This is a genomic window from Pseudalkalibacillus sp. NRS-1564, from assembly GCF_050467905.1.
GTDB lineage: Bacteria > Bacillota > Bacilli > Bacillales > Guptibacillaceae > Guptibacillus > Guptibacillus hwajinpoensis_B.
Genome location: NZ_JBITPM010000004.1, coordinates 1 through 112,976 on the forward strand (window position 1 = coordinate 1; position 112,976 = coordinate 112,976).

At 39.1% G+C, this 112,976-nt stretch carries 114 protein-coding genes, 6 pseudogenes and 2 riboswitches; of the genes and pseudogenes, 41 read left to right on the forward strand and 79 right to left on the reverse strand.

The features are described from left to right. Positions 1-194: 194 nt before the first annotated feature. Positions 195-1,061 (reverse strand): nucleotidyltransferase-like protein, encoded by an 867-nt coding sequence (locus ACIFPW_RS01445; RefSeq protein ID WP_194220068.1) that lies wholly within the window; start codon positions 1,059-1,061, stop codon positions 195-197. Between the two features lie 253 nt (positions 1,062-1,314). Here ACIFPW_RS01445 and ACIFPW_RS01450 point away from each other — a divergent pair, with 253 nt between their 5' ends. After that, positions 1,315-1,680 carry a YgzB family protein gene (locus ACIFPW_RS01450; RefSeq protein ID WP_224598799.1) on the forward strand — a complete coding sequence of 122 codons (366 nt, stop codon included), beginning with the start codon at positions 1,315-1,317 and terminating at the stop codon, positions 1,678-1,680. Between the two features lie 47 nt (positions 1,681-1,727). On the opposite strand, the gene perR is transcribed toward ACIFPW_RS01450, so the two are convergent. The 7 genes and pseudogenes from perR to ACIFPW_RS01485 all read right to left on the reverse strand — a co-directional run bounded on the left by perR (position 1,728) and on the right by ACIFPW_RS01485 (position 6,459). Continuing rightward, positions 1,728-2,162 carry a peroxide-responsive transcriptional repressor PerR gene (gene perR, locus ACIFPW_RS01455; protein ID WP_194220070.1) on the reverse strand — a complete coding sequence of 145 codons (435 nt, stop codon included), beginning with the start codon at positions 2,160-2,162 and terminating at the stop codon, positions 1,728-1,730. A 109-nt stretch (positions 2,163-2,271) separates the two neighbouring features. Next, positions 2,272-2,825, reverse strand: a pseudogene (locus tag ACIFPW_RS01460) (cob(I)yrinic acid a,c-diamide adenosyltransferase). 2 nt (positions 2,826-2,827) lie between these two features. Next, positions 2,828-3,778 carry a D-2-hydroxyacid dehydrogenase gene (locus tag ACIFPW_RS01465; protein WP_430241490.1) on the reverse strand — a complete coding sequence of 317 codons (951 nt, stop codon included), beginning with the start codon at positions 3,776-3,778 and terminating at the stop codon, positions 2,828-2,830. Positions 3,779-3,981: 203 nt separating this feature from the next. Further along, complete coding sequence (gene bcp / locus ACIFPW_RS01470; RefSeq protein WP_226616553.1) at positions 3,982-4,452, reverse strand: thioredoxin-dependent thiol peroxidase; 471 nt, start codon at positions 4,450-4,452, stop codon at positions 3,982-3,984. A 53-nt stretch (positions 4,453-4,505) separates the two neighbouring features. Further along, a complete protein-coding gene (locus tag ACIFPW_RS01475) occupies positions 4,506-4,937 on the reverse strand; it encodes an ion channel (protein WP_430241492.1) in 432 nt (143 codons plus the stop codon). 52 nt (positions 4,938-4,989) lie between these two features. After that, the gene (locus ACIFPW_RS01480) at positions 4,990-5,628 is read right to left on the reverse strand and encodes a class F sortase (protein WP_430241494.1); all 639 of its coding nucleotides are present in this window, start codon (positions 5,626-5,628) and stop codon (positions 4,990-4,992) included. A gap of 24 nt (positions 5,629-5,652) precedes the next feature. After that, positions 5,653-6,459, reverse strand: a complete 807-nt coding sequence (locus ACIFPW_RS01485; protein ID WP_430241496.1) for a DUF4397 domain-containing protein — start codon at positions 6,457-6,459, stop codon at positions 5,653-5,655. Positions 6,460-6,628: 169 nt separating this feature from the next. Here ACIFPW_RS01485 and ACIFPW_RS01490 point away from each other — a divergent pair, with 169 nt between their 5' ends. Continuing rightward, positions 6,629-7,174, forward strand: coding sequence for an RNA polymerase sigma factor (locus tag ACIFPW_RS01490; protein WP_430241498.1), 546 nt, complete (start codon positions 6,629-6,631; stop codon positions 7,172-7,174). Positions 7,175-7,214: 40 nt separating this feature from the next. Here ACIFPW_RS01490 and ACIFPW_RS01495 read toward each other — a convergent pair whose 3' ends face one another. The 3 genes from ACIFPW_RS01495 to ACIFPW_RS01505 are packed head-to-tail and all read right to left on the reverse strand — an operon-like array spanning position 7,215 to position 9,801. Continuing rightward, positions 7,215-8,000 carry an ABC transporter permease gene (locus tag ACIFPW_RS01495; RefSeq protein WP_430241500.1) on the reverse strand — a complete coding sequence of 262 codons (786 nt, stop codon included), beginning with the start codon at positions 7,998-8,000 and terminating at the stop codon, positions 7,215-7,217. 3 nt (positions 8,001-8,003) lie between these two features. Further along, a complete protein-coding gene (locus ACIFPW_RS01500) occupies positions 8,004-8,795 on the reverse strand; it encodes an ABC transporter permease (protein WP_194220079.1) in 792 nt (263 codons plus the stop codon). After that, a complete protein-coding gene (locus ACIFPW_RS01505) occupies positions 8,788-9,801 on the reverse strand; it encodes an ABC transporter ATP-binding protein (protein WP_194220080.1) in 1,014 nt (337 codons plus the stop codon). Before ACIFPW_RS01505 ends, ACIFPW_RS01500 begins: the two co-directional genes overlap by 8 nt. Before the next feature lie 152 nt (positions 9,802-9,953). Between ACIFPW_RS01505 and ACIFPW_RS01510 the strand changes: the two genes are divergently transcribed. After that, entirely contained in the window at positions 9,954-11,243 is a 1,290-nt protein-coding gene (locus tag ACIFPW_RS01510; RefSeq protein ID WP_194220081.1) for a glutamate-1-semialdehyde 2,1-aminomutase, read from the forward strand. 178 nt (positions 11,244-11,421) lie between these two features. Then, the gene (locus ACIFPW_RS01515) at positions 11,422-12,504 is read left to right on the forward strand and encodes an FUSC family protein (protein ID WP_194220082.1); all 1,083 of its coding nucleotides are present in this window, start codon (positions 11,422-11,424) and stop codon (positions 12,502-12,504) included. 27 nt (positions 12,505-12,531) lie between these two features. Here ACIFPW_RS01515 and nikC read toward each other — a convergent pair whose 3' ends face one another. The 10 genes and pseudogenes from nikC to ACIFPW_RS01565 form a co-directional block, all read right to left on the reverse strand. Further along, positions 12,532-13,431 (reverse strand): nickel transporter permease, encoded by a 900-nt coding sequence (gene nikC / locus ACIFPW_RS01520; RefSeq protein WP_194220083.1) that lies wholly within the window; start codon positions 13,429-13,431, stop codon positions 12,532-12,534. 13 nt (positions 13,432-13,444) lie between these two features. After that, positions 13,445-14,449: an ABC transporter permease gene (locus tag ACIFPW_RS01525; protein WP_226616545.1), complete on the reverse strand. Its 1,005-nt coding sequence runs from the start codon at positions 14,447-14,449 to the stop codon at positions 13,445-13,447. 107 nt (positions 14,450-14,556) lie between these two features. Further along, positions 14,557-16,171 (reverse strand): annotated as a pseudogene (locus tag ACIFPW_RS01530) (ABC transporter substrate-binding protein). 28 nt (positions 16,172-16,199) lie between these two features. Then, positions 16,200-17,180 carry an ABC transporter ATP-binding protein gene (locus ACIFPW_RS01535; RefSeq protein WP_430241503.1) on the reverse strand — a complete coding sequence of 327 codons (981 nt, stop codon included), beginning with the start codon at positions 17,178-17,180 and terminating at the stop codon, positions 16,200-16,202. A 14-nt stretch (positions 17,181-17,194) separates the two neighbouring features. After that, positions 17,195-18,199, reverse strand: a complete 1,005-nt coding sequence (locus ACIFPW_RS01540) for an ABC transporter ATP-binding protein (protein WP_430241505.1) — start codon at positions 18,197-18,199, stop codon at positions 17,195-17,197. A gap of 188 nt (positions 18,200-18,387) precedes the next feature. After that, positions 18,388-20,106, reverse strand: coding sequence for an ABC transporter ATP-binding protein (locus ACIFPW_RS01545; RefSeq protein WP_226616542.1), 1,719 nt, complete (start codon positions 20,104-20,106; stop codon positions 18,388-18,390). A gap of 100 nt (positions 20,107-20,206) precedes the next feature. Beyond that, positions 20,207-20,734 carry a nucleoside tri-diphosphate phosphatase gene (ntdP, locus tag ACIFPW_RS01550; RefSeq protein ID WP_226616541.1) on the reverse strand — a complete coding sequence of 176 codons (528 nt, stop codon included), beginning with the start codon at positions 20,732-20,734 and terminating at the stop codon, positions 20,207-20,209. 207 nt (positions 20,735-20,941) lie between these two features. Then, a complete protein-coding gene (locus ACIFPW_RS01555) occupies positions 20,942-21,163 on the reverse strand; it encodes a hypothetical protein (protein ID WP_430241508.1) in 222 nt (73 codons plus the stop codon). Between the two features lie 150 nt (positions 21,164-21,313). After that, positions 21,314-21,988 carry an SOS response-associated peptidase gene (locus tag ACIFPW_RS01560; RefSeq protein ID WP_430241510.1) on the reverse strand — a complete coding sequence of 225 codons (675 nt, stop codon included), beginning with the start codon at positions 21,986-21,988 and terminating at the stop codon, positions 21,314-21,316. Positions 21,989-22,101: 113 nt separating this feature from the next. After that, on the reverse strand, positions 22,102-22,422 hold the full coding sequence (locus tag ACIFPW_RS01565) for a gamma-type small acid-soluble spore protein (RefSeq protein ID WP_194220091.1): 321 nt from the start codon (positions 22,420-22,422) through the stop codon (positions 22,102-22,104). A gap of 220 nt (positions 22,423-22,642) precedes the next feature. Here ACIFPW_RS01565 and ACIFPW_RS01570 point away from each other — a divergent pair, with 220 nt between their 5' ends. Then, positions 22,643-22,834, forward strand: coding sequence for a hypothetical protein (locus tag ACIFPW_RS01570; RefSeq protein WP_370313995.1), 192 nt, complete (start codon positions 22,643-22,645; stop codon positions 22,832-22,834). 63 nt (positions 22,835-22,897) lie between these two features. On the opposite strand, the gene ACIFPW_RS01575 is transcribed toward ACIFPW_RS01570, so the two are convergent. Beyond that, positions 22,898-23,659, reverse strand: coding sequence for an SDR family NAD(P)-dependent oxidoreductase (locus tag ACIFPW_RS01575; protein ID WP_430241512.1), 762 nt, complete (start codon positions 23,657-23,659; stop codon positions 22,898-22,900). A 6-nt stretch (positions 23,660-23,665) separates the two neighbouring features. Further along, positions 23,666-24,757, reverse strand: a complete 1,092-nt coding sequence (mutY, locus tag ACIFPW_RS01580; RefSeq protein ID WP_430241513.1) for an A/G-specific adenine glycosylase — start codon at positions 24,755-24,757, stop codon at positions 23,666-23,668. Positions 24,758-25,007: 250 nt separating this feature from the next. Here mutY and ACIFPW_RS01585 point away from each other — a divergent pair, with 250 nt between their 5' ends. Further along, positions 25,008-25,988, forward strand: a complete 981-nt coding sequence (locus tag ACIFPW_RS01585) for a metal-dependent hydrolase (RefSeq protein ID WP_430241515.1) — start codon at positions 25,008-25,010, stop codon at positions 25,986-25,988. A 65-nt stretch (positions 25,989-26,053) separates the two neighbouring features. On the opposite strand, the gene ACIFPW_RS01590 is transcribed toward ACIFPW_RS01585, so the two are convergent. After that, positions 26,054-26,323, reverse strand: a complete 270-nt coding sequence (locus tag ACIFPW_RS01590; RefSeq protein ID WP_159781055.1) for a YfhJ family protein — start codon at positions 26,321-26,323, stop codon at positions 26,054-26,056. Positions 26,324-26,459: 136 nt separating this feature from the next. Here ACIFPW_RS01590 and sspK point away from each other — a divergent pair, with 136 nt between their 5' ends. Continuing rightward, positions 26,460-26,615, forward strand: coding sequence for a small, acid-soluble spore protein K (gene sspK, locus ACIFPW_RS01595; protein WP_194220097.1), 156 nt, complete (start codon positions 26,460-26,462; stop codon positions 26,613-26,615). A gap of 25 nt (positions 26,616-26,640) precedes the next feature. Continuing rightward, positions 26,641-26,799 carry a YpzG family protein gene (locus tag ACIFPW_RS01600; protein WP_194220098.1) on the forward strand — a complete coding sequence of 53 codons (159 nt, stop codon included), beginning with the start codon at positions 26,641-26,643 and terminating at the stop codon, positions 26,797-26,799. Between the two features lie 24 nt (positions 26,800-26,823). Here the strand turns inward: ACIFPW_RS01600 and ACIFPW_RS01605 are convergent, their stop codons facing one another. After that, positions 26,824-27,144, reverse strand: coding sequence for a YfhH family protein (locus ACIFPW_RS01605; RefSeq protein ID WP_283153076.1), 321 nt, complete (start codon positions 27,142-27,144; stop codon positions 26,824-26,826). A 96-nt stretch (positions 27,145-27,240) separates the two neighbouring features. On the opposite strand from ACIFPW_RS01605, the gene ACIFPW_RS01610 reads away from it, so the two are divergent. Next, positions 27,241-27,912, forward strand: a complete 672-nt coding sequence (locus ACIFPW_RS01610) for an SDR family NAD(P)-dependent oxidoreductase (RefSeq protein ID WP_430241517.1) — start codon at positions 27,241-27,243, stop codon at positions 27,910-27,912. Here ACIFPW_RS01610 and recX read toward each other — a convergent pair. After that, positions 27,899-28,708: a recombination regulator RecX gene (gene recX, locus ACIFPW_RS01615; RefSeq protein ID WP_303533928.1), complete on the reverse strand. Its 810-nt coding sequence runs from the start codon at positions 28,706-28,708 to the stop codon at positions 27,899-27,901. The two genes, ACIFPW_RS01610 and recX, sit on opposite strands and share 14 nt — an antisense overlap. A 131-nt stretch (positions 28,709-28,839) precedes the next feature. Here recX and ACIFPW_RS01620 point away from each other — a divergent pair. From ACIFPW_RS01620 to ACIFPW_RS01640, 5 genes and pseudogenes are all read left to right on the forward strand, one after another. After that, positions 28,840-29,741 (forward strand): annotated as a pseudogene (locus tag ACIFPW_RS01620) (TIGR01777 family oxidoreductase). A 189-nt stretch (positions 29,742-29,930) separates the two neighbouring features. Beyond that, positions 29,931-31,046, forward strand: a complete 1,116-nt coding sequence (locus tag ACIFPW_RS01625; protein ID WP_430241520.1) for an amidohydrolase — start codon at positions 29,931-29,933, stop codon at positions 31,044-31,046. Between the two features lie 280 nt (positions 31,047-31,326). Next, complete coding sequence (locus ACIFPW_RS01630; protein ID WP_430241522.1) at positions 31,327-31,881, forward strand: GNAT family N-acetyltransferase; 555 nt, start codon at positions 31,327-31,329, stop codon at positions 31,879-31,881. A 180-nt stretch (positions 31,882-32,061) separates the two neighbouring features. After that, complete coding sequence (locus tag ACIFPW_RS01635; RefSeq protein ID WP_194220105.1) at positions 32,062-32,175, forward strand: YfhE family protein; 114 nt, start codon at positions 32,062-32,064, stop codon at positions 32,173-32,175. A gap of 80 nt (positions 32,176-32,255) precedes the next feature. Continuing rightward, positions 32,256-32,426, forward strand: coding sequence for a hypothetical protein (locus ACIFPW_RS01640; protein WP_430241524.1), 171 nt, complete (start codon positions 32,256-32,258; stop codon positions 32,424-32,426). A gap of 316 nt (positions 32,427-32,742) precedes the next feature. Here ACIFPW_RS01640 and rlmD read toward each other — a convergent pair whose 3' ends face one another. From rlmD to ACIFPW_RS01670, 6 genes are all read right to left on the reverse strand, one after another. Next, complete coding sequence (gene rlmD / locus ACIFPW_RS01645; RefSeq protein ID WP_430241526.1) at positions 32,743-34,149, reverse strand: 23S rRNA (uracil(1939)-C(5))-methyltransferase RlmD; 1,407 nt, start codon at positions 34,147-34,149, stop codon at positions 32,743-32,745. Positions 34,150-34,167: 18 nt separating this feature from the next. Then, positions 34,168-35,037 carry a DNA-3-methyladenine glycosylase family protein gene (locus ACIFPW_RS01650; protein ID WP_430241528.1) on the reverse strand — a complete coding sequence of 290 codons (870 nt, stop codon included), beginning with the start codon at positions 35,035-35,037 and terminating at the stop codon, positions 34,168-34,170. 141 nt (positions 35,038-35,178) lie between these two features. Continuing rightward, a complete protein-coding gene (gene pdaA, locus ACIFPW_RS01655; protein ID WP_430241530.1) occupies positions 35,179-35,964 on the reverse strand; it encodes a delta-lactam-biosynthetic de-N-acetylase in 786 nt (261 codons plus the stop codon). A 144-nt stretch (positions 35,965-36,108) separates the two neighbouring features. After that, the gene (locus ACIFPW_RS01660; RefSeq protein WP_430241532.1) at positions 36,109-36,903 is read right to left on the reverse strand and encodes a YfkD family protein; all 795 of its coding nucleotides are present in this window, start codon (positions 36,901-36,903) and stop codon (positions 36,109-36,111) included. Positions 36,904-37,069: 166 nt separating this feature from the next. After that, positions 37,070-37,672 (reverse strand): YczE/YyaS/YitT family protein, encoded by a 603-nt coding sequence (locus ACIFPW_RS01665; protein WP_430241626.1) that lies wholly within the window; start codon positions 37,670-37,672, stop codon positions 37,070-37,072. 74 nt (positions 37,673-37,746) lie between these two features. After that, entirely contained in the window at positions 37,747-39,135 is a 1,389-nt protein-coding gene (locus ACIFPW_RS01670) for an MATE family efflux transporter (protein ID WP_430241534.1), read from the reverse strand. A 185-nt stretch (positions 39,136-39,320) separates the two neighbouring features. Between ACIFPW_RS01670 and ACIFPW_RS01675 the strand changes: the two genes are divergently transcribed. Further along, positions 39,321-39,743, forward strand: a complete 423-nt coding sequence (locus tag ACIFPW_RS01675; protein ID WP_430241628.1) for a pyridoxamine 5'-phosphate oxidase family protein — start codon at positions 39,321-39,323, stop codon at positions 39,741-39,743. 94 nt (positions 39,744-39,837) lie between these two features. Here the strand turns inward: ACIFPW_RS01675 and ACIFPW_RS01680 are convergent, their stop codons facing one another. Then, a complete protein-coding gene (locus ACIFPW_RS01680; protein ID WP_226616524.1) occupies positions 39,838-40,227 on the reverse strand; it encodes an OsmC family protein in 390 nt (129 codons plus the stop codon). Positions 40,228-40,368: 141 nt separating this feature from the next. On the opposite strand from ACIFPW_RS01680, the gene ACIFPW_RS01685 reads away from it, so the two are divergent. Continuing rightward, positions 40,369-41,538 (forward strand): MFS transporter, encoded by a 1,170-nt coding sequence (locus ACIFPW_RS01685; RefSeq protein ID WP_430241536.1) that lies wholly within the window; start codon positions 40,369-40,371, stop codon positions 41,536-41,538. A 142-nt stretch (positions 41,539-41,680) separates the two neighbouring features. Then, the gene (locus ACIFPW_RS01690; RefSeq protein WP_194220113.1) at positions 41,681-42,139 is read left to right on the forward strand and encodes a TlpA disulfide reductase family protein; all 459 of its coding nucleotides are present in this window, start codon (positions 41,681-41,683) and stop codon (positions 42,137-42,139) included. A 38-nt stretch (positions 42,140-42,177) separates the two neighbouring features. Here ACIFPW_RS01690 and ACIFPW_RS01695 read toward each other — a convergent pair whose 3' ends face one another. Beyond that, a complete protein-coding gene (locus ACIFPW_RS01695; RefSeq protein ID WP_194220114.1) occupies positions 42,178-42,639 on the reverse strand; it encodes a VanZ family protein in 462 nt (153 codons plus the stop codon). A gap of 100 nt (positions 42,640-42,739) precedes the next feature. Here ACIFPW_RS01695 and ACIFPW_RS01700 point away from each other — a divergent pair, with 100 nt between their 5' ends. Then, a complete protein-coding gene (locus tag ACIFPW_RS01700; protein ID WP_430241538.1) occupies positions 42,740-43,906 on the forward strand; it encodes a class I SAM-dependent methyltransferase in 1,167 nt (388 codons plus the stop codon). A 148-nt stretch (positions 43,907-44,054) separates the two neighbouring features. Here ACIFPW_RS01700 and ACIFPW_RS01705 read toward each other — a convergent pair whose 3' ends face one another. Beyond that, positions 44,055-44,852, reverse strand: a complete 798-nt coding sequence (locus tag ACIFPW_RS01705; RefSeq protein ID WP_430241540.1) for a VLRF1 family aeRF1-type release factor — start codon at positions 44,850-44,852, stop codon at positions 44,055-44,057. 300 nt (positions 44,853-45,152) lie between these two features. Here ACIFPW_RS01705 and ACIFPW_RS01710 point away from each other — a divergent pair, with 300 nt between their 5' ends. After that, a complete protein-coding gene (locus ACIFPW_RS01710) occupies positions 45,153-47,066 on the forward strand; it encodes a heavy metal translocating P-type ATPase (RefSeq protein WP_430241542.1) in 1,914 nt (637 codons plus the stop codon). Between the two features lie 39 nt (positions 47,067-47,105). On the opposite strand, the gene ACIFPW_RS01715 is transcribed toward ACIFPW_RS01710, so the two are convergent. The 6 genes and pseudogenes from ACIFPW_RS01715 to ACIFPW_RS01740 form a co-directional block, all read right to left on the reverse strand. Beyond that, complete coding sequence (locus tag ACIFPW_RS01715; RefSeq protein ID WP_430241544.1) at positions 47,106-47,930, reverse strand: YihY/virulence factor BrkB family protein; 825 nt, start codon at positions 47,928-47,930, stop codon at positions 47,106-47,108. A 22-nt stretch (positions 47,931-47,952) separates the two neighbouring features. After that, positions 47,953-48,354 carry a hypothetical protein gene (locus tag ACIFPW_RS01720; RefSeq protein ID WP_430241546.1) on the reverse strand — a complete coding sequence of 134 codons (402 nt, stop codon included), beginning with the start codon at positions 48,352-48,354 and terminating at the stop codon, positions 47,953-47,955. A gap of 74 nt (positions 48,355-48,428) precedes the next feature. Continuing rightward, positions 48,429-49,295, reverse strand: a complete 867-nt coding sequence (locus ACIFPW_RS01725; protein WP_430241548.1) for a fructosamine kinase family protein — start codon at positions 49,293-49,295, stop codon at positions 48,429-48,431. After that, positions 49,292-49,762: a low molecular weight protein-tyrosine-phosphatase gene (locus tag ACIFPW_RS01730; RefSeq protein ID WP_430241550.1), complete on the reverse strand. Its 471-nt coding sequence runs from the start codon at positions 49,760-49,762 to the stop codon at positions 49,292-49,294. Before ACIFPW_RS01730 ends, ACIFPW_RS01725 begins: the two co-directional genes overlap by 4 nt. Positions 49,763-49,764: 2 nt before the next feature. Next, a pseudogene (locus tag ACIFPW_RS01735) lies at positions 49,765-50,167 on the reverse strand (secondary thiamine-phosphate synthase enzyme YjbQ). Positions 50,168-50,301: 134 nt separating this feature from the next. Beyond that, positions 50,302-51,516: an EAL-associated domain-containing protein gene (locus tag ACIFPW_RS01740; protein ID WP_430241552.1), complete on the reverse strand. Its 1,215-nt coding sequence runs from the start codon at positions 51,514-51,516 to the stop codon at positions 50,302-50,304. A 241-nt stretch (positions 51,517-51,757) separates the two neighbouring features. Between ACIFPW_RS01740 and ACIFPW_RS01745 the strand changes: the two genes are divergently transcribed. From ACIFPW_RS01745 to ACIFPW_RS01760, 4 genes are all read left to right on the forward strand, one after another. Next, the gene (locus tag ACIFPW_RS01745) at positions 51,758-52,546 is read left to right on the forward strand and encodes a PAS domain-containing protein (RefSeq protein WP_430241554.1); all 789 of its coding nucleotides are present in this window, start codon (positions 51,758-51,760) and stop codon (positions 52,544-52,546) included. 559 nt (positions 52,547-53,105) lie between these two features. Further along, positions 53,106-53,453, forward strand: a complete 348-nt coding sequence (locus ACIFPW_RS01750) for a TIGR02206 family membrane protein (protein ID WP_430241630.1) — start codon at positions 53,106-53,108, stop codon at positions 53,451-53,453. 25 nt (positions 53,454-53,478) lie between these two features. Further along, positions 53,479-53,751 (forward strand): acylphosphatase, encoded by a 273-nt coding sequence (locus ACIFPW_RS01755; protein WP_430241556.1) that lies wholly within the window; start codon positions 53,479-53,481, stop codon positions 53,749-53,751. Positions 53,752-53,913: 162 nt separating this feature from the next. After that, positions 53,914-54,618, forward strand: a complete 705-nt coding sequence (locus ACIFPW_RS01760; RefSeq protein ID WP_430241558.1) for an STAS domain-containing protein — start codon at positions 53,914-53,916, stop codon at positions 54,616-54,618. Positions 54,619-54,734: 116 nt separating this feature from the next. Here the strand turns inward: ACIFPW_RS01760 and ACIFPW_RS01765 are convergent, their stop codons facing one another. Further along, positions 54,735-56,045: a lysine N(6)-hydroxylase/L-ornithine N(5)-oxygenase family protein gene (locus ACIFPW_RS01765; protein ID WP_430241559.1), complete on the reverse strand. Its 1,311-nt coding sequence runs from the start codon at positions 56,043-56,045 to the stop codon at positions 54,735-54,737. Positions 56,046-56,222: 177 nt separating this feature from the next. On the opposite strand from ACIFPW_RS01765, the gene ACIFPW_RS01770 reads away from it, so the two are divergent. Continuing rightward, positions 56,223-56,984: a class I SAM-dependent methyltransferase gene (locus tag ACIFPW_RS01770; protein ID WP_430241560.1), complete on the forward strand. Its 762-nt coding sequence runs from the start codon at positions 56,223-56,225 to the stop codon at positions 56,982-56,984. Between the two features lie 45 nt (positions 56,985-57,029). Here the strand turns inward: ACIFPW_RS01770 and ACIFPW_RS01775 are convergent, their stop codons facing one another. The 3 genes from ACIFPW_RS01775 to ACIFPW_RS01785 form a co-directional block, all read right to left on the reverse strand. Beyond that, the gene (locus tag ACIFPW_RS01775; RefSeq protein WP_194220129.1) at positions 57,030-57,821 is read right to left on the reverse strand and encodes an ABC transporter permease; all 792 of its coding nucleotides are present in this window, start codon (positions 57,819-57,821) and stop codon (positions 57,030-57,032) included. A 4-nt stretch (positions 57,822-57,825) separates the two neighbouring features. Further along, entirely contained in the window at positions 57,826-58,770 is a 945-nt protein-coding gene (locus tag ACIFPW_RS01780) for an ATP-binding cassette domain-containing protein (protein ID WP_430241562.1), read from the reverse strand. 324 nt (positions 58,771-59,094) lie between these two features. Further along, positions 59,095-59,289 carry a DUF1992 domain-containing protein gene (locus ACIFPW_RS01785; protein WP_430241564.1) on the reverse strand — a complete coding sequence of 65 codons (195 nt, stop codon included), beginning with the start codon at positions 59,287-59,289 and terminating at the stop codon, positions 59,095-59,097. A gap of 183 nt (positions 59,290-59,472) precedes the next feature. Between ACIFPW_RS01785 and ACIFPW_RS01790 the strand changes: the two genes are divergently transcribed. After that, on the forward strand, positions 59,473-59,598 hold the full coding sequence (locus ACIFPW_RS01790; RefSeq protein ID WP_194220132.1) for a DUF2639 domain-containing protein: 126 nt from the start codon (positions 59,473-59,475) through the stop codon (positions 59,596-59,598). A gap of 47 nt (positions 59,599-59,645) precedes the next feature. Here the strand turns inward: ACIFPW_RS01790 and ACIFPW_RS01795 are convergent, their stop codons facing one another. Then, positions 59,646-60,344, reverse strand: a complete 699-nt coding sequence (locus ACIFPW_RS01795; protein WP_430241566.1) for a VCBS repeat-containing protein — start codon at positions 60,342-60,344, stop codon at positions 59,646-59,648. A 123-nt stretch (positions 60,345-60,467) separates the two neighbouring features. On the opposite strand from ACIFPW_RS01795, the gene rarD reads away from it, so the two are divergent. Continuing rightward, positions 60,468-61,409, forward strand: coding sequence for an EamA family transporter RarD (gene rarD, locus ACIFPW_RS01800; protein WP_430241569.1), 942 nt, complete (start codon positions 60,468-60,470; stop codon positions 61,407-61,409). Positions 61,410-61,423: 14 nt separating this feature from the next. Here rarD and ACIFPW_RS01805 read toward each other — a convergent pair whose 3' ends face one another. Continuing rightward, complete coding sequence (locus ACIFPW_RS01805; RefSeq protein WP_430241571.1) at positions 61,424-62,149, reverse strand: YqjF family protein; 726 nt, start codon at positions 62,147-62,149, stop codon at positions 61,424-61,426. Positions 62,150-62,370: 221 nt separating this feature from the next. Between ACIFPW_RS01805 and ACIFPW_RS01810 the strand changes: the two genes are divergently transcribed. Continuing rightward, positions 62,371-63,402, forward strand: a complete 1,032-nt coding sequence (locus tag ACIFPW_RS01810) for an NADP-dependent oxidoreductase (RefSeq protein WP_430241573.1) — start codon at positions 62,371-62,373, stop codon at positions 63,400-63,402. A 125-nt stretch (positions 63,403-63,527) separates the two neighbouring features. Next, positions 63,528-64,256, forward strand: a complete 729-nt coding sequence (locus ACIFPW_RS01815) for a TspO/MBR family protein (protein ID WP_283153093.1) — start codon at positions 63,528-63,530, stop codon at positions 64,254-64,256. Positions 64,257-64,304: 48 nt separating this feature from the next. Here the strand turns inward: ACIFPW_RS01815 and ACIFPW_RS01820 are convergent, their stop codons facing one another. The 6 genes from ACIFPW_RS01820 to ACIFPW_RS01845 all read right to left on the reverse strand — a co-directional run bounded on the left by ACIFPW_RS01820 (position 64,305) and on the right by ACIFPW_RS01845 (position 68,898). Then, positions 64,305-65,153, reverse strand: coding sequence for a YitT family protein (locus ACIFPW_RS01820; protein ID WP_194220137.1), 849 nt, complete (start codon positions 65,151-65,153; stop codon positions 64,305-64,307). A gap of 259 nt (positions 65,154-65,412) precedes the next feature. After that, positions 65,413-66,045 carry a response regulator gene (locus ACIFPW_RS01825; protein WP_283153094.1) on the reverse strand — a complete coding sequence of 211 codons (633 nt, stop codon included), beginning with the start codon at positions 66,043-66,045 and terminating at the stop codon, positions 65,413-65,415. Continuing rightward, positions 66,042-67,070: a sensor histidine kinase gene (locus ACIFPW_RS01830; protein ID WP_430241575.1), complete on the reverse strand. Its 1,029-nt coding sequence runs from the start codon at positions 67,068-67,070 to the stop codon at positions 66,042-66,044. Before ACIFPW_RS01830 ends, ACIFPW_RS01825 begins: the two co-directional genes overlap by 4 nt. After that, complete coding sequence (gene liaF, locus ACIFPW_RS01835; RefSeq protein WP_242057322.1) at positions 67,067-67,792, reverse strand: cell wall-active antibiotics response protein LiaF; 726 nt, start codon at positions 67,790-67,792, stop codon at positions 67,067-67,069. Before liaF ends, ACIFPW_RS01830 begins: the two co-directional genes overlap by 4 nt. Before the next feature lie 98 nt (positions 67,793-67,890). Next, complete coding sequence (locus ACIFPW_RS01840) at positions 67,891-68,535, reverse strand: PspA/IM30 family protein (RefSeq protein WP_371018531.1); 645 nt, start codon at positions 68,533-68,535, stop codon at positions 67,891-67,893. 21 nt (positions 68,536-68,556) lie between these two features. Further along, on the reverse strand, positions 68,557-68,898 hold the full coding sequence (locus ACIFPW_RS01845) for a flagellar basal body rod protein (RefSeq protein ID WP_430241577.1): 342 nt from the start codon (positions 68,896-68,898) through the stop codon (positions 68,557-68,559). A 194-nt stretch (positions 68,899-69,092) separates the two neighbouring features. On the opposite strand from ACIFPW_RS01845, the gene ytzI reads away from it, so the two are divergent. Continuing rightward, positions 69,093-69,272, forward strand: a complete 180-nt coding sequence (gene ytzI, locus ACIFPW_RS01850; protein ID WP_430241579.1) for a YtzI protein — start codon at positions 69,093-69,095, stop codon at positions 69,270-69,272. Further along, positions 69,250-69,444: a YwbE family protein gene (locus ACIFPW_RS01855; RefSeq protein ID WP_430241581.1), complete on the forward strand. Its 195-nt coding sequence runs from the start codon at positions 69,250-69,252 to the stop codon at positions 69,442-69,444. The genes ytzI and ACIFPW_RS01855 overlap by 23 nt, the downstream gene beginning before the upstream one ends. Before the next feature lie 56 nt (positions 69,445-69,500). Here ACIFPW_RS01855 and ACIFPW_RS01860 read toward each other — a convergent pair whose 3' ends face one another. Together ACIFPW_RS01860 and ACIFPW_RS01865 are read right to left on the reverse strand one after the other, a co-directional pair. Next, the gene (locus ACIFPW_RS01860) at positions 69,501-70,403 is read right to left on the reverse strand and encodes an amidase (protein ID WP_430241583.1); all 903 of its coding nucleotides are present in this window, start codon (positions 70,401-70,403) and stop codon (positions 69,501-69,503) included. A gap of 42 nt (positions 70,404-70,445) precedes the next feature. Continuing rightward, a riboswitch (cyclic di-GMP riboswitch) is annotated at positions 70,446-70,532 on the reverse strand. 164 nt (positions 70,533-70,696) lie between these two features. After that, on the reverse strand, positions 70,697-72,805 hold the full coding sequence (locus ACIFPW_RS01865) for a HelD family protein (RefSeq protein ID WP_430241585.1): 2,109 nt from the start codon (positions 72,803-72,805) through the stop codon (positions 70,697-70,699). A 235-nt stretch (positions 72,806-73,040) separates the two neighbouring features. Between ACIFPW_RS01865 and ACIFPW_RS01870 the strand changes: the two genes are divergently transcribed. Further along, complete coding sequence (locus tag ACIFPW_RS01870; RefSeq protein ID WP_430241632.1) at positions 73,041-74,384, forward strand: copper amine oxidase; 1,344 nt, start codon at positions 73,041-73,043, stop codon at positions 74,382-74,384. Between the two features lie 129 nt (positions 74,385-74,513). Here ACIFPW_RS01870 and ACIFPW_RS01875 read toward each other — a convergent pair. The 5 genes and pseudogenes from ACIFPW_RS01875 to ACIFPW_RS01895 all read right to left on the reverse strand — a co-directional run. Continuing rightward, a pseudogene (locus ACIFPW_RS01875) lies at positions 74,514-74,936 on the reverse strand (peroxiredoxin-like family protein); the annotation flags it as partial. 149 nt (positions 74,937-75,085) lie between these two features. Continuing rightward, the gene (locus tag ACIFPW_RS01880) at positions 75,086-75,694 is read right to left on the reverse strand and encodes a DedA family protein (RefSeq protein WP_194220148.1); all 609 of its coding nucleotides are present in this window, start codon (positions 75,692-75,694) and stop codon (positions 75,086-75,088) included. 231 nt (positions 75,695-75,925) lie between these two features. Further along, entirely contained in the window at positions 75,926-77,251 is a 1,326-nt protein-coding gene (locus ACIFPW_RS01885) for an aspartate aminotransferase family protein (RefSeq protein ID WP_430241587.1), read from the reverse strand. 27 nt (positions 77,252-77,278) lie between these two features. Beyond that, on the reverse strand, positions 77,279-78,676 hold the full coding sequence (locus ACIFPW_RS01890) for a YjiH family protein (RefSeq protein ID WP_194220150.1): 1,398 nt from the start codon (positions 78,674-78,676) through the stop codon (positions 77,279-77,281). Between the two features lie 118 nt (positions 78,677-78,794). Continuing rightward, a complete protein-coding gene (locus ACIFPW_RS01895) occupies positions 78,795-80,159 on the reverse strand; it encodes a sigma-54 interaction domain-containing protein (protein WP_430241589.1) in 1,365 nt (454 codons plus the stop codon). 207 nt (positions 80,160-80,366) lie between these two features. Here ACIFPW_RS01895 and ACIFPW_RS01900 point away from each other — a divergent pair, with 207 nt between their 5' ends. Continuing rightward, complete coding sequence (locus ACIFPW_RS01900) at positions 80,367-81,083, forward strand: 3-ketoacyl-ACP reductase (protein ID WP_194220152.1); 717 nt, start codon at positions 80,367-80,369, stop codon at positions 81,081-81,083. 63 nt (positions 81,084-81,146) lie between these two features. On the opposite strand, the gene ACIFPW_RS01905 is transcribed toward ACIFPW_RS01900, so the two are convergent. Then, positions 81,147-81,593, reverse strand: coding sequence for a staygreen family protein (locus ACIFPW_RS01905; RefSeq protein WP_430241591.1), 447 nt, complete (start codon positions 81,591-81,593; stop codon positions 81,147-81,149). Between the two features lie 135 nt (positions 81,594-81,728). Here ACIFPW_RS01905 and ACIFPW_RS01910 point away from each other — a divergent pair, with 135 nt between their 5' ends. Together ACIFPW_RS01910 and ACIFPW_RS01915 are read left to right on the forward strand one after the other, a co-directional pair. Continuing rightward, entirely contained in the window at positions 81,729-81,941 is a 213-nt protein-coding gene (locus ACIFPW_RS01910; RefSeq protein ID WP_242057324.1) for a YuzF family protein, read from the forward strand. Between the two features lie 12 nt (positions 81,942-81,953). After that, positions 81,954-82,843, forward strand: a pseudogene (locus ACIFPW_RS01915) (manganese catalase family protein). A 38-nt stretch (positions 82,844-82,881) separates the two neighbouring features. Here the strand turns inward: ACIFPW_RS01915 and ACIFPW_RS01920 are convergent. Further along, entirely contained in the window at positions 82,882-83,994 is a 1,113-nt protein-coding gene (locus ACIFPW_RS01920) for an endonuclease (RefSeq protein WP_430241633.1), read from the reverse strand. A 338-nt stretch (positions 83,995-84,332) separates the two neighbouring features. Between ACIFPW_RS01920 and ACIFPW_RS01925 the strand changes: the two genes are divergently transcribed. Beyond that, positions 84,333-85,889, forward strand: coding sequence for an ABC-F family ATP-binding cassette domain-containing protein (locus ACIFPW_RS01925; protein WP_194220156.1), 1,557 nt, complete (start codon positions 84,333-84,335; stop codon positions 85,887-85,889). A gap of 9 nt (positions 85,890-85,898) precedes the next feature. Here the strand turns inward: ACIFPW_RS01925 and ACIFPW_RS01930 are convergent, their stop codons facing one another. From ACIFPW_RS01930 to ACIFPW_RS01960, 7 genes are all read right to left on the reverse strand, one after another. After that, complete coding sequence (locus ACIFPW_RS01930; RefSeq protein WP_430241593.1) at positions 85,899-88,796, reverse strand: ATP-binding protein; 2,898 nt, start codon at positions 88,794-88,796, stop codon at positions 85,899-85,901. After that, positions 88,789-89,154 (reverse strand): response regulator transcription factor, encoded by a 366-nt coding sequence (locus ACIFPW_RS01935; RefSeq protein ID WP_430241595.1) that lies wholly within the window; start codon positions 89,152-89,154, stop codon positions 88,789-88,791. Before ACIFPW_RS01935 ends, ACIFPW_RS01930 begins: the two co-directional genes overlap by 8 nt. A 101-nt stretch (positions 89,155-89,255) precedes the next feature. Further along, entirely contained in the window at positions 89,256-92,540 is a 3,285-nt protein-coding gene (locus tag ACIFPW_RS01940) for a hypothetical protein (RefSeq protein ID WP_430241596.1), read from the reverse strand. Further along, positions 92,541-93,893, reverse strand: coding sequence for a glycosyltransferase family 2 protein (locus tag ACIFPW_RS01945; RefSeq protein WP_430241635.1), 1,353 nt, complete (start codon positions 93,891-93,893; stop codon positions 92,541-92,543). 49 nt (positions 93,894-93,942) lie between these two features. Further along, complete coding sequence (locus ACIFPW_RS01950) at positions 93,943-94,989, reverse strand: hypothetical protein (RefSeq protein WP_430241598.1); 1,047 nt, start codon at positions 94,987-94,989, stop codon at positions 93,943-93,945. 25 nt (positions 94,990-95,014) lie between these two features. After that, positions 95,015-95,725 (reverse strand): GGDEF domain-containing response regulator, encoded by a 711-nt coding sequence (locus ACIFPW_RS01955; protein ID WP_430241600.1) that lies wholly within the window; start codon positions 95,723-95,725, stop codon positions 95,015-95,017. Next, positions 95,706-96,614, reverse strand: a complete 909-nt coding sequence (locus ACIFPW_RS01960; RefSeq protein WP_430241602.1) for a diguanylate cyclase — start codon at positions 96,612-96,614, stop codon at positions 95,706-95,708. Before ACIFPW_RS01960 ends, ACIFPW_RS01955 begins: the two co-directional genes overlap by 20 nt. A 326-nt stretch (positions 96,615-96,940) precedes the next feature. On the opposite strand from ACIFPW_RS01960, the gene ACIFPW_RS01965 reads away from it, so the two are divergent. The 3 genes from ACIFPW_RS01965 to ACIFPW_RS01975 all read left to right on the forward strand — a co-directional run bounded on the left by ACIFPW_RS01965 (position 96,941) and on the right by ACIFPW_RS01975 (position 99,967). Then, complete coding sequence (locus ACIFPW_RS01965) at positions 96,941-97,372, forward strand: MarR family winged helix-turn-helix transcriptional regulator (RefSeq protein ID WP_194222347.1); 432 nt, start codon at positions 96,941-96,943, stop codon at positions 97,370-97,372. Continuing rightward, positions 97,365-98,555 (forward strand): MFS transporter, encoded by a 1,191-nt coding sequence (locus ACIFPW_RS01970; RefSeq protein ID WP_430241604.1) that lies wholly within the window; start codon positions 97,365-97,367, stop codon positions 98,553-98,555. The genes ACIFPW_RS01965 and ACIFPW_RS01970 overlap by 8 nt, the downstream gene beginning before the upstream one ends. Positions 98,556-98,698: 143 nt before the next feature. Beyond that, the gene (locus tag ACIFPW_RS01975; protein WP_226616473.1) at positions 98,699-99,967 is read left to right on the forward strand and encodes an alanine/glycine:cation symporter family protein; all 1,269 of its coding nucleotides are present in this window, start codon (positions 98,699-98,701) and stop codon (positions 99,965-99,967) included. A gap of 29 nt (positions 99,968-99,996) precedes the next feature. Here ACIFPW_RS01975 and ACIFPW_RS01980 read toward each other — a convergent pair whose 3' ends face one another. Next, entirely contained in the window at positions 99,997-100,656 is a 660-nt protein-coding gene (locus ACIFPW_RS01980; protein WP_371018540.1) for a histidine phosphatase family protein, read from the reverse strand. A 134-nt stretch (positions 100,657-100,790) separates the two neighbouring features. After that, positions 100,791-102,119, reverse strand: a complete 1,329-nt coding sequence (locus ACIFPW_RS01985) for an FAD-dependent oxidoreductase (protein ID WP_430241606.1) — start codon at positions 102,117-102,119, stop codon at positions 100,791-100,793. A 239-nt stretch (positions 102,120-102,358) separates the two neighbouring features. Between ACIFPW_RS01985 and ACIFPW_RS01990 the strand changes: the two genes are divergently transcribed. After that, the gene (locus ACIFPW_RS01990) at positions 102,359-103,354 is read left to right on the forward strand and encodes an LLM class flavin-dependent oxidoreductase (protein WP_430241608.1); all 996 of its coding nucleotides are present in this window, start codon (positions 102,359-102,361) and stop codon (positions 103,352-103,354) included. Between the two features lie 76 nt (positions 103,355-103,430). On the opposite strand, the gene ACIFPW_RS01995 is transcribed toward ACIFPW_RS01990, so the two are convergent. From ACIFPW_RS01995 to ACIFPW_RS02030, 8 genes are all read right to left on the reverse strand, one after another. Then, positions 103,431-104,510: an AI-2E family transporter gene (locus ACIFPW_RS01995; protein ID WP_430241610.1), complete on the reverse strand. Its 1,080-nt coding sequence runs from the start codon at positions 104,508-104,510 to the stop codon at positions 103,431-103,433. Between the two features lie 284 nt (positions 104,511-104,794). Beyond that, positions 104,795-105,289, reverse strand: coding sequence for an acyl-CoA thioesterase (locus tag ACIFPW_RS02000; protein ID WP_430241612.1), 495 nt, complete (start codon positions 105,287-105,289; stop codon positions 104,795-104,797). Between the two features lie 115 nt (positions 105,290-105,404). Next, positions 105,405-105,588, reverse strand: a riboswitch (cobalamin riboswitch). 173 nt (positions 105,589-105,761) lie between these two features. Then, positions 105,762-106,427 carry a DsbA family protein gene (locus tag ACIFPW_RS02005; protein ID WP_430241614.1) on the reverse strand — a complete coding sequence of 222 codons (666 nt, stop codon included), beginning with the start codon at positions 106,425-106,427 and terminating at the stop codon, positions 105,762-105,764. 15 nt (positions 106,428-106,442) lie between these two features. After that, positions 106,443-106,868, reverse strand: a complete 426-nt coding sequence (locus tag ACIFPW_RS02010) for a DoxX family protein (protein WP_430241616.1) — start codon at positions 106,866-106,868, stop codon at positions 106,443-106,445. Between the two features lie 102 nt (positions 106,869-106,970). After that, positions 106,971-107,417: a threonine/serine exporter family protein gene (locus ACIFPW_RS02015; RefSeq protein ID WP_194222355.1), complete on the reverse strand. Its 447-nt coding sequence runs from the start codon at positions 107,415-107,417 to the stop codon at positions 106,971-106,973. Positions 107,418-107,432: 15 nt separating this feature from the next. Then, positions 107,433-108,194: a threonine/serine exporter family protein gene (locus ACIFPW_RS02020; RefSeq protein WP_430241618.1), complete on the reverse strand. Its 762-nt coding sequence runs from the start codon at positions 108,192-108,194 to the stop codon at positions 107,433-107,435. 207 nt (positions 108,195-108,401) lie between these two features. Further along, positions 108,402-109,787 (reverse strand): tetratricopeptide repeat protein, encoded by a 1,386-nt coding sequence (locus tag ACIFPW_RS02025; protein WP_430241620.1) that lies wholly within the window; start codon positions 109,785-109,787, stop codon positions 108,402-108,404. A gap of 188 nt (positions 109,788-109,975) precedes the next feature. After that, positions 109,976-110,908, reverse strand: coding sequence for an alpha/beta hydrolase family protein (locus ACIFPW_RS02030; protein WP_430241622.1), 933 nt, complete (start codon positions 110,906-110,908; stop codon positions 109,976-109,978). Between the two features lie 338 nt (positions 110,909-111,246). Here ACIFPW_RS02030 and ACIFPW_RS02035 point away from each other — a divergent pair, with 338 nt between their 5' ends. Continuing rightward, on the forward strand, positions 111,247-112,665 hold the full coding sequence (locus tag ACIFPW_RS02035; protein WP_194222359.1) for an alanine/glycine:cation symporter family protein: 1,419 nt from the start codon (positions 111,247-111,249) through the stop codon (positions 112,663-112,665). 101 nt (positions 112,666-112,766) lie between these two features. Continuing rightward, positions 112,767-112,946 carry a CsbD family protein gene (locus ACIFPW_RS02040; RefSeq protein ID WP_430241624.1) on the forward strand — a complete coding sequence of 60 codons (180 nt, stop codon included), beginning with the start codon at positions 112,767-112,769 and terminating at the stop codon, positions 112,944-112,946. Positions 112,947-112,976 lie beyond the last annotated feature (30 nt).

The window sequence follows — 112,976 nt, forward strand, 5'->3', positions numbered from 1 at the left end:
GATCAATTCGTTTCTTTCAACGTCGTTTTCAGCGACTTTATTAATGTACCACATTAACTCGGTCGACGTCAACAACTTTTAAAAGTTTTTTTCGTTGTCGCGTTAATCTCTCGCGGCGACAAGTAATAATATACCACGGAGAAAAAATACGGTCAACCCTTTTCTTGATATTTTTTCTCCGTTTTATAAATCACCTATACAGCGCTATATTCTCGAATGAAAATACCAGAACCTTTAGTCTCGCTTCGGTGAACTTCGATAAGCCCTTTTTCAATCATATATTCTAGAAGCGCACCAAGGTCTATCCCGTATTCCTTTAGCTGTTCTTCTTCCATTAATTCTTGATATGTCCATAAACTTTCACGTTCATTCATGATGTTCCTTATATGAACGGTTGCGTTTTTTGATTTTGAAGATAAAGAAAAGTCATTAGCCAATAGCAATAACTCCAGTCGTTTATCAAGAGGATCTTCTCCAGATAAAAGCTCGGTATACAACTTGAAAATTTCAGGTTCAATATGTTTAACCTGATTCCACACAGTAATTTCAGGATGGAACCCATGCTCAATAACAGATAAGCGAGCAAGATGGTGCAAAGCATGAAGAATAAAGTTATATGCATCCATATATTGCTTAGAAGCGAAAAGTTCTTTCCCATCTGTATATCTTCGAATAAGTCTTGCAAACTCCACTCCAATTTTTTGAGTGCGCTCTTCATATGGAAAATCTCTAATTCTCTCTTTCAATCCCGCTATGTACTCGTTCCGATCAAAAATGATCTTTCCATTAACAAGCCATGCCACAAGACGACGGTGGCTACCAGAGATTAGCCATTCGTTAACCTGCTGCTCTGTTATAACGTGCATAGCAGCTTTCTTTCCTTCAAAATCATAATGTTTGACGAACCATGGTTTCTCGTTATTTTGAACGATGATTAGTAGGACAACATCAAAATTATCAGTAAGCGGGTGAAATGGCTTTGTCTTTTCAATAACTAGTACACCCAGTGTATCAGGATGACTAGCTCTCTCTTGATAAATCGGTCTTAAAAGGTTTTCCATAATTCGATCCTCCAGAAGTACTTATACTTTTGTTTCCTTACGATATTCAATTTCCCTTTTCCTACGTTAACTTAAGTATTCAACAGTCCATATTATAAATCCTGTAATGAAATAAGCAATCCCTGAATTTGAAGTTTCCACTATCTACTTGAAAATATCCAACTATATGAAATGCAGATTACGTTATTCACCTTATAAGGAAAGTGCTTACACCTCATGGTTATGCTATAATTGTGTGCAGGAGGGACTTGCAATGCAACTAAAGTATACTAATAAGATTAATAAAATTCGTACGTTCGCACTGAGTCTAGTGTTTATTGGAATCGCGATTATGTATATAGGAATATTCTTCAAGACATCTGTCTTGCTTATGACCATCTTTATGCTGATTGGATTTCTTGCAACGATCGCAAGTGCGGTTGTGTACTTCTGGATCGGAATGCTCTCCACAAGAGCAATCCAGGTAGTTTGTCCAAACTGTGAAAAGCCAACGAAAGTTCTTGGACGTGTAGATGCTTGTATGCATTGCAAACAACCACTAACGATGGACCCTAATTTGGACGGCAAAGAATTTGATGAGAAATACAATGTGAAAAGAGCCCAAAAAAGAACGCAGTAAAAGATAAGAAGGCTTCCACCATATTAATGGTGGAAGCCTTCTTTAAATTAGTGTTTGCTTTGCTGGCAATCTGGACATTTTCCGTAAATCTCCATTCTGTGATCACCGACTCGGAAGCCTGTTACCTGTTCCGCAAGCGTTTCTACTTCGTCCAATCCCGGATAATGAAAGTCTACAATCTTACCACAATCATCACAGATAATATGATAATGATCTGTTGTGACACAATCAAATCGGCTGGAAGCATCTCCGTACGTTAATTCTTTCACCAATCCAATTTCCTTAAATACTCTCAAGTTATTATAAACTGTAGCTACACTCATATTAGGAAATTTTCCTTCAAGAGACTTATAGATCTCATCTGCTGTAGGATGTGACATGGACTGGATTAAATGCTCCAGAATGGCATGACGCTGCGGGGTAATACGCACTCCTGAATTTTTCATAGCATCAATTGCTTCATGCAGTTTTTCTTCAGCCATTCGTCATGCACCTCGCTTTCAACAAGCATTCTTACTTTGTAATGTTTATAATTAGTGTACATGGAGAAAGAGGGTTTTGTCAATAATGACAAGCTTATAGGCCTCTTTCTTATTTGTGCTCTTGATGAAGGATCGACTCATTCTCCCCCATATGGTAGTTAATGAAACGAGCTGCTACAAATAAAAAGTCAGAGAGACGGTTTAAGAAAGAAAGGACAAGAGGATTTGCGTCTTCTACCATTGTCGTAAGACGCTCCGCGCGACGGACAATCGTACGCGCCACATGTAAGCAAGCTCCTGCTGAGTGTCCACCTGGCAATACAAAGTTCCTGAGAGGTTCAAGCTGCTGCTCCCAGCTGTCGATTTGGTTTTCCATTTCATTAATATGCGATTCTTCAATAGTCCATCCTACTTTTTTTCCTTTAGGTGTAGCAAGCTCTGCTCCCACATGGAAAAGCCACGTTTGTATTTTATGAAAAATGGCCCCCATTCTTCTTTACCATCGAAGTTCGTAGCCCCAATATAACTTAGAGCAAGTCCGATCTGGGAATTGGCTTCATCACAAGTTCCGTATGCCTCGACTCGAATATCGTTTTTAGACACCCGTTGCCCATAAACGAGAGAGGTTTCTCCTTTATCGCCTGTCTTCGTATAAATTTTCACTATTAATACCCCCTATCCGGATCAATGACATTCTTCAAGTCATTCGTTCCTTTTTGATATTGAATTAAGTTATGCTCAAATATTTCAATCGCTCTAGGTTGATAATTGTCAGAGATAGCTGAATGGTGCGGCGTAACCGTTACATTTTCCATCTCCCAAAATGGGTGTGACGAATCAAGTGGTTCATCTTTAAACACATCCAATACGGCATGGGCAATTTGATGTTCATTTAGTGCGTCAATCAAACACTGCTCATCTACAGTATCTCCTCTGCCAATATTAATAAATACCCCAGATTCTTTCATGGCTGCAAATTGTTCTTTCGTAAAATAATTTGCCGTTTCACTCGTACTAGGCAGCACACTTACCACGTAGTCACATTTCGGTAGCATTGATAAAAGTTCTTCATTATTATATATCACATCAAAATGGTCTACTTCACGTCCAGATCGATTGACTCCTAGCGTTTTCATTCGAAATGCTTTCGCCACTCTTGCAATCTCACTGCCAATGGCACCAGTACCAACAACCCCTATCGAGCTACCAGTAATTTCTCGTATAGGCGTTTTTTTCTTCCAGATCTTTGAGGATTCATTTGCTAGCACTTGTTTTGTATCCCTCGCTACTTGAAGCATAACAGATAATGTATATTCAGCCATCGGAATGCTATGGATGCCCCGTGCATTTGTTACGAGAATACCTCTTTCTTTAATAGCCTGAAATGGCATTCTTTCAAGTCCAGCCGATAGGACCATTATCCATTTAAGGTGAGAAGCTTTCTGAATTAACTCTGCGTTCAGGTCCTCTCCATATGTAAGAAGAATTTCTGCATCAGCAAGTTTAGGCTCCGCTTCTTGCATTGATGGATAAAAATGAAACGTTACGTCTGGATATGTTTCTCTAAGGCGCTCTTTAATATTTGTCTTCAGTTTCCCCGTTGATAGTACCTGCATTATTTCACCACTCTCCATTTATTTAACCTTTCTTCATGTATTAAGTATAGCTGAATGACCAATATGACTTAAACAAAACAACCTCTTCGAAACATCGCTAACAAAAAAAGAGCGCATAATGCGCTCTCAACTGAAGATATGATCTACTATACTCTATGTTGCAAACATCTAATGGTATAGTCTTTTGTCCCGCAGACAAAGGCTTATGATAAGTTTTCTTTAATGTAACCTAGTGCAGATTCCACATGCTCTTTAACGCGAACTTTCCGCCACTCTTTTACAAGGGTTCCTTCTTTGTCTATAACAAAGGTAGAACGAACAATCCCCATGTATTCTTTGCCGAAGTTTTTCTTTAACTGCCATACATCATATGCTTCTGCAGCAGAATGATCTTCATCTGCTAGGAGAAGGAACGGAAGGTCATACTTATCAATAAATTTTTTGTGTTTCTCGACTGGGTCTGGACTTACTCCCAAGATAACCGTATCCAGTTCTTCGAATCCTTCAATATGATCTCGAAAATCACATGCCTCTGTCGTACAGCCAGGCGTCATATCTTTTGGATAAAAATAAAGCACAACATTTTTTCCTTTATAGTCTGAAAGAGACACAGTCTCACCAGTGCTTGCTTCTAACTTAAAATCTGGAGCTTTTTGACCAATTTCAACACTCATTTTTACGCCTCCTTAAATCTTCTTAAGATAAGCGTAACGAAATTCATTCGAACTTACAACTTGGGGCTTTCACGATAGTCAACGATGGTCGTGACAAAAAATGCGGCTGGCATTAAGTAACCGATTAACGCCTCAAAAATCGCAATCCATCTTCCAACTCCAATTGGAGTAAGATCTCCATAGCCAACCGATAGAAGCGTAACCGCACTGAAATAAAGGACAGATTGAACTCTTGTAAACGGTGTTAATGTCATATCCGCAAGATCCATTTGACCTTCTTGAAGTACAGGAATATCAAGGATAATGAGGCTTAAATACATACTCCCAAAAGCGATAATCATCGTTAAATAAACAAGGAACAGTAGAAACATCTTATAAACAGACAGGAGACTACCAGGCACTCTCGTTCTTTTCATAAGAGCTACCATACTTCTCCCAACACTAATAAGGGCAAGAATAATAGCACAAGTAATCAATAAGAGCATTAGTAAACACCTCATAATAGGTTTATGAGGTGTTCGTTGAATTTAGGACGAACTATTCTGAAACAAGTGTCGTGTAGACAACCATCCGCTCCTCGTGTGTTCCTGCATCTCGATCAAATGTCCCTGTACAAGTAATTAAATTGAGGCTTGATTTAGAACTTGTTCCAAATACTTTCTCGAGTGGCGCTTTATTTCTAGGATAAGACTCAACAGCATGCACCTCAAAATCATACGCCAATCCATGTTCATCCGTAACTGTAACGAGATCTCCAGCTTCTAAATCTCCAAGGTGAAAGAACACCGATGGTCCAGTTTTGTTATCAACGTGACCGGCAAGGACGGCATTTCCTCTTTCACCAGGTTTCGCTCCAGGCTGATACCATCCAACGTTACGTTCATCTTTGGGCACATCCATTTGCCCATCTGTTAATTGGCCCACATGCTCCACTTTTGCGTCTACATTAATAGCTGGAATGGATAATTGGGCTGGAATGATTCCTACTAAAGCAGGTTCAACGGATTCGTTACTCTTAGATGAAGAAGATGCTGTTAAATCTGGAGCAGAGACCAGATGTGTTTCCTCATTATTAGGTAAAACTTCTTTCATTTCATCTGATTGATTAGAAGAAGAGGAGCAGCCTGCCGCTGCTCCTAAAAGTAACATACTTAATAAAAGCTTTTTAAACGGCATATGCGCTCCTCCTTCTACCTTGATTTAAGCTGTTTGCTTCTTACGAAGATAAATTCCAGTTCCTGCTGCTAGAATAGCTCCTCCAAGAAGTGCCCATGCAACTGTATGAGACTGATCAGCTGTACCACCCATACCTGTTTGGGGCATGTCTGAAGGCATATTTGTCGCATCAACCATCGGCCATGCTTCAAGAGTTGGTTCACCTTCTACAAGACCTACCGCATAAACAGAGTAAACATAGCCTTCTTTTAATTCAACACCAGGAATCTCAAGAACAACGTCTTCAGAACCTGCTGGTCGAACTTCAAGATCAACCGTCATAGGATCAACTTCAGCGTAGTCTGACGTTGATTTAAATGCTACATCTGAGAATAGAACGTCTCCGTCTTTAACGGCTACATCTACATTAGGTGCATCTGGAGACGCATGTACAACCCTTACTTTTGCTTTTCCTTTAGAAGCTTCCATATCATCGCTTAGCGCCCAAAGGGAGATGCTATCTAGCGTACCTACTGCAGCAGCAGAATACTTCATGCCTTCTTCAAGCGTCACTGACTGACTGATAACCGGCTCGCCTTCTCCATTCTCACCAGCTGGGAATACTTCAATTTCGTGATCTCCTGCAGGAAGAGCCATGTATTCTGTCGCCTGTTTATATTCAGCACCTTCTACAACTGCCTCACCATCTACATAAACATCAACTGCAGGTGCATCTGGAGACGCATGAATCACTCGTACCATTGCTTCATGATTATCTGCGAATGCCGTACCACCAATAATCCCAAACATCATAACCATCGCAACTGCGGCTGCCATAAACTTCCTAAGCATTCAATCCACTCCCTTTATTTAATTTTTGTTATATTTTTGTATAACCTTTGTTCATTTACTAATACGACAAAATATTTGCAATCGGATCACTTTTTTTACACTTTTATTGTTTTTATTTCGAATTCAAGGGAATAGAGCTACTAGCAAAGCTCGGAGGAGGAACTAACTAATGAGTAAAGGCAATTATGCGATTGCTTACTGGGATAGTGAAAACGAGGAGCATTTTAAAGTCTTTTGTATTGAAAACCATCAAACGCTTTTACACATCGCCCGTCGCATAGTCAATGACCAGCAAATTGCCGAAGAGATCGTTCAGGATGTTTATTTAGAAGTTTGGAATAAGCGAAATCAATTCAAGCCTGATAAAGGTAAACTCTCCTCGTGGGTTAACCAGATCACACGAAACCGAGCTATTGATCGGATTAAGAAAGAGCAGCGTAATTTTAAAGAAACAGTTGTTGAAGATCACCAGTTGGTCGATAAAGAACTTTATATTCAAGATGACTTTGGAAACAAAGATATGATTGATGGAGCCTTAAATACTTTGAATACAGAACAAAAAGAAATTCTTAAACTCATCTACTTAGAGGGTTATAGTCAAGCAGAAGTAGCTTCCAAAAAGAAGATTCCCCTTGGAACAGTGAAAAGTCGCGTTAGGCTTGGCATGAAAAAATTAAAAGAAACGATCGATTTATCATTATTAGAAACTGTCTAATCATAAACAAAAAGTCCAGAGGGAGATCCCTCTGGACTTTTTAGTTACCTGCGCCCCTGTATTTCGTGACGCCAATATTCCACATAAAGATGGCGAATCCAAAAAACGCCACTCCCATAACAGGTGTAAGAAAAGCATAACCATACCATTCTTCACGACCTAAGAAATAAGCTGATGGATACACACCAACAAAAGCAAATGGTAAGATCCACGTTAATACAAAACGAATCACTTTATTATAGATATCCACTGGATATCTCCCATAGTTCCCGATATTGTACATCATTGGCATAATACTTGTTCTGCTATCAGACCAAAAGCTAATGCTTGCTAGTAGAATAAAAATACCTGCATACACAAATGCACCACCTAAAACCATAAAGAGAAATACAATAGGATCGTACCAGGACATACTTAGATCAAGTCGATTCCCCGCATAAACCATAACAGCGATTCCTGTGATAACCCCAAATAAAGATTCAAGCTCCATTCGTTCTAAAATAATCTGAAATAAACTATGAACGGGTCTTGTTAGAATCCGATCCATTTCACCCTTAACAATATACCGCTCGTTAAAGTCCCAAATGTTAAAAAATGCTCCGAAGATAGCAAAAGGAACGAGGAAAAATCCGTAGATAAAGATGATTTCATCCTTCGACCAGCCGCTAAGCATATTTGTATGCCCAAACACGACAAGTATAAAAATCAAATTAACTGCCTGAAACAATAAGTCAGACATAATTTCCATTAGCATATCTACACGATAAGTTAATCTCGTTTTCATATATTGCGAGACATATAGAAAGAAAATACTAGCATGCTTCATTTGTCACCCTCCCTGCACAATCAAGCGTTTTTTGGCAATTACCCATAGCGCTTGAATTGGAAGAATCAAAATAACCGCCCAGACAAGCTGGAAAAGAATCGCTTCCCAAACCGCACTTCCAGTAAAACCTTCTGTGAAAATCATACTTGGAATATAGCTAATGGCTTGGAACGGTAGAAAGTCCATGACATTCTGTGCCCAACCTGGATAGAAACTAATTGGAAGTAATAACCCTGAGAACAAATCAATCACAACGCGCTTTGCTCGAATCAGTCCATCGTTGTTAAAGAAGAAAAAGGTCATAACGCCTGTCAGCAGATTAATTTGAGTATTAACAATAAAACTTAGAATAATTGCTACCATAAAGAACAACCACGTCGACAGTGCAGCCGAAAATTCAATCGGGAAAATGAGGCTAACAATAATCATCCCTGGAATTGAGAAGAAGCTTAATCTAAAAATCCCTTCTCCAAGCCCCTGCATCGTCTTCATTATTAAATAATGATAGGGGCGTATAAATTCAACTGCTACCTTTCCCTCTTTAATCTCCTGAGCGATTTCTCGATCAATATTATTAAAATAGAAAGCTCTTGCCATCCAAGCCACAGCAACATATGTTGTCATTTGAATAACAGATAATCCTTCAATTTCCCCTTTTCCACCGTAAATCGCATTCCATAGAAAGTAGTAAGCACCAATGTTAATGCTGTAAATTAAAATTCCGCTATAATAGTTCGTCCGATAGGCAAGCATCATTAAGAAGCGGACGCGAATCATCTCAATGTACTTACCCATTACGCATGCCCTCTTCATAGATATTTCGAATAATCTCTTCAGTCGAAATTTCATGAATCTTAATATCCGTAATCCTGTTTGCTGCTACGACTCTCCCAATTACTTCGGAAATGACATGCTCTTCATTCACTACATTCGCGATCCACACATTCTCGCGATCACCTTTTGTCCATTCTGCTTCAAGTTCCTTCAATAAAGGTTGAAGTTGTTCACCACTAACCTGTTCACCAAATTGAAATTCAATTTGCTTCCCTTCTCCCCAATTAGAACGAAGCTTTGCAAGCTTGCCATCATATATAATCTGGCCTTCATCTAGCATAACAACCCGATCACATAACGCTTCAATATCCGTAAGATCATGAGTCGTAAGTAAAATCGTTGTCTTATACTTCTCATTAATCTCTTTTAAGAAATTACGGATCTTTAATTTAACTAGCACATCAAGTCCAATTGTCGGTTCATCTAGAAATAGAAGCTTAGGGTTATGAAGAAGAGCTGCGGCTAACTCACACCTCATACGCTGGCCAAGCGATAATTTCCGAACCGGTTTATCAAGTAAAGGACCAATATCTAGAGACTCAATTACATGATTCATATGCTCGTTATAAACATCATCTGGTACGTTATAGACTTTTTTAAGCAAACGAAATGATTCTTGTACGGCAATGTCCCACCACAATTGAGATCGTTGCCCAAATACAACTCCAATGGATCGAACAAACTTCTCTCGTTCTTTATGTGGATCCATTCCATTTACACGAACAGTTCCAGAAGTGGGCGTTAGAATACCCGTTAGCATTTTGATACTCGTCGACTTCCCGGCTCCATTTTCTCCAATATAACCTACCATTTCACCTTCATTAATGGTAAAAGAAATATCTTTAACAGCCGAGATAACCTTATAATTACGCGTAAAAAGATCTCGAAACGCTCCTTTTAAACCAGAACGACTCGAGTGAGATTTAAAATCTTTACGCAGTTCCTGTACATCAATCACTTTTTCCATACGTCTTCCTCCTTTTAACACACCAACTTAGTTTACAAGAGCAGCTTGTAATAAACAATATTTGAGCTTTCACTTAAGCGGCAAGAGTGTTTCGTTACACTCTAGTCATGCTACAATGGAGTTTGATGAACAAGCATTACAAGGAGGTCAACATGAATTTCACGAAATCAGAACAACATCATAAAGAATCACTCGATATTATGCTAGGTGGCGTCAACAGTCCATCTCGCTCATACAAAGGCGTTGGAGGAGGCACTCCTGTCTTTATGGAAACAGCTAAAGGTCCTTATTTCTGGGATGTCGATGGTAACAAATACATAGACTACCTTGCAGCATACGGCCCTATCATCACTGGTCATGCGCATCCACATATTACTAAGGCCATCACAACAGCAGCTGAGAACGGCGTGTTATACGGTACACCAACCGTCTTAGAAAATCGGTTCGGTTCGATGCTTCAAGAAGCCATCCCTTCTCTAGAGCGCGTTCGATTTGTGAACTCTGGTACGGAAGCAGTAATGACAACGATACGCGTAGCTAGAGCCTACACAGGTCGCAACAAGATTGTGAAATTTGCTGGCTGCTATCATGGACACTCTGATCTTGTGCTAGTTGCCGCCGGTTCTGGTCCCGCTACCCTTGGAAGTCCTGACTCAGCGGGTGTCCCAAAAAGCATCGCTAGAGAAGTTATCACCGTACCATTTAATGACATTGAAGCTTATAAAGAAGCAATGGAGAAATGGGGAGATGAAGTAGCCGGAGTTCTCGTTGAACCGATTGTTGGGAATTTCGGAATTGTTGAACCTGAGGAAGGTTTCCTTGAAAAAGTAAATGAGATCACACATCAATATGGAGCGCTCGTTATTTATGATGAAGTTATCACTGCATTCCGCTTTATGTATGGTGGTGCCCAAAACTTACTTAATGTTGAACCGGATATGACGGCACTAGGAAAAATCATTGGTGGTGGCCTTCCAATCGGCGCATACGGTGGGAAACGCGAGATTATGGAACACGTTGCACCACTTGGTCCAGCTTATCAAGCTGGGACAATGGCAGGTAATCCAGCCTCTATCTCAGCCGGTATTGCGTGTCTTGAAGTTCTTCAAGAAGAGGGCGTCTATGATCATTTAGACAAACTTGGAGAACGTCTTGAGAAGGGAATCCTCCTTCATGCACAGGAAGCTGGTATCCAAATTACAATCAATCGTCTCCGAGGAGCTTTGACTGTCTACTTTAACAACGAGAAGGTTATTAATTACAAACAAGCTGAAGACTCCGATGGAGAGAAATTCGCCCGCTTCTTTAAACTAATGCTCAATGAAGGTATCAACCTTGCCCCTTCTAAATATGAAGCATGGTTCTTAACAACAGAACACACAGAAAAAGATATCGATGATACGCTTGAAGCAGTAAAGCGCGTCTTTCATCAAATGGCTTAGCGAAAAGACAGAATGAAGTTCCTTCATTCTGTCTTTTCTACTATCTTTGTTATTATTGAAAATAGGGCTTGCTATCCTGACCATTCCGATGTATAACTAGAACGTCTCATATGTTTAAAAGAGGAAATAGAGGATACTCTCTATACTAAAAGTACTCGACGAAAGGACTTATAATAGAATGAAGTTTGGTGCCCGTATTTTTAAAACAGGGCTAGCGATTACTCTCGCACTTTATATTGCAACATGGCTTGGACTCGAGCCTCCGACCTTTGCTGGCGTAGCTGCATTATTTGCCATTCAGCCGTCGATTTACAGATCTTATCAAACCGTTATTGATCAATTTCAATCCAATATTATTGGAGCCGTGCTTGCAGTTATACTCGTTCTGCTCTTTGGAAACCAGCCAATCGTAATTGGTCTAGGTGCGATCATCATTATCGCCATTAATATTAAATTGAAAATCGAAAGTACGATTCCACTCGCAATCGTAACTGTTATTTTAATCATGAATGCTCCTCAGGAGGAATTCATCACTTTTGCGACAAACCGATTCTTAGTCATTATGGTCGGTGTGATCAGTTCTTTCTTTGTGAACTTAGTTTTCGTGCCACCGAGATATGAAACGAAATTATTCCACAAAATTGTGAGCAATACAGAATATATTTCACAGTGGATCAGGCTTGCTACTAGAAACGATGCCGAACATAAAGTATTGAAAGAGAACTTAATTAAGTTGAAAGAAGATACAGTTAAAAGTGATCAGTATTTTCTTCTATACAAAGAAGAGCGTACGTACTTCAAACGCAGAGATTTTGTAAAAGCACGTAAGCTCGTCCTATTTAGACAGATGATTGCTACAACAGAAAAGTCACTTGCTATACTAAAAATGCTTGATCAACTTGATGTGAAGATTTTGATCATGCCTGACGAGGTCAGGAAGATGATTCAGACTCACCTCGATGAGCTAACAAATTATCACGAACGCATCCATTTAAAATATATCGGAAAAGTGAGGAACCAGTCTCCCGAGGAAATGTTAAACACCGTTGGATCTGGGGAGTCTACCTTAACCGAACGCTATGTTGACTTATACGAAAATGGCGAATGTAATCGCGAGCTTTGGATGACAATATTCCCCCTAATCGGAATGATTATCGATTACCACGATCATCTTGAACACCTTGATTTACTTGTCGATAGCTTTCATTCCTATCACCAGGAAGAAAATGAAGTTGATATTCAGGAACTTCATGCCAAATAAAAAAATCAGCCGATACGGCTGATTTTTTTATTTCTTCATTTTTGGATCAAGCGCATCTCGAAGACCATCACCAAGTAGGTTAAATCCAAGAACCGTTAGCATAATCGCAAGTCCCGGAAAGAATACAGTCCATGGTGCCTGAATAATATACGAACGTGAATCTGCAAGCATTTTCCCCCACTCAGGCTGTGGTGCCTGTGCACCAAGACCAAGAAAACTAAGGGCCGCTGCCTCCAGAATAGCCGTTGCAATTGCAAGTGTTCCTTGCACAATTATAGGTGCAAGTGAATTTGGCAATATATGATGAAAAATGATTCTTGAATCTTTCATCCCAACAGCTCTAGCCGCCATAACATACTCTTCCTGCTTCACACTTAACACCCTTGATCGAACAAGCCTTCCAAAGTTAGGAATATTAATAATCGCAATCGCGATAAGTGCATTTCTTAGCGATGGTCCTAGTACAGCAACAACAGCAATAGCAAGAAGAATACTTGGAAACGCAAGCATAATATCAAATATACGTGAAATAATCGTATCCACTAGCTTACCGTAATAACCTGCCACCATACCTAGTAAACTCCCTACCGCCGCTGAACCTAGTACAGCAAAAAAGCCAACCCATAAAGAAATTCTTGCCCCATAAATTATACGTGATAAAATATCGCGACCGAAATCATCGGTTCCAAACCAATGACTGGCTGATGGAGATTGAAGTCGTTCACCTAATTTTTGTTCGTTAATCCCTTCAGGAGCGATGACCCCTGCAAAGATCGCTAGAAGAATGAAAAAAAGTACAATCCCCATGCCGACCATCGCTAGCTTATTTCTCCTGAATCCTTTCCAGGCTTCACGCCATGGCGATAATACTTCTTCATCTGGTTGCTTTTGAACATTAACTTTTTTTTGCGGAGCAATTTCAGCCATCTTAGAAGCCCCTTTAGTTGTATTTAATTCGAGGATCAATTGCAGCGTATAACAGATCGACAATGAGATTAATAAAAACAAAGATGACAGCAACGATGAGAATACCAGATTGAATCACTGGGTAGTCTCTGAAATTAATGGCGTCGTAAATATAACGACCGATTCCTGGCCAACCAAATATAGTTTCAGTAAGAATAGCTCCACCTAGTAAGAGACCCATTTGAAGTCCAATAACAGTAAGTACAGGAATAAATGCATTTTTTAATGAATGCTTATACACAACCCAAAACATCTTTGTACCTTTTGCTCGAGCTGTTCGAACAAAATCAGAGCGCATAACCTCAAGCATACTTGAGCGTGTCATTCGAGCAATGATAGCCATCGGTATTGTTCCAAGAGCAATACCAGGTAGAATCAAATGCTTAACCACTTCTACAAATTGATCCATTCTTCCCTGAAGTAAGGTATCAATAAGATAAAGATGTGTGATAGCATCAACAGGGTTTCTCACATTTTCGCGACCCGTTGATGGAAGCCACCCAAGTTCAAGCGAGAATGCCCATTGTTCCATCAAACCAAGCCAGAAAACAGGCATCGACACACCGACTAGCGCAAGTACCATAGCCGTGTAATCGAACCAAGAGTTTTGAAACCATGCACTAATAATCCCTGCATTGACGCCAATAAAAATAGCTATAACCATCGCCACAAGCGACAGTTCAAGAGTAGCAGCAAGATATGGCCAAATTTCTCCACTAATATCTGAACTTGTTCGAAGAGATGTGCCTAAATCACCTGTAAACAAGTTTTTAATATAGTCGATATATTGTAGATACCACGGCTGATCGAGGCCAAGCTGTTTGGTTAAACTTTTTATCGCTTCCTCTGTTGCCTGTTGACCTAAAATGACCTGGGCAGGATCTCCAGGAATAGCTCGAATCATAAAGAACACAATAAGTGTCATTCCAAATAAAACCGGGATAAGCATTAGCAATCGTCTAACTGTATAAGCAAGCATCTACTCACCTCTTCTTCCATCTGTAAAATCACATGCCGTTCTATATGTATAAAACTAATTTATTTTGAAGAATAAAAGGGGAGTTTATCACTCCCCTTCTTTATTTCCTATTGAAGCGTTACTTTCGTTAGCTTGTCAGAACCAGTTGGATGCGGTGAGAATCCTTTAATTGTACTAGAGCCACCAAGTGCTGGCTTAGAATGTACAAGAGGAATCCACGGTGCATCTTCACGGATGATTTCTTGAGCTTCTGCATAAATCTTATTACGCTCTTCTTCATCTGGAGTCGACTGTGCTTCGATTAGAAGATCATGAAGCTCCTGGTTTTCATAGTACGTATAGTTGTTGCTTCCAATGTTATCCTGATCAAGGAGTACATATAGGAAGTTATCAGCGTCACCATTATCCCCTGTCCAACCTAGCAAGAAGCTATCAGCTTCACCATTACGAGCTTTTTCAAGATAAGTTGCCCACTCGTACGATTTGATTTCAGCATCTACGCCAATTTCTGCGAAGCTTTTCTGAAGAACTTCTGCTACTTTTTGACCATCTGGCATATATGGACGTGGAACAGGCATTGCCCAAAGCTCCATTTCAAAACCATCTTCATAGCCAGCTTCTTTTAGAAGTTCCTTCGCTTTATCAAGATCATATTCATAACCTTCAATATCATCGTTATATCCACCGATTACCGGAGGCATTGGGTTTTTCGCTGGTTCAGCTTGTCCAGCATAGAAAGAATCGATAAGCGCTTGCTTGTCCACAGCGTGGTTCAGCGCCTGACGTACAAGCTTATCTTTTAATGGCCCACGATTTGTTGTCAATCCAACGTATCCAACGTTCATAGAAGGACGGAAGAAAGTTTGAAGGTCGCCATTGTCTTCTACCTGCTGAACATCAGAAGGGTTAAGGCCATCCATCAAATCGATTTCCCCAGCCATTAAGGCATTTAGACGTGCTGAGTTATCAGGAATCGCTCTGAAAATAACACTATCAAGTTTTGGATAACCACCCATCCAGTACTCTTCGTTTTTATTTAGAACGATTTTGTCATTTCTGTTCCACTGATCAAATACGAACGGACCAGTACCTACAGGATTTTCACCAAACTTATCGCCCTGCTTTTCAAGTGCATCTGGACTAGCAATCGCAAATGGAGACATCGCGATATTTTTTTAAGAATGGCGCCTGTGGACGCTTCAATTTAAATTCAACTGTGTAATCGTCTTTCGCCGTTACACTTTCAATAACGTGTCCTTCGTCACCTTTAAATCCACCGAACATGGATTTATAGTAATAGAAAGCTTCTTCATTCCCATTCATCCAACGTTCGAAGTTGTAAACAACGGCGTCTGCATTAAAGTCTGTACCGTCATGGAACTTCACGCCCTCACGAAGTGTGAACGTATACGTCTTGCCATCGTCAGAAACTTCCCACTCTGTTGCAAGTGCTTCCTGTACATCTGTGTTATCATCACCGTAATCAAGGAGAGTATCAAAGATGTTCTTTGTTACTTTAAATGATTCCCCGTCTGTAACAGACGCTGGATCAAGTGATACGGAGTCACCACCGCGACCAAAGATCAACGTTCCACCTGCTTCTTCGCCTCCGTCTCCGGAGTCTCCCCCACCATTGCCATTCGTTTCGTTAGATCCACCGCAACCGGCTAGACCAATCGAAAGAAGCAATACAAACATTAATGAAAAAATGGTCTTCTTCATGTTCTTCCCCCTTAGTCATGTGTGTGATTTATACATGGTCTTCTTCATACAGATGACACGCTGTATAGTGCCCAGGTTCTATCTCCCTGAATTCGGGAACTACGGAGCTGCACACGTCCATCGCCTTAGGACATCTTGTGTGAAAAGGACACCCTGATGGCGGATTAGATGGACTTGGTACATCTCCAGTAAGAATAATTCTGTCTTTCCCATATTCAGGATCTGGAACCGGCACCGCTGAAAGAAGAGCCTGTGTATACGGATGTTTTGAATCCAAATAGAGCTTTTCACTATCTGCCATTTCAACAATGCGCCCAAGGTACATCACTCCGACACGATCGCTAATATGACGAACAACTCCTAAATCATGAGCTATAAACAAATATGTTAGTCCAAGCTCTTTCTGAAGATCTTCTAAAAGATTTAATACTTGAGCTTGGATCGAAACATCAAGTGCTGAAACAGGTTCATCCGCGATAATTAACTTCGGATTAACTGCAAGTGCCCGTGCTATACCTATTCTTTGACGCTGTCCACCACTGAATTGGTGAGGATAACGTTTGGCATGGTATGCACTAAGACCAACAATTTCAAGAAGTTCTCTTACCCTTTTTTTACGCTCTGCTTTATTACCAAGCTGATGAACGATAAGAGGTTCTTCGATAATTTTCTCAACTGTATGTCTCGGATTAAGCGATGCAAATGGATCCTGAAAGACCATCTGAATATCTTTTCTAAGGTGACGAAGATCCTTTTTGTTTAAACTGGTCATTTCTTTTCCATCAAAGAGAACTTCCCCTTCACTAGGCTCAAGAAGTCTCATCAACATACGACCAGTTGTAGACTTCCCACATCCGCTTTCCCCAACTAACCCAAATGTTTCTCCTTTATGTAAGGTAAAGGTTACACCGTCTACAGCCTTCACTGTTCCTATCTGCTGTTTAAGTACGCCTCCCTGAATTGGGAAATGCTTCTTAAGCTGTTTTACTTCAAGTAATGCTTCTTGCAAAATAGGCGCCCCCTTTAGCTTTTCACATTCTCTAATATAGCTGCTTTTTTCTCTTCTTCATGAAGCCAGCACCTAGCCTGTTGTCCTGGTCCTGCATCTAACAACGTTGGATTCTCTTCAAAGCATTTATCGAAAGCAAAACTACAACGTGGAGCAAAATGACATCCTTTATGAATCGAACCTGGTTTTGGCACATTTCCAGGGATAGAATACAGCCTGTCTTTTCGAACTCTCACATCAGGTACTGATTCGATTAACCCAATCGTATACGGATGCTTTGGATGCTGAAAAATGTCACTTGTTTTTCCCTGCTCAACGATTTTGCCAGAGTACATAACAACAATACGATCACAAATTTCTGCGACTACACCCAGATCGTGTGTAATCATAATAATCGATGTATTAGTTTCTTGGTTCAATTTCTTCATGAGCTCGAGAATCTGAGCTTGAATCGTCACATCAAGAGCTGTTGTTGGCTCATCCGCAATGAGTACTTCTGGTTCACATGCCATCGCCATCGCAATCATAACGCGCTGCCGCATTCCCCCAGATAATTGATGAGGGTAATCATTCATAAGTTCTTCAGCCCGAGGAAGCCCAACTAGTTTAAGAATTGATATAGCATGCTCCCAGGATTTTTTCTTGTTCCATTTTTTATGTATTCGAATTCCTTCAACGAGCTGATTGCCGATTCTAAATACAGGATTAAGGGATGTCATCGGTTCCTGAAAGATCATTCCAATTTCATTTCCCCTTATTTTTCTCATCTCTTTCTCTGATTTCGTAAGAAGGTTTTCCCCTTTGTATGTAATTTCTCCTCCTACAACTTTTCCTGGGGCCTGAATAAGTTGCATAATGGACAATGAAGTCACACTCTTTCCAGAGCCAGACTCCCCAACAATCCCAAGTACTTCACCTTTATTTACATGAAAGTCAACGGAGTCTACTGCTGGAATCTCTCCATCATCAGTAAAAAAGTGCGTTTCTAATCCACTAACATTTAATACTGGATGTTCCATACACTCACCCCTTTCCGTAAATTCTGAATTTTTTAATTAAACTAAAATCTGCTTCTCATTATTACATTATTTTTGTTAGTTGGCAACGCTTATTGAGGTAATTTTCTGTCTTTTTTTGACGCTTTTACGCGATAATATGCAAATTTAAACAAAAAAAGCACCTCAAAGAGATGCTTTTTGATGAATAACTATAAATTTTGTACTTGAAACAAGTTATGGTAGGACCCTTTCCGTTTCATGAGCTCTTGGTGATTCCCGCTCTCTGAAATTTGGCCGTTTTCCACCACCACGATACGGTCAGCATGCGTCACTGTTGCTAGACGGTGTGCGACAATAAAGGTTGTGCGATCTTTCGCAAGTACTTCAAGCGCTTCTTGAATAAGATGTTCACTTTCAAGGTCAAGTGCTGACGTTGCTTCATCAAGAATTAAAATAGGCGGATTTTTAAGAAATACTCTTGCGATTGCAATCCGTTGTTTTTGTCCACCAGACAGCTTCACACCTCGTTCACCAACGGGCGTATCATATCCGTCTTGAAGGTTCATGATGAATTCATGAGCGTTAGCAGCCTTTGCAGCTTGTATAACTTCTTCTTCAGAGGCATTTGGATTCCCCATCATGATATTCATTCGAACGGATTCACTAAATAGGATGTTATCCTGAAGAACCATTCCAATGTTATCTCTCAGGCTTCTTGCTTCATAATCCCGTATGTCTGTACCGTCAATTAGAATACTCCCACCCGTCACATCATAGAAACGTGGAATTAAGCTGACAAGTGAGGATTTACCGCCACCGCTCATTCCTACAAGCGCAATGGTTTCTCCAGCACGTACATTAAGATCAATTCCTTTTAGAACAGGGAGATCCTCTTCGTTATATTTAAATGAAACATTTTCAAATTGGATATTTCCTCGAACATCGTTTAACTTTTTTGCATCTTTTCTATCTACAATATCGTATTTTTCATCGACAAATTCAAATACACGATCCATTGATGCAATGGCTTGGGTTAATGTGGTAGACGAATTCACCAATCTTCTTAAAGGACTATAAAGCCGGTCCATATAAGTCACAAACGCAACCATTTCACCGATTTGAAGTCCACCCGAAATCACAAGATACGCTGAAAAGGCGATAACAATAAGAGGAGCTACATCCGTAATCGTATTAACGACAGCAAACGTTTTGGCATTCCACCTTGTATGATCGAGTGCTCGTTCTAAAAAATTCGTATTTCTTTTGTTAAATTGCTCTTGTTCATAATCTTCTAAGGCAAAACTTCGAATCACAGACATCCCTTGTACTCGTTCATGAAGATGACCTTGAACTTCTGCAAGTGCCTGTGAGCGATCCTTTGTTAAATCACGAAGACGCTTATAGAAAAATTTAACTGACAGTCCATACAGAGGAAGAAGAACAATTGCTGCAAGCGTTAGCCAAACATTCATAAATGATAATATACCGATAATGATGACGATGGTAATGAGATCAAGCCAAACATTCATCATCCCAGTAATGACAAATGTTTTTGTTTGCTCCACATCATTTATTACTCTTGAGATGATTTCCCCTGCTTTGTTATTAGAGTAAAACTTTAAACTTAATTGTTGGATATGAGAAAATAATTTATCTCGTATATCATATAGAATCTTACTTCCAATCCATTGAGCATAATACTGACGGAAGTATTCTACCGGTGGTCTGACAACAACGAATAGAAAGAAAGCTCCTCCCATCAACCAAAGAAGCTGCTCATACTTATCCCCAGCTGGCATTTCTGCATTGATAATATCATCAATGACGTACTTTAAAATCAATGGAAGGAGAAGAGGAATACCAAACTTTAATATTCCAATTCCAATCGTTATCCCAATTTGTTTTTTATACGGCCTTACAAAGGTCATATACCTTTTTATACTACCCAGATGGCATCATCCTTTAGTTAATCACATGCTGTTTTTATATCATGCAAAAACCTGTTGAAAAACATTCAACAGGTTTTTCTTACCTATATTGAAGGAACTGTTCATACCACTGATCTACAAATCCAGGGGCAAACGGTCCTTTTCTTTGATGAATCCAGTTCATCAGTTCTTTTACATTTTGTTGTATAATACGATCGACTGCTTCGGGATAATTCATTTCTTCGCGGTGTGCTTCATACTCATCTTCATCTAATAACTTAAAAGTCATATCAGGATAGATCTTAATATCAAGATCGTAATCAATATACTTCAATGCTTCTTCATCGTAAGTAAATGGAGTACCTAAATTACAATAATAATATAGCCCATCTGTTCTGATCATTCCGATGACATTGAACCAGTGGTTTGCACTAAAGTAGCAAATCGCAGGTTCACGCGTTCTCCATTGTCTTCCATCAGCTTCAGTCACAAGAATGCGATCGTTTCCGCCGATTATTTCTTTGGATGTGCCTTTAAGTACAATGCTTTCTTCCCAAGTACGATGTAGCGTACCGCGATGTTTATAGCTTTGAATTTGAATTCTCGTCCCGGTCGTTGGGAAACTCATCTTCTTCTCCTTTCCTAAGAAATTCCGGAAAACGATGAATGCCTTTTGCATACAGGCAGACTCACAGCATCCTTTCTTTCTTACCGTTCAATACATGGCTATTATCAAAAATCTTACATCTCATCTATATTCTTCTCTATTATAACGCTTAACAAAATAAAATTAAAATAAAAGCGCCACTCGAATAGAATGGCACCCAATTTCAGCTTAATAAATAGGGGTTTTTTCAAAGGTAAAGATGACGTCCGAAATAAGTCGTTCAAACTCATCCTCCATAAGTGATAGCATCTCTTTTCTTTCTACAATTATGGCATTTCTACCCTTTTCTTCATCCAGAATATCCTCTAAGCTTAGAATTTCTTCCTTCGTACGAATCATTTGATCGGCAAGCTTAAGCTGCTGTTGAATGAGCTCATCAAACTCCTTCATTTAACCTCTCCTTCCAAATTGTGATTTGTGACATTCCCATGGAGCAAGCTAATACCATTACCGATTTCTAGCAAGCCTTCATCAAAAAAGAAATTCCATAAACTCATGTGAAATCCTTTGGGAACTTCTGTAGAGAAGTCAGGAGTTTTGTCATAAACTCCCTACAGGAGCAATACATTCTGGTTGTTCATTTCTAGGAGAATTCACAAGCGTCGAAACTTCATACGCATTCATTTCCTTAGAGGATATGGGCTTCATACACCTGCTTAAGATTTCACTATCACTTACTGTATCATCCAGCCAAATCCTCTCATCATCTCTTGTTAAAATGACGGGCATGCGATTATGTATCTCTTTCATAAATTCATTTGCTTCTGTGGTAAGTATCGTACATGTAAAATGATTTTTGTCGCCATCATTCCATTTTTCCCACAACCCCGCCATTGCAAACGGCTCACCCTTTCTTACTTGGATCCGCATCGGAATTTTCTGATCCTTCGTCTGCTTCCATTCATAAAAACCATCCGATAATATTAAACACCTTCGCTGCTTAAGAGCATGCTTAAAGCTCGCTTTCTCCTGAGCTGTTTCACTTCGCGCATTGATTAATTTATATGAGATAGACGCATCCTTTGCCCAGAATGGAATTAACCCCCAACGTAAGGTTCCCATTCGATTCATTTGATTTGCTCTAATCACAGCCGGGATCTGTTGAGATGGTGCTATATTAAATCGTGGTATATATTCATCCATGCTCGTTTGATCAATTTGAAACCTTTCAAGTAACACGTCGAGTTCTGTCGTTAGCGAAAATCGTCCGCACATAACCAACACCCCTTCCTATATTAGATTGTTTCTCCACTGGTCTTATAATCCCTACCAGCATTTAACTAACGAAAAACAGGGCTGACTAAGTCAGCCCTGTCCGGGAAGTTCGATTATTGTTGCTGCTGGTTCTTAGCAGATGCTTGCTGCTTATTTTGAGCAGACTTCGCGTTGCGAGCTTTCACTTGTTGTGCATCCGTTTCGCTTGCAAATTCAGCACCATATTGTTGCTGAGCTGCTTGTCCTGCAGATGCTTGCTGCTTATTTTGAGCAGACTTCGCGTTGCGAGCTTTTACTTCTTGTGCATCTGTTTCATTTGCAAATTCAGCACCGTATTGTTGCTGACCAGCTTTACCAGCAGAAGCTTGTTGGTTCTGCTGTTTCGCTTGTTGAATGTTTGCACCAGCTTGTGTTTGTCCTGGTTTCTTTGCCATGGCTTATCACCTCCCACAAACAATAGAATATCCAGTTACATGATTCTTATGTATTGTTTTTAGAAAAACTTGTTTCGGGTGCAATTAAACAAAAATCTTCTATATAGGACTGTTACTTAATAACTTATCAGAAATGAACATTTCATCATGCCTTCCATCTCTTCCCCTTCATACTGTTCAAATCAATGATACAAACTAAGGAGAAGAAGGAGGTTAAATGATGAATCATCGAGATATGACAGAGCTTTCTATGATGTCTAAAAAGGAATGGGTGGACGATGAACTATCTTTTTTTCACTATAGCCTTCAACAGGTTACTCCTTACTTAAATAGCGAAGGTGTAGCTATCCATCGAGAAATAATGAAAGAAATTGAACAGCGTGGTGGACTCTCAGCATTTATGCCCGAATAAAATCCAGTTCTTCGTCAAAAAAACAACCTTCTGAAACTCTTCAGAAGGTTGTTTAAGTATATGTTAGAAATTTGATTTCGATTGTCCGCCATCGACGTTGATTGTCGCACCAATAATCCATGAAGCTTTTTCAGAGGCAAGGAAAACAACGGCATTCGCTACTTCGTCAGTTGTCCCAAATCTTCCTCCTGGTATTTCTTTATCTACAAATTCAGCTATTTTTTCAGGATTATCATCAAGTCGTTTCTGCCAGTTCCCTGATGGATGCAGAATGGCTCCTGGAGCAACCCCATTCACGCGGACACCGTCTTTAATTAGCTCATCACCCATAGCTTTAGTAAAACTAATCATAGCCGACTTTGAATTATTATAGGTTGGTTTCCCACCAGATTCACGACCGAAGATAGAAGAAATATTGATGATTGCGCCACTTCCCTGTTGCTTCATGATTTCGGCAGAAAGCTGACTAAGGTGTACCGCTGAGTAGTAATTAAGTTCCATTGCTTTATGGAATTGAGATATATCCGTCTCCATAATTGTCGAACCACTGCTTCCCCCAGCGTTGTTTACTAAGATATCAAGTGAACCAAATTGCATGATGAAAGAATCAATGAGTTGGACGCGCTTCCGCTCATCCGTCACATCCGCTTCAAAAATGGCTAAGTCCTGACCAATCTCCTTCCTAGCCAATTCGAGATCATCACGATTTCTACCGCAAATCCCCACTTTCGCGCCTTCTTCATAGAACACCTTCGCGATCGACTTTCCAATCCCCTTAGAGCCTCCTGTAATAAGGACGCGTTTGTTTTCAAGATTCAAATTCAATCTGTTTCATCTCCTTCTAAAATCAGATTCACAATTTTTTTGGTGAGCTACAGGAAAGGCATAATCACGCAACTCATTCTTACAAACCATTTTCACCTTTTCATGATCGATATGACCAATAAATGATCCTTTATAAACTGTTAATTGCCATTTTAAATGGCTAAAAATATGATTAAACGAGGATAATTCCTTCTCAATCTTAGGGTTAATTTCATAAGTATCTTGTAAATGGTGTTTGAGCTGATTTTCTTTCAAACCACCTTCTGTTAATTCAACGTTTGGAAATTCCCACAAGCTTGCAAGAAGTCCTTTCTCCGGACGCTTTCGAATAAGAAATTCGCCTTCATTATTCTCAAGAGCTATAGCTGCAATCGGTACAGGTCTGGGGGCCTTTTTCTTTGATTTAATCGGCAGCTCTTCCTGCGATCCTTCAGCAAAGGCTCTACAATGTTCTTGTACAGGGCAAAGAAGACATGAAGGGGATCTTGGTGTACATACAATCGCACCAAGCTCCATCATCCCCTGATTGAATGAGGATGGATCCTCATCGGAAATAATTCGTCGAGTTACTTCTTCAAACGTCTTTCTTGCTGATGGTTTGGCAATATCCTCCCAAATCCCAATAATTCGCGAAAGAACACGCATCACGTTTCCATCAACAGCTGGCTGTGGTATGTCATAAGCAATGCTTAAAATTGCCCCAGCAGTGTAGGGCCCTACTCCCTTAAGTTCAGATATTTGCTTGGGATTATTCGGCACTATACCGTTATAAGTCTCTGCTACTTCTCGAACAGCACTTTGAAGATTTCTCGCCCTTGAGTAATAGCCAAGCCCTTCCCAGGCTTTTAATACATCTGCCTCTTCAGCATGTGCAAGTGCCTCCACAGTAGGAAAAAGGCTCATAAACCGCTCAAAATATGGGATTACAGTGTCTACTCTCGTTTGCTGTAGCATAATTTCAGATACCCATACACGATAAGGATCCTGATTTTCACGCCAAGGTAGTGTACGCTGCTCTTTTTTAAACCAGGCAATAAGGTCCTGTTGGAACTGCTTTTCATCGAAATAATGTAAAAGGTCTGTCACTTTCTCTGTCATAGATCAACTCTCCGATATGATATATTAAATGGTGTTAAAAGATTTATTTAAATTTACTAAGAAACTTCCTCAACCTTCGTCTATCACATATAATAACGCATCATACCTTTTCATTCACCTTTTAACTTTTCACATTCGTTCAAATTGGGTATAACTAAATAAAGAATGCAAAATAGACATAAATTCTTTTGGTCTATTTACGATCGTTAGCTAAACGATCGATACGTTTCATAAGGAGGATTCTTAGCCTATGGATACTGGGACACATGTGGTCATGGGACTGGGGATTGGAGCTCTTGCAACGTTAGATCCAGCTATTGCACAGGACCCCATTACCGCTCAAAGCGTTCTAATTGGAGCGCTAATAGGATCGCAGGCCCCGGACTTTGATACTGTGCTTAAACTTAAAAATAACGCTGTCTATATCCGACACCATCGTGGAATTACTCATTCCATTCCTGCAGTTCTTCTCTGGCCAATCATTATTAGCAGCGGAATAATGGTGTTTTTTCCTGAAACAAATTGGCTCCACCTTTGGTTATGGACATTTCTTGCTGTCTTCATTCATGTGTTTGTCGATATTTTTAACGCATATGGAACGCAAGCCATTAGGCCATTTTCTAACAGATGGGTAGCTCTTGGCGTCATTAATATTTTTGATCCATTTATTTTTCTCAGTCATATTGGTGGATTAATTCTCTGGTATTTGGGAGTCAATCCTGGGTACACTTTCCTCACGATCTACGGCATCCTTATTCTCTATTACGTTTGGAGAATAATTGAACAGAAGAAAGTGATTCATGCTGTGAGAGAGCGAATTCCAGATGCAGTCGAAGTGATCGTCTCACCAACAATTCGTTGGAGCAGGTGGCATATCGCAGTTAAATCTGAGACACAGTTTTATGTAGCTCGCGCTGAAGGAACTACGATCCATATTCAAGACGTATTTGATCGCGTTCCTGTTCCTAAAACACCAGTACTGGAATCTGCGAAGGAAGATCCTAACTTAAGTGCATTTCTTTCATTCTCACCAGTTTATAGATGGGAGATTGAAGAAAAAGAAGTTGGATATGAAGTTCGCTTTATTGATCTCCGCTATCGAAATAAAGGGCATTATCCATTTGTCGCCGTGGTACAAATGGAAGATCAGCTCGAAATAACGAGTTCCTATACTGGATGGGTTTACAGCGAAGATACGTTACGAAAGAAATTAGATCCCGCTCTTGATTAGTCGTTAACTTTATTTTATGACACAGAAAACCGGTTGGGCACATAATGTGTCCAGCCGGTTTTTGTTTAATGTTTTATGCTTCTGTCATCTCCAAAATACCCTTTATATTTTGGATTATTCATCATGAAATCGTGTAAAACAGGACCATAGTAGTCAATCCATTGCTTTACAATTTTTTCAGTTACATCCTGACCTTTATACTCTCTGCCAGCCTTGGCTCTTGACGATTCAAAATCCTCCCAAAGCAACTCCACCATTGTTCTCGCTTGACCATAAGAGAGGTGATCATTTTTCTCAAGAAGGTTATGAGTAAGCCTTTGAAATAAATCTTCCATGAGGCATTCTCCTTTCGTGGTGTAATTCAAATTCTGTCTAATAAATAACTTTGTTTGGCACATAACATTCCGACCGAATTCGCATACTAATGGTGTGCCTGATTCACAACACGATATTGGAAAGGGGCGCACGCTGATGAGAAATAAAAAAACCGGATTTCCAGATGCTAAATTTTCTGGTGAACCCCGCGCAAAAGAAGAATTCGCATCAAAACGTGCTGACGGGTCGATTAACACTCAACCACAAGAGCGGATGAATGCTTCAAATCGGACAGGCCACCGTCAGGGATAATTCTCTTATACAGGAGGTAGCATCTATGGGAAAAAATAACCGAGATAGACTTCATCCGAAATATGAGGATCCATTCCAATCTCCGCGTGCAAATCCAAAACACGCTCATAATCAGGTGAATGGAGAAACGCAGCAAACTTATAACGATATCGTTCTACAGGTACAAACACGTAAACGATCGTAAAAATGATGAAATAAGAGAGCAGCGTTACTGCTGCTCTTTTTGAATTAACATCGAAATAGGGAATGCTTCAATCTCATCGCTACCGTCACGGTTTCCCCATGCAAACGTCCCATTCATATAATCGATAATAAACGTAGAACCTGGATCACCATCAATTTCATATTTATGGCCCGGTATAAAGTCATCCGGGTTTAATAAATACGATTTAGCAAGTGCAATCCTTCGTTCATGAACGGCGAATTCATTGACCATGCCCATTTGCTCCGCTCTACGTGCTTTTTCGCTTAAGAGGGCAATTTCATTTCTTAGTTCCTGCTCACTCATATCACTGAAACGCTTTTCCATCCTTGACCTCCATCATCATCAATTCTTCCCCAAGTATAGTTCATTTTCTACTTCCTGACAAAAATATGCTACGCTTACCGAAAGGAGTGATTTTATATGAAAACCATCTTAATTACGGGTGCCGGTTCTGGCCTCGGAGCTGAGCTTGCAAAACAGTGGGCAACTAAAGGACACCATGTCGTACTTGTTGGTCGAACCAAACAAAAACTTGAATCCATTTACGAGGAAATCAATGATAATAAAGGTGTCTGTTCCATTTATGAATGCGATATAACTGATCCTGAAGAACTTAAAAAACTGAAACAAGCAATGGAGCGGGATAATCTACAAATTCACATGCTTGTAAACAATGCTGGTACAGGAACGTTCGGGGCTTTAGAAGACATTACTATTTCTGATATACATAAGGTTATTGATACAAATGTGAAAGGCACCATTTTTGCAACACAAACGTTCCTCCCTACATTAAAAAGCATGGAAGGTCGCATCATGAATATTATTTCTACCGCTGGTTTAAAAGGGAAAAATCACGAAACCGTCTACGTCGCTTCTAAATATGCGATAAGAGGTTTTACTGAGAGCTTATGGAAAGAACTAGAGGGCACGGGTGTCAGTGCAACTGCTGTTTATATGGGAGGGATGAATACTCCATTTTGGGCAAATTCCGATCATATTAATGATGTATCAAGACTTAAATCCCCATTTGAGAAAGCCCTCCAAATCATCGAGGAAGATGAAGGACAAAATGAGATATTTATTGATCGTTAAGTTCTTCTAGATATTTATTAATAAGCGGAAAAGGAAACCCTTTACGATATAAAAATTGCTTCATTTTATGATCGAATTCACGGCGCTCGAGTTTGCTATAGCGTCGTTCCGCTTTTTGGGCCTGAAGCACGAGCGCTTCCCATTCCTCGTCTTCTCCTTTTTCTAGATCGATTTGCTGCATCACTTCTTGAATGATGTCACGATCGAAGCCTTTGGCTCTTAGTTCCTGATTTACTTTCTGCCTTTGTTCCGTTGCTGAGGAAGTCTTTAGCTTTGATGCTTTTTTCTCAGCTAACTTAATTGCAATCTCAAGCTGTTGCTCATATGAGTATTCTTCAAGTGCTTTATCGGTCATCTTTTTATTAACTCCTTTTTGGTTGAGCTCTTGCGCGATGACAAATGGACCTTTTCCGCCTCCATTTACTTTTGTTCTAACAAAAGCAATAGCGAATTCAAGATCATTCACGTATCCATAGCGATGAAGCTTTTTGAAAATAGCTTCGAATGCCTCTTCAGGTATTTCCTTTTTAGTAAGGTATTCTTTCACCTCTTTTTCAGAGCGCATCCGGTAAGATAAATAATTTAACGCGTAATTCATGCCTTTTTTCACCTGGTCTTCAAAATGAATTCCTTCAAGCATCTCGTCGCTTAATTCGACGCCTTTTCGAAGACCAAAGCTGATCAGAACATCCTGGTCAACACCGAAACCAAATTCTTCACCTGAACCTTTATCTATAAATATCGAAAATCGTTCGTTATTGTTTTTTTGCGTTGTTATACGCGTAACCTTGACCAATGCACTCACCTCCACTCACATTGTAGCACTTTCTGAATAAACGAATGAAGTTAAAGCATTTGATTAGAGGAATATGAATATGGGTAAAGAACTAGTAGAAGTATATCGCGTACGCTTAGGAGGAAGATGATATGAACATTGCGATTACCGGAGGAACTGGTTTTGTTGGAAGTGAACTAACAGACTCTTTTGTTAATGACGGGCATTCGGTATTTATTCTAACACGGAACCCTGCAAACAAACCTATAAAAAAGGGGTTACTTATGTAAAGTGGCTTCAGGATGATGCTGAGCCAGAGAAGGACCTCCCAAAGATTCACGCCATCGTGAACCTTGCAGGCGAATCAATTAATAGCGGCCGGTGGACAGAAGAGCGTAAACAGCGTATTCTAGACAGCCGCATCTCGTCAACGAGAGAGATCATTTCCATCATTCAAAAACTTGATCATAAACCACGCGTTCTTGTAAACGCTTCTGCTATTGGATTTTATGGTTCATCAGTTGATAAATCATTTACCGAAAATGATACAGAACCTGGTTCTGACTTCCTGGCAGATGTTACACGCAAATGGGAAGATGAAGCAATGAAAGCACAGAATCATGGAGTTCGTACCGTTCTTGCGCGATTTGGTGTTGTCCTTGGCGAAGAAGGAGCCCTTCCTTTAATGACCTTGCCATATAAATTATTTATGGGTGGTAAACTTGGTGATGGACGACAATGGTATTCCTGGGTACATATTATGGATGTAGTTGGGATGATCCGATTTGCTGTTGATCACGATTCTGTCCAGGGACCATTAAACGTAACCGCGCCTGAACCAAAGAGAATGAATGATTTTGGTAAAACAGTTGGAGAAGTATTAAATCGACCTCACTGGATGCCTGTTCCTGAAGCACCTGTTCAAGCAGCTCTAGGAGAAAAAAGTGGGATTGTATTAAAAGGACAGTGCGTTCTTCCACAGAAAGCTAAAGAATTAGGCTATCCTTTCCGCTACATTAAATTAAAAGACGCATTAGAGAACCTGCTGGTCTAAACCAGCAGGTTTTTTTCAAACCCTCTCTTCATTTGGATAGTTAATGAAAAAGTAGTATTTCAATTAATAATCCTTCGGCATGTGCACCTTCGATTAGGTAGTATCGATGATGGATAATGGCTATAATGAATTAACTAGCTGTTTTCGACGATGTGTCGTTATAAAACTAAAGGATGATAGGTGAATAATGTGACGATATTATTTAAGCAAGCTCGAGTTTATCCAGTTTCATCACCATTACTCCCATGTGCTGATGTTCTTGTAAAGGACGGCCATATTCATGAAGTCTCCCCCTCTATATCTGAAGGAGCTGATATGACCGTAATTGACGGCAAAGGTTATCATCTTTTACCCGGTTTCATTGATGCACATACACATGTTGGCCTTTATGACGAGGGCACTGGCTGGGCCGGTAATGATGCAAATGAAACCGTAGAAGCTCTAACTCCCCATGTAAGAGCACTTGACGGTGTAAATCCACTCGATGTTGGTTTTAAAGATGCGATTGCATTTGGCGTAACTTCTGTCCAAGTTATGCCTGGAAGTGCGAATATTATTGGCGGTATAACAACTGTTCTGAAAACGCATGGAAAGAACGTAGAGAAAATGATTGTCAGAGAAACCGCCGGTCTAAAAATTGCATTAGGTGAAAACCCGAAACGGGTTCATAGTCACTCCAATAATGATTCCATTACCCGCATGGGAATTATGGGCCTTCTTCGAGAAGCATTCTATGATGCTGGGAGATCTAATCAGATCGAGCATCCACGAATTTCACCCATTATTGCAGCACTAAATCGTGAAATTCCTGTTAGAATTCACGCTCACCGTGCAGACGATATATTAACGGCTGTTCGATTTGCCAGGGAGTTTAATCTTGATCTCAGAATTGAGCATTGTACAGAAGGGCATCTTATTGCAGATGAACTTAGTGGACAAAACCTTAAAGTAACTGTAGGGCCTTCTATGACGAGACGTTCGAAAATAGAATTAAAGAATAAAACTTGGGCGACTTATGGTATTCTGAATAGCCACGGGATTGAGGTGTCAATCACAACAGATCATCCATACGTTCCTATTCAGTACTTAAACATTTGTGCAGCGCTTGCTGTTAGAGAAGGGTTAAGCGAAGAAAAAGCGATTGAAGGAATTACACTAAATCCCGCTAGAAGCCTTGGAGTAGAACACCGAATTGGAAGTATAGAAGTTGGAAAAGATGCCGATTTAGTGCTCTGGTCTAATCATCCATTCCAGTACGATGCCCGTCCAATATTGACGATGATTAACGGGGAAATTATTCGTTAAAATCGCTTAAATTTCTTGTCACATAGACACTTACAATAACTTTACATTTAGAAGTGAAAAATACGCAAAAAACCAGTATCTTTTTTTAAATAAATCGAGTATGATACTTTTGTAATTACAATAAAATGAACTAACAACTTCATATCTGAATATGGGAAGGCAATTGGTGCGCCACCAGCAGTGACTGGTCCTAGTGGGTTCGATTCCCACCCCGAATAATAATTCAACATACTATTATTCGAGGGTGGGGATAAGTCTGCCCTCGACAGGAGGGAAACTCATGATTAAACATCGTGACCTGTCGGAATGTCATATGCTATTTGACTTGATGGTTGACCCAGCTGTCTTCCCATTCGTACGTCATAAAGCAAGCTCTTACGAAGAATATCTATTCTTAACAAAACAACTTATTGAAGCTGAGGAGCAGGGAGAATTAATTTCTAGGACCATTCTTGATGAATGGGGTGCACCTATTGGTACAATTAATTTGTTTGATATTGAACATCAAACTGGCTTTCTTGGAACGTGGATTGGTACCCCTTACCACGGCAAAGGTTATAATCAAATCGCGAAAGAAGCTTTCTTCAATGAAATGTTTTTTGATAAGCAAATTCATACAATTTTCATGAGAATTAACAAGGATAACATTCGCTCTCAAAAAGCGGCAGAAAAAATCCCTTATGTCGAGAAAGCTAATGAGAAATGGCCTGAAGTTTATAAGCAAATTAATAATGGAGAGAAATCATATCATTTATATGAAATTGAACGCGATAACTATCATCTTCATGTCATGCGTGAAGGTACAGAAGCAGTTGAAGTTCAATTAGAAGCATAAGTTCCTGTTAAAGGAACTTTTTTTATTGTTATTATTGCCTTATTTCTATTGGTTTTTTTCTATAGAGTGCCATAATCCACAGTCTTACTATCGGCGACCGGTCATTGCTTTTATCCACATGTGCATAGAACTTTATGTGATGGCAATGCTAGTAGCATCTTAAGGAAAAGAGGGATTATTGTGGATAAACGTAAAGGCAGAGAAAATAAGGAAGCAAAAATGACGCTAACGAAGACCCAAGATGTTCTTTTTGGAAGAGAATTCAAACGTGCTGACCGAGCTGGGCATAAATAAAGACGAATAATTAAACAAAAACAAGCCATTCTAATGAGTGGAGAGATCTTCTCCAAACACATTTACAGGAGCTGATTAAGATGGCAAAACGTCCAAATTTTTCAGAAGGTAAACAAAAGCGTCAAGCTAAAAATCCAATTCCATCAGCACAAAACCAGGATGTAGAATTCGCAAATGAATTCGACACCGCTGATGCGAAAGCAGCAGAAAGATCTAAGGCCGCAAACCAGCGCGCGAAGAAAAACAAATAACCAAAAAGGGGACCGTATCGGTCCCTTTTTGATTTCAGAAAAAAATAGCGATTCAGAAGTTAACAAGAAAGTTATGCACAAGCTGTTAACAATGTGCATAACGTGTTATCTTTCCCTTTTTAAAGCACATTTACTATAAACAACTCTTTTTGTTGATAACCTCGTATTAACTTGTGGATATTGTTGATAAACTTGTTAGTAACGCTATAAATACCTATTTATATTGTGCATAAGTCTGTGGAAAGTGTTAATGACTGTATTTAGCTTCCAGTCGGAAGTGATTAACTACTTCCACTATCCATAAATAAGCTTGTAACTATTTCTTATTCCCTGTGTTTCTTTTAAAAACAGACACTACTTCAATATGAGAGGTTTGTGGAAACATATCGACTGGCTGTAATTGCTGAAGCTCATATCCCTTTTTCATTAAATAGGAAGAATCTTTTGCAAGCGTTGAAGGATTACAAGATACATAAACAATTCGATCTGGCTTTGCTTTTACCATCGTAGCTAATAACGTCTCATCACAGCCGGTTCTCGGTGGATCTACCACAATCACGTTTGGTTTGAACCCTTCTTTTATCCACTTAGGAACGACCTCTTCTGCTTTACCTACATCGTAAGTCATCTTCTCCTGAAAACCGTGACTTTTAGCATTCTTTCTTGCATCATCAATCGATTCTTTAATGACATCCATCCCTCTGACTTCTCGCGCATTATCGGCAAGCCATAATCCAATCGTACCTACTCCACAATAAGCATCTATAATGTTTTCTTTACCAGTAAGCGCAGCAGCTTTTTTCACTTCATCATAGAGGTGAACAGTTTGCGTGGGATTTAGCTGGAAAAAGGCACGAGCAGATAATTCGAAATTTAAATCTCCTAATGATTCCTCTATTACTTCTTCCCCATCTAATACGAAGGTTTTATCACCGAATATTAGAGATGTTCTCTGCCCATTTACATTTTGAATAACCGACTTCACTTCAGGAAGCCTTTTCTTCACTTCTTTAATAAGTAATTCTTTCCGCGGAATGTTCTCTTCTGAAGTGACAAGCACTAATTGAATTTGTCCCGTTTCAAATCCAACTCTCGTTACGATTGTACGAACTAGCCCCTTCCTCTTCTTTTCATGATATATCGAAATATTTAAATCCTCGAGTATCTTCACAACTTGACGAGTGACTCTATTTGTTTCCGGGTGTTGTACTAAACAGTTTGTCAGTTCAACAAGCTCGTGTGACCCTGCTCCGTATAATCCTGCAATGACTTTTCCCTTTTGCTTTCTTACCTGAAGCTGACTTTTATTTCGATAGTTCCAGGGATCTTTCATTCCAATTACAGGCTTTATCGTTATATCCTTTTCACCCAATTTTGCATGTCGTTCAAACGACTGAATCACAATATCCCGTTTTTCACGAAGTTGTGCCTTATAGCTTAAATGTTGGAGCTGACATCCTCCACACTCTTCATATACCGGACATGGTGGAGTGGTTCTGTCATTCGATTTTTTTCGAAGCCTTTTTATTTTTGCTTCAGCACGATTTGAAAAAACCTTTGTGACTTCAGCTGTAATTTCTTCTCCTGGTAGTGCTCCCGGAACAAATACCACTGTCCTTTTAAAAAAACCGACGCCTTCTCCATTTATCCCCAATCGTTTAATTGTTAAAGGAATTGTTTGACCGTTCGTAAGCCCTGTCCCTTTCACATTTTTGTTATCCAAAAATATCTCTCCTTCTACTTAACCGCTTAAGCTTTCCCATAAATACATGGACACATAGCTTGAATACGGAGACCATTTCTCTTTATACTTAGCGACTTCTTCTTTCGTAGGCTTTGTTGGTAATTGAAACCATTTCATAATGGCATTTTGGATCCCAACATCACCTGCAGGTAATATATCTTTCCGTCTTAGTCCAAAAAGCAGTACACATTCAACTGTCCATGGACCAACACCTCTTATAGGAAGCAGTTCATCATATACTTCCTTAGTTGTTAATTTGTAAAGATTCTCTAAATCAAGCGCTCCTGATACAATCTTTTCAGCAATCCCAATCACATATTCAGCTTTTCTTTTGCTAAATTGTAAATCGCGTAATTCGTGAACAGTTAAACGACTAACCACCTCTGGTTTAGGATAGAACCACACGCCGTCCATTTCAGTTCCATAGCTTGTCACAAAACGATAGGTCAACGTATACGCAAACTTCATATTAAGCTGCTGATGAATAATATTCTTCAGTAGTGCACAATAAGCGTCAGGCTCACAAATAATTGGCATACCGAGGTAATTATTCATTAATGATCGAATATTTGTTTCTTTTAATACTGATGAGATCCCTTCAATGTCCATATGAAAGTCAAACATTTGACTAATCTGAGTAATCGCTTGTTCCTTATTACTTACATCATATCCGTATATCTCAAAGCAAGGGTATTTACGATTTCCAGTTGATTGAACTGTATATACGGCTTTTTCATTATTAATAATAAGAGGAATCTTAAATTGTTGCCTGTGACCATCGATATACTGAAGCGGATCCATGCTCATTCTTTGGAAAAGTCGATCTACGTCATATGGCGCTTTAGGATATAATTTCTCAACCCACATCATAACGCCTCCCTTTCTTAGGTCGTCTATATTATCGCAAATCCAAAACAGGATTACTAGTTACAGAATAGTAAGTCGTCCTTTCTTCTTTCTTCTTAAATCACGCAAAAGACTGCCATTTCTGGCAGCCTAGAATATTTATTAAGGAATAAGCGGTTCAGGAATTGTTTCAGTTAGGACAAGGTCATCCAAACTTTTAAAGGTATACCCGTCTTTCTTTAAATCCTTAATAACTTTCTGAAGAGCTTCAGCGTTATCTTTTGAGACTGTATGAAGAAGCAGTATCGCTCCCGGGTGAACTTGTTTCATAATCGAATCATAAGCATACTGACTCCCCTTTTGCTTATCCGTTTCCCAATCTTTATAGGCAAGTGACCAGAAGATGTTACGATACCCCTCTTCGTAAGAAATAGCGAGTGACCTTTCGCTAAAAACCCCACGAGGTGGTCGAACATACTGCATCGTTTCATCTCCAGTTAATCGAGTGTACTCCTCCTTCACTTTTTTTAATTCAAGTCTTATCTTTTCATCAGAAATGGCCGTCATGTCAGGGTGACTCCAGGAATGATTCCCAACTATATGTCCCTCTTTTACCATTCTCTTAACGAGATCTGGCTGGTCCTTTAAGTAATGACCGGTAACGAAAAAAGTGGCAGGTACATCTTCTTTCTTTAGAACATCCAAAATATCGTCAGTGAACCCATTCTCATACCCATTATCAAATGTCATATACAATTCCTTCTGATCCGTTCGACCAATGAAGTAGCTGTCGTAGGGCTTTAGTAATTCCTGAAATTCAGGCTCTGTTGTGGCAGGTGCATGATTTTTGCTTCGTTTAAAATACCAATCATGAGACGTGTTATCTATCGCATAGGTTCCCGTCACTGTTCCAATAAATATAACCATCGTCATTACGAGTATCCTCATTTAATCCCTCCTTTGTCTGTCCCCTTATTTAGTGTGTGAAGTTTGCACTGTTTTCTATCCTAATTCCATCTCTTTGGCTAAGGAAATTACTTCCTCGAACCGAATACCTTGTTATCCTCATAAGAAAACCAGCATTTCTGCTGGTTATTGTCGCGTATTAAATTCAAAACCAAGGTAGTCTTGAACCGGGATCCATGCACCAATTCCTTGCTGAGTCACGTTACGAACCTCAAGTTTCATTTTGCTTCCTTTTAAAACAAGATAAACTTCTCCATATGTTACTGTCCCTTTTTCATTTACAGCAGGAACATAGCTCGTTAAAGTACCATAGTTCTTAGCTCCCACATTATACACATTACCTTTTTTAGTATCTTTCCCAATCATTGTTTGAAAAGATAAAGAGAGCTTCGTTTTTTCAGATGCCTTCATCATCATCATCTTCTTCACGTCTTCACTATCAGGAATTGAGGCCGTTAATCCACCATTCACCTTCTTCTCTTCCTCTTGGCGATACGTCATCTGAATTGGACCACTTCCACCTCGATTATCTACCCGATTTATATTTGCCTGCTTGTATTGCCAGTTAATATTTGTTTCTGCAGAATCATAATTCAACGCCCACTTACCTAGATAAATACTCGCACGATAACCGATCGCTAGCTTAGACGGTGAAATCGAAGAATCATTTAAAATCTGAATCAATTCAGGATTAGCAATGGGGACATCTGCAGATCCTGTTAACTCCTTCGTCAACTCACTCGGCTGCAAGGTAGGTAAATCCTGTGCGGGATTTGGATAAGTGTTTTCTTTCGAAATATTAACCGTAGAATCAGGAACTTTTAGCGATTGATCTTTCCCCGCTTTCTGCCCTTCTGCGGCTAGTGTGTTTAGAGGTAGAATAACAGCTAGAATAACGAGCATTAACAAGATTTTCTTCATACAAACTTCTCCTTTGTTAGCATTCATTTAAACGAATGGCTTCAAACTCATATCAGTATTTTTTTCTAGAACCATCCCTTTTATCCAACAAATTTAGATATGAAAAGCGGAAACGAACGTTTAGAGCCGACAAGCGCTAGACATTTCCCACAAAAAAAATGAACGCTTAAGCGTTCATTTTCTCAAAAGTAGGATAGAAAAATTGGACAAGAGGTCCGATGCCAAATGTAATGGCAATCGTGCCCACACCAATCGGCCCTCCTAAAAGCAATGCAGCAAGTAGCGCAATAAGTTCACCAGCCGTTTTCGAAGTTCGAATGCTTAAACCAGTTCTATGATGAATCGCAAGCATTAAACCATCGATTGGGATCACCGCAAATTTGGCTTGAAGGTATATCGCGATACCAAGGCCGATGAATATCATTCCTATTATAAAAACCGCATAAGCAAAGAATACGTCCGTAATCGTCCAATTTGAAAATAACGTAATTAACCAAAAATCAATAAACAAACCTGTTACGATAATCGTGATAAGAGCAAAGAAATCTGGCCAGGCTTTCATCAGAAGCGCATTGACTATAATCAAGATGACTCCAACGAGGATTACCCAGGTCCCAACCGTAAAACCGATCTTCTCAGATAATCCTACGTTAAGCGCATCCCAAGCTCCTGCTCCGATATCAGATTTAATTGTTAATGTTATTCCAGCAGTTAATACGAAAAGCCCTATTACATAAAATAAGAATCGTTTTATTTTCACTGACTGCATCCTCTCTTTAACTACATCCTTTTCATTGTAACGTAAGATGTAGTGAAAAGACGACATTTTCTAAGCTATTCCTTTTAAGCCTTACTTTGAGTTGAACTTTCGTATTGACTTGAATCTTCTTCCTTTTGCTGATCGAATAATTCTATATCACGCCATTTTCCATAACGGTAATGTCCAATAGCAAATACGCTCGAGATAATAAAGCTTACTCCTATACCGTACGCAATCCCTTCTGCTCCTAACCATTTTGAAAAAGCGTAAGTGAGCGGAACGCGAAGGATCCAGAATGAAATAATATTAAGTATAAGCACCTGAACCATAGCACCGGCAGCTTTAACCACTCCATTTAAAACAAAATTAATACCAAGAAACGGATAGAAAAAGGCAACGGTTTTTAAGTAGTTCCCACCGAAAGCAATTGTCTTAGGATCATCAATAAAGAGACGGATCATTGATTCAGCTGATAAAAAGATAATAGCACTAATTGTAAAAGAAACGGCAAGGATTAAAATAATCCCATTCTTAGATATCGCTGAAACCCTTTGCCACTTTCCAGAGCCAATGTTCTGTCCAGCCATGCTATTTACAGCGGCTCCAAGCGTAAACGCCGGTAACATGATAATGCGATCAAGTCTTTGCGCCGCACCAAAACCTGCAACAACTTGTGTACCAAAACTTGCAACAATCCCCATAATCGCCGTCACTCCCGCTGAAACAGTCATCATTTGTAAACCAGCAGGAATTCCAAGCTTTGAAATACGTTTAAGTTCTTTCATGTCTGGCAGGTGGGGAACAGTAAACGGAATTTTAGACTTCCAGATAGAATAAACCACACCATATAGAAATGCTGAGCCTTGAGAAATAATCGTTGCATATGCAGCGCCTTCAATTCCCCAGTTGAAATAAGCAATAAACAACGGATCCAGTGCAGTATTTAAAATTACAGCAAAAAGGACAAATCGAATCGGAGTTTTACTATCCCCTAGAGCTCGTAATACTGTGCCGATAAAGTTATAACCAAATAAAAAGAGAATGCCTAAAAAGTTAATTCGCAAGTATACTTTCGTACTTTCAAATATCTCATCGGGCGTTCCAAGGAATTTAAGAATAGGGTCAGTAAAGAGGAAGCCAATAATTCCAAACGCAACCGATAAGATCGTTAACGCGACAACAAATGCATTTAGCGACTCGACTAATCCCTTTTTATCAGATGCTCCTTTCCGCTGAGACAGTACTGTTAACGTTGCACTATTCACTCCGATGATGAAGGAGAGAACAGTAAAAATGACGGGAGCTGCAATTGAAATAGCGCCAAGTGCATTTGAACCGAGTAAGTTACCAACCCAAATGCTATCTATAAATTGATAAGACGTTTGCAGTAAATTAGTTAAAAAAATAGGCAATGAAAAATAAACCATTTGCTTCGTAATGTTACCTTGAGTAAAATCATAGCTCTTGTTCATCTGATTACCTTCTTATGTTCAAATTAGAATCTACATATGGCTATACCCCTAGTATCTGAATGAAAAACGAATGAATGCGCTAAAAGCTCCCGTAGTAAATAATGGCATATTATCGCGTTTTAGAATTCGAGATTAGAGGAAGATTAAGATTAGAGTTAAATTCGAAAGGAGAATTTGTAATGGCAATGTCTCAATCAGAAATTAAAAACAAGGTACTAAGCATCTTTGATTCTCACTATGTAGGAACACTTAGCACAGTGAAGGAAAATAAGCCTCATTCAAGATTTATGACGTTCTTCCACGATGGACTTACACTAATGACTCCAACTAGTAAGGAAACTCATAAAGTAGAAGACATCGAGCAAAATAATAACGTGCACGTTTTGCTTGGATACGACGGCGAAGGTTGGCATGACCGTTACGTAGAAGTACAAGGTCACGTCACGATAGATGACTCAAAAGAAACGAAAGAAAAACTATGGGGTGACCAGCTGAAACGATGGTTCGATTCACCAGAAGATCCAAACTATGTCGTTCTCAAAATCACTCCGGACACAATTCGTTTAATGAATGAGGGTGAAAATACACCAGAAACACTTGAGTTATAAAATAACCTTCCATTAGAGGAGTTTTACTACGCATAGATAGGTAAAATAAAGAAACGAAAAAAAGGGCCACTGCGGTGACCCTTTTTTCGTTTCTTTATTTTGATACAATCTCGAAAGTTTCCTTCAATTCAATGCTTCCCAAAACAGACTGTGCCATTGAACAATGCTTTTTCGTTAATTCAAGCGCTCTTTCTACTTTCTGCTCGTTCAGCTCTCCAACTAGTGTGAAATGAAGATGAATTTCTTCAACACGATTTGCTTCCTTTTCATTACGAGTGACATCCGCTTTTATTTGAATATCTTCATAGTCCATTCGCTTTTTATCAAGAATTTGGCGTAACACACCACCACTACAAACTGCTATTGATGAAACAAGTAGTTGATATGGACGAAAACCAAACTGCTCGTCCCCTGAAATATGAAGCGTTCCATATTCAAAATCAGCTGTAAAACCAGTTTCTTCTTTCTTCATGTTAAATTCCAACATGACCACTCCTTTACTAGACGTTGTCCTTATTTTAGATCAGCTTTTAAAAAAATGCGAACGGTGGCTCTTTTCACCTCATTCCATTATAATAAGCACTGATAATAATTTCCTTTTTTGGCTAATTGGAGTGTGAACAAATTGTTTGAATCAAACCGTTACCGATTTCTGATTCTTATTTCAATCGTTTTTATTTCTGGGTATTCTCAAGGGATGCTGCTTCCTTTGTTATCTATTCTTCTAGAGGAGGCAGGCGTATCGTCTAGCATGAATGGACTTAATGCTTCGGCTCTTTACATAGGGATCCTTTTTGCCTCACCCTTTATTGAGAAACCCGTTCGAAAATATGGTTATAAACCAGCTATAGCCGTTGGACTTCTGCTTGTAATAGTTTCAATCACGCTAATACCTATATGGCAGGCCTTTTGGTTTTGGTTCATTTTAAGGATCATTGTCGGAATAGGAGATAACCTTCTTCATTTCGCAACACAACTTTGGATTACAACAACGACCCCAAAAGAAAAAAGGGGAAGAAACATCGCCATTTATGGATCTGCATTTGGACTTGGTTTCGCTGCCGGTCCCCTCTCGACTATTCTAGTTGAGTATTCTATGTACCTTCCATTTTTACTGGCATCAGGCATTGCTATGGTGACATGGTTGATGCTGACAAAAATCAAAAATGAGTTCCCTGATCCATTGACGCACGGTTCTGAACGAGTTCTATCTAAATATGCGCGCGTTCTGAAAGTTGGTTGGGTAGCCCTCTTACCTTCTTTCGGATACGGATTTCTTGAAGCATCTCTTCACGGTAATTTCCCTGTGTATGCACTTCGGAACGGAATTGATATAAAATCGGTTTCGATTTTACTTCCAGCCTTTGTGATCGGAAGTCTTGTGTTTCAAATGCCTCTTGGCGTTATCAGCGATAAATTTGGTCGGAAAAATATCTTACTCGTTAGTATTTTTATTGGCTGGGTTAGTTTTTCGTGTGCGATCTTCACCACATCAGTACCAATACTTTTTATCTTATTTTTCCTTGCAGGCATGATGGTTGGATCTTTATTTTCACTGAGTATTACCTACTTGGCCGATTTGCTACCAAATAGTCTTCTCCCAACCGGGAACATTCTAGCTGGCATATTTTTTGGCATTGGTAGTATACTCGGGCCCTATCTTGGTGGAGTTTTCATTGATTGGTTTACAGAAGGAAGCATTTTCTATGCGATTAGCGGGATGCTACTCTTCTTATTTACAGCAACAGCCGTTCATAAGAAACCCGAACCACATGCTCAGTATTCTACATCGTGAGTAAAGAAACCTTTTTATAGCCATCTTAATAATATAATACATGAACCCTTTTCATTGACTTATGATTTATATGTACTATAATAAGAATTGTGATTATCTGATAATGATTATAATTAATTCCGAACAAAGGAGTCGATACAGAATGAAACTACGCGAAGAAATGCCTGAACTAGAAGGCGCAAAAGAATGGTTTAACGGAGAAGTTAAGAAGAGTGACCTCGTAGGTAATAAACCACTTACTCTTATTCACTTCTGGTCCATTAGCTGTGGTCTATGTAAAGAAGCTATGCCAATGGTTAACGAATTCCGTGATGAATATAGTGAAGATATGAATGTTATTGCTGTTCATATGCCACGCTCTGAAAAAGACCTTGACCTTGAAGAAATTAAACAAGTAGCTGATCAACACGATATTAGCCAACCAATCTTCGTTGATAGTGATCACAAATTGACAGACGCATTCGAAAATCAATATGTACCTGCCTATTACGTGTTTGATTCAGAAGGTAAACTTCGTCATTTCCAAGCAGGCGGAGAAGGTCGTAAAATGCTTACAAAACGTATTACTAAACTTCTTGATAAAGCGAAGAAAGAAGACTAAATAACGAAATGATAAAGAGGCAGCGCAAGCTGCCTCTTTTATTTTGTCTTTTTCATTTTCCTATATAATGAAAGCACTATGCGATAGGCACCGTAGCCTACGATAGCTCCAAGAGCATTTAAGAGAATATCATCAATATCAAATATACGGTGAGCGACAAAGTACTGCAATAATTCAATAACAGTACTCGTTGAAAAACCGATCAGGCCAATAATCAGCACAGACTTTCCTTTTTTATAAACTAGCGGTGTTAAAAATCCTAGCGGCATAAACAACATAATATTTCCAATAATATTTTTTAAGATGAGCCAGTAGCTTCCGCTTTCCCACATTAACTTTATACTATCGAACAAAACAAGGTTAACTGATTTACCATATGGATAATAATTATAAATAAACAACGTCGCATAGAAAAGCGCAAGTAAGTAGATACCTAAAGCGAAGGACCCACCCCTCTTCACCCATTTCTGCGTTGACACACCTTCATTCTGAGTCTGCATATCCTACGTCTCTCCCTATTCTTCAGATGCCTTATGGGCTGTCTATATGCTATAGTATTCTATACAAAATATGTTCATGTAACAAAATTGAGGTGGAAAAATGCCAGAACTCCAAGAAAATGTCTTAAAGAACCTTTCTTCAAACCTAAACAATTATAACATTCCTTTTTTCTTTATAAATGAAACAGCTCTTTGGCTTCAAGGAGCAGTCGATGCCCCTCATTCTATAGCCGTTTCGATTCAATGGGATGCTTTTGAGTCCGTCGTAGATGATTTCAACCTTAAATACGGAGTAGCAAAACCCGGTTACACTTACGAAACTGCTTACGCTCTTTATGTGATCGATGAGTGTACGGTACGAATTGAGTGCACATACAACACCGTTATCCGCACGAACCCTTATCTCATTGAAGCCTCACTAGGAGAACAATCGGTTCAATGCCTTTCACTCTATTACTATCAGAAGCTTCCAGAATGGCGGAATATAATTGATGCTCACCTAAAAGAAATACAAGAGAATGTGACTGCCCAGAATGCAAAATCTTGGAATCAACAAACTTACGAAGCATTGCTTAATCGATTTGGAAAACCTGAAGAAGCCGCAACAAAATTAAAAGAAAATCCAAAATCACGTCTTAAATCACTTCTACCGTATCTTCCTTCACTACAAGGAAAGAAAGTAGCCAACTTAATGGGATCACATGGTATGAAAGCGACAGCAATGAGTTTACTTGGTGCAAATGCAACAGTCATCGATTTTTCCTATGAAAATGAGCGATTCGCCAAAGAAATTGCAGAAGAGTGTAACGTGGACCTCACCTATTATGTCACTGACATTTTAAAAATGAACCATGATCTCGATGGAAGTTTTGATATTATTGTTATGGAACTGGGGATTTTACATTACTTTCTTGATCTTCACCCTCTCTTCAAGGTTGTATCACGTCTCTTGAAGCCAGAAGGCACCTTTGTTATCCAAGATTTCCATCCTATATCAACAAAGCTTATTTCGTCTAAAGGAAAGAAGCATAAAGTTGATGGTAACTATTTCGATCCGACAATCCACAAAACTAAAGTTGCTTTTGAGAAGCATTTAACGAACGAAACAGCAGAAAGCCTGGTGCTTCAGCGTAAATGGACACTTGGTGAAATTCTTACAAGCATTGCTGATGAGAACCTTATTATTAAACAGGTAACAGAGGAACCTAATATTAAGCTCCACGACAGAGGCATTCCGAAAATTTTCACTGTTAAAGCTGTCAAATAGCCCTAATATAATAAGGTAATGTTCATGAACATTCTAGATTTTTTGCTCGTTCTGTGATGACCAATTGAATGAGTGAAAAATCGAGAAGCAACAGTGGAAGCTAACATAGCTCATAATAATAAAAGCACCCTCAAGGGTGCTTTTATTATTATGAGACTAGCGATTCGATCACTTCATCATCTCGCTTATCAGAATAATTCTTACCAACTACTGTAGCTTCCTTATTCATTAACTCATTTAATTCGCTTGCTTCTTCTTTTTCACCAGCCACGTAGATTTTTTCCCACTGCTGAGTTTTTGCTTTCTTATCAAGCTTTGCAGCCATCGATTTGTACCATCTTTCACGATTGGCTTTTACTCGATCTTCATATAGCTCTCGCTGTGCTGTACTTCCATTTCCAGAGATATTCTCATTTCCCGTTGTTCCCTCGTAAATTCTCCAGTTATCCTCGTCCGGATCCCAGGCATATTCTTCACTTTTGGTTAGAAAACCAAGTTCAGTTTCAATAATCCGAACATAATCATGATGGACAAGCACAATACCAGTATTTGGATAGTTGTTTTCAAGTTCTTCTACTACTTCTAGTTGAGGTTCTTCTTCCCAATAAAGGTTCGTTTCGACTGGAACTTGCGTACGCTCTACGAACCAAATCTGATCATCTGAAGAAGCAATAATAATAAGTCCGCGTTTTAAATCATTTTCTATACGATTAAGCTCATCTTGAATTTTCTCTTTTACTTTTTCATATTTTTCAAGATCTTCTTTATTATCACTTTGCTTTAAGTATTCCTCGAAATTTCGAAATCCGTTTTTCAATTGAATCTTCCATTCACCATTTTGTCGGTCCGAATCACGACGATCCGTATTTAAATACAAAGTAAACACTTTATCAGGCTTTTGAACACGAGCATGTTTCAGTTGTTCTAACTTTTCTTTTAATAGCATTGTACTCCTCCTCATCTTTTCTTTGTTACAAATTCAATTCCCTGTTCATTCCCATTTTTAAACATCAAATCATTCCGCCCAATTGTTCTTTTTCTTATAGTCAAGATGAGAAGCATGTGATAGAATAAAATCATTAAAACATGATAATTATTCTAATCTACATGAAAAACATTCTCAATTCGATTTAGATAACTCCGTATTATCAGCTTTTTTATGCTGTGACCACTTTAAGAGGTCACAGCATTGCACGTTTAGTAAGGGAATGACGATGACTATTATTCTCAATTAGAAAAAGGAGGAATGATAATGGAACAGGCAAATATTCAATCAAGTACTTACACTTCACATACTTCTTTCTGGTGGAATACTTTGAAACGTCATGGGGAGCTAACTGCTGCCCTAATAAGCGGATTAATCATCGCCTTTGCTTGGATCATGGAGGGCGCATTTTCACCTTCCGTTGAAGCTAGTCTCTATATCACGGCATTTGTTATTGGCGGTTTCGCTAAAGCAAAAGAAGGAATAGAAGACTCGTTTGCTGAGAAGGACGTGAATGTTGAGCTTCTTATGATCATCGCAGCGATCGGTGCTGGTAGTATTGGGTACTGGACTGAGGGAGCCATACTTATATTTATTTTTGCATTAAGTGGTGCCCTTGAAACCTATACATTGAACAAGAGTGAACGAGAGCTTCAATCTCTGATGGAAATTCAACCAGAAACCGCAACCGTTATTTCAAACGGTTCTGAAATGGTTGTACCTGCTAGTTCGCTCTCTGTAGATGACGTTATTCTTATTAAACCAGGAGAGAGAGTCCCTGCAGACGGATTAATTATGAAAGGGCAAACTTCTCTGGATCAATCTGCAATTACCGGCGAGTCTATTCCTGTCATTAAACGAATGAATGAGGAAGTATTTGCTGGAACGTTAAATATATCAGGACATTTAACCGTTAAAATGACAAAGAGTAGTGAGGACACCGTCTTCCAAAAAATCATTGCCCTTGTTCAAGAAGCCCAAGATCAAAAAGCACCATCACAGCTGTTTATCGAAAAACTTGAAGGCTGGTATGTCAAAATCGTATTACTAATGGGCTCTTTACTTATGATCCTTCCCCACTTTCTTTTTGGATGGACGTGGGATGAAACGATCTATCGTGCTATGGTTTTTCTAGTTGTTGCTTCTCCTTGCGCCCTAGTTGCATCCATTATGCCTGCTACGTTATCGGCTATATCAGCAGGTGCACGAAATGGCATCCTATTTAAAGGCGGGGTTCATCTCGAACAACTAGGCTCCATGAAAGCTGTTGCACTTGATAAAACGGGAACATTAACGGAAGGTTCTCCAGTAGTTACAGATGTTTTCACTCGTTCAGATATGGATGAGACGACATTTATGAACATCGTAGCCTCTATCGAACGGCAGTCGACACATCCACTTGCAAAAGCCATTGTTAATCATTCAGGATCACATAACTGGCTTGAACCTGAGGAAATGATGGATCATTCTGGATGGGGTGTTGAAGCGAAAATTAATGGAATCAGTTGGAAGGTAGGGAAGTTAGATTTCTTTACTGATAAGGATGGGTTTGATTCTTTTCAAGAAAAGTACGCCCAGTTGCAATCAAGTGGGAACACCATTGTACTTGCTGCGGATCAACATGGTTTTGCTGGTATGATAGCTTTAAAAGATAAAGTACGAAGTGAATCGCCAGCAATGATTAAAGCGTTGAAAAAACGCGGGATTGAGCCTATTATGCTGACAGGAGACAGTGAACAAACAGCAAAGGCGATAGCAGAAGAAGTTGGCATAAAAACCTATTTCGCCAATTGTCTTCCAGAAGATAAAGTAACCCACATGAAAGAATTAAAGAAAAAATATGCAACGGTTGGCATGATTGGGGACGGCATTAATGATGCACCTGCTCTAGCGGTTTCTGATGTTGGGATTGCTATGGGACAGGGAACAGATGTAGCTCTTGAAACGGCAGACGTTGTTCTAATGAAAAATGATCTTGGAAAGCTTACTCGAGCCGTAAATCTTTCTAACCGATTAAATCAAATTGTAAAACAAAACGTGATCTTTTCCATTGCCGTCATACTCATCCTTATTGCATCTAATTTCTTTCAATTCCTTACTCTTCCATTGGGAGTCCTCGGTCATGAAGGAAGTACCATTCTTGTTATATTAAATGGATTACGCCTATTAAAATAACAAAAGCCCAATAGATATAGCAGCATATCGCCGCTAGCTCTATTGGGCTTTTTTCCTGAAATAATTTGAGGTCGCGTTCACTTCGCCTCCTATGATAATCACAAGGCCAGTGAGATAGAACCAAAGCATAAGGGCAATAACCCCTCCAAGACTTCCGTATGTAGCAGAATAGTTGCTAAAGTTATTGATGTAGTAGGAAAAGGCTAATGATACAAGCTGCCAAGCTACCGAAGCAAACACAGACCCTAGCAACACATCTTTATAATTTAGCCGTTTATTTGGAGCATAGTAGTAGATAAACATAAAAACCACAATCATAATGGATAGGCTTAAAGTCCACCGGATGATCGCAAACATAAAACTTAATGATTCAGGTAATTCAAAGAACGATACAAAAAACCGCCATAGCGTTTCCCCAAATACGGGTAAAACGAGTGCCACAACGATTACAAAGATCATCGCTAACGACAATAGAATCGATAATCCTCTCGCTAGTAAAAAATGTCGACTTTCCTGTACGTTATATGCTCGGTTAAGTGACTTAATGATCGCATTGATTGCATTAGATGCTGACCAAATTGTTGCGATAATCCCAAATGATAAAAGACCTTTACGTGCTCCATCTTCGAGAATAAGATTTTCTTGAATGGTCACAAATGATTCAGAAGGTGCGTATTGCGCAATTAAATCAAGAATTTGATCCTGAGAGAAATCAAAATGAGTGAGGAGGGTAATCGCAAAGATCAGAAACGGAAACAGCGATAATAAAAAATAGTAAGCAAGCTGTGCCGATAAGTCGGTTACTTGGTGTTCTTTTATTCTTGAAAATAGCTGTTTCGAAAATTGCCCTAATGATGCATCCACCATATACCCTCCTGCGGCTCAATTAATGTGTCAATTTATCGTTAGTGTTGCCAGTTAATTCTTCACCAGCTTCCACAACTCTCGAGCCTATTTCTTTAAGATCGTCCTGTGTTTCTTTGACAAGATTAAACGCTTCAACCGAACTTTCTTTCAATCCATTGAATTTCTGAGACAGGGTTGAAATGTCATCTTGTACTTCCTTCATTAGCCCGCTTGCATCATCTACGGTTTGCTTCCATTTATCCGTATAGTATGATGGATTATTCTTAACATCACGCAAAATAGTGCCTGCTTTTTTTGATCCGTTTTGAATGGATTCTCTCGTTCCTCGATCGAACAGTGAAATAAGTGCGCCTGCTAATCCACCAATAAGGACTGCCTTAAACAGTTTATTTTGACTACCGCCTGAATATGTCTGACTCATTTGATTTCCTCCTTGTTATATAAAGATGCGATTTAATTCCCTTTATTCACGCTTATGAAACGCCTTCATAACAGTCAGAGTGTGTACTTTTGCAGTATTCGATCTACCCCACTTCCATAGCTTTCCCCAAATAAGATCAAATGAACAAGAAGATAATATAACTGATAGATCGGAATTCGCTCCTCAAATTCTTTCTCTAACGGATAATCAGCTTCATATTGCTCGTAGAACGTTTTTGAATAACCACCAAATAAATATGTAAATGCGATATCTACTTCTCGGTCACCAAAATAAACAGCAGGATCAATTAAATAAGGTTGCCCATTCTCACCATACAGCCAATTACCACCCCAAAGATCACCATGTAAAAGTGAAAAAGATGGTTTATGCCCTATGATTGAATCAAGCCTCTGGCGGAGTTGCGTTAAGCGGCGGTCACGCTCCCTTGAGATCCTCCCCTTTTCAATTGCTAGCCCCTGCATGGCCCCAAGACGCAAATCTCTGTAGAACGTAACCCAATTGGAAGAAGGGCTGTTTAATTGAGTTAGCTCTCCTATAAAATTGGGCTCATTCAGACCAACCTGATTGGAATGCTGTTGATGCATTTTTGCAACAAGACTACCTAGTCTCCGATCGCCTGTTTCATCAGAAGGTATGGAACGAATCCATTCCATCAGAAAAACCATTTCTGATTCATCACGCGCCTTAAGTAGAAGGGGATTTGGTACCATCAATCCATTATTCCGTAATCGTTCAAGGCCTTTTTTCTCAGCTAGAAAAAATTGTTCAGAAGCTGTTTTATTTATTTTCGCAAAGTATTCCCGCTCTTTCGTTCGAACGTAAAATGCCTGATTTATCGAGCCTCCTAAAACAGGCTGCATATCGACAATTGAAGTTCGATCACCTGTTTCTACAATCGCTTTTTCAATATCAAGCTTCATATGCCCTCTTCATCTCTAATATGTTCAAGTAATTTTGAACAGCCCTCTTCAACCACTTGATAAACTTCTTCAAAATTCCCTTCAAAATAAGGATCAGGCACATCTTCAATCTCACTTTCGCTTACGTAGTCCATCAATCGTGAAATTGAGCTCGATGGGTTCATTCCCGCCATTTCATGAAGTTCTCCAAGATTACTTGCGTCCATTGCAATCACATAGTGAAATTGAGAAAGATCGGCTTCCTTCACTTGTCTTGCTTTCATTCCATCCACTGAAATTTGTTGCTTTAAAAGAATTTCCCGAGTTCCTTCATGAGGAGGTTCTCCTACATGCCAATCACCTATACCAGCTGAATCAATTTCAATCTGATCCGATAATCCAGCTTGTGCTACTTTCGACCTTAGGACTGCTTCCGCCATTGGTGAACGACAGATGTTTCCTAGACAAACGAATAAGACTCGGATCATCGTTATCCCTCCATTGTTTTGATATAAACGGTACGGTTACGTGGGCCATCGAACTCACAGAAATAAATGCCTTGCCACGTGCCAAGAATAAGACTACCCTCTTCTACAATGATCGTTTGCGATGCACCTACTGTACTTGTTTTAAGATGAGAAGCAGAGTTTCCCTCAGCATGTTGGTATTTTTCGTGCTCCCATGGATACACTTCATCTAATCGCATAAGCATATCGTGCTTTACATCTGGATCAGCATTCTCATTAATCGTAATACCAGCCGTTGTATGAGCGGAATAGACGAGAACAGTCCCCTGTTTAAGATTCTCATCACGGATAACCTTTTTTAACCTCTGAGGTAATATCAATCATTTCATCTCGACGATTTGTTTTAACAGATATTTTTTTAAGCATCTGATCCCTCCTATAGCTACTATCTTACTACTACCCTTAAAAGCCTCTTTTCACTCTAGTCTTGCCACAAACTTTCTATATGACGCAAACCACGTGGAACAATGACTTAGTACGGAGCTTATGTTCACCACTCTCTAGTAGTCATCTCGTTCATAAAGATAGAGGTATGGTATATCTAGAAACAAGTAATAAGATTCATTTATAGGATAAGAGTAAGTCCGGATGAGCTCATTTGTTTCAATATCACTATATAGGTCAGACAATATCCCAACCTTTTCATGCTTCATCCTCACGATATTTTCGAGAAAATATGGACGCCAGCTCCAATTATCGCCTTCATATTCAGGCTGAAACTCCCACCCTCCTTCTCCATTTCTATAATAGTTAGACGAAACTTGATGACCGTCTTCATCACAAATGTAGCCTCTAAAACAAGCTTCACCAAGAGAATGGGCAGCTTCAGCTACCATCGTATTCCAATCATTTTGCCTGCTCCTTTTTATGTGCTGCTGCAAATGACGATTAAAGTCCTGAGACAGCTCATAAAGCGAGAGAAGACGCTTTCTCTCATGCGTGATAAAATGTTGAAATTCATTTGTTAACAAAGATTTATATTGGTTAACATCAAGATAATCTGCTCTAGGCTTACCAAGATAATATCCCTGATAATAACGCCCGCCGTTCTCCCATGCATATTTTAGCTGACCTACTCCTTCAATTCCTTCAAACAGTAGAGTTGAACCAATTTTTCTTCCTAACATAGATAAGGCATACAAAACTTCTCGATATTCTGGAGGCATACCTTTATCTTTCAAATTCAATAAACCAACCTTAATAATATTGGGATTAAGAATAGCAATTTTTTCAATATTACTCATCGTATTACCTGCATGGCTAACAGCTACTTGTACACCAAGACTCTTATAATACGTAAGGATATGCTGAAGAGTCTGTAATGCTTCATCTTCAATATCATAATCAGAAACCTCTATGACAATTTGTTCATAAGCGATCCCCTTATTCGCATACTCTTCAAGATCGTTTGTGAATGTTTCACCATGGTCATAAAGAAGGTGCCTGGCACTCGAATTAAAGAATAGGCTCTGACCGTTTCCGCGCTCTAAAAGAATATCAATCGCTTGACTTCGAATATGTGAATCAATTTCTAATATGTACTCTTCAGGTATAGACTGATCTTGAAAAAAGAATCCGAGACTATCTATTCCTTCTTCTGTTCGAATTCTCCCGAGAACTTCATACCCGATAATTTGCTGCTTATCAGCACTAACAATAGGCTGGAAGTATGGGAAGATCTCTTCTTTTTTTCCCATAACATCAAGTGCATCCATTACATAACCCCTCCCGTTCAATCAAAATAAATACTTTTATTATAGCATGAATACTAAATATCCTTTATATCTCTATCTTATTTGTCTGATTTTTTCAGTTTATTATCTGAACATTTTTATAAGCTAGTCGAATAAATGGGTTTTCATTGGTTTTTCTACGAGAGCGATTTATACTAGTAGTACCATTCAATTTAAAAGGTGATGATCAAATGAGAAATATGACGTCATGGAGCTGTAAGCTATGAAAGTAAACAAAGAACAGCTTAAGCGTATGAAAAGAAATGAATTCGTTAGAACAGCAATAGAATATGTAGATACAGGAGTCGTCATTACAGATCCTGAGCTTCCCGATAATCCAATTGTTTATACAAATGAAGGTTTCGAGAAATTAAGCGGATATTCAACCGATGAAATTATCGGGAATAATTGTCGTTTTTTACAAGGAGCGGATAGCGATAAAGAAACGGTTGCTCAATTACGTTCCGCTATTCAAAATAAAGAGAAAATCAAAGTTGAAATCAAAAATTATAAAAAAAATGGAGAGTTCTTTTGGAATGAACTCCAAATTTACCCAGTCTACTTCGAAAGTGAACATCAAACATTTTTTGTAGGGGTACAGCAGGATGTTACTAAACGCAAAATGGCCGAAGAACGATCTGAACATTATTTCGAACAGGTGAAACGTTTATCCACTCCTATCGTTCCAATTGACCGTAAAGTCTCGATCGTTCCAATAGTTGGGCACATTGATGACGAACGAATCGATCTCATTCTAAAGAACGTAAGTGCCCATATTCAGAAGAGCGGAGATGAATACTTAATTATCGACCTTTCTGGTGTCAGCCATTTCACTTCTGAACTTCATAAAGGAGTCTATCAACTCCATCAGCTCATTAAGCTAATGGGAGCTGAACTAATGCTAACCGGAGCTAGACCTGACTTTGTCTTAGAAGGTGTACAAGCTGACTTCTCCCTGTCTTCCGTCAAAAGCTTTCCATCTGTTCAGCACGCTCTCATTACAATCAATTAAAGGATTGAACTGAGCTAGCCATTTAGTGGTTTTTCTTCATCAAAATACTATGAACAGATTCTTTAACAATCTCAATAAATGGAGCCAAAAGCTTTCGAATAAACGCTTTTGGCTTTTTTATAATAGCTAACTTGATTAGAATAGAGGTTTTTTAGGAATGGAAACTTTTTTCTCCTGGTCGACAGACAACCGCTTTGCTCTTTTTTTCTTTTCCTCATCTATCAGCGTTGTTTACTTTAGGGATTATGATGTTGCTTATCTTTTGCTTCAAATCAGTCTTAAAAGAAAATCGTGCAAATCTTGCGATGCGAATAATGATTGCCACTGCTTTATTACTGTCAGAGGGGAGCTTTCATCTCTGGTTTATTTACTATAGCGAATGGAGCATTACTACGACTTTACCTCTTCAATTAAGTAGCATTTCACTTCTTTTATCTGTTGCTCTTCTAATAACAAAACAGAGGGGATTGTTTGAAATAACTTATTTCGTAGGGACTTCTAGCGCCCTACTCGCCATGATCACCCCTGATCTTGGCTTCTATTCTTATCCACACTTTCGATTTTTTCATTTTTTGTAGCTCACGGCGGGATTGTTCTAACATCATGGTTATTTATTGCCGTTGATAAATATATCCCCTCCTATCGCTCAATATGGACGGCCTTTACTACTCTGAATTTATATGTAGCTGTGTTATTTGCAATCAATCTTAGCATCGGTTCAAACTATATGTTCTTAATGAATAAGCCGCATAGTCATACCATTTTGGACTACTTAGGACCATGGCCATTATACTTACTTTCACTCGAAGGCATTACCATTATCGCCTTCCATCTTCTTTATCTTCCGTTCTATATACTGAAGAGCAACTCGTTTAATAGAACAACAAATAGGAAAAGTACTATATAGGACTACTTTGAAAGGATGAAGCCAGGTGAAACGGTATCATTATATTGTTAAAGGAAGAGTTCAAGGTGTAGGATTCCGAGCATATACACAGCAAAAAGCAGCCCAATATGGCCTTACTGGCTATGTCATGAATCGAATGGATAGCTCTGTTGAAGTGGAAGCACAAGGAGAAGAAGCCACTATGACCCAATTTCACTCTGCACTAGAATCAGGTAGCCCCTATTCCGTCGTTGATAACGTGATTATGGAAGAAAAAGAAGTCAATGAGAATGAAAGGTCTTTTACTATTCGTTATTAATAGGCAATTGGTATGCTTTGAATTATAATATGATTAATATGTTAGTTAAATTTGCGGAGGTAATGAGTTGGCAGAAACGACTTTTTTTCACATAGTGAGACAACAAGGGCGCTTAATAGTTTAGGCGATAATATATTTGTATGCGATTTAGATTTACGTATTGTGTGGTTTAATGAACGTGCAGAAATGCTACTTAAGTCACTTATACCCTATTTACCTATTAATCACCCTTCAGAACTAATCGGGAAAAGCATTGATGAGTTCCATCAAAATCCTTCACACCAAAGAAACATTTTGCTCTATCAGTTGCCATATGAAAGTACCATTACCTTATTTGACCGATTTGCAGCTAGTATCGTTATTTCTGAATACCTTAACGAATCAGGTGAAAAAACTGGTTATCTACTTGTCTGGCGCGATGTAACAGAAAAGCAAAAGGAGCTTCAGGAAAACAAAAAACTTGTTAGTGAACTATCTTCAGCGATTATTCCAACCATTATTGATAATGCTATCCTTATTCCTCTCATCGGCACCATGAATGAGGAAAGGTCAGAAAAGCTTATTGACAACACATTAAATTATTGTGCAGCTAACAATACCGATTATGTTCTGCTTGACTTCTCTGGGCTATCTGAATTGAATGCGAGCTCGGCACAAGCCTTATGCGAGACGATGACAAAGTCGCTCTCTTTGATGGGCATTCTTGTCGTTTATGTGGGAATCACGAAGCGGGTTGTGCAATGGTTAATGAATCTTGATCTTGATCCAAAGATTCCTACATTTTCAACGTTTCGTCAGGGTATTAATCATGTTGTTAATCTTGAAGGATATTCACTCATATTGAAAGAACGTGACGAGAATCACTAATATCACTTATCCTGGTGAAAGAAAAAGGACTTCCCAAACATGATAAGTTGGGGAGTCCTTTTTCTAGTGTGCTTCCGTATGGCTTTTAAAGATCTTTACGTTATCCACTCCAAGTTCTACATTCCTTTACTAGAAAACTGTTGGAAAACGGTATTTGTATTAACTTTGTATAAGGATCTTCCTGCTACGAAGTTCAACACGCGCTTGTTTCGCTCAACAGAAAGGGCAAGGTTTGTTGCTCCTGTTCCGTGAGAATGATCGAGATTTGTTAACGTAAAGATGTGGTTCTCTCTTCCATCTTTAAAGACCAGCTGCTGATCCATCTCTACTTTAAATCGATTCTCATCTTCCCATTCAATTTCGTCTTCTATCCGTCTAAACCATTCAGGGAAGTGAGGTTTATATCCAGTCGCAAGAACAACTTTATCCGTAGTCGTTTGGAATTCATGATTTTCTTGCCACTGTCTACACGCAAGTTCATAGTGCTTACCTCTCTTTTCAATACCATTTACCTCAGATAAAGGTTGTATCATCACATCTAGCGAACCCTCAGAGGATCGATGGTAAAGAAGGTGATAAATATTCTTTAATGTAGATGAATCTATGCCTTTTCTTAAAGTTCCAAGTGTTGAAAGAGCATCTTTCCGGTCGTCAAACGAAAGGCCGTGAAAATAGCTAACATAATCAGGCGAGAATACTTCCTGCCCTAGCTTAGCTGATTCTAATTGAAAAAAACCTGCTGATCGAGTCAACCAGTTCAAATGATAGCCGTACTTCTCCTGGTCATGAAGCAAATCATAAAACACTTCTGCAGCACTTTGCCCTGACCCGATCACTGTTACTGAACGTGATTTTTTCAACTCTTTCTCGTGATATAGATAATGATTTGTATGAAGAACATCTTCAGGTGGATATGAGTCGAAGCCATCAGGTATATTTGGCACACTTCCTGTTCCTAGGACGACATGCTTTGCTTGCAAGGTCTCTGTTCGACCCGTCTTTACCTCTTCAATCGTAACGTTATAACATGCTTTTTCTTTATCATAAAGAACATCAATTACTTTTTGACCAAAGAAACAATTATTTAATTGTGACGCAACCCATTTAGTATAAGCGTTGTATTCTTTTCTCGGTATATCAAATTTATTAAAAAAATAAAACTGATAAAGTCGATCATGCTCATGTAAGTAATTAATAAAAGTATAAGGGCTTTTTGGATTTGCAATGGTAACCAAATCTGCAAGAAATGGAACCTGAAGATCCGCTCCATCAATCAACATCCCTGGATGCCAATTGTATTCTTCTTTCTGATCAAAATAAATCGCTTCTACTTCTGTCTCATCTGCAAGTGCAGCCATCCCTAAATTAAACGGCCCAATCCCAATTCCTATAAGATCATATAACTTAGCTGTATTCAATGTCTTCACGTCCTTTAATCTCCATTCCAGATTCACTTGGTTTGCAGTATCGATTCAATCGAATGTTCGCATATCTTGGTTTACCCTAATCTCTGTAGTTTTAAATCCTAATTGATTATATTAACTTTTTCTCACTCTCTACATCTCCCCTGCTATAATGGTAATTAATAACAGGAGGGGTTATACGTGATAACAGATCAAGCATTTGAATTTCACCTTAAAGACATCGAAACACCGTTCTCAGGTTGGGATTTTTCTTATATTACAAATACAGAAAGAATGAACGGCGAACCGCTTCCGTGGTCGTACACTTCTTATGTTCTACACTATTTCCGCTCTAGCCACAGTGTACTTGATATGGGTACTGGCGGCGGAGAATTTCTTGAAGCATTAAAGCCATTTCCAAAGAAGTTAGCAGCAACTGAAGCCTATCCCCCTAACCTTCCAATTGCCAAATCAAGACTTGAGCCTCAAGGAGTCATTGTAAAAGGATTCGAGGATGACGATACTCTTCCTTTTTTAGATGCTGAATTTCAATTCGTGATGAACAAGCATGATTCCTACTCTCCAAAGGAAGTCCATCGTATACTATCCGCTAATGGAGCTTTTATTACTCAGCAGGTTGGCGGGGAAGATATGAAAGAACTAAATCGAGTGTTGGATGCTCCAATGAAGTCTGAATACGATCATTGGAACTTGAATTACGCCGTTCAAGAACTGGAATCTTCCGGCTTTTCCATTGTAGATGCTAAAGAATCTTTTCCTTCTACACGTTTTTATGACATTGGTGCAGTCATTTATTATTTAAAAGCGATACCATGGCAAATTCCTAACTTCTCGATCGACCGCTACCGAAACGCTCTTTATCGCTTACATAAAAATATAGAAAATAACGGATTTATTGATATACCTTCACACCGCTTTATTCTACATGCAGCTAAAAAATAGCCTATATTTTAAAAAAGCTCGCAATAAGATGCGAACTTTTTTCTCTTAATCAGCACTTACCGCTTTGGAGGCACTTACCGCTGAGAAACTAATCGTAATAGCACATAACAGACCTATGACTAGAAATCCTCTAATAAGCGGCCAAGCTTCCCAACCATCAATAAACACGGAGCGCATCGCTTCAAATAAATATGTCGTCGGATTAATCGTTGCCGCCACTTTTAACCAACCTGCTTCAATCAATTCATAGGGAACAAAAGTTGTGCTAAGAAAAATAAGTGGAAAGAATACAAAAGTCCCTGCTTGTGCAGATTGAGCATTCTTTGTTCGTAACGCTACACCAACTGAATACCCTGCAAAAGCAAGCCCCCACCCAAGCGTTAATAAAAGAACGACGATTACTCCACCAAATCCTGCTGCAACTTCTAGACCAAGAAAATAAGCAACTACTAGAATTAACACCGTTTGAATGAGCAGCTGCAGCATTCCCGCAATAATCGGACCAAGTACGATAGCAAGTCTTGAGGAAGGGGTAAGAAGAAGACGTGAAAAGTATCCATTTTCTAAATCCTTAACCAGCGCTTGCCCAGCTCCACCTGCTCCCCCGATCGCAGCTGAAACGATAGAGACAGGTAAAATAAAGGCAAGGTAGTTTGCTCCTTCAAATGCAGGAAGCTCTGAAATCCCACTTAATCCTCCTTCATAAACAAACAAAAAGAAAAGACTAATGATTAAATTAGGAATGAAAATCAATGGATTCCGAATGATTGTTATGATACTTCTCTTTGTGAAAACCAGTGTATCTACAAGAAAAGAGCCTTTCTTTTGCTCCCCCATAGCTTCACGCCCTTTCCTTTTGCTCGTTCGTCACATTAATAAATACATCATCTAAAGATGGTGGCTTTACATTCAATGTTTTTGGTGAAAGGTTGTGTTCATCTAGCTTACGAACAAGCTCTGATAGAAGTTGTGTTCCATTCTTAGTGTAAAGTGTAATCTCTTCTTTTGATTGCTCAATATTCTCTGCAAGATCGGCTAGCGTTTTACTTGCTCGCTCCGCTTCATCAACCTCATCGAACACAAGTTGAATCGCATCAAATCCGAGCGTCCTTTTTAACTCTTTGGCACTTCCGGATGCGACGATTTTTCCCTGATTGATGATACTGATTCGATCAGCAAGTTGGTCAGCTTCTTCAAGATATTGGGTTGTTAGGAATATCGTCGTTCCTTCTTCTTTATTCAACCGCTTAATTTCCTTCCAAATGGCTTTTCGATTCGATGGATCAAGTCCAGTTGTTGGTTCATCAAGAAAAAGGATTTTAGGCTTATGAACTAAGGTGAGCGCGAGGTCCAACCTCCGTCTCATTCCCCCAGAATACTTTCCACATGGACGATCTGCTGCATCATTTAAGTCAACAAGGGTAAGTAACTCTACAGCTCTTGTTTTGGCTTCTTTCTTACTAAAACCAAATAGTCTTGCCTGCATTTCAATTAACTCTCTCCCCGTCAACACTGGATCGATACCCGTTTCTTGTAGAGCCACGCCAATATTCCATCGCACCCGTTCAGGTTCTTCCCCAACATCAACACCACCAATGCGAATGCTTCCTGTCGTTGGTTTCACAAGCGTAGTAAGAATCTGAACTGTCGTAGATTTACCTGCACCATTTGGGCCGAGAAAGGCAAAAAATTCGCCTTCAGCTACCTCAAAACTTACGCCCTGGACAGCTTTCACATCACCTTTATACGTTTTAACTAGCTCATGTACTGATATAGACCCATCCATTCTCTATCCCCCTCTATTGTTGGAAGGCTTTTCTGCAAGGAAACACGCCCGCGCTGTTATACTTACATTCGCCTTAGTATAAATTTCTCCTTTAATAGAGTGTGGTCGTTCAAATAAGAACCCCCTTAAATTGAATTCAAAGGGGGCAATTACCATTCGGTTAGTTTCTTTTGCACATTAGGCTGATATTCTTTAGTTAAACGGAATCGTCTTTCCTAATAAAGCTTATTGTAACGAAGCTGCTTTTCTGAGATTCGCTGCTTTAAACGCTCTTTCTCCCTATCATCCTCACAATACTTAAGAAGTTTTTCTAGAGACTGTAACTCATTTTTTTAAATCCACTTCTTCAGGGAGGTATCCACTATTCTTTAGAACTTTGTAGGCTATTCTAAGATCTTCTGGAATCATCGATAAATCCTCAAGATTCTGTCGTTTTCCTTTACCAGGGAGATGGTCAAAATCACCATTTTTTAATGCTGTTTTAATCTTATCCTCTGCCACAAGCCAGGAAAAATCCAAGCACATCCCTTCTTACTTTGATTATCCTTTTTGGTTAATGAATTGTCATGAACCCTGTAACAAAATTCCTTAAAAAAATAGACTTTTCCCCTTTTCATAAAGAACAATGGATGATAACATGGTTGACGGTTAAGGTTTATTGAATACTCCTTATAGAATTTTCAATAGAGAAAGGATGGTTCGATGCATTACGCAAGCAAAGGCTGGTACGTTGAACAGCTTAAAAAACATGATGTACGTTACATTGAAGGACGCAAGACAGAGAAATTCAAGAAACACGTACTTGCATCTCTTCTTGAAAAGCAATAAAACGAAATTCCAAAGGGGGATCACCCCTCCCTTTTCTTACATACTCTCTATCCAAATAAACATAAAGATTGATACATAGGAACGAACTGGTTTTCTTTCCACTGAAGTGGTGTAGAAAGAAAACCTAGCCCATCCGCGTTATACCTTCCGATTACTCTCTGATAAACCAACAATTCATTAACTCCGTCACGCTGCAAATCAATGGGGTATACGCCTCCAGGAGGCAAGACACTTCCCTTTATCGGGGCTTTTAATTGCCCATTCTCCTTATAAATTTCCGAAAGATACTCTTCTCCTTTATAAAGAAGACTCACAATATAGTTTTGATTTAACGTTTTATTTTCAACCTTCGCTTGATAATAATCAAGGTAGTATACATCATAAGTAAAAGCTTCATAGAAACTCTGTTGATCAAAAAGCAACCTCAGGTTTTGATTTAGATAGGAATACAAAAAGTCATACGTAATCCCTCCACTCCCTCCAGAATCAGAACGCACTAATATTTCCTTCACTTTGTTCCCGGTAAAATCACCCAAATAAAGGGTCGGGTTATAGCCACTACTACCCGGAAGATCAAAAGAGACATCGATCGCTGTGGTATCGTTTTTGATTGTTAGAACAACGCTATCTACTAACGGTGAATCATCCCCAAATGGTTTATTACCAGTAAGGGTTACAAGATCAGGAATGCCGTTCCCTGTTACGTCTCCCACCTTCTGATCTAATAAAATGCGCGCTGCTCTCATTGCTTCCAGCCCCTTTCGCTTTATGTAACAGTCTATGTTCATAGACGAACGCTTTTTCGTTGTAATGATTTGGAAAGGAAGCTAAACTAGTGTGAAGTGATCTTATGGAAACGAGGAAAAACGATGAAATTTTCAGATAATGAACAAATGTTTGGGATACTTTCGGGTGCCGGCGCCTATTTCTTATGGGGTATTCTCCCACTATATTGGAAGCTCGTCGGGCAAGTACCATCTGAAGAAGTGTTAGCTCATAGGATCATCTGGTCCTTTGCTTTTATGATTATCATATTAATCGTGCTGAGGAAATTAACTTCATTTAAAATAGAGCTTCTCGGTATTTTTCGTCAGCCGAAGAAGCTAGCAGCGATCGCTTTTGCATCCGTATTCATCACTATAAACTGGTATGCATTCATATGGGCTGTCAATCATGATCACGTCATTCAAACCAGCCTTGGTTACTATATCAACCCATTAATTAGCGTTCTTCTAGGTATTCTATTCTTAAAAGAAAGGCTTTCCTTCTGGCAACTCATTTCATTTGCTCTTGCGACAATTGGCGTATTAAATCTCGTCTTTCGATTTGGAGAAATACCATGGGTCTCTCTCATCCTGGCCATGAGCTTTGGGCTCTATGGTTTATTGAAGAAAAAAGCGAGACTTGGTGCTTTAACAGGACTAACGATTGAGACGCTATTCATTACGCCATTTGCGTTAATTTATTTAATAACAGTGCGTACTAGTGTGGCAGATGCCATGTATTTAGAAGACGTCACTCTTTTCGGATTATTACTAGGCGCTGGAATTGTCACTGCTGTACCACTGTTGCTTTTTGCAAGCGGGGCAAACCGCATTTCGCTTTCGATGATTGGTTTTCTTCAATACATCGCACCTACTTTAATGCTCATACAAGGTGTATTCCTCTATGGAGAGTCGTTTACTTCTGTGCACTTAGTCAGTTTTGCTTTAATTTGGGCAGCACTGGTCATTTTCACCCTTGCTCGCACGAAATTATTCCGTCGCATAGAACCCCGCTCATTTCAAAGAAAGCATTCACTAGAATCGTAATATCAAAAACCCCCTTACTTAATGTGAAGGGGTTTTCCTGTCTGGGTTACATTCTCAAATGGCCACAAATAAGTTGTCACCTTCTTAGAGAAATGAGTAACAACTTGATCAGAGTAGTGATATGGGTGTGAGAGTGTATCACGAAGAACAGCAACAGCAACCTTTTGAAGTGGCCATCGATCATGCTTAATTTTCCCCTGAAATACTTTATTTCCTCTTACAATAAAAAGCCGATCTCTTTCTGTAAGCCAAAAATCAAGATCTCCATTTCGCGCTTCATAAGATGTTCCTAGTGGTTCATAAATAATATGGTAATCGGCTTTTTCAACACCCTTATGTGTTCTAGAAGACCAAAAGCTAATTTGCTTTCCATCACTTTTTTTACCCATTTTTGCTTGAAGGTAAGGAAGGTGAAAAAGATTTCTCGCCATCATAACACCTGCTCTATGACTAGCATCAAGGCTAAAGAAATACACGCCACGTTTCTGGCCATATTTCACATAAGTCCGCACATTAAGCTCAAGTAGTTTTGAAGCAAATGGAACCGAAGGTAAGCCACGAAACCGAATTTGATTCATTTCAAATGGAACGATTCCAATCCATGCCTCCCCTTCAAACGTATCTACTTCTAGCTGAGGTGGAAGCATGGATTGAAGCCAATAGCGATCAACAGACCAGTGTAGGAACAAAAGATCCTCCCACGTTTGTTTCATAATCCACCCGCTAGTTCTGGGACTCAATAGACCTTCCTCCTCTCTTTCGTATCATAACCAATTATGTCTATTCTTTTCAAAAAAAGAGAATTTGAATGTGTTGAAGAAGATGAAAAGTACTGTTTTTAGATGTGCTTATTTACAATGCGAATACTTTGATAAACTGTAATGTTTTGTGGTACCGTTTAGGTGGAACAGCTTAGATAAGAAATGAATGAGGCATCAATCATATAATGGAGGGATTATGAATGAGTAAACAAAGACAAATTCATCTAGCAAAACGACCAGAAGGTATGCCTTCAATGGAACACTTCAACATTGTTGAAGCGGACATTCCATCACCTAAAGATGGAGAAGTTCTTCTACGTGCACTATACCTTACAGTAGACCCTTACATGAGAGGGCGTATGAGAGATGCAAAATCATACGTAGCACCCTTCCAAATCAACGAACCATTAAACGGTGGTGTCGTAGCAGAAGTTGCCGAATCCAAATCTTCTCAATTTAATCAAGGTGATGTTGTTATTGGCCACCTAAACTGGGAAGAATACTCAGTTGTGAATGAAAAGCATCTTCGAAAAATTGATCCATCTATCGCTCCAATTACCACGCATCTTGGAATCCTTGGTATGCCTGGACAAACAGCTTACTTCGGACTTCTCGATATTGGTCAGCCTAAAGAAGGCGAAACAGTCGTTGTATCAGGCGCAGCTGGAGCAGTAGGCTCTGTTGTTGGTCAAATTGCCAAAATCAAAGGCTGCCGTGTTGTAGGTATCGCTGGTTCAGACGATAAAATCGACTATATCAAAAACGAACTTGGTTTTGATGAAGGAATTAACTACAAAACCCAGGACGTATACAAAGCGCTAAAAGAAGCTTGTCCAGACGGCATTGACGTTTATTATGAAAACGTTGGTGGCGAAATCGGCGATGCTGCCATTAGCCTACTAAATAAATTTGCTCGTATCCCTGTTTGCGGCGCAATTTCTTCTTACAATAAGAAAGAAGCGGATCTTGGTCCACGCGTTCAGACAAAACTTATCCAATCAAGTGCTCTCATGAAAGGCTTCGTTGTAGGCGATTATTCAGATCGCTTTAATGAAGGTGCTGAGCAATTAGGGAAATGGTTACAAGAAGGCAAGTTAAAATATGAAGAAACAATCGTGGAAGGATTTGAAAACGTTCCTGGCGCATTCCTTGGTCTCTTTGAAGGTACAAACCTTGGTAAACAACTTGTAAAAGTAGCAGACCCTGAATATGCTACACTTCCTAATCGCTAATAACACTCACCTGCCCCTCAATTAGGGGCAGGTTTTTCTATGTGCTCATGCACATAAAAAGACGGTTATGTTTAAGATTAAGAAGGAATAGTATGTACTATAGACTTTATTTCTAGGAGGTCCTTATGGGTAAATTTCTTCTTAATCTCATTGCGTATATACTCGTCGTAACAGTAAATGGCCTTGCAAATGCACTACCGTTAAATGGGCAAACGACAGGAGAAATATCAAATAGACTGAACGTACTTTTTACACCTGCCGGCTATGTTTTTAGTATATGGGGGCTGATCTATCTTCTTCTAGGAATATGGGTTATTCGTCAATTTCCTAAAAGTCGGAGAGATTTGCCAATCTACCAGGAGACGAGTGGACTATTTGTTCTAAGTTCCATTCTAAATAGTCTTTGGATTTTCATGTGGCATTATGAATTCTTCGGCTTATCGGTGATCGTTATGCTTCTTTTACTGTTCACACTCATTAGGCTTTATACTAATTTGAAAGCAGCAGATGCTTCTTTCTTTGATTTGTTACCTTTTTCCGTTTATCTGGGTTGGATTAGCGTTGCGACGATCGCCAACATTAGTTACTACCTAACATACATTGACTGGGATGGATTTGGTATTTCCGATACGATATGGACATTCCTACTATTAATCATCGCGACAATTCTTGCTCTTTATTTCTTGAAAAGCGAGCAAGATTGGATCTACCCACTCGTTTTTGTTTGGGCCTTTATTGGGATTGGTGTCAAAAATCAAAATGGAGACGTACCATTAGTCGTTTACTCATCTTATGTACTGGCTGCTCTTATTTTGATCGTTACGCTTCTGTATGCTTTTAAACGTAAGAAATAATTATAAGTAAAAACCCCTTTTCCATTCTGGAAAAGGGGTTTTAAGCTATTATGCAAGAGATTTAAAATCTTGACCAAGAATTTCTTTCATACTGTGAACCGTAATAAAGGCTTTCTGATCAACAACACCAACATGCTTTTTCAATTTAAGAAGATCTTTTCTACCAAGGATTGTTGTAATCACTTCTTTTTCATCAGAAGTAAACGCCCCTCTAGCCGTGTGGATTGTTGCGCCTTTTCCAATCTCTTCAACAATAAAGGATCGAATTTCTTCACTTTCTTTACTGATAATCACAATCTCTTTCTTAGCTTCAAAGCTCTGAAGCGTATAATCAATGACAAGGCCATTTAGAATGACACCAAAGATCGCATACATTCCGATTTCAGGTCCAAACAAGACGACTGAGAATAGAGCAATTGAAATATCTGAGATTAGAACGGCTTTTCCAACCTCCATAGAGAAATACTTATTAAGAATCATCGCAATAATATCTGTACCGCCAGTAGAAGCTTTCTGATGAAAGACAAGTCCCATACCTGCTGCAGCAATACACTGACCAATAATTAATTGAATTAGGATATCCTGGCTAAATGGCTCAGTTACTGGTATAAAGCGTTCAAATGCCCATACAGCAAGCGATAAAGCGAAACTTGCATAGATCGTTTTAACACCGAATTTAGGACCGAGAAAAAGAATTCCAACTAACAAAAGTACTGCGTTTAATATGATCATAAACATTCCGACTGACAGGTTCGGGACTAGATGGTTCATCAGAATCGATAAACCACTGACTCCCCCCGTCGCAAGACTATTAGGAGATAGAAAGAAATGAACGTGGGTAGCAACACCGAGCGCACCCAAAGTAATTAGCAGATAAGTTTTGATGTGATGAAGCATCTATTATCCCTCCCGTTGTTTTGTTTTCGTTTCGTAAGCACAATCGGGATTATAATAGGGATTCAGCGCTTTGTAAACAGCCTAAACCTAAGATTTTTAATTGAAGCGGTTACAACTCATAAATGGGTCTTTATTACTATGTTATCTATTGAATTCGACACTAATATACAAGAATTTTCTTAATTTTTTGGTTGCTAAATAAGTAGAATCAACCTCTCTTCATTGTATTAAAAAAAGCAAAAACAGCTTCTGTTTTTGCTCATTTTACAAGGTCATGCTTAAACGCATAAATAACCGCCTGGGTTCGATCATGAACTTCAAGTTTTCCAAGAATGTTGCTCACATGAACCTTTACTGTTTTAAGCGCAATAAACAGTTCATTAGCAATCGTCTGGTTCGCCTTTCCCTGAGCCATTAATAAGAGAATTTCCATCTCTCGATCCGTGAGTTCTTCATGGGGCTGCTTTTGAATTCTACTTCTCATCCGCGACATCATTTTCCCCGTTACTTCAGGTTCAAGAACAGATTCCCCATGGTGCGTTTTTCGAACTGCATTTGCAATCTCCACAGCTTTCGATGTTTTCAGCATATAGCTTGTAGCTCCAGCTTCAAGTGCTGGATAGACTTTTTCGTCGTCTAAGAAGCTTGTTACGATAATGATTTTTGCATCTGGCCATTGTGTAATAATCTGTTTCGTTGCTTCAATCCCATCCATTTCTTCCATAACTAGATCCATTAATATGATATCTGGACGAAGGGATAGCGCGAGGTCTACCCCTTTCTTTCCATTATCCGCTTCTCCAATGACGTCAATATCAGCCTGAGCAGATAAATAAGATGAAACGCCAATCCGAACCATTTCATGATCATCGACAAACAAAACTTTAATCATTCTCTACCCCTCCCAACAAGTGGTACGCTTACTTCCAGCCTAGTCCCTTTATGTGGAAGACTGACCAATTTAAGAACCCCTCCGATTTCGAGTGCTCGTTCATGCATGTTTTGTAATCCATATGAAGCAGCTTTCTTCTCGTCCATCTTAAAACCAACCCCATCATCAACTATTCGTAAGATCGTACGTCCATCTCGATGAATAAGTAGAACATCAAGTGTCGATGCCTTCGCATGCCTTAGTGTATTGGATACACATTCCTGTAGTATACGAAACAGATGGTCTTCAACACCTTTATCGAGCTCAATGGCTTCAAGCTTCCAATTCACTTGTATTGGCACCTTTTGAGACAGTTCGTTCAATAGCTCTTTTATTCCTTCCTCGAGTGAGCGATCTTTCAATGCGGCAGGTCTAAGATGAAGTAAGAGAGCGCGCATTTCTAGTTGGGATTGATGAATGGTTTCTTCAATCATCTTAAGGTGCTTTGTTTCTAGATCATCCGCTACTTCACGACTTTCCGTTATCGTACTCATTAACATGGAAGCAGCGAAAAGCTGCTGACTCACGGAGTCATGTAGCTCACGAGCAAGACGATTGCGTTCTTCGGATACGACTTGTTGAACTCGCTTCTCATGATCCTCTGCTTTCTCGTTCGCAAGCTTCTGGGCTAGTCTTACTTGATCATTCATTCGGTTTTGCAATTTATCAATTTGTTCAAAAACGACATTTAGACTTGTACCACTATAGTTATGTAAAGCACGTCCCTTATCAAGTTCCTCTAGCGTATCTGCAATGTTTTGAATTTCTTTACTCGCATATAAACCTGATATTCCTCCAACAGCCGCTCCAATCATTACACATATAATTGGAACGATTAACCAGAACGGTAAGTCCATTAAATCTTTCTCAAATAAAAGGGAAAGAGATGCCGGTGGGAAAACAGTCAAATAAGCGGCAGAGAAAAGAAAAAATAGCAAGAGTGACAGTAATGCACCAAATAGCATATGACGCTTCATGACACTCATACTCGCTTCACCTCTAAATCTCCAGCAAACATCGAGGTGACTAGTTTTACCTTTTCAGTAGCATCATCATATCCATTCGTTTTATAAGAGAGAACTTGATTAAACACTCCAGGTTCTTCATGTTGTAACAACGTGGCAGATCCGATCATAGCTGAATGTTGAATATTCACTTCGAGTTCATAAGGAATGAGTATTTGCACTTTTCCTACGAAGTTTCGAATCATAATAACGGATTCTCCTTTAGGAAGAACCGTGTAACTTAAATCGATAATCGTTTCACCAAAACCAGCTTGAATGTTAATATCATTCCACTCGTACACATGATCATGTGTTTTCTGTCGACCGGACCACTTGTTTTGCAACAATGGCTTTTGATGGATCATTCCTTCTTCAGACACTGAAGGTTTTTCAAATACCGGCCTTATTTTCTTCGGTTTTTGTTTGGACTGATAAAACTGGAAGCCAAGATAGACTAATAGAACAAGAAGAAAAAACTTCACGACTACCATATTCATAACGGTCGTTAGAAAGAAAAAGATACCGAGTCCAAGAAAAACTTTTCCTGAAGTTCGTGGAAGACGTTTTCTCCCCATATAAACAAATGCAGCGGAAAGAATTAATAAGAACAGGAGGCCGCCATTTAAAGAAACTTCTAATAGGATAAGAATAACTCCAATTATTAGAAGTCCATTAACAGTGTCAATATGTCTATTTTTCCACACTAGCGTCCCTCCATTCATCCCTCATTTATCGTCATTGCACCTTTTATACTCATGACTAAAAAAGGCGCACGCGCCTCTTTTAGAATACCACTATTTCTCTAAGAATTTGAATTGGTTTCTTGTTTTTTCGCCTTTTTCTCAAGTAAGTGGAATTTTGTATCAATAGTAGACATATCGTAATCTCTATTCACTTTCTTCTCAAGTTGCTCAATATAACTCTCCATCTCATCAAAACGATTAAATGGTTGATCTAGATTCCTTTCTTCCAGAACCAAATCCATCTTATGATGAGCCCTCACACTATTCTCTTTCCCCATTAATTCCATTCGCTTAATCGACATATCTTTAAGCTTATGCTTCATTTTCTCGTACTTTTGTTCAAGACGTTTAAGCTCAAGATCTGCCTCATCCATCAATTGTGATAAGTGGTTAGCTCTTTCTTCATATTGCAACTGCTCTTGTTTTGCGAACTCATACAGCTCAGCCTCGCCTGCTTCATTTGCTAAAACAGCTTGTCCAGCGCGTTTCTCAGCATTTCTTCGCGCTTTATCTAATTCTCTTCTGAATTCTAAAAGTAGCGTTGACTGCCGCTCGACAAGTTTTCTCGCCTTTTCCACTTCTCTTTCACACTGTCTTAAATAGTGATTTAAAAGGGAAATTGGATTTTTCTCCTCCTTCTGGTCAAGGATGCTATGAAAATCAGCTTCAATTGAGTTTTTGATGCGATTAAGTAAATTTGGCATGTCCATTCTCTCCTTTTTTAATTAACTTTTCTTCAGTTCATCCCATTGCTTTTCAAAATTTGTGAATGGGTCATTGTCTTTCTTATCGTAACTTGCTCCATCCCACTTTTTATAAACGACATAAAGAATGTAGATAGCTACGAGACCAAGAATTGCTGGCATATTCGCCACAGCAGTACTTAAACCGATGAATCCTAAGATCCCCCAGATGACTTTACCAGTTGTTGAATCTGCCTGAATAAACTTCTTAAATGCAATGTAGAGGATGACAAGGCTAATCATCATACCTACTAATGAACCAAGGTTCGACAGCAATACAATCGCAGCGATGATTCCAAGTAACAGCAAACCTGCTTTCTTCATCATAATCGCCTCCTTTCATACTTTGATTCTACCTGCTTACCAAAGTGTCCATAATGAGCTAAAGCTATATATTTATATAAGACCAGAGACTTAGACAGATTAAGCTATATAATAACCCTTGTCAGATCATGTTCTATCTTAACCGCGATAATCATGGTAAAGTGAGAGCAGACATCACGGAAAGGAGTTCGGGAATGGTTATTACGATAACAGTCATCGTCGTTGTCATTATGACGATTGTCATTGCCGCTGCTTTTGGAATGGCTGTATCAAAAGGATACAGTGTCAAACATACTGTCGACCCGTTGCCTGAGGAGCAGCATAACGAAGCGACAGAGAAAGAGGTTACTGATGAACGGACAGAACAGAAGTAATATAGAACCAGGGAAAACTGTAGATATCGTCTTGAAACAAGATCAGCGTTCAGGGAAAACGACAAGAGGTGTTGTAAAAGATATCCTGACTAAATCCCCCACCCATCCGCATGGTATCAAAGTACGTCTGGAAGATGGACAGGTTGGTCGCGTCAAATCGATTTTATCCTAAGCTGAACTCATAAAAATGAACCCCCGGCTGATTTTCAGTCCGGGGGTTCATTTTTATTATTGTGTTAACGCCATCCAACTATCAAGATAATGTATGGAAAAACCTTGTACTGAAGAGGAATACTCATATGCAGTCTTTACTTTGAGAAGTTCCTCTGTCATGACTGCTTCTCCCTCTTCAAAAAATGAAATGTAGGAAGCTTCTGACGTTTGCCCTGTCTCTACACCAACGGAGATTTTCTTGCCATATTTTTCAGCTAAAGCTATCTCATTACTAATAAGAGCAACAATTCCATTTGCACCATCAGCACGATCACGGTAAGCCATTAATGTAGTCACATCCGCCGTTTGAATAATCCACTCAGCTAAATTGCCCGATCCATACCGATTGTTGTAAGATTGTTCGTCAAACCAAAAAGGAGTGTCGACACCAAACGATAATCCTAGGCTCGTCGCACGAGTCTTTCCATCTGATAAACGGTCTTGATAGAAAGAAATCGTTTTTTGATAACTATTCGTCCAGCCAGAATGAAGATAAGGTTCTATATCAAGATGAACACCACTAAACTTTTGATTCTCTGTCGCATTAGCTTGATAGGAATCCAACCAGTTAAATAAGTTCGCCTGATATGTAGCACCATTTCTTGTAGCCCAATTTGGTGCCCCATCTAGAGCATGTACACGAATACCTTTGGATGTCGCATTTTCAATAAATGATTCATAAGAAGATGCCATCACTGAACGATTTATTTGCAAGTAAGCATCTGTTACTTGTTTCTCTTCCATAAACTGAAGGATGTCATTTGATTTCGTTTCAATGTCCCTTGTGTTCCAAATCCATGTAGCAAGAGAAGTGTCCATTTCTACCGCCTCAGCTTTCCCCACAGGCACAACCATCATCTGCACAAAAAAGCCCAGTATAAAAAAGAGAATTCCAACAGCAACCGATACATTCTTCACATGTACGCTCTCCTTTTTTTCAACCCAGAGCTCAAAAAGGAGCCTGGCGGTTTGGCAACCATTCGCATTCATGCGGGCAGGCCCATAACTTTGCGTCCCTGCTTTTCAACAGGTTTGCCTTTTTCAGTTTTATATTCCAACTACTTTTATTATCGGCAATAAATAATAAAGAGTTTAGCTTTTTTTATAGAGTGTGTGAAGAAAATGCTTAATGGTACTAATACTTGAATGTACTAACAATCCATCATTTCATGGTATGAAATAGCAAAGGTAACCTTTAAACAAACGTTTGATTAAACTGGTAGCAATTGTGAAGGAGTATCAATATAAAAGAGTTTTAATTCATGCAATGCTCTTGTACATCCTACATATAGTAATTTCGCATCTGTTGCATGTGGACTATAATTATCTTCGTTAGCATTTGCCAATATAACTCCATCGAATTCTAATCCCTTAGTAAGATAGATTGGCACAATTGATAGTCCCCCTTCATAAGATCGATCATCCGCAGTAATGAGATGCAACTTCTCATCATACCTACTAAGATTGCCATACAAATCATGACATTCCTCTTCGCTCCTACCAACAATCGCTACTGTATTCATACCTCTCTCTTGCATTTCTTTAGCTGATTTTATCAAGCTACTAACATGCCTCTTCTTATCTATTTTGCTTATTTCGACTTTCTTTCCACTTCGAAAAATTGGCACAGCCAGTTGAACCGGTATATCCGCATGAGCTATCACTTCATTCGCAAATTCAATAATTTCTAAAGTCGATCGATAACTTTGTTCAAGTTCCATATAAAGGTCTTTACCGTTGAAAAGCACTCTAAATTCTTCCCAGCTATGAATGCCCTTATATGAATGAATGCCCTGTGCCAAATCCCCTAATATTGTAAAAGATTGACTTCGATTCACTTCTTTCAGAAGCGCCAGTTGAAAAGGTGAAAAGTCCTGAGCTTCGTCAATTACAATATGCTGAAACCTATGTTCTTTATCATTACCGTTCAATTGATATTGAATGTAAAGGAGAGGGGCAAGGTCGTCCGGCGATAATTTCTTCTTTTTTATTCGCTTTGCCGTTTCCAGCACAAGTTCTTCATTTATAACATCTGCTCTTTCTGACTGTGTTATGTAGCTAGGAACATTCGATTGAAAAAGTGATTGATAGAACGAAAGAGCAGTTTGCTTCGGCCATGTTTTAAAATAATTCTTCAGCTGATCGTTTGCTAGTTTGCGATATTCTTTCTTTAAATGGTCTCCCTCTACCGATTTGATCTCACCTTTTATCCAAATTTTAAAACGATTCATCATCATTTCGCGTTTACGGCCAACAGGATATGCAGAAAGGTCTTTTAACCATTGTTCGATCTTCGTTTCTGAAAGCTCTCTTCCTTCAAATGGGTGAAAGGAGCCAACCGGACCGACTGAGTTGCTATAACGATGTATAGCTTGATCAATCCATTTTTTAAATGTCAGTGATCCTTTTACTCTTCCTTCTGCAATTGAAAAATCGAATCGACTCTTCCCAAACCACTTTCTGAGGTCGTGTCCAGATGAATCAATCGTAATCTTTTCTTCAATCGTTTTTATTGTCCAATCTGTGAAAGTAGATTGTTGAATTCCCCCTACACCTAGCTCCGGAAGGACTCCTGAAATATAATCAAGAAACATCCTATTCGGTGCAAAGATAATCATTTTACCCGCTTGAATGGTATCTCTGTATTCATATAGTAAGAAAGCTAATCGATGAAGCGCAACCGTTGTCTTACCACTTCCTGCTGCTCCTTGTATGATAAGTGGCGTCGATCGCTCAGCACGAATAATATCATTTTGCTTTGTTTGTATTGTTGATACGATGTCACGGAGACGGTTATCTTTATTTTCACTCAGACGATATAGAAGAAATTCATCTGAGCCACTTAAATCATCGCTATCTTCTACATAGGTGTCTACGACTCGCTGAAGTTCTTTATCTCGAATCACAATATTTCGCTTCAGCTCTATATTCCCTTCGATGACGCCATCAGGCGATACATAATAGACATCCTCTTCTGGCCCTGTAAATGCATAGAACATACTCGCAACAGGTGCTCTCCAGTCTACAACCAGAGAATCCTGTGAATCTCCATGTGCTACGCCAACTTTCCCAATATAATACGAATGTGATTCCTTCTCATCCTCTTGAAAATCCATTCGTGCAAAGTATGGTTCTTTTGAAGATATGGCAAGAGATTGACGATTCTCCTCTCGAATGCTTTCAAGAACTTGTTCTGTTACATTATCGCCAGAATACCTGGGGTAGTTCTCCAACACCTGCCGCTGTTTTGTAATCTCTGCAGCGATTTGATCGAGTTGCTGCTTCTCTTTCCGATAGGCACTTTGAGTCTTATTGTCCAAGATCAGTTACCTCCTTATGAGATTTGTCTCTAAATCAGACAGAAGTTTAATACTACCACAAATTAGGTAGTTCAACCAATTGTTTTTAGAATATTAAAATTAGTGTTTTTACCATTTTAAAAAACTTTATTAAAAAGTTTATAAAAAAATGATCCATCTATTCACTTTGAACGTTAGCTATGTGTAATCAAAATAAACGATAAAAAAATCGAGGAGAGTGAAAAGTAAAATGGACATGAAAAAAGTATTCAAGAAATTAATGGTTCCCGCGTTAGGCCTAACCTTATTATTCCCAACAGTCGCTGGGGCAGCGGCAACTGAGCCAACAGCCAAAACGCCTGCTTCAGATCTACGCGCAACACTGGATCAGCTCTTATCCGAACATTTTGTACTAGCTGTTTCATCCATGACGAAATCATATGACGGGACAGAGGATGCAGAAGAAGTAACTGAAGCCCTGGATCAGAACGCAGCTGATATGACACCAGCGATTGCATCTGTCTATGGCGATGAAGCCGCTTCACAATTTGAAGATATCTTTCGAGGTCACAATGATTACTCCGCTGATTTCGTAAAAGCAGCAACCGAAGATGATGCAGAACTTCGTAAAGAAGCTGAAGCTGAAGTAGACGAATTTGTTGAAGAATTCTCCACGTTCCTTGATACAGCTACAGAAGGTAATCTTCCTAAGGAAGCCGCTGCAGATGTTCTAGAAGTTCACGAGGATCAAGTCCTAACAACTTTTGATGAGTATACAGAAGGAAATTACGAAGAAGCTTACACGACATTCCGTGAAGGGCATAAGCATATGTTTGCGATCAGCAAAGCACTATCTAGTGCAATTGTAACGCAGATGCCTGATAAATTTGAAAATACAAAAGCTGATACTCCTGCTGCAGACTTACGTTCAACTCTAAACAGCCTTGCATCTGAGCACTTTGCTCTTTCTTCCCTTGGTCTTGAAAAAGGCTATGACCAATCAGAAGACTATGACTTTGTAAACTGGGCTGAAGACAGAAACACTGCTGACTTTAAAGCGGCTATCGGTTCTATCTACGGAGATGAAGGTGCTGCTCAGTTTGAAAAAATCTGGCAAGAAGATCATATTGCTGCACAAGCTGACCTTGTAGTCGCATCTCTATCTGAAGACGAGGAAGCTATGGAAATGGCGAAAGAACGTATGATGACAACATTCCCTAAGAACTTTGGAGCTTTCCTAGGAACAGCAACAGAAGAAAACCTTCCAACCGACGCTGCTACTGAAGCTCTTATGGCTCATGAAAAACAAGTAATTGGATCATTTGAAGCTTACATGTCTGGTGATTACGAAGGTTCAATTGAACAATTCCGTGAAGGATATGCATTCATGTTTGGTGTAGGCGAATCTCTTGGAGGCGCTATCGTTAAGCAAATGCCAGACAAATTTGCAGGAGAAGCAATGCCTGGTGATATGCCAAAAACAGGTATGGGTGGTGCGAGTGAGCAGTCATCTGACCTAACAGCACTTTGGATTACTCTAGGTTCTCTAGCTGCTGCTGGTTCAGCATTTGCCATTCGCAAGAAAATTGTTAATCAATAAAACACATGTCTTCCCCCCCTTATAATAGATATGGAAAAACAGAGAAGTCTCGAGCTTCTCTGTTTTTGTTGCATAAAAAAAGCCTCTAACTAATAGCTAGAAGCTTTTCTCTATGCATCATACAGTCAATCACAATACATTCAAAACCGAATCGATCTTCGCATGATCTTCCGGGGACTGATCAATATGATGCCAGATTAACTTCCCTCTCTCATCAAACACCCACGTTCCACCTTGAATATAAACATCCTGCGTTTTCATCGACTTTAATACAAAATCCTTTTTCTTTTGTTCTTTTGGAATAAACCCATCCATCTTCCGGGTGACAAATCCAATCGCTGCTTGTCCAAGTAATTTCCACTTTGGCATCGTGTGATGTCCCATGCCACGGTATGCCTCTCTCTTCGGATCACCTGCAATGACAAACGGAAATTCTCCAAAAGCCTCTGTAAACTGGCTAATATAAGTAGCATTTGAGGGGGCGATGGCTATAATCTGAAAGCCCTCATTCTCAATTTCATTTACGCGCTTACGCAACTGCGTAAGATAAGCTCGACAAACTGGTCAGCCAAGGTGACGGACAAATACGACCATCGATTTCTTTTGATTAATCAGTTGCTCCAGAGTAACAGTGGTACTTCCTGGAACTTCGAGTTCATAATTTAATTTATCCAATACAATCTCTCCTTACCTGATCAATGTTACGTTTGATCGGTGTTGAACACTTGTTTCTTACTATCGATTTTACACCTTTTACGATAGTAGTGATACCCAATGAACCCAATAACTGCCACTACAACAATTAAAAAGACATATTTCTGTATGCTCCCTAAAATCGCTTGAACTGATTTTATATTCCCATTCCGCCCAATCCACAACATAGCGATTGTCCAAGGAAATATACCGACGAAGGTAAGTGCTCCAAATATCCAGGGCTTGACCTTACTCATACCAGACACATAGGATACATAGTTCCCTATCCCAAGTGGGCGTGTAATCGCAATACTCCATGAACCACATTTTCTAAACCATCTTTGAACGCGTTCAACCTTCTTCTTTTTTAATTTCCTTTCGACTTTATCCTTTACTTTCAAACCGATCCCATATGGAATAAAACTAAAAATCGTGTAAATACCGCTCGTTAGAAATGCAAAACCAACCATCTCGATCATTGAAGCATTCAATAAATAACCGTACGTCAAAGTCATCATTCCCCCCGGAAAAGGTAGAGATGATGCTTCAATAGCATTGCTTATTAAAAGACCCCAGATTCCAAGCTCTTTCAGGAAATGAATCAGAAATTCCAGCATAGTGGATCCCCTCTCAATTTAAAACTATGTATTAAGTTCCCTGATCAGTGAGTCTGAAACCAATGTAACACTGTTTTAATACGTAATACTGAATTGATATGTCGTTTTAACCCGCAAACTTTGAAATATTTCCGCGGAAATGAAATGATTTACTCGATTTATTAGTTATATCCACGTAGGTGTAAAAAACAAACCCCCATCACGTCCATAGTGATGGGGGTTATTAAAACATTATCCTACAGAAACAACGTGTTTCTCTTGTTCAAACTCCGTGACAGCTTCCTCAAAAATACGGAGGCCTTCATCAATTTGTTCTTTCGTAATAATCAATGGAGGAATCATTCGAATCACTTCTTGATGTTTTCCGCACAGATAGAAAAGCACCCCTTTTTCAAGAGACAGATCTAGTATCCGCATCATTCCATTTCCGTCTGGAGTGCCTGTCTCTGGATCAATAATTTCAATTCCAATCATTAAACCTACACCACGGACATCTCCGATCACATGGTGCTTTTCCTTTATAAGAGCTAATTTTTCTAATGCATAAGCACCCATATCCTTCGAATTGGAAAGTAATCCTTCTTCTTCAATTACGTCGAGAGTAGCTAGCGCCGCTGAACAAGCAATCGGATTACCACCAAATGTTGTGCCATGTGTTCCCATAGGCCACTGACTCATTAGTTCTTTTGAAGCTACTGTGGCGCTAAGAGGCATCCCAGAGGCAATTCCTTTTGCGATCGCCATAATATCAGGTGTAACATCAAATGTCTGTGCAGCGAACCAGTCACCAGTCCGTCCGAATCCTGTTTGAACTTCATCAAAGATTAGCAGCATGCCATGGCGATCACAAATCTCTCTTACTTTTTGTAACCATTCTTTCGGTGGAATGATATAGCCACCTTCTCCTAGAACAGGTTCCACGATTACGCAAGCCACTTCTTCAGGAGTTACCTGATGATCAAAAAGCATTTCGAAATCTTTCTCAAGCTCACCAACACAATAATCTTCTACACTTTGCCCTTCTGGACAACTAGCAGCATCCGCATAAGGAATTTGATAGGTTAGTCCATTAGGCTGTAAAAATTTACGGTATTTGCTTTTTGATGTACTTACACCAAGAGCACCAAGCGAGCGTCCATGAAAGCAACCTGTAAAGGAAACAACATACGGTCGTTTCGTTACATATTTAGCAAGTTTCATCGCACCTTCAATGGCCTCAGTGCCACTGTTCGCAAAGAAAAAGCAATCTAAATCTTTCGGCATAATGCCTTGAAGACGTTCTGCTAGCTTTAGAATTGAATCATACATAATTACTCCTGAAGGCCCGTGCATAAGAGAGTCAGCACCGTCCTTTATAGCCTGTACAACCTTAGGGTGACGGTGGCCCGTATTCGCTACGGCAATACCTGATGTAAAATCTAGGTACGTTTGGCCATCTGCCCCATAGTAATAGCAACCCTCTTCTTTCACGACTGGTAAATTCGGATGATCCTTTGCCATACTTGGTGCAAGATAGTCTGACATGTTGTTGTATCTATGTTCAAATGATGTAGCCAATGTGATATCCTCCTTTAAATTCTGCTTTTATACAAAGAAATGGGCCATGACAACAATAATCGGAAGTGTTATAACCGTACGTTGCAAGAAAATAATAGCAAGTTCTAGAACTGAAATTGGAATTTTCGATTTCACTAGCAAAATACCAATCTCTGACATATAAATTAATTGTGTTAATGAAATAGCTGCAATAACAAATCGCGTTAATTCACTTTCAATCCCTGTTCCTATAACTGCAGGTAAAAACATATCTGCAAAACCAACTAACATAGCCGGCGCTGCTTTAGCTGCTTCAGGAATTTGCATAAGTTCAAGGACCGGTACGATCGGCATTGATAAATATGTGAAGAAAGGCGTAAATTCAGCAATAATAAGGGCAATTGTTCCAAGTGCCATCACAAGCGGAATAAGAGCAAAATAAATATCAAGCACGGTGTTAACACCCTGACCAGCTACATGCTTCACTCCTTTTACTTCAGAAGCCTTCTCTAGTGCTTTTTGTATTCCCCATTTGAAGCTAGAGACACCCTCAGGTACATCTTCAGAAATTTGTTTTCCTGTACCCTCATAGTACGTGTCCGCTTTACGAGATAGCGGTGGTATACGTGGACAAACAAACGCAGCAACTAGCCCTGCTACCACAACCGTAAAGTAGAACGGAATAAACATATCTTCTAAACCAATGAAGCTAATAACAACAAGACTGAATGCGATCGAATTGATCGAAAAATTTGTTGCAATAACAGCAGCTTCTCTTTTTGTATAATAGCCTTCTTCATACTGTTTCGTTGTAATCAGTACCCCAACGGTTCCTGCCCCCATCCAGGAAGCAAGCGCATCTATGGATGAGCGACCAGGTAACTTAAACAAAGGACGCATCACATAACGAAGGGCTGTTCCGAAGAAATCCATTAACCCAAATTCTAGTAAGAGAGGCATTAACAGACCAGCAAAGAGAAACCATGCTGCAAGAACGGGAACGAGTGAGTATAGCATTGTACCACCCGAAACATCCGAGATGATAAATTCTGGACCGAATTTAAACAGTGTCATTACTGCGAATAATGCACCGATTAACCTCGTACTAATCCAGAACCAATTCACATAAAATAATTGCTTCAGAAACGGACGAAGCATGATGGCTTTTGGTTCAAACGCTTTTGCAATAATAGGAATAATAGCAGATAAAATAAGAATGGCGGTCATAAATCCAGGCAAGATAGGCGCTAGTTTTATTTGTATAGACTCAGCCAAAATCCCGACCCCAATCGTCATTTTCCCATTAAAAGGAACGGGAACAAGAAATAATAAGATACCGATTAACGATGGAATAAGAAACCATGCATACGCTTTTTTTGTTTGAGATTTCTCTACTGATTGACCCGTACTTTCAAGAGGATAGGATTTTTCCTGTTTAACTTCCATTCTTCACTCTCCTTCGACATTTTTAATATTAATTCATATTCTTGCATATAAATCAGAAAAGAAGCAAGAGTAATTTTCACTTCTTGCTTCTTTTAATATGCAAGTATTATGCCAAAACCTATTGAATTCTGTATTTTTTAAGTTTTCTAACTACTGTTGGTTGACTCATCCCTAATGCATCAGCAATCCTTGTCGTCGTTCGAAACTGACGTCTAGCCTGTTCAAGTCGTTCTTTCTCAACTCTTTCAACCGTTTCTTGTAAAGTTTCATTAAAATTATTCATTTCTGAATAGTCTTCACTCGAACTTTTATATGTTTGAGGGAGATCTTCCTCGTGTATAACGAATGCATCTGAAGTAACAATAAGACGCTCTATTAAATTCATCAGCTCTCTAACGTTCCCCCTCCACACATGCTGAGTTAACTCATGCATCACTATCTTATTTAGCATCCGCTTTCGTTTATATTGTCTCGAAAAATGATCGACAAACGATTGAATGAGCGGAAGGATATCTTCTTTTCTATCTCTTAGTGGAGGGATCATCAATGGGACGACATTCAACCGAAAAAATAAATCTTCTCGAAATTTTTTCTCTTGCACAGCTTGTTCCAAATCCTTATTCGTTGCGCTGATTAACCGAAAATCAGAATGAATTTCTTTTGTTCCACCAAGTCGATAAAAGCGTTTTTCTTGAATTAACTTTAATACTTTCACTTGGTTTTGCAGTGAAAGTTCACCGACTTCATCTAAGAAAAGTGTTCCTGTAGACGCCATTTCTGCTAACCCCATACGTCCACCTTTTCTAGCTCCCGTGAATGCGCCATCTTCATAACCGAACAATTCTGCTTCAAAAAGCGCTTCAGGAATTGCTCCACAGTTCACTTCAATAAACGGTCCATTTCTACGATCACTTTTGTGGTGAATGTATCTTCCCATTTCCGTCTTTCCTACTCCGGACTCTCCTAGAAGGAGAACATTAACATCCACACCTGCAACTTGTTTCCCTGTTGCCATCACTTTTCTCATTTCATGACTTCTAGCGATAAGCCCTTCATCATCCTGCCTTTGCTTAAGCTGCTCAAGCTCATTTTTAACACGCTCCATTTCGGAAGACATTTCTTCCATCCCGGCCTTTATTTCCATTAATTCAGTAATATCATGAGAATAACTTACAATCCTTACTAGCTCTTTATCATCATCAAACACTGGCAAACCTGTTACAAGCAGTTTTTTGCCATCAGAACCCGTTTGCACAAACGTAACACGCTTCTTATCCTTTACCACCAGTGGCGTTGCAAGTGGTGTGAATAAACCTTCTCGTTCCAGTTCATATACTGATTTCCCCATTAAGTCATTTGCGTTAACACCATAAACCATCCCTGTTCCTTCACTAACTTTCACAATGATTCCATTAGGATCTGTGACAAGTATATCCTCTTGTAAAGAATGAAAGATTGCCTCATATTCATTCCATTCCGCCATACGCCCACCTCGTCTATTCATTATTGAATACTTTTTCAATGTGTTATTAAATCCCTTATCTATCAAGTTATTTACTATTCATTTTTGAATAATCTCACTTTTATATTTTATCACACTATTACAATCGCAAAGCAAAATTCTTTCCTGCTCAAAGCTAACCCTATAGAATAAACGTTGGAACTTAAAGTTAACGAGGGAGGAAACAACATGGTAGCTCTTAAAGGAAAAACAGCACTTATTACAGGTGCGGCTCGAGGAATTGGTCGTGCATCGGCAATTGCCCTTGCAAAAGAAGGCGTAAATATCGGAATGATTGCCCGTACAGAAGAGACACTTCAGAACGTAGCGAAAGAAATCGAAGCAGAAGGTGTAAAAACTTCCTTCGCTATTGCAGATGTTTCATCTAATGAGGAAGTAACAACAGCTGTAGCTAAATTGAAAGAAGATCTTGGCGAAGTAGACATTCTTATTAATAATGCAGGTATCGCTAAAATGGGTGGCTTCATGGATCTCGAAGTTACAGAGTGGGAAAAGATCATTCAAGTGAACTTACTAGGTGCTTACTATGTAACACGTGCTGTACTGCCAGATATGATTGAGCGTAAATCAGGAGATATTATTAATATTTCTTCTACAGCAGGACAAAAAGGTGCACCAGTTACTAGTGCCTATAGTGCTTCTAAGTTCGGACTTATGGGTCTAACGGAATCACTAGCTCAAGAAGTTCGCAAGCATGATATCCGTGTAAGTGCGCTAACACCAAGTACCGTTTCTACGGATCTCGCAGTAGAAAATAACCTAACAGATGGAAATCAAGAGAATATGCTTCAACCAGAAGATATGGCTGAGTTTATCGTTGCTCAACTAAAAATGAACAAACGTGTATTCATTAAAACAGCAGGTTTATGGACAACTAACCCATAAGGTAAACTCTCACAAAAGTTACCCTCATTCTCATGATTAATTTAAATGAAAGAAACAGCCAGCCTACTTATGCTGGCTGTTTCTATATTCTCTAAGTGATCCATAGTACTCGTAAGCTTCCCATTGTGCTTCATTTGAATCAAAGTAAACCCAAATAGGTAAATTATCTAGTTCTGGATCTGCTTGATATAAGTGTTCATCTCCTACTCTTATAGCCGATAAGGCTCCAGGTAACTCTTCTCGAAATATACGATTTCTTATACTCGACCTCCCGTCTTCTGTAGGATCGTCAATTAAGACATATACGTAAAAATAGAGTCCACAATCATTTCGAAAGCTTCCAAGCACCTCATCTCTTATGGAAGAAATGCGATCAAAGGCATATTCTTTTCCAATCGTTAAAAACAATTCTCCAGTTATATCGGAATGTGTTAATGTATATTTCCTTCCTAATACACAGTTCTTCTCTCTCATTCCATCACGATACGTCACCATCAGCTTCTGCTTCACTTATCTCTTCCCCCTCCTTTTTACAGACTATGGGTCATCACTCATTTGGGTTCATTTCATTCTTATCGACTATGACAACCTATACAGTGCGTAAATTAATATTGCTAAAGGACATTTTTGAGAGGATGAGAGAATTTGAGTCAACAACCCCAATTAATCAGTTCTGTAGATCCCTACGTCTATCAAACACTGATATCAATTGAAGGGAGATTGATTACAGTCCAAACAACAAATGGCTCACTCCAAGGAATGCTCGAATCCGTGATGCCAGATCATATTGTTTTACAAGTGAACGAAACCCCTTTTTTTGTTCGCATTCAACAAATTGTCTGGGTATTTCCTAATTAAAGGGGGGATCGCATGTTTAAGCGAATCAATAAGCAGTTAATTGAGCTTCCGATACCAGATCATGGGGATGCAAACGCAGCTGCTGCCGTACAGGATTTACTTGGAGGACGCTTTGGAGAATTGTCTACACTAAATAACTACATGTTCCAGTCGTTTAGCTTTCGTGAGAAAAAAAGTTGAAGCCTTTTTATGACCTTGTTGCCAGTATTACTGCAGAAGAATTTGGACATGTGGAATTAGTCACAACCTCGATCAACTTGTTGACCACAGGAAGTTCTTTTCAAGCGCCACCTGATTTAACTCCATTACAAAATGGTAAAGACGTGCGAAATACAGCTCTGTTTGTCGCTACAGCGCAAACAGCTCTTGCTGCAGATGGAATGGGCAACTCCTGGCGCGGAGATTACGTTTTCAGTAGCGGCAATCTAGTGCTTGACCTACTCCATAATTTTTTTCTGGAGGTTGGTGCAAGAACGCATAAGATGCGCGTCTATGAAATGACCGATCATCCTACAGCCCGAGAAATGATTGGCTACTTACTCGTACGTGGTGGAACTCATGTACTTGCATACGCAAAAGCGATCGAGATCGCGACAGGTACAGACTTAACAAAAATGCTTCCGATTCCGAGCCTTGATAACTCCAAATTTGACTATGCTCGAAAATTTGAAGAACAAGGATTGAACAACGTTCTTTATACTTGGAGTGATAGCGATTACTTAGGTATTAAACAAATATGGAAGGGGACTAACCCGGAAAATGGTGAAAAACTAATGGTGATTGAGGGGGCACCAGAAGGGGCTCAAATTCCTAATCTAGATGATCTTCCAGAAGAATTTGCTCCAGGGATTACTAAGGATCATTATGAACAGATCGCAAAACGTTTAATGCGAAATTTATAGAAAAAAGCACCTACCTAAGGGCAGGTGCTCTTTTCTTGCTACCAGATCGCTTCCACCCATTCTGGATGATCAATAAACGGGTTGCGATTATGTTGATACTGATCATAAATAACATTGTTTTGATTTTCTTCAAAGGAATCCACGGGATCCATTTCATTCCATGCTTTTAACACAGAAACTTTTCCAATATATGGTGATGAACCATTGTTTACAAGATTATTTACTTCAAGGTCCACTTCACCACTGTCCCCTTCGTAACGAACAGCCATGTAGAAAATCATTCGTGCTACATCACCTTTCACACTGTCACGAGGCTCCCAAGAATCACTATCATAATAGTTACCGGGTGCTTCTGATTGAGGCGATCCACCGTTATCAAAATCAAGATTACCACGTGAACTATTGACTGTTACATCAGTTGGGCGTAAATGATGAATATCTGTTCCTGGCCCCATAGATGTCCCAAAATCCCCGTGAGACTTCGCCCAAACGTGTTCACGATTCCAGTCGTCAACGTTACCACCATTCTCATATTTGCTTTGAGATCTGCCACTATAAAGGAGAAGTACATTGTTCGGGTTCGCTGGGTCTTCATCCGTCACGCGTAGGGCATCCCAAACTTCACTGTAAGTTAGCTCATTGTGATCATCGATGATAAGATGCAGCTCAGATTTTAAGGCACTACCGGTTTTACCAACAGCCGAGCTATAGTATGTATCATCGTAAGGGGATGGTTCTCCATCACCTGGGTCGTTAGGATCCCCACTTCCTCCACCATCACTTAATTCCATATCGGAAACACTCTTCACTCCTGTATGAGCGAAATAATCTGTTAGGCTTCCACTGACCACAACAGCTTCACCTAGTAAACTAGGATTACTTTGCAATCCAAAATCACTTCTGAAAGTTGATGGAACCTGGACGAAAAGCATTTCATTTACATTTGTTTCATTCACTTGATCGGCAATCGCGATCGCATAGTCATCCGAGAAGTCAGACGTAGTTACGGAGGAAGTTGAGACTGGCTTTCCAACAATATACCCTTCAACTGACCCTGTACTACCTTGATTTGCTATTCCCTGATTAACTGAAAAAGGTGATGATGAAGTTCCAGATCCATCAGCAAAAGATGGTGTAATCGTGAAATACATCATAATCAACGACACAACTAACATAAAAGCAACCGTTCCATAAACCCTACGACGTGTGGTATTCATTCATATTCCCTCCCCTTTAAATTAAAAGCTCCGTTTTATGAAGCCCCTCTAGTTTAAACGTACACTATTAATCTAAATGAAACACGATGTAAATGTTCCTTTATTTTTCATAGGTCAAATGCCTCATCACGCCTTATGTTGTGTCTTTCTTACTATACGGCTGCTTTTTACGAAAATTCCCATCGTTTTCTCATCTTCCTTACTTTCATCCCAGCCCATAGTCCGATATAATCAATGAGGATTGTTAAACCATAAACAAAGGGTGTTTTCCTATGAGTATATTAACCGTGAAAAACCTAACACACGGATTCGGTGACCGTGCTATTTTTGATGATGTATCATTTCGTCTTCTAAAAGGCGAACATATTGGACTTGTTGGTGCTAACGGCGAAGGTAAGTCGACATTTATGAATATTATTACTGGAAAGTTAGAACCAGATGAAGGAACAGTTGAATGGTCTAAAAATGTAAGAGTCGGCTACCTCGATCAGCACACTGTTCTTGAACGAGGCATGACGATTCGTGACGCCCTTAAAGGCGCTTTTCAGTATTTGTTTGATTACGAAGCAGAAATGAACGAGCTATTTGCGAAAATGGGGGAAGCTTCTCCAGAAGAGCTAGAAAAATTGTTAGAAGAAACAGGAACAATGCAAGATATGCTCGCTAACAATGATTTCTACGTAATTGATGCAAAGGTAGAAGAAATTGCACGTGGGCTTGGACTAGATGAAATCGGACTTGAAAAAGATGTACAAGATTTAAGTGGTGGCCAAAGAACAAAGGTCCTTCTTGCTAAACTTCTTCTCGAGAAGCCTGATATTCTCCTTCTCGATGAACCGACAAACTATCTTGATGAGCAGCACATCGTATGGCTCAGGCGTTACTTACAAGAATATGAGAACGCGTTTATACTCATTTCTCACGATATTCCTTTCTTAAATAGCGTGATCAACTTGATTTATCACATGGAAAATCAAGAGCTAACAAGATACGTAGGTGACTATGATAACTTCTTATCTGTATACGAAGTGAAAAAACAACAGGTTGAAGCAGCGTTTAAAAAGCAACAGCAGGAGATCTCTCAATTGAAGGATTTTGTTGCGAGAAACAAAGCAAGAGTCGCAACGCGTAACATGGCGATGTCGAGACAAAAGAAGCTTGATAAGATGGATGTAATTGAGATCGCCAAAGAAAAGCCAAAACCAGAATTTCATTTTAAGCAAGCCCGTGCTTCTGGCAAGCTCATCTTTGAAACAAAGGATCTTGTTATTGGGTACGATGAACCACTATCCCGTCCATTAAATCTTTCAATGGAAAGAGGCCAAAAAATATCCCTTATGGGTGCGAATGGGATTGGTAAAACGACACTTCTTCGCAGTATACTTGGCGAAATTAAGCCGATTGAAGGTTCAGTTGAGCTTGGTGATTACCTTTATACTGGTTATTTTGAACAAGAAATTAAGACAAGAACTTCTAACACTTGTATTGAAGAGATGTGGAGAGAGTTTCCCCACTACAGCCAGGCTCAAATTCGAGCTGCCTTATCCAAGTGCGGCCTAACAACGAAGCATATTGAGAGCAGGGTCGACGTTCTTAGCGGCGGCGAGAAAGCGAAACTTAGACTTTGTAAATTGATGAACACAGAATCCAACTTGCTCGTATTTGATGAGCCAACAAACCACCTTGATGTAGAAGCGAAAGCTGAATTGAAACGTGCTTTAAACGAATACAAGGGTAGCATCATTTTGATCTCCCATGAACCTGAATTCTATCAAGACATTGCAACAGATGTATGGAACTGTGAAGATTGGACAACGAAATTAATTTAGAAAAAAGGCTTATCCGATTATTCGGATAAGCCTTTTTTTTATATCTTCAATCGAATAATCCGGAACTAGTATCTTACCGTTATTATTCTTGTTTACGATAGATTTAATCAATGATTTTGTAAGATTTTGAGGGGGGTAAGGCTTAATAAGGTAGTCATTTGCACCTAACTCAAAACCTCGCTGCTTCTCCTCACTTACTGTAGATACAAAGATTGGAATATCCTTCGTACGCTCTGATTGCTTCACGGCTTTCAAAACATCCCATCCGCTCATTCGGCCATCTAACATAATATCTAGCACAATTCCTTTTGGAGTCATTGTCTCAAGCATTTTGATTGCTGCTTCACCACTGCGGCAATGATGGGCCGTAAATCCACTTTCTGTAATTTCCTCCATCAATAAAAGGGCAAGGCTATCATCGTCCTCTACAATCAATACGCCTGAATCCTCCATTTCCCCTGATTTCGGTTCTATTGGCAATCTTTCTCTTATCAGAGGAAAAACAAGTGTGAATGTACTTCCTTTCCCAAGCTCAGAAGTAACTTCAACATCACCATCATGCGCTAACAAAATCTCTTTCGATATAGCAAGCCTGAGCCCAGTTCCGCCAATTTGACGTCGATCTGAATTATCAACGCGATAAAACTTCGTAAAGAGTTTAGCTAGAGCATCTTGTGGAATTCCGAGACCCTCATCTTTAATATCCACATAAAGCTGACCTTCTCCTACTCTGAATCGCGTTAGTATTGCCCCACCTTCTGGAGAATACTTTACCGCATTGCTAATGAAATTATTGATGACCTGTTTAATCTTATCTGCATCGCCAATAATCTCATGTTCATCTGTTGTGTCTTCAATCATAAAAGAATGAAGATGAGAATGAACACGATAGTTATCGAGCACTTCTTCAATAATTTCTTTCAAATTCACTCTTGTTTTGTCATAATTTTGCTTTCCAGCTTCCATCCGCTGTATATCAAGAAAGTCATTAATCAGCGAGGTTAACCGCTTCGCTTCTTTATAAATCGTGCTTAAATATTTCTTTTGCTTTTCAGGTTTTAGCTCTTTTGAAAGCATAAGCTCTGTAAAGCCAAGAACACTTGAAAGCGGTGTTCTAAGTTCATGACTAACTGTACTAACGAATTCATTTTTCATTTCATCTACCTCATGTTCACGAGTAATATCGCGATGAACAAAAATCAATCCAATGAACTTATCACCATTATATAAATGCTCATAATACATTTGAATAAAGAGCGCTGGTTCTGTGTTTGTTTGATAGATTAATTCACTTTGCTTAGGTTTAACACCCGCAATAACGTCATGCACGTACGACTTTACTGCATCGCGATCATCTAAATCAACTTGCAGAAGAAACTTCGAACTCCACTCAGCAAATGTTTTTTCGTTTACGCCATCAGGGAAACAGGCATCCAACATCGTACACATTTGATCATTAACCGCACGCGTCGTTCCTTCCCTGTCTACGAGTTGAATTCCCTCTCGAATCGTATTCAATATTTCTCTATTCACCTGTCGTTCATTCTCTGTTGTTTCATATAACAGGATTTTATCTAAAGCAAGTGAAATTTGACGTGATAAACCATTGATTTCCGATACTTCTTCGGGCTTGTATTCTACCCCAGTTCTAGTAATGCACAATAAAGCTACTACTTCATTACTTGAAACCACAGGTATATACAGATCATTTGAGAGAACTTCATCACCATGATATCCCGCTTCTCCAACTGAGGCTGGTCTTTGTACAATGTGATATCGCTTTTGTTGAACTGCTTTTATTCCGGGTCCATCCGTAAGATGATCAATCCACTGATGCACCTTCTCCTGGCTGATGCCTAACGACGCATAATCTTTTCCTTGATTCAGCATCACAATAATTCCTTTATCTGAACTTAAGATATGAATCATGTTCGTAATAATACTTTGTAATAACTCATTCTTATTTAGCGTTGAAGCAAGTGAACGGTTTAATTCATTGCGATGTTCTAACACTTGCTTCTGAACGTTCATTACTTTTACATTTTCTTCAAGGGTATTTTTACTACTTTGAAGTTCTTCGCTTTGCTCCAACAACGTTTCATTTGATGCAATGAGTGCTTTTTCGTTTTGTTGAATATTTGTGATCATTAAATTAAATGATCTAGCAAGCTCTCCAAGTTCATCTGATCTTCTGACATGTGGTACAGCTACATTTTCACCAGAAGACATTTGACTTGAGGCCAAAGCGAGCTCTTGCAGCGGTTTTCCAATACGGCGAGCCATTATCCCAGCAAGAATGGTAGCTATTAAGAGCAGGAACACTACAAAAAGAACAAATAGAATTTGTAAGTTTGCTAAACGATCAATTAAATTCTTCTCTGTTGCGGTTATTTCGTTGTCAACGTCAGAGACTAAATTTCTCGTTTGATCTCTTAAATTGTAAACGAGATTGCTGCCCCCTTGATTTTGAGATAAGATTTGTAATCCTGTTGTATTATCACTAGCTACCTGACTTTTCGCTTCTTCAAAAAGGTTATAATAATTTATTAATTTATCTTGAAGATATGTGAGATATTCTTTCTCTTCAGGACTCTCCAATTTCGGCTCTAGCTGATTGATTTTATCGACGATCGAATTCTTTTTGGCTTTGTAATTGTTGAGAAACGGCTCATCCAAACGAAAGCCTAGATAGCCTCGTGCTTCAAAAAACATATCATTCAAACTATCTTCTAGTTCAACAGCGTACTGCTGCTTTTCTCGAAGGTTAACAACTTTTTCCTCATACTTTTTTTCAATCGACTGACTATAGAGGCCCAATCCTACGGCTACGATTAAAATCAATAACAAAAACCCGCTCATAAACCAGACAAATTGACGTGATAAACTACTTTTCCATCTTCTATTCACCAAGAATATCCTCTACGACGCTCGCAAGCTCAACAGGACTAAACGGTTTTGAAATAAAATAATTCGCCCCAGCTTCTCTTGCAATCTCTTCATCTTTCTTTTGCGCTTTTGCCGTTAGCATCATGATTTTGACATCCATGTTCCCTTCAGAGCGAACTTTTTTGATAACTTCAAGGCCAGTCATCTCAGGCATCATGTAATCAAGTAATACTAAATCATAGTCATTATCTTGAATAAAATTGTATGCTTCCGCCCCATCTTCAGCCTCATCGATGTCATACCCATCATCTTCAAGTGTATCAACGATTAACATTCTTAGAATCTCTTCATCTTCTGCTATTAATAATCGAGGAGTCAAACCATTCACCCATTTCTTGTAATATTGATTAATAAGATTAAATCACGAACACCCTTTAATAATACCTTCATATTAAAGAGAGTAGAGGGAAATTCCCTCTACTACTTATATCGGCTAAACTCATCTTGCATAATATAGTACGATTGTTTTAATCTTTCATGATAGTCAGGTTCATTCCATTTGTCCCATGTGAATTTGTAGAATTGATTAACTGACAGGTTCCCGTTATCTATAGATGGCATTGATTCAGTAATAGATGAGATCGACAAATCCGAACCTTTTGAATCCCCCTCATACATCACCACTCCTACTTTAAAACCATCTGTTTTCTTCGAGCTAGTAAGTCCGCCATTCCACATATCGCCCATCATTTCCTTATCACTTGGATCTTTAATATTAAATAAAGCCCATGGTAATCGAATTTCAATAGAATTGTTTTTTACGATAAAATCTGAAAGTGAATTAAAGCTTTCACTATCTGGATTAGCATTTCCATAGGTCAGACGACCCGTTTCATATTCTTCAAATGGAAGTATTTGTTTTGTGCTTGGAATTGTTAATTGTTTATTCAGGGCTAGTCGAATAGGGTGAAAAACATCATTATCCTTTTTGCTCGCATAATTCTTTCTCTCGATTAAACCAAGATCCTCACCATACTGGTAGTAAAACGAGTCATAGTAGCTATGAACGCTAAGTCTCGATTGATCTTTCCCAGCAAGATTAAGTATAAAATCAATTCCAGACGTTGCGTTTATTTCAGGATCATCTTCAATCTGTTTACTCCCCTGACCACTGATCGTATCAAATAATAATAATGTTTTATCCTTTTTCAATTGTTCTTCGGACATCTCATGATAATCTAGTCGGAAGTAGATATATTTCTCATCACTTGTCATGTAGAAGTTTTGCAAGTTCTGATCTTTATTATTTGATTCAAATAAAGGCTTAATCCCCGCCTCATTCCAATCCTTCACTTTTCCATCGACTTTAATCTTTTGCTGCTCACCTGGATCAAAACTTAATAACCCAAACTGTTGTTCATTTGTCTGGTCATTTGACCAAAAAGGACGACGATCCGAGTTATCGTAATCCATCGTATTCCACGTTCGTTTAAACCACTCATCTTGCCAAGAAAACACTAATCCTCCTGCATAGTCTTCAGAAATAATGTTTTCAAATAGCTTCGCATCCGTTAGTCCTTGCTCTTCTTCGGAATTCCCGCCCTGATTCATCCCATATACGTTCCGATGAGTCATACCTCGGGAGGCTGGAACACCAAATTCCGCTACAAGAACTGGCATAGTGTGAACTTTTCTAAGTGCATTTAAATAACCGGCATAGTTGTTTTTCTCACCGTTCTGGTCAATATAATTTACATACTCCTCTTCATAGTTCAAAAAATCCGGATAGTAAGGATAAATATGATATGAAGCAAATTGACCCGCATAATAATTATCCTTCAATTCAATCACATTCGGATCCACTGAAACTAAATCTTCTTCTTCCGATGGTTCTGCTGGATGCTCAAGTAAGTCGGTTGTCACCCAGTTTGTAAAGCTAACTGGCCTTTGCCAATTGTACTTCTCCATTTCATATCCAATCGTGTCATCCATCATCTTCGCTATCCATATCTCAAAAGGGCTCGCTTCTTTTGTATTAAGATAGTTTCCATTATATTGCTCAATATCATTATTCTTCTCGTTCGTTGAAACAACAACTTTCGGATCCCATTCGATACCGAGGACCCATCCAAGCACATATGGTGAAACATCAGCTGTGTAACGCCCGTTTGCATGACCAACTTTCTCCTTAATCGTTGCATTACCATGTATTAGGTCGACCGTATCCTCTATTGCTTTCTTAAGCAGTTGAACGTTCTCGTTAGCATATGCATCTTGAGTTTCAATAAGCGGTTCTTCTTCTACCCATACACCATGAAATATGTATAACGGTGTGTCAGCTTCTTGGTTATGTTCTAATAAGGCTTCGTAGAAAGCTGGTGGGTGAATCGTGTAGACACGAACGGCATTTGCATTCATTTCAGCAATTTGATTAAACCATCTTTTATACTCTGATTTCGTAATAGCTGCCTCACCAGGAAAATAACCTGGTTTTGCAATACCCATATTTACACCTTTAATGATGAGATCGTCCCATTCACCATCTTGAAACACCTGAATTTTGTCTTTTCCAACTTTTCCTGCCACCTGGATACCTTCAATTGACTGAATATCTAAACTTTTAGCTTCCTGTTTTGTTTCAATGTTTTTTAAGTTTTCAAGCACAGTCTCCATCATAGGGGTGTATATTTTCCAATAAAACGATTCGAGACTTTCATCATCTCCACTCAACAATAAACGATTAATAGAAGGAAGCCATTTATACTGATAGAAATTCGAATCTGTATCACGATCTGCGAAATCTCCTGCAAAATAGTAAGATTGGTTATGCTTCATAACAGCCGGAAAAGAAAGCGGAATGCCAGTTTCCACCAACAAATCTTCTGCTTCTTGACTAACATCTAATGTATAATTTGCAAGAACCTCTTCTTCGTTGATTGGCTCCACAATATCAAACCAGTAATGATAAGACATAGAGTCCTTTACTAAGGAATCTTCAAACCATTTCTTACCTTGGTCATTGAATGAGAATTGTACGGTATCATTTCCAACCTCATCTTTTTCAATAACAATGATCGAATCATCTTCATTCACAAAAATTAATCCTTGATCCGAAAAATCCCATTCTTCTTCATTCTGTTTTTCATAGTTACTAATAGCCCATCCTGGAACTTCACCATCTGCTGATAGGTCATCGAAATAACGACCGATCCACCCGGACCACTCCAGATTCAGAATAGAATATAGACCCTCTCTCGCCTTATCATCAGTCGGGCTACCAAATGCATTAAACTCCGCAACAAATGTAGATCCTTGCTGTACAGCTTCAGATATCAAACTAACTTCTTCTTGCTTCATTCCTCCGTAGATTATATCTGACCGATCCCCCTCAGACTCCTTCCCAAACCATTCTTCTTCGTATACTCCATATGAATCAGCAAGATAAATTAAGTCCTGTCCCACAAGTGTTTCGGGGAAGGAATCAATCGTATAGTCTTTTTCATCTTCTGGTCGGAATCCTGTATAATCTTCTACTTCTGAGTAAGGAGTCCCATCCCCTTTCACCCACTTCTCGTGATTCAGAACCCATGTTAGACCTTTGTGTTCACGATAGGTTTCATCAGGAATAGTTTTATCAATAATAAATACATCTTTCCTAGTCTCATCCTCTATATACCAATAAAGAACAGGAAACATTAGAATAAGCCCTAAAGCTAGTAACCCCACTACAAAACTAATAATTGTTGTTCGCTTTATACTACGCACTTATTTTGAAACCCCTTTTCTACTCATTTCACCCCAGCTTGTGTTTCCACGAATCAGCTGAATAATACCTTCGACTCTCCAAAACACGGTCAATGGCCGAAACCAGAACGCTTCAGAAAGAGAATAGAAATACAACCGCACTAAATCTTGTACTCTTGTATATCGTCTTAAGCTCCATTCTTCTAGTAGCACTGCACTCATCGATAAGAGAGAACCATAGATGACTGCGAGCAAGAACAGAAGCACAGCAAAGGAAGTATAAATACCACCAACAAATGGTGAAATAACCATAATAATATACCCAATTAATTCAATGACAGGCCCTAGAAATTCGACAATTAAGAAGTATGGCATTGAAACAGTACCAACAAGACCGTACTTAGGGTTTCCTAGCATTTTCTTGTTATGCCAAAGGCTCTCAAAAAGACCTCTATGCCATCTACTCCTTTGTCTCCTTAAAATCTTCGTAGATTCCGGTGCTTCAGTCCAGCAAACAGGATCAGGAACATAAACAATTCTCTTCCCTGATTTTTCTTCTTTGATTAATTTATGAAGCCTGACTACTAGGTCCATATCTTCTCCAACGGTGTCCGTTCGATAGCCGTTTACCTTTACAACACTCTCACGATGAAAAACGCCAAACGCTCCAGAGATAATTAATAAGAGATTATGTTTTGAAAGGCCAATTCTCCCCATAAGGAACGCTCGGAAGTACTCAATAACCTGCATGACAACGAGAGGACTTTTAGAAAGGGCAACCTTCATGACTTCTCCACGTTCAATTGTACAACCGTTAGCTATTCTTACGCTCCCTCCTACTGCTACAATTTCTTCTTTAGAATCAATAATCGGTTTCATTACTTTAGCAAAAGCATCTCGTTCGATAATAGAATCGCCATCCAGAGAGCAGAAGTATGGATAATGAGCAACGTTTATTCCTGCATTGAGAGCATCTGCTTTTCCGCCATTCACTTTGTCAATTGCGTATAAGTTCTCATAAATAGTAGATTGATAGACAGAAATAATTTCACTAGACTTAATCTGTTTACGAATTACTTTCTCAACCTTTACCATTTCAAATGATTCAATAACAGATTCTAATGTTTTATCTTTAGACCCATCATTAATCACTACCACTTCGTACTCAGGATAATTGATACTAAGGAGTGAACGAACGCTTGGCACAATTCCGGCTTCCTTGTTGTATGCAGGAACAAGAATAGATACAGGTCTCGTAAAGGAGGATTGAGCTAACTCCTCATATGGCTCAAATTGATCGAGCTTATATTCTTTGCGAAGTTGAACAGAAGAAATAAGAAAAAGGATGAAATAGAAAATGATAATTCCAACCATATAGATTGCCACAAAAATTGTAAATATAAGAAGTAATGTTGAAAAAATACTAGCGATAGACACTGTTTCTCTCCTTTCTAAGCAGCCATTCCTTCGCTGCATCACGCGCAAACCGATCGACATGATTAGCGGCAACATCTTCTAAGATTGCCCCGCCGTTCTGCTGCACAATAATAGACTCGGCAGCAGTAGTTCTAACCCACCAGTTTTCATCAGTAAGAAGGATTAACAGATCATCTAAGAAGCGACTATCCTTTAATGGCTTGACCAATCTAGCAGCCATCATTCTCTCTTGCCAGCTTGATGCGTGCAAAGAGGGTTTGATTTTGTTCGCATTTGTAACGTACCCGTACTTAACAAGAGATTTAAGAGCACGAATTCGAAATTCTGTGTCTTTAGAGTCTATGAAAGATTCAATTGTGGGCACATACTTGTATTCTGCACTATCCCCCATGGCTTCAATAAGCGACAACTGAATCCATTTGGGAAACTCTTCTATTGTTCCAATAAAGTGGTCTAGTAGATCTTCATCTAATCTTCCAAACAAGTCCAAATAATAAAAGTTAGGATATTCTTTTTCCTCACTTAATAGAATCGTATAGATGCGTTCATCCTGTAGGTTCCCAAGAATACGTAATACCTGAATAGACTCCAGTTCACTCGTGCGTTTTTCTTTATAAAGACCGACACATTGCTCAACTAGCGAAATCATACGAAACTTCTCAATCCGATGTAGGGTATTCATACGTATACTCCATCGGTTATGAAGTAATCTTTTCTTGTAATAATCTTCAAGGGTTGTCTCAGCAAGTTCTTCAATTCTGCGTGAGGTATCGTTATCCCCTTTCATTAGAGAATAGTAGCGGGTCAGAACATCCTCAAAAGCTTCAATCATATAAAGTTCCTTCGGTAACTGGAGTTCTCCGTGCCCTTGAATATACGGGGTAATGTGCTCTAAGTAGTAAACTTTCCAATCTTCTTTTTTCTGTTCGAAACGGTTAGATCGAACTTTTTGACCTACAAGGAAGAGAAATAGAGCCGTTAAAGCAATAAAAAGAATAATAAACACTTGAAAAATAATAAAAACTGCACTCATATCTACATTCGCCTCAATCTTTCTCTTATAGCATTTTTTGAATTAACCTTCTAATTCTAGCTTCTAATTCGCCCATGCTAAATGGCTTTGTAATATAATCATCGGCACCAAGCTCTAAAGCTTTAACTATATCTTTTTCTGCTTTACGACCCGTCAGCATCATAACAGTGTATTTGCTTTGACTACTCTCCTTACGTAACTTGCGTAATACCTCAATCCCATCCATTCTTGGCATAATGCCATCAAGTAGAACAAGACAAGAAGAACCGGCTTTGTGCCAGCTATCGTCAAAGAAACTTTCTCCTTCACGATAGCTTTTCACTTCAACCTCATAATTTCCTTCTGGTTGAAGCTGTTGAAGTTGAGAAGTGAGTAATGTTCTGATGATCTCGTCATCATCAACAACCGCAATTCGAATCGTCTTAATAGGCTTTGTATTAGTTAAATCACTTTCATAAATAACCATTTGATTTCGCCCGTTTGCCTTTGCACGATACAGCGCTTCATCCGCTTGATTTAATAGCTTTTTGTTGGAAGAAGAACCATCAATGTCAACGATCCCGCCAGAGAATGTAACAGAGAATGTATCTTCTTTAACCCGAAATACTTTTGAACGAAACCCACTTAATAAACGTTGAAGAAATTTATCAGCCTGAATAGATGTTGTATCAGGTAAAATCAAGACAAATTCTTCACCACCGTATCGAATCAATGTATCAGTACGTCTTTTTTTCATCCATAATAAATTGTGATAATTTTCTTAGCACCTGATCCCCAATTAAGTGACCGAAACGGTCGTTGATAGATTTGAAATGGTCTATATCAAAAATGGCTAATGAAGCTTTTTCCCCATTCCGGACAAGGTCATAGCGCATATAATTCAGTTGGCTATCAAGAAATTTCCGATTGTAGGTACCCGTCAATTCGTCTGTTAATACAGAATGAACAATGTTTTTTCTTTTGGAAATTTTCCCATTTACCCTTAATAAATATTCCTCTAAGGTTATATCTACATCAAAAAAGTCATCTGCTCCAAATCGATAACCGTCGATACGATTAGAAATCGAATTTTCTGTATCTGTCATAATAAACGGAGTAAACTGTAGCTCTGCTTTTTCTCTAACTTCTTTGGCAATTCCTGATTTATCTGTTTTGATTAAAAGATAATCTACGATAATACAATCAGGATGCATATCATACAATGCCGTTTGCGCCTTTTTTAGGTCCATTGCTGCAAAAACGATATATCCTTCCTTCTCGAGCTGAGCTTTCCGCTCAATTAACGTCATCGGATTTTGATTGATAAGCATAATCATCTTCTGAACATTTGCTTCTTCATCCTTACCTTTGTTCTCAACAGCCGCTTCGAGAATTTCCTCCATCACACTATTTAGTAATTGAGTTGTTTCTTCATTTGTTAGGGTTCTTTCGCTTTCTAAATCCATCTTCATCAGCAACTCTTCCGCTTTATCAGCGGATACGTTATATCCAACTGTCCCAGCAGTACCTTTAAACGTATGTAAAAACTTATATAATTCCATCTCTGTTATACTCTCATTTTCTGCTATCATCTCGTCATATTTTTCTTTCATATTAGAAACAAACTTCTTTTTATATTTCTCCAATGTAAAGCCTCCTCTTTCAAATAAGAGTGAATTTTGTCGAATTACTAAATACTCTCATCATAATTTAGTTTTAGATGTTCCACAACAAAGATTGTGTATTTTTTCCACATTTTATAAACTTCTATCTTTCGATTCATACCTTTCTACACCTTTTTTATCATCGTATATATCAAAGTGAATCTCCCATTAACTAACAGGGAGGTTATGTTAATAAATTCAATAGAGTCTTATCTCATTGCAAACGACATTTGTTTACAAAGTTTACTTCCTTAGGTACACTAGTATCTATGCGAATTATTTACCCAGGTAAATAAAAGGGGGTTAACATGATTTCAACAAGCGATATTTTCCATTCGTTACATCAACAAGTGCGACACATCACAAAAGAAGTAAACGAGCTATTGAAAGAGTATAACTTGTATAGTTCACAATGGACGATTCTCTATTGTCTTGATCAATTCGGTCCTATGAAACAGACAGATATCTGGAAATACTTAAATGTTGAAGCGCCAACTACCACTCGTACTCTTGTTCGAATGGAACAAAATAACTGGATTAATCGAATGGAAGGTTCCGATAAGCGTGAACGCATTGTTAGTCTTACTCATGAGGCAGAAGGGCTTTTGCCTACCATAAAAGACTCTATTAAAGAGATGGAAGAATCCCTCCTTCAACACCTATCAACTGAAGAGCAGATTCACTTTTATCATCTTCTAAACAAAATAGGGCAACAGAAAGGAGAGAAAACACATGTCTAATAAACAACCCATTTGGACAAAAAGCTTTTTAAATATCTCAACTAGTAATCTATTTATCTTCATTGTTTTCTATGCACTTCTAACCTTACTCCCTATATACGTTACAGAGGAACTTGGCGGAAGCGAATCTCAAGCAGGTCTTATTATTACGATTTTCTTACTATCTGCTATTATTGTTCGCCCTTTCTCTGGAAAATTGATTGATCGGTTTGGCAAAAAGAAAATGCTCGTAACGAGTGCTTCTCTATTTGCTGCGGCTTCTTTTATCTATCCATTAGTAGACAACTATTATGCTTTACTCTTACTACGATTCTTTCACGGTGTATGGTTTAGTATTGTTACCACGGCAGCCGGAGCAATTGCTGCAGACACAATTCCAAGAGAACGACGTGGAGAAGGTTTGGGTTATTTCGCAATGTCTATGAACCTTGCAGTTGTTACAGGTCCCTTCCTAGCCCTAACGCTTCTTCAATATGTTTCATATATAACAATTTTCCTTGTATTAAGTACCATAATGGTGATAGGGGTTCTTTGCACACTAGGCGTAAAAGCCATAGAAAATACCGAACCTATACCCAAGAAAAAATTATCATTTGATGATCTTTTCGAAATAAAATCATTCCCAATTGCAATCGTTGGACTCTTTGTTGCTTTCTCTTATGCAAGCGTCATTTCATTTATCTCTCTATACGCGAAATCAATCGGTCTTCTTGAAGCTGCAGGATTCTTTTTCGCAGTATTCGCTGTAGCTATGCTTGTCTCACGACCATTCACTGGCAGGATGTTTGATTTAAGAGGACCTAATACTGTCATTCTTCCTGCATTTGTTTTGTTTGCTCTTGGTCTCGTAACTCTTAGTTTTACAACACAAGCATGGATGTTACTTCTTGCAGGGGCATTGATCGGGTTAGGATACGGTTCGATTGTACCAAGCTTCCAAACACTTGCTATCCAAGCAGCTCCCGAATCAAGAAGCGCGCATGCAACGGCAACTTTTTTCACCTTTTTCGATACTGGAATCGCAACGGGGTCATTCGTACTCGGCATCATTGTGACTTCTCTCGGTTATGCTAATCTCTACATGATTCTAGGGCTCTTCGTGATTGGTATTCTTTTCTTCTACCAATGGATTCAGAAACAAAAAAGTTCGAGAAAACAACTTCGATCACAAACTAATTATTAAGGAAATGTATACCATAGCGATTTAATGGGTTGAAGTATAGTGAAAAAGTAAGCTATTATGGGAGAATCTTATTTTTTCATGAGAGCGAGTTGACAACAGTGCAAGTAATAGAAGCAATTAACGCGGTTCTTTGGGGACCCATAATGATTTCCCTCCTCCTTGGAACTGGGTTGTTTTTCACGATACGTCTTGGTTTTATCCAGTTTACAGGCTTAAAAGAAGGATTTCGCCAAACATTTGGGCCCCTGTTTTCAAAAAAGAAACAAAAAGGTATTTCGTCTTACCAGGCCCTCTCAACAGCCATTGCGGCTCAAGTAGGGACTGGGAATTTAGCCGGAGTAGCCACTGCTATTGCAGCTGGGGGACCAGGAGCTATTTTTTGGATGTGGATCTCTTCCTTTCTTGGTATGGCGACGATCTTTGCTGAAGCTGTACTAGCTCAGAAATTTCGCGTAAAAGAAAATGGGGTCGTAAAAGGTGGACCCGCTTACTATATTCGCGACGGTCTAGGTAGTAAAAAATTAGCCGCCTTCTTTGCGATTGCGATCATTTGTGCGCTTGGTTTTGTTGGGAATATGGTGCAATCTAATTCAATAGCCGAGGCTTTTCAAACCGCATTTCAAATTCCACCGCTTGCGATCGGCATAGGTGTAGCGATTTTAATTAGTTTAATACTATTCGGTGGTATCAATCGAATTGCTCGATTTGCAGGCAATGTCGTTCCGATTATGGCGTTACTCTACATTATCGGAGCTCTTATCATTCTTGTCTTACATTTCGATCAAGTACTTCCAGCACTATCACTTATCGTTGAATCGGCATTTACTCCAGAATCAGCTGGAGGCGGAGTGCTTGGTGCCTCGATAAAAGAAGCAATTCGGTACGGGGTTGCAAGAGGGCTATTCTCAAATGAAGCAGGTATGGGGTCAACACCTCATGCCCACGCAGTGGCAGAAGTGAAACACCCTGCACAGCAAGGATTTGTAGCTATGGTCGGTGTTCTCATCGATACCGTGATTATTTGTACCGTTACAGCACTCGTGATTCTTGTAACGGACGGGGCAAGTTCTAACCTTACTGGAATTGAATTAACGCAAGCTAGTTTCACTAGTGGCCTAGGGGACTTTGGTGTTTACTTTATTGCATTTAGTCTTTTGTTCTTTAGTTTCACAACAATTTTAGGCTGGGCTTACTTTGGCGAAACAAATGTAAATTATTTATTTGGACAAAAAAGCGTCCCTTACTATCGTGGTGCTGTTCTTGTTTTCATCGTCCTAGGAACTGTTTTAAATGTGCCGTTCGTATGGCAGCTTGCCGATACATTTAATGCATTCATGGTGTTGCCCAACGTCATTGCCCTGATCGCTTTAAGTAGCGTCGTAAAAAAATCATATAAAGAGCTTTCTCAATAAAAAAAGCGATGCAGCTGCATCGCTTTTTTCTATCTATCTGCACTTAGATGAGAGTTGATATTCAGACTGCGGATCACGATTTCATCGCCAGCCACATCAAGGATATTTATTCCTGTATTATCTTGAAAGATGCGACGATAGTTGGCAAAAGGCATCCCAAGTACCCCTGCTAGAAAGAAACGAATCGTGTTGTTGTGCGCAACAACGAGCACCGTTTCACCGGAATGCTTTTCACTTATTTCCTTAAAAAAAGATGACGCTCTTTCATACATTTCACGAGCCGTTTCACCCGTTCGCCCCGCTCTTGTTTCCCATGGGTTAGCCATCCAATTATCCCATGAATCAGGATCTTCTTTAATAAACTCCGCTTTCGATCGACCTTCCCACTCTCCAAAATCACCTTCATAGATCCGTTCATCTATTTGAATCGGCAAATCTCGTTCTCCTAAGATATGTTCAGCTGTATGACGTGCACGTATTAATGGAGAAGCATAAGCTCGATCAAACGAAACCGAACTTAGAAAGTCGCCTGCATTCTTCGCTTGAGTGGCTCCCTCCGTAGAAAGTCCAATATCTGTTCGTCCACAATAAAGATCTCCTGCTGCATTCCATTCACTTTCACCATGTCGTACAAGATAAATACGCGTATGACTTTGTTTCGTTGCTTTATTTATACTCTTATTGGTCACTACTTGCTCACTCTCTCCTACACAAATTCTAACCTTCATTATGGCTATCGTATCGAGAGGATGCAAGTGGAAGAAAATGTTTCTATTTCTCATTACACAAGAAATCCGCTAGCTATATGCCAGCGGATAATCATCTATAAAGCGGCCTGTAAACCAGCCTGATTTAGAAAGTTCCACGGTTTATTAAAATGTGGTTGGAAAAAGAAATCGATGTATCCTAATTCATCTATAGTCATTTTGTTTTGAATACAAACAGAGAGTGTATTAATTGATTGCGTTACGTCTGCTTTAGAGATCACTTGAGCTCCAAGAATTCTCCTCGTATCCACTTCATAAACCACCTTCAGTGTGATCACTTCATAATCTGGCATAAACTCTGGACGATTGTTTTCTTTTATTGTGATTGTTTTCACATTCTTACCCACACTAATAGCTGCCCTCTCGGTTAAACCAGTAGAAGCCATACTGTGATCAAAAAGGTGTAAACCAGATGTCCCCTGAGTGCCCATATATCTGATCGTTGGTTTCATAATGTTCTGTCCAACGAGGGTACCCATTCGAACGGCATTTGTAGCTAAAGGAATATACGCATTTTCACCAGTAGGATTGTATTGTATAGCACAGCTATCGCCAGCAGCAAAAATATTTTCCTTACTTGTTCTCATATATTCATCTACAATAATGGCCCCGTTTGGCATCATCTCTATCTGCCCTTTAAGAAGATCTGTGTTCGGACGAAAGCCTACAGAAAGAATAACGAGATCTGCTTCATATTCTCCACGGGTTGTCACAACTTTAGAGACGTGTTCCTCTCCTTCAAAACGAGTCACTGTTTCGTTAAGCGCAAGACGAATGCCACGAGTCTTGAAGTCCTCTTCAATTATATCTGTAAACTCTGGATCAAGATACTTACTTAAGATACGGTCTTCTCCATCAATTAAGGTTACTTCTTTTCCATATTTCTGAAAAGCCTCTACTAACTCAACTCCGATATAGCCTGCCCCAATAACGGTAACGCGTTTAGCTTCCTTTGCTCGTTCGATAATTGTATTAGCTTGAGTATAGTTTTTTGATAAAAGGATATTATTAAGTTGAATTCCTTCGATTGGCGGAATAATCGGCCATGATCCTGTCGCCATCACAAGCTTATCGTAATCATCCTCAAACACTTCTTTTGTATTCAAATTCATAACGCTAATACGATTGTTTATAGAATCAATATCTAATACTTCATGCTTCATTTTCATTGTGACACCCATCTCTTCTAACTTCTCAGGAGATGAATAGAATAAACCTTTTGGATCTTTTACAACTCCTCCAACATAAAGAGCAATTCCGCAAGATAAGAAAGAGACATTATCATTACGCTCATAAACCGTAATATCTGCTTCAGGATAACGTGTTGCTATATTCGTAACTGCCGCCGTTCCGGCATGTGTACATCCAACAACTGCTACTTTCATCAACAATTCCTCCTTGTATAATTGTGAATTATTTCACATAAAAGGACACAATCATGTGATGTGTTTCACTATTTCTATATTGTAATTATATGTTCCTTTTGTATTAATTGCAATAAGTTTGTTCAATGTTTCACAATAAATTTTAAAAACAAAGTCGTCTTACTATCACATGCCTTCCTATCGCGTTACGATAATGATAGAAGGTTAATACTACTTAATAAAGCGGAAGGAGTCTGACCATGGTTACATTAAGCATTCTTGATCAAGTCCCTATACCTTCAGGGAGTGATGCCTATAAAACACTTGAGCATACGCGTGAACTCGCACGTACTGCAGAAGCTCTTGGATACTACCGATACTGGTTTACAGAACACCATAGTACAAAAGGACTTGCCAGCACCTCTCCAGAGATTATGATGTCTCACATCGCAGCCTCAACCTCTAATATCAAGGTAGGCTCTGGTGGTGTCCTGCTTCCACAATATAGTCCATTCAAAGTGGCAGAGAATTTCCGACAACTAGAAGCTCTTCATCCAGGACGTGTAGACCTTGGAGTCGGCCGTTCACCCGGTGGTACAGCAAAAACACGATTAGCTTTAACAGATGGCATTAATAAAAGCTTGAATGAATTCCCACGTCAATTAAAAGAGCTCTCCCACTACTTGACTGACTCTATGCCGAGAGGACACGAGTTTGCCGGCATAAAAGCAGCTCCTCAAACCGACTCACCCCCTTCTCTTTGGCTATTAGGTATGGGTGAGAATAGTGCTAAAAAAGCAGCAGAATTGGGCATTGGCTATGTCTTTGGGCATTTTATTAAACCTGATCGAGGTAAAAACGCCCTCCAAACTTACTATCAACAGTTCCAACCTACTTATTATAGTCCTTCTCCTTCAGCTATTATTGCCCTATTCGTCGTATGTGGAGAAACTGACGAAGAGGCGGAAGAACTTGCTTTAAGTCAGGATCTCTGGCTTCTGCGAGTAGAAAAAGGTCTTGATAGTCGAGTGCCATCCATTGACGAAGCTAAACAGCACCGTTATACCGTAACGGAAGAAGAACGAATAAAAAATAATCGAAAACGAATGATTATCGGATCTAGAGAAACAGTAAAGAAGAAAATCGACGAATTAGCCGAACACTATCAAACTGAAGAATTCATGGTTCTCACAAACATACATGATTTTGATGAGCGAAGAAAATCATATGAGCGTCTTGCACATATTTATTTATAAGGCGATTACTCAACATGTTTTTAGGTGTTACTCAAATAAAAGCCCCTACTTCTCAATGAAATAGGGGCTTTTACCGTTATTCAGTTAATTCGGATCGATGCCGTATTCGATAAAATTCATAGAAATTCTTAACGATGACCTTAATGACGGAGTAAAGTGGAATAGCAATCAGCATCCCAATGAACCCATATAAAGCCGCCGCTACAATTAGTAGTAAAATGATGGTTAAAGGGTGTATGTTTAACCTTTTACCTAGGACAACAGGCGCTACCAAGTTTCCTTCTAACTGTTGAACAACTATCGTAATAATAATCACATACAAGGCTAACATCGGTTCTTGTGTTAAAGCGACAACCAGAGCAGGTATAACACCAATAATCGGCCCGAAGAATGGGACAACTGCTGTGACCATCACAAATAGTCCTAATATTAATGCATAAGGTAGTCCAATGATTAAATAACCAACATACATTAGGACACCGTCTACGATTGCTACAATAATTTGTCCGATAATATAGGCCGATAAAGTTTTATCAACCTTATGAAGGATCTGTTCTCCTTCACCCTGATGTTTATTTGGAATAAATCTTAGGAGAAATGGGCTTAATTTATGATCATCTTTAAGAAAATAGAATAAGACAAAAGGTACGATTACAAGGACTGTCGTAGCACTTGTTAATGCACTCACAACCTGCATAATATGATCACCGAGGCTTTGCGTTAAATTACCTAAATAGCTCGTTGCTTTTTGTTGAAGGTTTTCTACAGAAAGCATCCCCATATCATTTTTCTCCATCATTTTCTCAGCTTCTTTTGCTGATTCTTTCAGCTTCTCAGGCAACTCCTTCGAAAACTCTGAAACCTGACTCTGAATCGGATTTGCTAGAAAAGTGAATCCAGTATAGAGGATACCCGCAATCCCTATAAACACAATTAAAATCGCGACAATATCTGATACAAATGGAATCTTTTTTAATAACTTAACAATAGGCTTGATTGCATAATACAAAAAACCAGCAATTAGTACTGGATAAAACAATGTACCTATAATTGTTTTCACCGGTTTCAATAAATCTAATTCTGTCAAAAAGAAAAAACAGATTAATAATAGAATAATACCTGTTATATACTTGAAGAAATCATGTCTAATCCACATTGGCCGTCTCCTTTGTTTTTATTCATTTCACTCTCATCCCTATACCACTCAACACTCTTTTACTAACTTGATTTCCACAAAAAGTTTCCGATTCCAGGGGATCTAAAAAGGAACCTCTCTCGTAAATATTGTTTCTATAAGAGTGAGGGGTGATTCCCTCTCCAATCAGCTAAATGTGGTTTTAAATACAAAACTACCATCTTTTAGGAATGAACCAAAATATAACGATAAAATGTCTCACGACTAACAAAAGAGAGCCGGAATACTCCAGCCCTCTTTTCTGGTTATAACAACGTTAGGATTCCCCCTAGATTCTTGCTTGTTTCTTTACGATCTAATCTTGTTTGAGCTCTTTTTTGGGCTAGCTCGTTAAGCTGCTTTTCCCCTTCAGTTTCCGGCTGAATTCCAGGTACTTTCATTGGTCTACCGTCGAGAAGGGCTACAAACGTAATAAAACACGTCGCTGCTATACGATTGGCACCCGTTAAAAGGTGTTCGGCGTTTACTTTCACAAAAACTTCCATTGAGCTTTTACCTGTCCATATGACAAAAGCTTCATAATGAATCGAATCCTCTTCCGTTATAGGATGTAAAAACTCCACCGTATCCATAGACACTGTCACGCATTCTAGACGAGAATGCCTTGTCGCCGCGATTGATGCTAGCATATCCATATCGGCAAGGAGTTTACCCCCAAATAATGTTCCATGGCTGTTAAGGTCAGGCGGAAAAATACGGCTGCTCTTATACACTCTTGATTCGCTTACATTCTTTTTCATATCATCTCTCCTTTTCTAAACAATAAAAAATGCATACTCTTTTCATAAGAGCATGCACAACAAATAGACTTTTCCCAGTCTTCTCCGTTACACCCCCCCTATCGTCCGTAGGTCAATCAGTGCTTTAGAAAAGGCAGGTCTCCTGGCTTGAAGCTTTGTTGAACGAATGCCCCTTCCCTATCATTGATAAGTGGGGTAACGCACCGTCCTTACTTCTTACAGTGGCGGGACCGCATTGGATTTTCACCAATTTCCCTATTAAGTACTGGAATCAGTACACCTTTTCCATTTTATTCAATTGTACTTCTCTATTCTTCATGCCGGGGATCCAAAAGTCAATACCATTCGTTAATCAAACGTTTGTTTAACTATTTATACCTTAAACAAACGTTTATTTAATGATTTTTCCGCCTGCAGAGGAACCAATTAATTAGAATGCAACAAAAAAAAGACGCCTTCACAGCGCCTTTATTTATTCGTCGGTTGAATCCTCAACCATTTGTTTTAATTCAGATAAACTAGTTCCGTCAAAACGCTTACCATCTACAAATAAGGTAGGCGTTTCTGAAACATTCTTTTTATTTGCATAAGCAAGGTCAGCTTCTACTCGTTTCTCACCTGCACCACTCTTATAGGCTTTAACAACTCTGTCCGTTTCTTCTTCACTAACTAGACCACTAAGGGTTTTCGTTAAGAAAGATTCAGTTAAAACATCTTTCGTCTCAGATCCTTTTTTATGTTTGTCATACAGAACATGATGAAATTGCCAAAATACATCATTACCTAATTCTTGATAAACAACCTCAGCAAATTCAGCAGCCCTCGTGGAATCTTTATAGAGGAACGGATAATGGACAAAGTAAAATTTTGCTTTCTCAGTTGCTAATAATTCCTCTTGGATTTTTGGAAGCAAAGATTCATTAAAGGATTGACATGAAGAGCATTTATAATCACCAAATTGCACAATTTCAACTGGCGCTGTTTCCTCACCCAAGTGCGGTTGAGAATCTAATTTAAATCCTTTTGTATTTGCAAATGGATGAAATAGAAAGTTAATAAACAAAAATAGAATAACGAGTCCCGCAAATAATAATAACCATCTGGCACCCGGTTTTAACTTCTTTTTTGGTTTAGCCATTCAGTCACTTCCTCTTTAATCCTTTGTTACTTTCTCCTGATCGATCTTAAACGACCAACCTTTTCTCTTAAGGTATGTTGAAAGACTATATGGACCGCCGCCTCCTAGAAATAAAGACACTGACATAGCTAGAAAAGCAATGTCTAGTTCATAACCGCCCAGCATTCCAGTTGATCTCTTTACAAAGAGAAGAGCTCCTAATAAAATCATGGAAAACAGTACGCTGACAATTCGCGTTTCTAAGCCGAGAATCATCAAAACTCCTCCAGTTAACTCAACTATAGCCACAACATAAGCAAGAAAACCAGAAATACCGATTGTCTCAAAAAAAGCTACTGTATTCGTGATCCCTTCAGAAAACTTTAAAAAACCATGAGCAAAAAAAAGCATACCTACGACCAATCGAATTGTTAACAACCCGAGATGGGGATAGGTTTTCATTATTGATCCTCCCCAGATACTAACATTATTTGACACCGTTCGACACAGTTATCCAACTAAACGTTATCATAATGAATGCCTACATTGCAAAAGGATGAAGACCTATTTCTGCCCCCTTGCGAGTGTGGAATGCCGTATGATTTGATTGATCACTTCCGAAAATACTAACCCTACTGCAATGGATCCCGATATCATAAATGCTCTGGCTGCAAGGTTAATGGCACTATTGTAATCATTTTGAACGAAATTCCTCATCGCATCGTAAGCCAGACCACCTGGAACAAGCGGAATAATCCCCGCTACACTAAATATAATGACTGGTGTCCGATACACCTTTGCAAAAACCTGACTAATAACAGCGATGACAAATGAGGCTGTTACAGTGGCGATGACAGCATCAATACCTGATGCCTCCATTCCGTAATAAATCATCCAGCCACACATGCCAACAAACCCGCCTTTAATAAGGGAGGATTTAGGAGCGTTAAATAATAATCCAAACGCTGCACTTGCCACAAAGCTCGTCAAAACCTGAGCAATAATTGTCATAATTGTCCTCCCTTTCTATAAAAATGATACAACAAGGGCAATGCCTGCTCCAATCGCAAATGCGGTAAGAAAGGCTTCTGCGCCTTTAGATAGGCCAGATATTAAATGCCCCGCCATTAAATCCCTTACAGCATTCGTGATTAATAGACCAGGAACAAGTGGCATCACTGAACCAATAATAATTTTATCAAGTTGCCCACCGATTCCAGTAGACACAAAAAGGACAGCGAGTAATCCTATGACAAATGAAGCAAGGAACTCTGAGAAGAATTTTATCGGTACAATGCGGTTAAATAGTGAAACACTATAAAAGCCACCTCCCCCTGCAAGAACTGCCGGAAGAAAATCTCCCCACTCCCCTTGAAACATAATTAGAAAACAACCGCTTGCAATCGCAGCAGCAACTAACTGCTTAGGAAATGTATACCGCTCGGTCATTTTATCCAATTGGTCAAGCTCTTCATAAGCTTCCTTAATCGAAAGACCACCGCTGCTAATTCTCCTCGATATACTATTTACCTTCGTTACTTTATCTAAATCCGTCGTGCGCTCTGAAATGCGCATCAACTGTGTTTTGGAAGGTTCAGGACCTTCTAAAGAGAAAATAATCCCAGTAGGGGTTACGTAACTATTCGAATGCGTTGCCCCATAAGCGTCCGCAATTCTAGTCATCGTATCTTCTACACGGTAAGTTTCACCGCCATTTTGCAGCATTACCTTTCCAGCCAAAAGGCATACTTGAATAATGTCATAGGCATAACTCGTTTGATTTTCCATACGTCGCTCCTGACAACCGTGAAGTATTCATTGTTCGTTGTTTCTTAGTTTATATGAACCTACTTATGTTTATCAAATGTAATATAAAAAGAAGACGATCATTTTGATTGTCACTTTAACAAAAAGGCTATGTTAGCTTATACTGTTGATTCCCGATTTTAGGCTCATTAATATAGCCAAAAAAAATAGCGCTGGCATAAGCCAGCGCTATTGTTGAGACACTCTTTGCATTTTAGAATAAATCGACATATAGGTATTCGATTCCTCCACTTTACCCATCTCACGATATACCTTCGTCAACCACTGAACAGGGGTTGGGTCCGTTGGATGCAGCTCCATCTCCCAATCGAAGCAGGTAATTGCTTCATCATATTGTTTAAGTTTATGGTAGAGCTTACCTAGCTGAAATTGCTTATCTGGATCATCTTGAATATCCGCCATTGTTTGTAGCGTTGATAGGATAGAGAGATCTTGGTTTTTCTCGAATAAAGGCTTCACCCAGCTATAGACGTATCCCAATCCAAATTCATGCAGCATCCTAGGGATAAGTGCTTGAAGTAAACCATCTAGATAAGGACGATTTTCTTTACGTTCCAAACAGCTTTGAAGGGAAGGATAATCAAAGGTTTTGAAATTTGTAGTCTCATCTTGAAATGCACTTAGAAGAAGGTCATATTCACTTTGGGTGATTTCACCTTTTCGTTCTGTCATTAATTGAATGGCTTCACTTGTTTTATTTAAATACATTAGAGCTTGAAAAGCATTGTTTCTTAGAGTTTTATGGTGAGGTGCTTCTGCATACATCAATGATAGCAGACGGGCTCGCTCAGATTCAGAGAGCGTAACATCGATGAGAGATAGTGGGTCCAGATCATCCTCTTCAGGTGATTGGAGATAGAGGTAAAGGCGTAAAGCGGATCGTTCAATAACACGTTTTTCTTTACGAAGGATTGATTCAAGGTAGGCTTGATGTGCTTGAAGGTCATCATAAGCCTGAATTTCAGCAAAAAGCGGATCCACTTCTTTAAGACCATCATGATCTCCTTCATAGAAGCTTCTAACTTTTTGATATTCTAATTTCCGCGATAGTTCGATCGCCCATTTATTTGTTGGATCGAAATAAAGCATCACAGCTAAAATTTGAAACGCCATCCGTAATTGGCCATTTCTGCGGTAGTCATAAAAATGCTTTCGCATTAATTTAATAATGGTTTCGGTTGAGAGAAATGAATCAAAATAAGAAAAGATAAAGGATGTTTCTTGAGGGGTGTACCGTTTCTGTACAGATTGAAAGACTTGCTTTGTAGATTTAAGATGAAGTGTTCGATCAGATAGAAAGTGATCAATAAGCGGGTGAGGTGCTTGGAGTACGATCCCTTTCTGGAAAGCTTTCTCAATAAGAGATCCATTTTTAACTTCTGCCGTTTTCCCAGTAATGAAATCATCTTTATAAAAGAAAAGGTAGAAGTTACTTCCATCTGTCTTCTTAGCTTCTATAATCTTCATTCTTTGATGAATTACGAGTCGCTCAACACGTAATTGGACTTGTCGTTGATTCGAGATAACAGTAACACGTTGTGGTTGCTCGATCATTAAAATCCCTCCCGGGCAGAGCTGATTTTTAAACCTTCCACCTTTATTTTACCACTCCATTCATCAGGAAGAAAGTGATCATTCTTGAGCTTACAGAAGCTGCTAAAATAAACGATTAGTTAAACCTGCTTTAGACAATTTAAGGATGAAGCTAAAAATTCATTTGTTGAGGTTTCTTCTCCATATGCCTATCGCTTTTTTAACCATTCCGATACAAGTTCGATTAGCTCTGAATCTATAGGATGCTTTACCTGCTTCTTGTAATCATTGATGATACTCGAGAAACGATGTTCTACTTTCGTTTTTCGTAAAACATGAGTTAGGTCATCAACAATATAATGTTCACATTCACCTTTAACAAGAAGACAAACGTCTTTCACCTGCTCCTTCTTTACCTGAACATCTTTTGAGCCAGTAATTGCAATAACTGGACACTCTACCTCACTAAAATATTCGCGCACGTCAAACTTCTCATGTTCACGATTCCATTTCGCGTTTATTTTTTGACCATTGTATCGTATAGTTGGCGCATCAGTACTTTTTATTTTTCGGGTCATTTTATCATTCATCTTATCTAACTTTTTATCCGCTTTAATGAATCGAAGCAACCACCCCTGGAAGCCACTTAGCGTTTGCATATCTTCTTTCATTTGACTTCTTTGCCAAGCTGTCGTTTCTGCAAGCGGCTCAGCTGAGGGAGATAATAGAATCATTCCTTGCACAGTAGTCCTAGTGTGGACGACAGGTGACACAAGACAGCCCTCGCTATGCGCTAGAAGATAAATTCGCTCTTCATCAATACTTTCATGTGATTTAGCGAACTTTACAACGTCTACAGCATCATCAATTAGATCATAGTACCCTGTTTTATAATAATCCCCTCTACTTTCACCTATTCCCCTCTTGTCATACCGAAGAGTGGCGTACCCTTCACTTGTCAAAATAGTAGTGAATTCCTTAAACGCATTTATTTTTAGACTTTTGGCATTTTCATCACGATCCACAGGACCGCTTCCATGTATCATCACGATTACAGGATACTTCTCTTCTGAATTGGAAGGAAGAGTAAGAGTTGCACTTAAGTCAAATTCGCCTTTAACCATAACATCAATTTCCCTCATGCCTTTCGCTCCTTAAATCTGTTATTTAGTACTCACTTCTCATTTTCCCCAAGGGTTTTTATTTATTATATCGAATAACAAAAATAGGAAAGAATAAATAAGATGGTTTATTTTACAATGTGAGGTTATCTTACATCAAGTGTCCTTTTCAATCAGTACTACATGTATAATAAACAATTGTGTTGCTGCGTCTAACGTCATTTATTTTCTGAAAATACGATTTGTTTTCCATTTTTATTAAAACACTTATAAAGTAAGTTAGATTCAGTTGAATTAAGGGAAGTGTGATCATATCTTACATTCTTCTTTCCTAAATCATATATAGAAGGGGCCTACATATGGATATTTTAAAAACAATTGTTGATGCTGGTAATGAGCTTATTTGGTCAAATGTTCTAATCGTCATTCTAATTGGTGTCGGACTTTATTTTACAATTCGTTCTCGATTCGTTCAATTTCGCTTATTCGGTGAGATGTTCCATGTTCTTTCTGAAAAGGACACAATGAAAGGAAGAAAAAACTCTGTTTCTAGTTTACAAGCTTTCTTCATTAGTACGGCTTCACGTGTTGGAACCGGAAACCTTGCCGGCGTTGCCTCAGCAGTTAGTATCGGTGGTCCCGGTGCTGTATTTTGGATGTGGGTTATTGCCCTACTCGGTGCAGCAAGTGGATTTGTTGAAAGCACACTAGCTCAAATTTATAAAGTGCGCGATGGCGACGATTTCCGTGGTGGACCTGCTTACTATATGCAGCGTGCACTAAATGCTAGATGGTTAGGGATTATCTTCGCCGTCTTAATTACATTCAGCTTTGGTCTTGTATTTAACTCTGTACAATCCAATACGATCGCACTTGCTTTCGAAAATTCATTTGATGTGAATCGCTGGGTATTAGGTGCGATCTTAACTGTTGCAACGGCGATCATTATTTTCGGTGGCGTTCGTCGAATTGCTGTTGTTTCTCAAATCATTGTACCAATTATGGCAGGGATTTATATCATTGTTGCTGGTTTTGTTTTAATCGTTAATTTCACTGAAATCCCAGCTATGATCGCTCTTATTTTCCAACATGCTTTTGGTTTAAAAGAAGTGACAGGAGGCGGTGTTGGTGCCGCAATGCTTCTAGGAATCAAACGTGGTCTTTTCTCTAACGAAGCTGGTATGGGTAGTGCTCCCAATGCTGCTGCAACTGCAGACGTATCACACCCAGTAAAGCAGGGACTTATTCAGGCGCTTGGTGTGTTCGTGGATACTCTACTTATCGCTACAGCAACAGCATTTATGATCCTAATGTCAGATGGCTATGTTGATTCAAAGCTAGATGGTGTACAGCTTACTCAGGAAGCGATGAACCAACACTTAGGAAGTGGCGCAGGTATATTCGTAGCAGTTGCCGTTCTCCTCTTTGCTTTTAGTTCAATTATTGGGAACTATTACTACGGTGAAACAAATATCGAATTTATTAAATCAAGCAAAACCGCTCTTCTTCTTTACAGACTTGCCGTTCTTGCCATGGTTATGTTCGGTGCTAAAGCCGGATTCGGTATCGTTTGGGGCATGGCCGACCTTTCCATGGGTCTTATGGCACTCTTGAACTTAATCGTCATCTCCATTATTGGTAAAGTGGCGTTTGTAGCATTGAAAGACTATCGCGATCAGCGAAAAGCAGGTAAAGACCCTCAATTCTACGCCGATACGATAAAAGGCTTGAAATCAGATATTTGGACAGATAAGCCTGTAAAAGACAAATCAAACTAATGTACTATTTTCTGCCCCTTGAAGCAAAATGCCGTTTGGCATCCGCCTTCAGGGGGTATTTTCTTTACTAGATAATCGTAAGAGAAAGGAGCGTTTTTGCAATGAGTGATCGCAAAGGACTAAGTGATAAAGTGAAAGGCGCTGTTTCCAAAACTAAAGGTGAAGTAAAAGATCAAATTGGTAATGCAAAGGATGACCAACACCTTCAAGAAGAAGGCAAACGTGATAAGTCGAAAGGTGAATATCAGGAACGATCTGGTAATCTCAAGGATAAAAATTAAACAAACTCAATTCATAAATAAAAGGAGAGC

What these genes read in the sequence shown, in the direction of transcription:
- ACIFPW_RS01445 (WP_194220068.1), bottom strand. Translation starts at nt 1,061, where the DNA reads ATGGAAAACCTTTTAAGACCGATTTATCAAGAGAGAGCTAGTCATCCT.
- ACIFPW_RS01450 (WP_224598799.1), top strand. Translation starts at nt 1,315, where the DNA reads ATGCAACTAAAGTATACTAATAAGATTAATAAAATTCGTACGTTCGCA.
- perR (WP_194220070.1), bottom strand. Translation starts at nt 2,162, where the DNA reads ATGGCTGAAGAAAAACTGCATGAAGCAATTGATGCTATGAAAAATTCA.
- ACIFPW_RS01465 (WP_430241490.1), bottom strand. Translation starts at nt 3,778, where the DNA reads ATGCAGGTACTATCAACGGGGAAACTGAAGACAAATATTAAAGAGCGC.
- bcp (WP_226616553.1), bottom strand. Translation starts at nt 4,452, where the DNA reads ATGAGTGTTGAAATTGGTCAAAAAGCTCCAGATTTTAAGTTAGAAGCA.
- ACIFPW_RS01475 (WP_430241492.1), bottom strand. Translation starts at nt 4,937, where the DNA reads ATGCTCTTATTGATTACTTGTGCTATTATTCTTGCCCTTATTAGTGTT.
- ACIFPW_RS01480 (WP_430241494.1), bottom strand. Translation starts at nt 5,628, where the DNA reads ATGCCGTTTAAAAAGCTTTTATTAAGTATGTTACTTTTAGGAGCAGCG.
- ACIFPW_RS01485 (WP_430241496.1), bottom strand. Translation starts at nt 6,459, where the DNA reads ATGCTTAGGAAGTTTATGGCAGCCGCAGTTGCGATGGTTATGATGTTT.
- ACIFPW_RS01490 (WP_430241498.1), top strand. Translation starts at nt 6,629, where the DNA reads ATGAGTAAAGGCAATTATGCGATTGCTTACTGGGATAGTGAAAACGAG.
- ACIFPW_RS01495 (WP_430241500.1), bottom strand. Translation starts at nt 8,000, where the DNA reads ATGAAGCATGCTAGTATTTTCTTTCTATATGTCTCGCAATATATGAAA.
- ACIFPW_RS01500 (WP_194220079.1), bottom strand. Translation starts at nt 8,795, where the DNA reads ATGGGTAAGTACATTGAGATGATTCGCGTCCGCTTCTTAATGATGCTT.
- ACIFPW_RS01505 (WP_194220080.1), bottom strand. Translation starts at nt 9,801, where the DNA reads ATGGAAAAAGTGATTGATGTACAGGAACTGCGTAAAGATTTTAAATCT.
- ACIFPW_RS01510 (WP_194220081.1), top strand. Translation starts at nt 9,954, where the DNA reads ATGAATTTCACGAAATCAGAACAACATCATAAAGAATCACTCGATATT.
- ACIFPW_RS01515 (WP_194220082.1), top strand. Translation starts at nt 11,422, where the DNA reads ATGAAGTTTGGTGCCCGTATTTTTAAAACAGGGCTAGCGATTACTCTC.
- nikC (WP_194220083.1), bottom strand. Translation starts at nt 13,431, where the DNA reads ATGGCTGAAATTGCTCCGCAAAAAAAAGTTAATGTTCAAAAGCAACCA.
- ACIFPW_RS01525 (WP_226616545.1), bottom strand. Translation starts at nt 14,449, where the DNA reads ATGCTTGCTTATACAGTTAGACGATTGCTAATGCTTATCCCGGTTTTA.
- ACIFPW_RS01540 (WP_430241505.1), bottom strand. Translation starts at nt 18,199, where the DNA reads ATGGAACATCCAGTATTAAATGTTAGTGGATTAGAAACGCACTTTTTT.
- ACIFPW_RS01545 (WP_226616542.1), bottom strand. Translation starts at nt 20,106, where the DNA reads ATGACCTTTGTAAGGCCGTATAAAAAACAAATTGGGATAACGATTGGA.
- ntdP (WP_226616541.1), bottom strand. Translation starts at nt 20,734, where the DNA reads ATGAGTTTCCCAACGACCGGGACGAGAATTCAAATTCAAAGCTATAAA.
- ACIFPW_RS01555 (WP_430241508.1), bottom strand. Translation starts at nt 21,163, where the DNA reads ATGAAGGAGTTTGATGAGCTCATTCAACAGCAGCTTAAGCTTGCCGAT.
- ACIFPW_RS01560 (WP_430241510.1), bottom strand. Translation starts at nt 21,988, where the DNA reads ATGTGCGGACGATTTTCGCTAACGACAGAACTCGACGTGTTACTTGAA.
- ACIFPW_RS01565 (WP_194220091.1), bottom strand. Translation starts at nt 22,422, where the DNA reads ATGGCAAAGAAACCAGGACAAACACAAGCTGGTGCAAACATTCAACAA.
- ACIFPW_RS01570 (WP_370313995.1), top strand. Translation starts at nt 22,643, where the DNA reads ATGAATCATCGAGATATGACAGAGCTTTCTATGATGTCTAAAAAGGAA.
- mutY (WP_430241513.1), bottom strand. Translation starts at nt 24,757, where the DNA reads ATGACAGAGAAAGTGACAGACCTTTTACATTATTTCGATGAAAAGCAG.
- ACIFPW_RS01585 (WP_430241515.1), top strand. Translation starts at nt 25,008, where the DNA reads ATGGATACTGGGACACATGTGGTCATGGGACTGGGGATTGGAGCTCTT.
- ACIFPW_RS01590 (WP_159781055.1), bottom strand. Translation starts at nt 26,323, where the DNA reads ATGGAAGATTTATTTCAAAGGCTTACTCATAACCTTCTTGAGAAAAAT.
- sspK (WP_194220097.1), top strand. Translation starts at nt 26,460, where the DNA reads ATGAGAAATAAAAAAACCGGATTTCCAGATGCTAAATTTTCTGGTGAA.
- ACIFPW_RS01600 (WP_194220098.1), top strand. Translation starts at nt 26,641, where the DNA reads ATGGGAAAAAATAACCGAGATAGACTTCATCCGAAATATGAGGATCCA.
- ACIFPW_RS01605 (WP_283153076.1), bottom strand. Translation starts at nt 27,144, where the DNA reads ATGGAAAAGCGTTTCAGTGATATGAGTGAGCAGGAACTAAGAAATGAA.
- ACIFPW_RS01610 (WP_430241517.1), top strand. Translation starts at nt 27,241, where the DNA reads ATGAAAACCATCTTAATTACGGGTGCCGGTTCTGGCCTCGGAGCTGAG.
- ACIFPW_RS01630 (WP_430241522.1), top strand. Translation starts at nt 31,327, where the DNA reads ATGATTAAACATCGTGACCTGTCGGAATGTCATATGCTATTTGACTTG.
- ACIFPW_RS01640 (WP_430241524.1), top strand. Translation starts at nt 32,256, where the DNA reads ATGGCAAAACGTCCAAATTTTTCAGAAGGTAAACAAAAGCGTCAAGCT.
- ACIFPW_RS01650 (WP_430241528.1), bottom strand. Translation starts at nt 35,037, where the DNA reads ATGTGGGTTGAGAAATTATATCCTAAAGCGCCATATGACGTAGATCGA.
- pdaA (WP_430241530.1), bottom strand. Translation starts at nt 35,964, where the DNA reads ATGAGGATACTCGTAATGACGATGGTTATATTTATTGGAACAGTGACG.
- ACIFPW_RS01660 (WP_430241532.1), bottom strand. Translation starts at nt 36,903, where the DNA reads ATGAAGAAAATCTTGTTAATGCTCGTTATTCTAGCTGTTATTCTACCT.
- ACIFPW_RS01665 (WP_430241626.1), bottom strand. Translation starts at nt 37,672, where the DNA reads ATGCAGTCAGTGAAAATAAAACGATTCTTATTTTATGTAATAGGGCTT.
- ACIFPW_RS01670 (WP_430241534.1), bottom strand. Translation starts at nt 39,135, where the DNA reads ATGAACAAGAGCTATGATTTTACTCAAGGTAACATTACGAAGCAAATG.
- ACIFPW_RS01675 (WP_430241628.1), top strand. Translation starts at nt 39,321, where the DNA reads ATGTCTCAATCAGAAATTAAAAACAAGGTACTAAGCATCTTTGATTCT.
- ACIFPW_RS01690 (WP_194220113.1), top strand. Translation starts at nt 41,681, where the DNA reads ATGAAACTACGCGAAGAAATGCCTGAACTAGAAGGCGCAAAAGAATGG.
- ACIFPW_RS01695 (WP_194220114.1), bottom strand. Translation starts at nt 42,639, where the DNA reads ATGCAGACTCAGAATGAAGGTGTGTCAACGCAGAAATGGGTGAAGAGG.
- ACIFPW_RS01700 (WP_430241538.1), top strand. Translation starts at nt 42,740, where the DNA reads ATGCCAGAACTCCAAGAAAATGTCTTAAAGAACCTTTCTTCAAACCTA.
- ACIFPW_RS01705 (WP_430241540.1), bottom strand. Translation starts at nt 44,852, where the DNA reads ATGCTATTAAAAGAAAAGTTAGAACAACTGAAACATGCTCGTGTTCAA.
- ACIFPW_RS01710 (WP_430241542.1), top strand. Translation starts at nt 45,153, where the DNA reads ATGATAATGGAACAGGCAAATATTCAATCAAGTACTTACACTTCACAT.
- ACIFPW_RS01720 (WP_430241546.1), bottom strand. Translation starts at nt 48,354, where the DNA reads ATGAGTCAGACATATTCAGGCGGTAGTCAAAATAAACTGTTTAAGGCA.
- ACIFPW_RS01725 (WP_430241548.1), bottom strand. Translation starts at nt 49,295, where the DNA reads ATGAAGCTTGATATTGAAAAAGCGATTGTAGAAACAGGTGATCGAACT.
- ACIFPW_RS01730 (WP_430241550.1), bottom strand. Translation starts at nt 49,762, where the DNA reads ATGATCCGAGTCTTATTCGTTTGTCTAGGAAACATCTGTCGTTCACCA.
- ACIFPW_RS01740 (WP_430241552.1), bottom strand. Translation starts at nt 51,516, where the DNA reads ATGGATGCACTTGATGTTATGGGAAAAAAAGAAGAGATCTTCCCATAC.
- ACIFPW_RS01745 (WP_430241554.1), top strand. Translation starts at nt 51,758, where the DNA reads ATGAAAGTAAACAAAGAACAGCTTAAGCGTATGAAAAGAAATGAATTC.
- ACIFPW_RS01775 (WP_194220129.1), bottom strand. Translation starts at nt 57,821, where the DNA reads ATGGGGGAGCAAAAGAAAGGCTCTTTTCTTGTAGATACACTGGTTTTC.
- ACIFPW_RS01780 (WP_430241562.1), bottom strand. Translation starts at nt 58,770, where the DNA reads ATGGATGGGTCTATATCAGTACATGAGCTAGTTAAAACGTATAAAGGT.
- ACIFPW_RS01790 (WP_194220132.1), top strand. Translation starts at nt 59,473, where the DNA reads ATGCATTACGCAAGCAAAGGCTGGTACGTTGAACAGCTTAAAAAACAT.
- ACIFPW_RS01795 (WP_430241566.1), bottom strand. Translation starts at nt 60,344, where the DNA reads ATGAGAGCAGCGCGCATTTTATTAGATCAGAAGGTGGGAGACGTAACA.
- rarD (WP_430241569.1), top strand. Translation starts at nt 60,468, where the DNA reads ATGAAATTTTCAGATAATGAACAAATGTTTGGGATACTTTCGGGTGCC.
- ACIFPW_RS01810 (WP_430241573.1), top strand. Translation starts at nt 62,371, where the DNA reads ATGAGTAAACAAAGACAAATTCATCTAGCAAAACGACCAGAAGGTATG.
- ACIFPW_RS01815 (WP_283153093.1), top strand. Translation starts at nt 63,528, where the DNA reads ATGGGTAAATTTCTTCTTAATCTCATTGCGTATATACTCGTCGTAACA.
- ACIFPW_RS01820 (WP_194220137.1), bottom strand. Translation starts at nt 65,153, where the DNA reads ATGCTTCATCACATCAAAACTTATCTGCTAATTACTTTGGGTGCGCTC.
- ACIFPW_RS01825 (WP_283153094.1), bottom strand. Translation starts at nt 66,045, where the DNA reads ATGATTAAAGTTTTGTTTGTCGATGATCATGAAATGGTTCGGATTGGC.
- ACIFPW_RS01830 (WP_430241575.1), bottom strand. Translation starts at nt 67,070, where the DNA reads ATGAGTGTCATGAAGCGTCATATGCTATTTGGTGCATTACTGTCACTC.
- ACIFPW_RS01840 (WP_371018531.1), bottom strand. Translation starts at nt 68,535, where the DNA reads ATGCCAAATTTACTTAATCGCATCAAAAACTCAATTGAAGCTGATTTT.
- ACIFPW_RS01845 (WP_430241577.1), bottom strand. Translation starts at nt 68,898, where the DNA reads ATGAAGAAAGCAGGTTTGCTGTTACTTGGAATCATCGCTGCGATTGTA.
- ytzI (WP_430241579.1), top strand. Translation starts at nt 69,093, where the DNA reads ATGGTTATTACGATAACAGTCATCGTCGTTGTCATTATGACGATTGTC.
- ACIFPW_RS01855 (WP_430241581.1), top strand. Translation starts at nt 69,250, where the DNA reads ATGAACGGACAGAACAGAAGTAATATAGAACCAGGGAAAACTGTAGAT.
- ACIFPW_RS01870 (WP_430241632.1), top strand. Translation starts at nt 73,041, where the DNA reads ATGAAAAAAGTATTCAAGAAATTAATGGTTCCCGCGTTAGGCCTAACC.
- ACIFPW_RS01880 (WP_194220148.1), bottom strand. Translation starts at nt 75,694, where the DNA reads ATGCTGGAATTTCTGATTCATTTCCTGAAAGAGCTTGGAATCTGGGGT.
- ACIFPW_RS01890 (WP_194220150.1), bottom strand. Translation starts at nt 78,676, where the DNA reads ATGGAAGTTAAACAGGAAAAATCCTATCCTCTTGAAAGTACGGGTCAA.
- ACIFPW_RS01895 (WP_430241589.1), bottom strand. Translation starts at nt 80,159, where the DNA reads ATGGCGGAATGGAATGAATATGAGGCAATCTTTCATTCTTTACAAGAG.
- ACIFPW_RS01900 (WP_194220152.1), top strand. Translation starts at nt 80,367, where the DNA reads ATGGTAGCTCTTAAAGGAAAAACAGCACTTATTACAGGTGCGGCTCGA.
- ACIFPW_RS01920 (WP_430241633.1), bottom strand. Translation starts at nt 83,994, where the DNA reads ATGTATTTCACGATTACACCATCTTTTGCTGATGGATCTGGAACTTCA.
- ACIFPW_RS01925 (WP_194220156.1), top strand. Translation starts at nt 84,333, where the DNA reads ATGAGTATATTAACCGTGAAAAACCTAACACACGGATTCGGTGACCGT.
- ACIFPW_RS01945 (WP_430241635.1), bottom strand. Translation starts at nt 93,893, where the DNA reads ATGGTTGGAATTATCATTTTCTATTTCATCCTTTTTCTTATTTCTTCT.
- ACIFPW_RS01950 (WP_430241598.1), bottom strand. Translation starts at nt 94,989, where the DNA reads ATGAGTGCAGTTTTTATTATTTTTCAAGTGTTTATTATTCTTTTTATT.
- ACIFPW_RS01955 (WP_430241600.1), bottom strand. Translation starts at nt 95,725, where the DNA reads ATGAAAAAAAGACGTACTGATACATTGATTCGATACGGTGGTGAAGAA.
- ACIFPW_RS01965 (WP_194222347.1), top strand. Translation starts at nt 96,941, where the DNA reads ATGATTTCAACAAGCGATATTTTCCATTCGTTACATCAACAAGTGCGA.
- ACIFPW_RS01970 (WP_430241604.1), top strand. Translation starts at nt 97,365, where the DNA reads ATGTCTAATAAACAACCCATTTGGACAAAAAGCTTTTTAAATATCTCA.
- ACIFPW_RS01975 (WP_226616473.1), top strand. Translation starts at nt 98,699, where the DNA reads ATGATTTCCCTCCTCCTTGGAACTGGGTTGTTTTTCACGATACGTCTT.
- ACIFPW_RS01985 (WP_430241606.1), bottom strand. Translation starts at nt 102,119, where the DNA reads ATGAAAGTAGCAGTTGTTGGATGTACACATGCCGGAACGGCGGCAGTT.
- ACIFPW_RS01990 (WP_430241608.1), top strand. Translation starts at nt 102,359, where the DNA reads ATGGTTACATTAAGCATTCTTGATCAAGTCCCTATACCTTCAGGGAGT.
- ACIFPW_RS01995 (WP_430241610.1), bottom strand. Translation starts at nt 104,510, where the DNA reads ATGTGGATTAGACATGATTTCTTCAAGTATATAACAGGTATTATTCTA.
- ACIFPW_RS02000 (WP_430241612.1), bottom strand. Translation starts at nt 105,289, where the DNA reads ATGAAAAAGAATGTAAGCGAATCAAGAGTGTATAAGAGCAGCCGTATT.
- ACIFPW_RS02005 (WP_430241614.1), bottom strand. Translation starts at nt 106,427, where the DNA reads ATGGCTAAACCAAAAAAGAAGTTAAAACCGGGTGCCAGATGGTTATTA.
- ACIFPW_RS02010 (WP_430241616.1), bottom strand. Translation starts at nt 106,868, where the DNA reads ATGAAAACCTATCCCCATCTCGGGTTGTTAACAATTCGATTGGTCGTA.
- ACIFPW_RS02015 (WP_194222355.1), bottom strand. Translation starts at nt 107,417, where the DNA reads ATGACAATTATTGCTCAGGTTTTGACGAGCTTTGTGGCAAGTGCAGCG.
- ACIFPW_RS02020 (WP_430241618.1), bottom strand. Translation starts at nt 108,194, where the DNA reads ATGGAAAATCAAACGAGTTATGCCTATGACATTATTCAAGTATGCCTT.
- ACIFPW_RS02025 (WP_430241620.1), bottom strand. Translation starts at nt 109,787, where the DNA reads ATGATCGAGCAACCACAACGTGTTACTGTTATCTCGAATCAACGACAA.
- ACIFPW_RS02030 (WP_430241622.1), bottom strand. Translation starts at nt 110,908, where the DNA reads ATGAGGGAAATTGATGTTATGGTTAAAGGCGAATTTGACTTAAGTGCA.
- ACIFPW_RS02035 (WP_194222359.1), top strand. Translation starts at nt 111,247, where the DNA reads ATGGATATTTTAAAAACAATTGTTGATGCTGGTAATGAGCTTATTTGG.
- ACIFPW_RS02040 (WP_430241624.1), top strand. Translation starts at nt 112,767, where the DNA reads ATGAGTGATCGCAAAGGACTAAGTGATAAAGTGAAAGGCGCTGTTTCC.